Annotated in this window: 99 protein-coding genes and 3 tRNA genes (1 of these 102 running past the window's edge); 49 read left to right on the forward strand and 53 right to left on the reverse strand. The window is 63.4% G+C overall.

Going from position 1 to position 115,343, the window contains the following annotated elements:
• Positions 1-115: 115 nt before the first annotated feature.
• Positions 116-379, forward strand: coding sequence for a WXG100 family type VII secretion target (locus tag AC1DIM_RS14070; RefSeq protein ID WP_477711119.1), 264 nt, complete (start codon positions 116-118; stop codon positions 377-379).
• Between the two features lie 102 nt (positions 380-481).
• Here AC1DIM_RS14070 and AC1DIM_RS14075 read toward each other — a convergent pair whose 3' ends face one another.
• Positions 482-1,483, reverse strand: a complete 1,002-nt coding sequence (locus AC1DIM_RS14075; RefSeq protein WP_477711120.1) for an EamA family transporter — start codon at positions 1,481-1,483, stop codon at positions 482-484.
• A 71-nt stretch (positions 1,484-1,554) separates the two neighbouring features.
• Between AC1DIM_RS14075 and AC1DIM_RS14080 the strand changes: the two genes are divergently transcribed.
• Positions 1,555-2,130 (forward strand): CGNR zinc finger domain-containing protein, encoded by a 576-nt coding sequence (locus tag AC1DIM_RS14080; protein WP_477711121.1) that lies wholly within the window; start codon positions 1,555-1,557, stop codon positions 2,128-2,130.
• Here AC1DIM_RS14080 and AC1DIM_RS14085 read toward each other — a convergent pair.
• The 3 genes from AC1DIM_RS14085 to AC1DIM_RS14095 form a co-directional block, all read right to left on the reverse strand.
• Entirely contained in the window at positions 2,127-2,498 is a 372-nt protein-coding gene (locus AC1DIM_RS14085) for a hypothetical protein (RefSeq protein WP_477711122.1), read from the reverse strand. The genes AC1DIM_RS14080 and AC1DIM_RS14085 overlap by 4 nt on opposite strands.
• A 107-nt stretch (positions 2,499-2,605) precedes the next feature.
• The gene (locus AC1DIM_RS14090; protein WP_477711123.1) at positions 2,606-3,196 is read right to left on the reverse strand and encodes a hypothetical protein; all 591 of its coding nucleotides are present in this window, start codon (positions 3,194-3,196) and stop codon (positions 2,606-2,608) included.
• A 25-nt stretch (positions 3,197-3,221) separates the two neighbouring features.
• On the reverse strand, positions 3,222-4,574 hold the full coding sequence (locus tag AC1DIM_RS14095) for an MATE family efflux transporter (RefSeq protein ID WP_477711124.1): 1,353 nt from the start codon (positions 4,572-4,574) through the stop codon (positions 3,222-3,224).
• Positions 4,575-4,698: 124 nt separating this feature from the next.
• On the opposite strand from AC1DIM_RS14095, the gene AC1DIM_RS14100 reads away from it, so the two are divergent.
• Together AC1DIM_RS14100 and AC1DIM_RS14105 are read left to right on the forward strand one after the other, a co-directional pair.
• Positions 4,699-5,133 carry a DoxX family protein gene (locus AC1DIM_RS14100; RefSeq protein WP_477711125.1) on the forward strand — a complete coding sequence of 145 codons (435 nt, stop codon included), beginning with the start codon at positions 4,699-4,701 and terminating at the stop codon, positions 5,131-5,133.
• Positions 5,134-5,312: 179 nt separating this feature from the next.
• On the forward strand, positions 5,313-6,281 hold the full coding sequence (locus AC1DIM_RS14105) for an acyl-CoA thioesterase (RefSeq protein ID WP_477711126.1): 969 nt from the start codon (positions 5,313-5,315) through the stop codon (positions 6,279-6,281).
• A gap of 27 nt (positions 6,282-6,308) precedes the next feature.
• Here AC1DIM_RS14105 and dnaB read toward each other — a convergent pair whose 3' ends face one another.
• A complete protein-coding gene (gene dnaB / locus AC1DIM_RS14110; RefSeq protein WP_477711127.1) occupies positions 6,309-7,691 on the reverse strand; it encodes a replicative DNA helicase in 1,383 nt (460 codons plus the stop codon).
• Between the two features lie 671 nt (positions 7,692-8,362).
• Between dnaB and AC1DIM_RS14115 the strand changes: the two genes are divergently transcribed.
• On the forward strand, positions 8,363-8,815 hold the full coding sequence (locus tag AC1DIM_RS14115) for a hypothetical protein (RefSeq protein WP_477711128.1): 453 nt from the start codon (positions 8,363-8,365) through the stop codon (positions 8,813-8,815).
• Positions 8,816-8,817: 2 nt separating this feature from the next.
• A complete protein-coding gene (locus tag AC1DIM_RS14120; RefSeq protein ID WP_477711129.1) occupies positions 8,818-9,387 on the forward strand; it encodes a hypothetical protein in 570 nt (189 codons plus the stop codon).
• 87 nt (positions 9,388-9,474) lie between these two features.
• On the opposite strand, the gene AC1DIM_RS14125 is transcribed toward AC1DIM_RS14120, so the two are convergent.
• Positions 9,475-10,101, reverse strand: coding sequence for an FMN reductase (locus tag AC1DIM_RS14125; protein ID WP_477711217.1), 627 nt, complete (start codon positions 10,099-10,101; stop codon positions 9,475-9,477).
• A gap of 90 nt (positions 10,102-10,191) precedes the next feature.
• A complete protein-coding gene (locus AC1DIM_RS14130; RefSeq protein ID WP_477711130.1) occupies positions 10,192-11,052 on the reverse strand; it encodes a PhzF family phenazine biosynthesis protein in 861 nt (286 codons plus the stop codon).
• A gap of 83 nt (positions 11,053-11,135) precedes the next feature.
• Here AC1DIM_RS14130 and AC1DIM_RS14135 point away from each other — a divergent pair, with 83 nt between their 5' ends.
• Positions 11,136-11,558, forward strand: a complete 423-nt coding sequence (locus AC1DIM_RS14135) for a DUF1801 domain-containing protein (protein ID WP_477711131.1) — start codon at positions 11,136-11,138, stop codon at positions 11,556-11,558.
• 162 nt (positions 11,559-11,720) lie between these two features.
• Here AC1DIM_RS14135 and rplI read toward each other — a convergent pair whose 3' ends face one another.
• From rplI to rpsF, 4 genes are all read right to left on the reverse strand, one after another.
• On the reverse strand, positions 11,721-12,173 hold the full coding sequence (rplI, locus tag AC1DIM_RS14140; RefSeq protein WP_477711132.1) for a 50S ribosomal protein L9: 453 nt from the start codon (positions 12,171-12,173) through the stop codon (positions 11,721-11,723).
• A 17-nt stretch (positions 12,174-12,190) separates the two neighbouring features.
• Entirely contained in the window at positions 12,191-12,430 is a 240-nt protein-coding gene (gene rpsR, locus AC1DIM_RS14145; protein WP_003800144.1) for a 30S ribosomal protein S18, read from the reverse strand.
• Positions 12,431-12,554: 124 nt separating this feature from the next.
• Positions 12,555-13,133 (reverse strand): single-stranded DNA-binding protein, encoded by a 579-nt coding sequence (locus tag AC1DIM_RS14150; protein WP_131132000.1) that lies wholly within the window; start codon positions 13,131-13,133, stop codon positions 12,555-12,557.
• A 73-nt stretch (positions 13,134-13,206) separates the two neighbouring features.
• Positions 13,207-13,512, reverse strand: coding sequence for a 30S ribosomal protein S6 (rpsF, locus tag AC1DIM_RS14155; RefSeq protein ID WP_477711133.1), 306 nt, complete (start codon positions 13,510-13,512; stop codon positions 13,207-13,209).
• Positions 13,513-13,959: 447 nt separating this feature from the next.
• Between rpsF and AC1DIM_RS14160 the strand changes: the two genes are divergently transcribed.
• The 14 genes from AC1DIM_RS14160 (at position 13,960) to AC1DIM_RS14225 (ending at position 32,332) form a co-directional block, all read left to right on the forward strand.
• A complete protein-coding gene (locus tag AC1DIM_RS14160) occupies positions 13,960-16,647 on the forward strand; it encodes a helix-turn-helix transcriptional regulator (protein ID WP_477711134.1) in 2,688 nt (895 codons plus the stop codon).
• Positions 16,648-16,799: 152 nt separating this feature from the next.
• Positions 16,800-18,383: a sugar transferase gene (locus AC1DIM_RS14165; RefSeq protein WP_477711135.1), complete on the forward strand. Its 1,584-nt coding sequence runs from the start codon at positions 16,800-16,802 to the stop codon at positions 18,381-18,383.
• 26 nt (positions 18,384-18,409) lie between these two features.
• Positions 18,410-19,534: a Gfo/Idh/MocA family protein gene (locus AC1DIM_RS14170; RefSeq protein ID WP_477711136.1), complete on the forward strand. Its 1,125-nt coding sequence runs from the start codon at positions 18,410-18,412 to the stop codon at positions 19,532-19,534.
• On the forward strand, positions 19,531-20,526 hold the full coding sequence (locus AC1DIM_RS14175) for an NAD-dependent epimerase/dehydratase family protein (protein ID WP_477711137.1): 996 nt from the start codon (positions 19,531-19,533) through the stop codon (positions 20,524-20,526). The genes AC1DIM_RS14170 and AC1DIM_RS14175 overlap by 4 nt, the downstream gene beginning before the upstream one ends.
• The gene (locus tag AC1DIM_RS14180) at positions 20,523-21,689 is read left to right on the forward strand and encodes a DegT/DnrJ/EryC1/StrS family aminotransferase (protein WP_477711138.1); all 1,167 of its coding nucleotides are present in this window, start codon (positions 20,523-20,525) and stop codon (positions 21,687-21,689) included. Before AC1DIM_RS14175 ends, AC1DIM_RS14180 begins: the two co-directional genes overlap by 4 nt.
• On the forward strand, positions 21,686-22,345 hold the full coding sequence (locus AC1DIM_RS14185) for an acetyltransferase (protein WP_477711139.1): 660 nt from the start codon (positions 21,686-21,688) through the stop codon (positions 22,343-22,345). The genes AC1DIM_RS14180 and AC1DIM_RS14185 overlap by 4 nt, the downstream gene beginning before the upstream one ends.
• Positions 22,342-23,475, forward strand: coding sequence for a DegT/DnrJ/EryC1/StrS family aminotransferase (locus AC1DIM_RS14190; RefSeq protein ID WP_477711140.1), 1,134 nt, complete (start codon positions 22,342-22,344; stop codon positions 23,473-23,475). The genes AC1DIM_RS14185 and AC1DIM_RS14190 overlap by 4 nt, the downstream gene beginning before the upstream one ends.
• The gene (locus AC1DIM_RS14195) at positions 23,472-24,929 is read left to right on the forward strand and encodes an oligosaccharide flippase family protein (RefSeq protein ID WP_477711141.1); all 1,458 of its coding nucleotides are present in this window, start codon (positions 23,472-23,474) and stop codon (positions 24,927-24,929) included. The genes AC1DIM_RS14190 and AC1DIM_RS14195 overlap by 4 nt, the downstream gene beginning before the upstream one ends.
• Complete coding sequence (locus AC1DIM_RS14200) at positions 24,926-26,191, forward strand: glycosyltransferase family 4 protein (RefSeq protein ID WP_477711142.1); 1,266 nt, start codon at positions 24,926-24,928, stop codon at positions 26,189-26,191. Before AC1DIM_RS14195 ends, AC1DIM_RS14200 begins: the two co-directional genes overlap by 4 nt.
• A gap of 419 nt (positions 26,192-26,610) precedes the next feature.
• A complete protein-coding gene (locus tag AC1DIM_RS14205) occupies positions 26,611-27,333 on the forward strand; it encodes a glycosyltransferase (protein WP_477711143.1) in 723 nt (240 codons plus the stop codon).
• 2 nt (positions 27,334-27,335) lie between these two features.
• Positions 27,336-28,610: a hypothetical protein gene (locus tag AC1DIM_RS14210; RefSeq protein ID WP_477711144.1), complete on the forward strand. Its 1,275-nt coding sequence runs from the start codon at positions 27,336-27,338 to the stop codon at positions 28,608-28,610.
• A complete protein-coding gene (locus AC1DIM_RS14215) occupies positions 28,607-29,488 on the forward strand; it encodes a glycosyltransferase (RefSeq protein WP_477711145.1) in 882 nt (293 codons plus the stop codon). The genes AC1DIM_RS14210 and AC1DIM_RS14215 overlap by 4 nt, the downstream gene beginning before the upstream one ends.
• Positions 29,489-29,502: 14 nt before the next feature.
• Positions 29,503-30,336 carry a hypothetical protein gene (locus AC1DIM_RS14220; RefSeq protein WP_477711146.1) on the forward strand — a complete coding sequence of 278 codons (834 nt, stop codon included), beginning with the start codon at positions 29,503-29,505 and terminating at the stop codon, positions 30,334-30,336.
• A 211-nt stretch (positions 30,337-30,547) separates the two neighbouring features.
• Positions 30,548-32,332 (forward strand): O-antigen ligase family protein, encoded by a 1,785-nt coding sequence (locus AC1DIM_RS14225; protein ID WP_477711147.1) that lies wholly within the window; start codon positions 30,548-30,550, stop codon positions 32,330-32,332.
• A gap of 192 nt (positions 32,333-32,524) precedes the next feature.
• Here the strand turns inward: AC1DIM_RS14225 and AC1DIM_RS14230 are convergent, their stop codons facing one another.
• The 10 genes from AC1DIM_RS14230 to AC1DIM_RS14275 form a co-directional block, all read right to left on the reverse strand.
• Positions 32,525-35,107, reverse strand: a complete 2,583-nt coding sequence (locus AC1DIM_RS14230; protein ID WP_477711148.1) for a WecB/TagA/CpsF family glycosyltransferase — start codon at positions 35,105-35,107, stop codon at positions 32,525-32,527.
• Positions 35,108-35,567: 460 nt separating this feature from the next.
• Complete coding sequence (locus AC1DIM_RS14235; protein ID WP_477711149.1) at positions 35,568-36,878, reverse strand: M18 family aminopeptidase; 1,311 nt, start codon at positions 36,876-36,878, stop codon at positions 35,568-35,570.
• A gap of 48 nt (positions 36,879-36,926) precedes the next feature.
• Positions 36,927-37,832, reverse strand: coding sequence for an intradiol ring-cleavage dioxygenase (locus AC1DIM_RS14240; RefSeq protein ID WP_477711150.1), 906 nt, complete (start codon positions 37,830-37,832; stop codon positions 36,927-36,929).
• A gap of 97 nt (positions 37,833-37,929) precedes the next feature.
• Positions 37,930-38,619: a response regulator gene (locus tag AC1DIM_RS14245; RefSeq protein WP_477711151.1), complete on the reverse strand. Its 690-nt coding sequence runs from the start codon at positions 38,617-38,619 to the stop codon at positions 37,930-37,932.
• Positions 38,616-39,959 (reverse strand): sensor histidine kinase, encoded by a 1,344-nt coding sequence (locus tag AC1DIM_RS14250; protein ID WP_477711152.1) that lies wholly within the window; start codon positions 39,957-39,959, stop codon positions 38,616-38,618. Before AC1DIM_RS14250 ends, AC1DIM_RS14245 begins: the two co-directional genes overlap by 4 nt.
• Positions 39,960-39,979: 20 nt before the next feature.
• The gene (locus AC1DIM_RS14255; protein ID WP_477711153.1) at positions 39,980-40,882 is read right to left on the reverse strand and encodes an ABC transporter permease; all 903 of its coding nucleotides are present in this window, start codon (positions 40,880-40,882) and stop codon (positions 39,980-39,982) included.
• A gap of 4 nt (positions 40,883-40,886) precedes the next feature.
• Positions 40,887-41,834, reverse strand: coding sequence for an ABC transporter ATP-binding protein (locus tag AC1DIM_RS14260; protein ID WP_477711154.1), 948 nt, complete (start codon positions 41,832-41,834; stop codon positions 40,887-40,889).
• Between the two features lie 167 nt (positions 41,835-42,001).
• Positions 42,002-43,498 carry a phosphatase PAP2 family protein gene (locus AC1DIM_RS14265; protein WP_477711155.1) on the reverse strand — a complete coding sequence of 499 codons (1,497 nt, stop codon included), beginning with the start codon at positions 43,496-43,498 and terminating at the stop codon, positions 42,002-42,004.
• A 61-nt stretch (positions 43,499-43,559) separates the two neighbouring features.
• Complete coding sequence (locus AC1DIM_RS14270) at positions 43,560-44,813, reverse strand: MFS transporter (RefSeq protein ID WP_477711156.1); 1,254 nt, start codon at positions 44,811-44,813, stop codon at positions 43,560-43,562.
• A gap of 111 nt (positions 44,814-44,924) precedes the next feature.
• Complete coding sequence (locus AC1DIM_RS14275; RefSeq protein WP_477711157.1) at positions 44,925-46,607, reverse strand: ABC-F family ATP-binding cassette domain-containing protein; 1,683 nt, start codon at positions 46,605-46,607, stop codon at positions 44,925-44,927.
• Between the two features lie 213 nt (positions 46,608-46,820).
• On the opposite strand from AC1DIM_RS14275, the gene AC1DIM_RS14280 reads away from it, so the two are divergent.
• Positions 46,821-48,134 (forward strand): hypothetical protein, encoded by a 1,314-nt coding sequence (locus AC1DIM_RS14280; RefSeq protein ID WP_477711158.1) that lies wholly within the window; start codon positions 46,821-46,823, stop codon positions 48,132-48,134.
• Between the two features lie 40 nt (positions 48,135-48,174).
• On the opposite strand, the gene AC1DIM_RS14285 is transcribed toward AC1DIM_RS14280, so the two are convergent.
• From AC1DIM_RS14285 to AC1DIM_RS14310, 6 genes are all read right to left on the reverse strand, one after another.
• Complete coding sequence (locus tag AC1DIM_RS14285) at positions 48,175-50,160, reverse strand: penicillin-binding transpeptidase domain-containing protein (RefSeq protein WP_477711159.1); 1,986 nt, start codon at positions 50,158-50,160, stop codon at positions 48,175-48,177.
• Between the two features lie 66 nt (positions 50,161-50,226).
• Positions 50,227-51,666, reverse strand: coding sequence for a phytoene desaturase family protein (locus AC1DIM_RS14290; RefSeq protein ID WP_477711160.1), 1,440 nt, complete (start codon positions 51,664-51,666; stop codon positions 50,227-50,229).
• The gene (locus AC1DIM_RS14295) at positions 51,659-53,125 is read right to left on the reverse strand and encodes a glycosyltransferase family 87 protein (RefSeq protein WP_477711161.1); all 1,467 of its coding nucleotides are present in this window, start codon (positions 53,123-53,125) and stop codon (positions 51,659-51,661) included. Before AC1DIM_RS14295 ends, AC1DIM_RS14290 begins: the two co-directional genes overlap by 8 nt.
• A 56-nt stretch (positions 53,126-53,181) precedes the next feature.
• Positions 53,182-53,334 carry a hypothetical protein gene (locus AC1DIM_RS14300; RefSeq protein ID WP_477711162.1) on the reverse strand — a complete coding sequence of 51 codons (153 nt, stop codon included), beginning with the start codon at positions 53,332-53,334 and terminating at the stop codon, positions 53,182-53,184.
• 568 nt (positions 53,335-53,902) lie between these two features.
• The gene (locus AC1DIM_RS14305; protein ID WP_477711163.1) at positions 53,903-54,487 is read right to left on the reverse strand and encodes a histidine phosphatase family protein; all 585 of its coding nucleotides are present in this window, start codon (positions 54,485-54,487) and stop codon (positions 53,903-53,905) included.
• On the reverse strand, positions 54,484-55,992 hold the full coding sequence (locus AC1DIM_RS14310) for a CCA tRNA nucleotidyltransferase (RefSeq protein ID WP_477711164.1): 1,509 nt from the start codon (positions 55,990-55,992) through the stop codon (positions 54,484-54,486). The genes AC1DIM_RS14305 and AC1DIM_RS14310 overlap by 4 nt, the downstream gene beginning before the upstream one ends.
• 207 nt (positions 55,993-56,199) lie before the next feature.
• Here AC1DIM_RS14310 and AC1DIM_RS14315 point away from each other — a divergent pair, with 207 nt between their 5' ends.
• The 5 genes from AC1DIM_RS14315 to trxA all read left to right on the forward strand — a co-directional run bounded on the left by AC1DIM_RS14315 (position 56,200) and on the right by trxA (position 62,163).
• Positions 56,200-56,700, forward strand: coding sequence for an NUDIX hydrolase (locus AC1DIM_RS14315; protein ID WP_477711218.1), 501 nt, complete (start codon positions 56,200-56,202; stop codon positions 56,698-56,700).
• A gap of 90 nt (positions 56,701-56,790) precedes the next feature.
• Positions 56,791-58,932, forward strand: a complete 2,142-nt coding sequence (gene murJ / locus AC1DIM_RS14320) for a murein biosynthesis integral membrane protein MurJ (protein ID WP_477711165.1) — start codon at positions 56,791-56,793, stop codon at positions 58,930-58,932.
• Between the two features lie 181 nt (positions 58,933-59,113).
• A complete protein-coding gene (locus AC1DIM_RS14325) occupies positions 59,114-60,691 on the forward strand; it encodes an ABC transporter substrate-binding protein (protein ID WP_477711166.1) in 1,578 nt (525 codons plus the stop codon).
• Positions 60,692-60,844: 153 nt separating this feature from the next.
• Positions 60,845-61,801: a thioredoxin-disulfide reductase gene (trxB, locus tag AC1DIM_RS14330; RefSeq protein WP_477711167.1), complete on the forward strand. Its 957-nt coding sequence runs from the start codon at positions 60,845-60,847 to the stop codon at positions 61,799-61,801.
• A 35-nt stretch (positions 61,802-61,836) separates the two neighbouring features.
• Complete coding sequence (gene trxA / locus AC1DIM_RS14335) at positions 61,837-62,163, forward strand: thioredoxin (RefSeq protein WP_441870969.1); 327 nt, start codon at positions 61,837-61,839, stop codon at positions 62,161-62,163.
• A gap of 5,926 nt (positions 62,164-68,089) precedes the next feature.
• Here the strand turns inward: trxA and AC1DIM_RS14340 are convergent.
• The 8 genes from AC1DIM_RS14340 to rpmH all read right to left on the reverse strand — a co-directional run bounded on the left by AC1DIM_RS14340 (position 68,090) and on the right by rpmH (position 73,801).
• Entirely contained in the window at positions 68,090-69,382 is a 1,293-nt protein-coding gene (locus AC1DIM_RS14340) for a ParB/RepB/Spo0J family partition protein (RefSeq protein WP_477711168.1), read from the reverse strand.
• Between the two features lie 66 nt (positions 69,383-69,448).
• Positions 69,449-70,513 carry a ParA family protein gene (locus tag AC1DIM_RS14345; protein WP_477711169.1) on the reverse strand — a complete coding sequence of 355 codons (1,065 nt, stop codon included), beginning with the start codon at positions 70,511-70,513 and terminating at the stop codon, positions 69,449-69,451.
• Positions 70,514-70,599: 86 nt separating this feature from the next.
• Positions 70,600-71,250: a 16S rRNA (guanine(527)-N(7))-methyltransferase RsmG gene (gene rsmG / locus AC1DIM_RS14350; protein ID WP_477711170.1), complete on the reverse strand. Its 651-nt coding sequence runs from the start codon at positions 71,248-71,250 to the stop codon at positions 70,600-70,602.
• A 21-nt stretch (positions 71,251-71,271) separates the two neighbouring features.
• Entirely contained in the window at positions 71,272-71,838 is a 567-nt protein-coding gene (locus AC1DIM_RS14355) for a Jag family protein (RefSeq protein ID WP_477711171.1), read from the reverse strand.
• Positions 71,838-72,809, reverse strand: a complete 972-nt coding sequence (gene yidC / locus AC1DIM_RS14360) for a membrane protein insertase YidC (RefSeq protein WP_477711172.1) — start codon at positions 72,807-72,809, stop codon at positions 71,838-71,840. The genes AC1DIM_RS14355 and yidC overlap by 1 nt, the downstream gene beginning before the upstream one ends.
• Before the next feature lie 15 nt (positions 72,810-72,824).
• Positions 72,825-73,220 (reverse strand): membrane protein insertion efficiency factor YidD, encoded by a 396-nt coding sequence (yidD, locus tag AC1DIM_RS14365; RefSeq protein ID WP_477711173.1) that lies wholly within the window; start codon positions 73,218-73,220, stop codon positions 72,825-72,827.
• Positions 73,213-73,623: a ribonuclease P protein component gene (gene rnpA / locus AC1DIM_RS14370; RefSeq protein WP_477711174.1), complete on the reverse strand. Its 411-nt coding sequence runs from the start codon at positions 73,621-73,623 to the stop codon at positions 73,213-73,215. Before rnpA ends, yidD begins: the two co-directional genes overlap by 8 nt.
• 40 nt (positions 73,624-73,663) lie before the next feature.
• The gene (gene rpmH / locus AC1DIM_RS14375) at positions 73,664-73,801 is read right to left on the reverse strand and encodes a 50S ribosomal protein L34 (RefSeq protein WP_003800212.1); all 138 of its coding nucleotides are present in this window, start codon (positions 73,799-73,801) and stop codon (positions 73,664-73,666) included.
• Positions 73,802-74,270: 469 nt separating this feature from the next.
• Between rpmH and dnaA the strand changes: the two genes are divergently transcribed.
• The 12 genes from dnaA to AC1DIM_RS14435 all read left to right on the forward strand — a co-directional run bounded on the left by dnaA (position 74,271) and on the right by AC1DIM_RS14435 (position 87,451).
• Positions 74,271-75,692 (forward strand): chromosomal replication initiator protein DnaA, encoded by a 1,422-nt coding sequence (dnaA, locus tag AC1DIM_RS14380; RefSeq protein ID WP_477711175.1) that lies wholly within the window; start codon positions 74,271-74,273, stop codon positions 75,690-75,692.
• Positions 75,693-76,217: 525 nt separating this feature from the next.
• Positions 76,218-77,342, forward strand: a complete 1,125-nt coding sequence (gene dnaN / locus AC1DIM_RS14385) for a DNA polymerase III subunit beta (RefSeq protein ID WP_477711176.1) — start codon at positions 76,218-76,220, stop codon at positions 77,340-77,342.
• A 40-nt stretch (positions 77,343-77,382) separates the two neighbouring features.
• Positions 77,383-78,267: a phosphogluconate dehydrogenase (NAD(+)-dependent, decarboxylating) gene (gene gnd / locus AC1DIM_RS14390; protein ID WP_477711177.1), complete on the forward strand. Its 885-nt coding sequence runs from the start codon at positions 77,383-77,385 to the stop codon at positions 78,265-78,267.
• Between the two features lie 45 nt (positions 78,268-78,312).
• Entirely contained in the window at positions 78,313-79,530 is a 1,218-nt protein-coding gene (gene recF, locus AC1DIM_RS14395; protein ID WP_477711178.1) for a DNA replication/repair protein RecF, read from the forward strand.
• Positions 79,523-80,080: a DciA family protein gene (locus tag AC1DIM_RS14400; protein WP_477711179.1), complete on the forward strand. Its 558-nt coding sequence runs from the start codon at positions 79,523-79,525 to the stop codon at positions 80,078-80,080. Before recF ends, AC1DIM_RS14400 begins: the two co-directional genes overlap by 8 nt.
• Before the next feature lie 373 nt (positions 80,081-80,453).
• The gene (gyrB, locus tag AC1DIM_RS14405) at positions 80,454-82,544 is read left to right on the forward strand and encodes a DNA topoisomerase (ATP-hydrolyzing) subunit B (protein ID WP_477711180.1); all 2,091 of its coding nucleotides are present in this window, start codon (positions 80,454-80,456) and stop codon (positions 82,542-82,544) included.
• A 60-nt stretch (positions 82,545-82,604) separates the two neighbouring features.
• Positions 82,605-85,271: a DNA gyrase subunit A gene (gyrA, locus tag AC1DIM_RS14410; RefSeq protein ID WP_477711181.1), complete on the forward strand. Its 2,667-nt coding sequence runs from the start codon at positions 82,605-82,607 to the stop codon at positions 85,269-85,271.
• Positions 85,268-85,921 (forward strand): DUF3566 domain-containing protein, encoded by a 654-nt coding sequence (locus AC1DIM_RS14415; RefSeq protein ID WP_477711182.1) that lies wholly within the window; start codon positions 85,268-85,270, stop codon positions 85,919-85,921. The genes gyrA and AC1DIM_RS14415 overlap by 4 nt, the downstream gene beginning before the upstream one ends.
• Before the next feature lie 99 nt (positions 85,922-86,020).
• Positions 86,021-86,094 (forward strand) — tRNA-Ile (locus AC1DIM_RS14420).
• Positions 86,095-86,163: 69 nt separating this feature from the next.
• Positions 86,164-86,280, forward strand: a complete 117-nt coding sequence (locus AC1DIM_RS14425; protein ID WP_477711183.1) for a DLW-39 family protein — start codon at positions 86,164-86,166, stop codon at positions 86,278-86,280.
• A gap of 71 nt (positions 86,281-86,351) precedes the next feature.
• A tRNA-Ala gene (locus AC1DIM_RS14430) sits at positions 86,352-86,427 on the forward strand.
• A 70-nt stretch (positions 86,428-86,497) separates the two neighbouring features.
• Positions 86,498-87,451: a DMT family transporter gene (locus AC1DIM_RS14435; protein ID WP_477711184.1), complete on the forward strand. Its 954-nt coding sequence runs from the start codon at positions 86,498-86,500 to the stop codon at positions 87,449-87,451.
• A gap of 30 nt (positions 87,452-87,481) precedes the next feature.
• Here the strand turns inward: AC1DIM_RS14435 and AC1DIM_RS14440 are convergent, their stop codons facing one another.
• Positions 87,482-88,357 (reverse strand): glycosyltransferase family 2 protein, encoded by an 876-nt coding sequence (locus tag AC1DIM_RS14440; protein WP_477711185.1) that lies wholly within the window; start codon positions 88,355-88,357, stop codon positions 87,482-87,484.
• Between the two features lie 135 nt (positions 88,358-88,492).
• Positions 88,493-89,476 (reverse strand): hypothetical protein, encoded by a 984-nt coding sequence (locus AC1DIM_RS14445; RefSeq protein ID WP_477711186.1) that lies wholly within the window; start codon positions 89,474-89,476, stop codon positions 88,493-88,495.
• A gap of 155 nt (positions 89,477-89,631) precedes the next feature.
• On the opposite strand from AC1DIM_RS14445, the gene AC1DIM_RS14450 reads away from it, so the two are divergent.
• The 3 genes from AC1DIM_RS14450 to AC1DIM_RS14460 all read left to right on the forward strand — a co-directional run bounded on the left by AC1DIM_RS14450 (position 89,632) and on the right by AC1DIM_RS14460 (position 92,265).
• The gene (locus tag AC1DIM_RS14450) at positions 89,632-90,177 is read left to right on the forward strand and encodes a peptidylprolyl isomerase (protein WP_477711187.1); all 546 of its coding nucleotides are present in this window, start codon (positions 89,632-89,634) and stop codon (positions 90,175-90,177) included.
• An 8-nt stretch (positions 90,178-90,185) separates the two neighbouring features.
• Positions 90,186-91,067 (forward strand): rhomboid family intramembrane serine protease, encoded by an 882-nt coding sequence (locus AC1DIM_RS14455; protein ID WP_477711188.1) that lies wholly within the window; start codon positions 90,186-90,188, stop codon positions 91,065-91,067.
• Positions 91,068-91,794: 727 nt separating this feature from the next.
• A complete protein-coding gene (locus AC1DIM_RS14460) occupies positions 91,795-92,265 on the forward strand; it encodes a carboxymuconolactone decarboxylase family protein (RefSeq protein WP_477711189.1) in 471 nt (156 codons plus the stop codon).
• A 205-nt stretch (positions 92,266-92,470) separates the two neighbouring features.
• Here AC1DIM_RS14460 and AC1DIM_RS14465 read toward each other — a convergent pair whose 3' ends face one another.
• Both AC1DIM_RS14465 and AC1DIM_RS14470 read right to left on the reverse strand, forming a co-directional pair.
• Positions 92,471-93,091 (reverse strand): DNA-3-methyladenine glycosylase I, encoded by a 621-nt coding sequence (locus tag AC1DIM_RS14465; RefSeq protein WP_477711190.1) that lies wholly within the window; start codon positions 93,089-93,091, stop codon positions 92,471-92,473.
• A 19-nt stretch (positions 93,092-93,110) separates the two neighbouring features.
• On the reverse strand, positions 93,111-93,365 hold the full coding sequence (locus AC1DIM_RS14470) for a cell division protein CrgA (protein WP_477711191.1): 255 nt from the start codon (positions 93,363-93,365) through the stop codon (positions 93,111-93,113).
• A 175-nt stretch (positions 93,366-93,540) separates the two neighbouring features.
• Between AC1DIM_RS14470 and AC1DIM_RS14475 the strand changes: the two genes are divergently transcribed.
• The 3 genes from AC1DIM_RS14475 to AC1DIM_RS14485 are packed head-to-tail and all read left to right on the forward strand — an operon-like array spanning position 93,541 to position 95,158.
• On the forward strand, positions 93,541-94,347 hold the full coding sequence (locus AC1DIM_RS14475) for a class E sortase (protein ID WP_477711192.1): 807 nt from the start codon (positions 93,541-93,543) through the stop codon (positions 94,345-94,347).
• A gap of 26 nt (positions 94,348-94,373) precedes the next feature.
• The gene (locus tag AC1DIM_RS14480; protein ID WP_477711221.1) at positions 94,374-94,520 is read left to right on the forward strand and encodes a hypothetical protein; all 147 of its coding nucleotides are present in this window, start codon (positions 94,374-94,376) and stop codon (positions 94,518-94,520) included.
• Entirely contained in the window at positions 94,517-95,158 is a 642-nt protein-coding gene (locus AC1DIM_RS14485) for an aminodeoxychorismate/anthranilate synthase component II (RefSeq protein ID WP_477711193.1), read from the forward strand. Before AC1DIM_RS14480 ends, AC1DIM_RS14485 begins: the two co-directional genes overlap by 4 nt.
• An 83-nt stretch (positions 95,159-95,241) precedes the next feature.
• Here the strand turns inward: AC1DIM_RS14485 and pknB are convergent, their stop codons facing one another.
• Genes pknB through AC1DIM_RS14520 form a run of 7 tightly spaced genes read right to left on the reverse strand, consistent with a single transcriptional unit; the run spans position 95,242 to position 104,690 of the window.
• The gene (gene pknB, locus AC1DIM_RS14490; protein ID WP_477711194.1) at positions 95,242-97,200 is read right to left on the reverse strand and encodes a Stk1 family PASTA domain-containing Ser/Thr kinase; all 1,959 of its coding nucleotides are present in this window, start codon (positions 97,198-97,200) and stop codon (positions 95,242-95,244) included.
• A 15-nt stretch (positions 97,201-97,215) separates the two neighbouring features.
• The gene (locus tag AC1DIM_RS14495; RefSeq protein ID WP_477711195.1) at positions 97,216-98,958 is read right to left on the reverse strand and encodes a protein kinase domain-containing protein; all 1,743 of its coding nucleotides are present in this window, start codon (positions 98,956-98,958) and stop codon (positions 97,216-97,218) included.
• Positions 98,955-100,412: a peptidoglycan D,D-transpeptidase FtsI family protein gene (locus AC1DIM_RS14500; protein WP_477711196.1), complete on the reverse strand. Its 1,458-nt coding sequence runs from the start codon at positions 100,410-100,412 to the stop codon at positions 98,955-98,957. Before AC1DIM_RS14500 ends, AC1DIM_RS14495 begins: the two co-directional genes overlap by 4 nt.
• Complete coding sequence (locus AC1DIM_RS14505) at positions 100,409-101,806, reverse strand: FtsW/RodA/SpoVE family cell cycle protein (RefSeq protein ID WP_477711197.1); 1,398 nt, start codon at positions 101,804-101,806, stop codon at positions 100,409-100,411. Before AC1DIM_RS14505 ends, AC1DIM_RS14500 begins: the two co-directional genes overlap by 4 nt.
• Complete coding sequence (locus AC1DIM_RS14510) at positions 101,803-103,455, reverse strand: PP2C family protein-serine/threonine phosphatase (protein WP_477711198.1); 1,653 nt, start codon at positions 103,453-103,455, stop codon at positions 101,803-101,805. Before AC1DIM_RS14510 ends, AC1DIM_RS14505 begins: the two co-directional genes overlap by 4 nt.
• Positions 103,456-103,458: 3 nt before the next feature.
• Complete coding sequence (locus AC1DIM_RS14515; RefSeq protein ID WP_477711219.1) at positions 103,459-103,941, reverse strand: FHA domain-containing protein FhaB/FipA; 483 nt, start codon at positions 103,939-103,941, stop codon at positions 103,459-103,461.
• 5 nt (positions 103,942-103,946) lie between these two features.
• Complete coding sequence (locus AC1DIM_RS14520) at positions 103,947-104,690, reverse strand: FhaA domain-containing protein (RefSeq protein ID WP_477711199.1); 744 nt, start codon at positions 104,688-104,690, stop codon at positions 103,947-103,949.
• Between the two features lie 331 nt (positions 104,691-105,021).
• Between AC1DIM_RS14520 and AC1DIM_RS14525 the strand changes: the two genes are divergently transcribed.
• Positions 105,022-105,104, forward strand: a tRNA-Leu gene (locus AC1DIM_RS14525).
• 113 nt (positions 105,105-105,217) lie between these two features.
• Here the strand turns inward: AC1DIM_RS14525 and AC1DIM_RS14530 are convergent.
• The 7 genes from AC1DIM_RS14530 to AC1DIM_RS14560 form a co-directional block, all read right to left on the reverse strand.
• Positions 105,218-105,922 (reverse strand): FadR/GntR family transcriptional regulator, encoded by a 705-nt coding sequence (locus AC1DIM_RS14530; RefSeq protein WP_477711200.1) that lies wholly within the window; start codon positions 105,920-105,922, stop codon positions 105,218-105,220.
• Positions 105,923-105,932: 10 nt separating this feature from the next.
• Complete coding sequence (locus tag AC1DIM_RS14535) at positions 105,933-107,060, reverse strand: L-talarate/galactarate dehydratase (protein WP_477711201.1); 1,128 nt, start codon at positions 107,058-107,060, stop codon at positions 105,933-105,935.
• 87 nt (positions 107,061-107,147) lie between these two features.
• Positions 107,148-108,068: an AEC family transporter gene (locus tag AC1DIM_RS14540; RefSeq protein WP_477711202.1), complete on the reverse strand. Its 921-nt coding sequence runs from the start codon at positions 108,066-108,068 to the stop codon at positions 107,148-107,150.
• 104 nt (positions 108,069-108,172) lie between these two features.
• Positions 108,173-109,501 carry an enolase C-terminal domain-like protein gene (locus tag AC1DIM_RS14545; protein ID WP_477711203.1) on the reverse strand — a complete coding sequence of 443 codons (1,329 nt, stop codon included), beginning with the start codon at positions 109,499-109,501 and terminating at the stop codon, positions 108,173-108,175.
• Complete coding sequence (locus AC1DIM_RS14550; protein ID WP_477711204.1) at positions 109,498-111,105, reverse strand: aldehyde dehydrogenase (NADP(+)); 1,608 nt, start codon at positions 111,103-111,105, stop codon at positions 109,498-109,500. The genes AC1DIM_RS14545 and AC1DIM_RS14550 overlap by 4 nt, the downstream gene beginning before the upstream one ends.
• A gap of 26 nt (positions 111,106-111,131) precedes the next feature.
• Complete coding sequence (gene kdgD, locus AC1DIM_RS14555) at positions 111,132-112,046, reverse strand: 5-dehydro-4-deoxyglucarate dehydratase (RefSeq protein ID WP_477711205.1); 915 nt, start codon at positions 112,044-112,046, stop codon at positions 111,132-111,134.
• 151 nt (positions 112,047-112,197) lie between these two features.
• Complete coding sequence (locus AC1DIM_RS14560; protein WP_477711206.1) at positions 112,198-113,085, reverse strand: LysR family transcriptional regulator; 888 nt, start codon at positions 113,083-113,085, stop codon at positions 112,198-112,200.
• A 138-nt stretch (positions 113,086-113,223) separates the two neighbouring features.
• Here AC1DIM_RS14560 and AC1DIM_RS14565 point away from each other — a divergent pair, with 138 nt between their 5' ends.
• The 3 genes in view from AC1DIM_RS14565 to AC1DIM_RS14575 are tightly spaced (at most 53 nt apart) and all read left to right on the forward strand, a layout consistent with a single transcriptional unit that may run on beyond the window.
• Complete coding sequence (locus AC1DIM_RS14565) at positions 113,224-114,225, forward strand: Bug family tripartite tricarboxylate transporter substrate binding protein (protein ID WP_477711207.1); 1,002 nt, start codon at positions 113,224-113,226, stop codon at positions 114,223-114,225.
• Positions 114,226-114,278: 53 nt separating this feature from the next.
• Complete coding sequence (locus AC1DIM_RS14570; protein WP_477711220.1) at positions 114,279-114,773, forward strand: tripartite tricarboxylate transporter TctB family protein; 495 nt, start codon at positions 114,279-114,281, stop codon at positions 114,771-114,773.
• A gap of 8 nt (positions 114,774-114,781) precedes the next feature.
• Positions 114,782-115,343, forward strand: partial view of a tripartite tricarboxylate transporter permease gene (locus tag AC1DIM_RS14575; RefSeq protein WP_477711208.1) — the start only. It continues 989 nt past the right edge of the window; the window shows 562 of its 1,551 coding nt (coding positions 1-562); the start codon lies at positions 114,782-114,784; the stop codon falls past the right edge of the window.

Below are 115,343 nucleotides of genomic sequence, written 5' to 3' on the forward strand. Positions count from 1 at the left end.
CATCGACGGGTTTCCGGGGCCGGGTTAGGTTGGGGGCAATKGATCTTCCGGATGAGCCGGGGGCCGCGGGGGATGCCGATCTGGATCGGATCCGATGACTTATGAGGAGAAACTGATGGCTATTTGGGGCGCAGATGTTGAGCAGCTCAGGACTCTTGGCACGAAGCTGCAGGCCGGGGCTTCGGAGATCGAGCAGCAGCGGAGCAACCTCACCCGTCTGCTCGATGGCACCAGGTGGGAGGGCCCGGACGCGACGGTCTTCCGCAGGGAGTGGTCCGGCACGCATAGCAGTGCTCTGAACCAGGTTATCCAGGCGCTGAAGGATGCCGGTCAGAAGGCCACCAGGAACGCCAACGAGCAGGACCAGGCTTCACGCTAGGCCGGCTTTGTTTGACCGGGGCCCGGACACTGTCCGGGCCCCCGGGCGTTAAATGGCGTGGCCACTGGCGGTGCGGCAATCAGGTAGCGCGCCGCGGCGGGCTCAGGGGACAGGCTCGACGTCGTTCGCGTGATCCAGCGGCGCGGCCGTTCCCACGGGAACCGCAGCGCTGGAGCGCAGCTCATCGAGCCGCACCAGGACGACGCCGGCAACAATCAACACACCGCCCAGAAGCTGAATGGCACCCGGCAGTTCGCCCAGCAGCAGCCAGGCCCAGATCACGGCGAACAGCACTTCAGTCAGCGAGACGAAGGACGCCACCTTGGAGCCGAGCGCGCGGGCAGCCATGATGCCGGAAACGTAGGCCAGGACAGTCGCCAATATGACCAGTCCGGCCAAGGCAGCCCACCAGGGCGCAATCCAGGGGCCGAGCCGGGTGTCCGCAGTACTGAAATCCATGGGAAGCAGCCCCGTTGATGCGGCCAGCCACATTACCGCCGCACCCACCAACAGCCCGGCCGATGCCAGGACGATCGGCGGCAGCGAATCGTTCTCCTTCGCCGTGATGAAAAAGTAGATGGCCAGGCAAACCGCAGCTGCCAACCCCCAAAGGACCCCGACGACGTCAATTTTCACTGCCCCCGTGAGGTCCAGCACCAGCACCAGGCCTCCGAGTGACAGCACGGTTCCGCCAATGGTCCAGGCCCGCGGCCGTTTGCGGCTGGCTACCCAGAGCCACAGCACAATGAGGACCGGGGCCAGGTACTCAAGCAGCAGCGCCACCCCCACGGAGAGGCGTGCCACGGCGTTGAAGTAGAAGAGTTGGCAGGCGGCCACCCCGATCAGGCCAAAAAGGCTGATGGTGACCCAGTTGTCCCGTAGCTGGTGCCACCGCCCCCGCAGGGCCAGGGCCGCCGGAATGGCGAGTATCAGCGCGGCACCGGTCAGGCGCGCGGTCACCGCCGCGCCGGGTGACCAGCCCGACTCCAAGAGCGCCTTGGCAAAGGAGCCGGAGAGTCCAAAGACGGCGGAAGAGAACAGTGCGATCCCCAGGCCGGAGCCAAGGAATCCCCGCGCGGCTGCGGGGTTGCGGGCGGCGGACACCGGCGCCTCCTGTCAGGAGTAAAGTGTGGTTATGGTCCTGACACTACGCCCGGCCTCAGTAAGGAGTCAAGATGGTCTTTGCCCCTGACACCGAAATTGCCCTCCGCACGGTGGTCAACCTGATCAACACGGCGGCGAACGGACGCGAAGGCCTGGCTACAGTGGCCAGCCTGGATGAGTTCCTTGACGCTGAGCGGTTCAGCGGCTCCCGCACCCGCGACAGCGCGGAACTGGCGAGCGTACACGAGCTGCGCGGCCGGCTGACTGCATTGTGGACCGCGGATGAGGACACTGCGGTGGCTGGCGTCAACCGGCTGCTGCGCGAGGCCAGCGCGCTCCCCCAGCTGAGAAAGCACGACGGATGGGACTGGCATCTGCACGCCACCACCGGAGAGGCCCCGCTAGCCGACCGGATGGGGACGGAGGCCGCCATGGCGCTGGTGGACGTCATTCGCAGTAAGGAGATGGACCGCATGCTGGTCTGCGCGGCGGAGGACTGCGACGCCGTTGTACTGGACCTGAGTCGAAACCGGTCCAAGAGGTACTGCGACACCGGGAACTGCGCCAACCGGGCACACGTTGCGGCCTACCGGGCACGGCAGGCGACAGCGGGCCGGACGGTGGCGGGCGGGGTTTTAGGAAACTAGGAGCGGCTGGTATCCGGGCCGCCGGCATCGGGCGTTTCCGAAGAGCCGCCCGTCTGGCCCGGGGTGTTCCCGCCGAATCCATGTGAGGGCTTCTTGGCCGAGCTGAGGTTGACTCCGGAGCCCTTGCCCAGGTGTTCGGCGTTTTCCTTGTAGCTCATGGAAAGCATGGCCGCTATCACCAGCGTGACAATGAAAGCGATGCCGGCCCCGGTAAAGGCAAGATCGAAGCGTGGGGTCTTGGCGCTGCCGCCGGACGCAAAAATCAACACTGAAACAAAGGCGAGGATGGCCCAGAACGCGGAGAACATCAGCGGCCCCTTCACCGAGGTCCGCAGCCTGCGCGGTTTGCCTGGTTGCTGGTCTGCCACGATATTTCCTCCTACAGCCAGGCCGGGTGGGCCTGCTGGTTTCGAATGTATTGGGATGTCCCCGCCCGGCACATTTTCTACGCCGGGTAGAACGGTCTGCTTCTAGTTTACGGCTTCCGGGCGGCGCCCCGGGCATCGTGCCTGAGGGTCAGCCCGGACAGGACCCACAACACACCGGAGATGATGGCCCCGCCGCCGGCGACGCCGAGCAGGGCGTGGGCTCCCAGGCTGATGAAAAAGGGAAGAATCGCCGCAGTGCCGAGTCCGATGATGCCCGAGGCGATCCAGTCGCGGGCAAGCACATGCCGGCCGCGGTGCCGGATACCGCAATAAAGCTCCACCGCTCCGGCCACGCCGAGGCCCAGGGCCGCGACGGCGCCGAAGACCCTGTCTCCGTGCAGCAGTACCAGCGCAGCGCCCGCCCCGGTCAGGGCAGCCCCTGCAGCGGAGAGGATCTTGCCGGGCATCCGGTCCCGCGTGTAGCCCGTCTTCGGGATCCCCCAGAGCAGGAGCAGACCGGTGGCCAGCAGGTATAGCCCGCCCGCCCAGCCCATGACCTGCACTGACGGTGAAGGCCAGAAAACGGTCAGGGCACCGAAGGCCAGTGCCACGAGGGCGCGGAGCAATACCGGTTTCCACAGGTCAGCCAGCTGGGCGGTGTTTGCGGCTGAGTCTGCACGGGTCAGTGGTTGGTTCACCGGTCCAGTTTAGTGGGAGCGGGTCCTAAGGCGAACCCAGCACCATCCAGCGGTCCGACCGGGCGCGGAGGCCCAGCGTGACGGCGCGGGCGGCCATGTAGCCCACGGCAAAAGCCGCCCACAACCAGGCGAGCCCGGCCGGCCCGGATCCGCCGGCGACAGCGACGGTTACCAGCAGCGGGGCGTAGACGGCCAGGTTCGCCACCCCCGCCAGTGCAAGGTACCTGGCATCGCCGGCTCCGATCAGCACGCCGTCCAGGACAAAAACGTAGCCGGCGATGGGCTGGCCGGCCGCAAGGATCCACAAGGCGTACATCAGGGCGGACTGGACGCCGGCGTCCGTGGTGAACAGGGCTCCCGCCCACGGTGCCGCGACGGCCAGCAGCGCCCCGGTAATGACGCCGAATCCGGTACCCCAGCGAATCATCGTGCGTGTCAGCAGGCGCGCGTTTGCCGGGTTTGACGCGCCCAGCTCCTTGCCGATCAGGGCCTGTGCTGCGATCGCGAGGGCATCGAGGGCAAAAGCGAGGAACGAGAAAATAGTCATGGCCAACTGGTGTGCCGCGAGGTTGACAGCACCCTGGCCCGTGACCACAAAGACAGTGGCCAGGATGGCGATGCGCAGGCTGAGCGTGCGGAGCATCAGCCAGGAACCGACGCGGGTCATGGCCCGGATGCCGCGCCAATCGGGCATCAGGCTGACGCCATGCCTTGCAGCATTCCGCTGGACCATCACCAGGTAAACGGCAGCCATGACCCACTGCGCCACGCTGGTGCCTATCGCCGAGCCGGCCACCGACCAGCCGAGGCCATAGACCAGCCACAGATTGAGCAGGATATTCAGGGCAAAGCCTGCCGTGGCCACCACCAGCGGCGTCCGGGTGTCCTGAAGCCCGCGGAGCACGCCCGTTCCGGCAAAGATCAGCAGCATCGCCACCAGGCCGGGCATGGACCAGCGCAGATAGTCCACGGCGAAAGTCCGCACGTCGCCTTCCGCCCCCATCAGCGTTACCAGTGGTTCGGCAGCCCAAAACCCTGCCACCGCCAGGGCAAAGCCCAGCAGCAAAGCCAGCCAGACGCCGTCGCGCCCTGCGGCGAGGGCCTTGCTCAACTGACCGTGGCCCATTGCCCGGGCCACCGCAGGGGTAGTGGAGTAGGCGAGGAAGATCATCAGGCCGACGGCGGTGTGCAGCACCGCGGAGGCGAGCCCCACTCCCGCCAGTTGGGCAACACCCAAATGTCCCACGATGGCCGAATCCGCGAGGAGGAAAAGGGGCTCGGCAATCAGCGCACCAAACGCGGGGACTGCCAGCCGCAGTATGTCCCGGGCGGAGCTGGCGGGGCGCGCCACGGCGGCAACGGAGGATTGGTTCGGCACACTGCCAGCTTAATGGCGGGCTTTGAGTGGGTGCCCGGCTTCCGTGACGCCCCGAGTCATGACAAAGAACACAAAAGGCCCGGCTTGGTTGACACTTCAACCAATCGTGCGGGACACTCGAAATATGAACCAGTCACGCCTCACCACCTCCGCCCTGACCATCCTGCGCGTCGCCCTTGGCTTCCTCTTTGCCGCCCACGGCTGGCAGAAGTTCAACGAGTGGACCATCGCGGGCACCCAGGCCGCCTTTGCCCAGATGGGCGTGCCCGCAGCCAACCTGACCGCACCCCTGGTCGCAGGCCTCGAACTGGCCGGCGGCATAGCGCTCATCCTGGGCGTACTGACCCGCGTTGTTGCGGCCCTGCTGGCCGTGGACATGATCGGTGCGCTCGTCCTGGTACACGCCGCCGCCGGCGTTTACGCCGACAAGGGCGGGTACGAACTCGTATTGCTCCTGGGTGCAGCCGCCCTGGCCCTGGCCCTCACCGGCGCCGGCCGCATTTCCGTGGACCGCGCAGTGTTCGGCCGCATGGACAACAAACTGGCAGTCCTCGCCTAAAAACCTCCCACCCCGACGCTCTCTCACCTAATGTGGGTTTTCCCGATGCGCTCTCTCACTTTCTTCAGGAAAGTGAGAGAGCGCATCGTATTTAAGCCAGTTGACTAAGAGAGCGTTTCCGGCGGGCATGGATGCGTCACAAGTGGGGCGGACCGGGCGCACGCTCTAATGTGGGCAGCATGACTGAGACCGCGGCAAATTCCGTCACCCTGCGCTTCCTGGCAGCACCCACCGACGTTGGCCACAGCGGCTCAGTGGACGCCGGCACCGTCCTCGAATGGGTGGACAAAGCCGCCTACGCCGCCGCGGTGGGCTGGGCAAAGTCCTACTGCGTCACCGCCTACGTCGGCAACATTCACTTCGCAGACCCGGTGAACAGCGGGGACATGGTGGAGGTGGAAGCGACCATCGTGTACACCGGCCGTTCCTCCATGCATATCCGCACGGTGGTTTCGTCCGGCGATCCCAAGGGCGGCCCTGCCACGATGCGCAGCCAGTGCATGGTGATCTTCGTGGCGGTCGGTAACGACGGCAAGCCCGTCCCCGTGAAACCGTTCGAGCCTGTCACCCCGGCAGAGATCGAAGAGCGCGATCACGCGCTGGCGCGGATCGGGATCCGTGAACAGATCGTCGAAGCCATGAACGCGCAAGAATATACCGACGCCGGAACGGCCGAGCGCGTGACCTTGCGGTTCATGGCAGCCCCCACGGATGTGAACTGGGGCGGCAAAGTCCACGGCGGCATCGTGATGAAGTGGATCGATGAAGCCGCCTACGTCTGCGCCTCGCGGTATTGCGGGAAGGACACCGTGGCGGTGTTCTCCGGCGGTGTCCGCTTCTACCGGCCGCTGCTGATCGGTCACGTGGTGGAAGTCGAAGCCCGGCTGGTCTACACCGGGACCAAGGGCATGCACATCGCCGTACATGTCCGCTCGGGAGACCCGAAGGGTGGGGAACTGAATCTCACCACCTACTGCCTCACCGTGATGGTGGCGCGCGACGCCGAAGGTAACTCGGTGTCCATCCCCGCCTGGGTGCCGGTAACGGAAGAGGACAAGCGCCTGCACGCGCACGCCCGCGAATTGCTTGAGATCCGCGGAAAAGCGCCGGGGAACCGGCTGCCCAACCACCTGCTGCAGCAGGGCTGAGTCAACCGGGTTCTCCCCGAACGCGGCCTAGAAGCCGCTGCCGCCGGCGTCGGCAGCCATGTTGGCGAAGCGCGAGTAGTGGCCCTGGAAGGCAACCACAATGTCCTTGGTGGGACCGTTACGGTGCTTGGCGATCAGGATGTCCGCCTCGCCGGCCCGCGGGGACTCCTTGTCGTAGACGTCTTCACGGTGCAGCAGGATCACCATGTCGGCGTCCTGCTCGATGGAGCCCGATTCACGGAGGTCCGAGACCATGGGCCTCTTATCCTGGCGCTGCTCGGAGCCACGGTTCAGCTGCGACAGGGCGATGACCGGGACCTGGAGTTCCTTGGCCAGCAGCTTGAGCGCGCGGGAGAACTCCGAGACTTCCTGCTGGCGTGACTCCACCTTCTTGCCCGAGCTCATGAGCTGCAGGTAGTCCAGGATCACGAGCTTGAGGTCGTGCTGCTGCTTGAGGCGGCGGCACTTTGCCCTGATCTCCATCAGCGACATGTTGGGGCTGTCGTCGATGAAGAGCGGGGCATCGTTCATCCGGCCCATGGTGGTGGCGATTTTGGACCACTGCTCGTCCTTGATGGTCCCCTTGCGCAGGTCCTGGAGCCCGATGGTCGCCTCGGCGGACAGGAGACGCATCGCGATCTCGTTCCGGCCCATTTCGAGCGAGAACATCACCGTGGCCAGGTTGTTCTTGATGGCTGCCGACCGGGCGAAGTCCAGGGCGAACGTGGACTTGCCGACGGCGGGGCGGGCGGCGATGACGATCATCTGGCCCGGGTGCAGGCCATGGGTGAGCTCGTCGAGCTCGTAAAAACCTGTGGGGACACCAGTCATTCCTTCGCCGCGGTGTCCGGAGGCCTCGATCTCATCAACCGTGGCCTCCATGACGTCCTTAAGGACAACGTAGTCCTCTGCTGTGCGCCGCTCCGCTACGGCGTAAACCTCGGCCTGCGCCTGGTTGACCAGGTCCTCCACCTCGCCGTCGGAACCATAGCCCAGTTGGACGATCTTGGTTCCGGCGTTCACCAGCCTGCGCAGGACGGCGCGCTCGGCCACAATCTCGGCGTAGTATCCGGCGTTGGCGGCAGTAGGTACGGTCTGGATGAGCTCGTGCAGGTAGGCGGGCCCACCGATCCTGTTGATCTCCGCGCGCTTGGTCAGTTCGTCCGAGACAGTCACGGCGTCGGCGGGCTCACCCCGGCCGTAAAGGTCAATGATCGCTTCATAAATGGTCTCGTGCGCGGGCCTGTAGAAGTCCTGCCCGCGGAGGATTTCCACTACGTCGGCAATGGCATCCTTGGAGAGCATCATGCCGCCAAGCACAGACTGTTCTGCCGGAATGTCCTGGGGCGGCTTTCGGCTCGTTTCCGATCCGCGGGTACCCTCGATCGAGTCCAGGTGCGTTACTGACAAAGCTGCCGTCCTCCGTTGTGTGCCGCGATGCGCGCCACGTAAGTCATTCATCCTGCCGGGAGCCGACCTGCTGAACCCCAACAGGACGGCCTACATTCAGGTCTACCAGCGGCCACTGACAACGTAGACCGCCCCGCTCCAAATGCGTCGATCGCGGCGCGCACGGGAGTTATCCCCATAATCCACAGGTTATCCACAGAAGGTGCGGCTCCGCCGGAAAGGAAGCCCGTGGCAGTGGCCCCACCTTGCTGGCGGCGCGTTCCATCACTCCCAAATACAGGTATCCCGCAACGGTAGCCGCCCCCGCTCCAGCCTCCAAGCCAGTCACCGCTCCGGCCTGTGGATAACCTGTGTACTACGTGGCATTGCTTGTGCACAGCCTGTGCATGAACCTGTGGAAACAAAAAAACTTTGCCGCGCCTTGGACGTCTGACCTGCGAAAATGCCGGTCAGCGCATGTGGACTAAATATTTTTTTGCGAAACCTTCATCCACAGCTTGGAGCCCGGCGCCATGGGAAGGCTGACGCTTTTGCGGTCCTTCAGGCGCCGGTTCATGCTGCTTTGGTGATGAACCTGACACTTCGGCCAAATTTTGACCGCAGGCCCGATCCGCTGTATGCGACTCAACGAATGTGCTGTGGATAACGGCCATCTGGCATAAGCTCTAAGCATGGGCGACATACTGATGGTGCTACTGCCGGCCGGGATCCTGGTGGCAGTCCTATGGACGCTCACAACGGCCCTGAGGCCGCGCGACAGCGGAACCTCCGATGCCGAAAAGTACCAGCAGGACCTCGCCCGGCGCTCGGCTGCCCACTACGCTGAGCAGGTGCGGTTGGCAACGGCCGTGCGCGCCCGGCTCGAAGGGAATACCCGCCCAAGCCAGAACGAGCAGCAGCAGTCGCAGCAGGAGGATCACGCCCGCGCCGCACTGCGGGCGAACTCCGGCCAGGGTGCCGGAGCGCACGGGCATTCGCTGCCCGGCGGCCTGTTCGATCCGCAGCTTGCCATGCAGCTCCAGACGATGGCCCGTGACGGCCATAAGATCCAGGCCATCAAGCTCCTGCGCCAAACAACCCACACCGACCTGGCCACCGCCAAGAAGTACATAGATCGGCTTTAGAAATGGAATCGCTCGTGATCCCCGTTATCATCCTCGCGGTCGTGGCCGCCGGCGTTGCATTGGCAGCCCGCGCGATCGGCAAGAGGCAGGCGTCCGCCAGGGAGGCCGGAACAGTCCCGGCACCGGATGCGTCCGAGTTAGCCCGCCTGGCCGCCGCCAAGCTTAACGAGGAGCAGCACCAGAGGCTGTATGCGCTGATTGCACAGGGGCAGGCGATGGCTGCCATCAAGTTCTACTACGAGTCCACAGGTGATGGCTTGCGGGCCTCCCGGGACGCCGTAGGGGCCCTGGCCGCCCACCCCCAGCCATACCGCGGCCCGCAGGCACAGGCGGCGGACCTTGAGGCCGACGACGATACGCCCCAGCGGTTCCCGTACCGTTACCGCGCCATTGCGAGTAAGGGCGACGTCACCCGGGAGGTCAGCAGCAACATGCTCAACGATGAAATCTACGGGCGGATCCGCACCCTGGCGCGCAGCGGCGACATTGAGGGCGCGGCCACGGCGCTCACCAAGCACTCTGATATTTCCCTGAAGCAGGCCCGCGAGTTCATCGCCCTCCTCGACGATTAGAGTCGGAGGGGCCGCTCGGCCACAGTTCTTTCCCTCGGACCGGCTGTGAATTCGGCCGCCATCGCCTTGGGCGCGGAGGGGAAGATGCTACCTTCCGCCGGAGATACCAGCCAGCAGCTGCTCAAATGGCAGGGATTCCGCCACAGCCGGCTTCCGGCCCGGCTGCGCACCCTTCAGGAGCGCGGCGAACTCTGACGCCGCCCGCTGCACCCGATCGGAGAGAGGGGAGGCGCCGTCGTCGGTGTTTCCCCAGTCCTGGGGTCCGGCAAATACTGCGGTTGCGGTCATTCGGGCCCGAAGGTAGCTGAACAGCGGCCGCATGGCGTACTCCAGCACCATCTGGTGACGGTCGGTGCCGCCGGTGGCACCCAGCAGGACCGCCTTGCCTTCGAGGGACTTGGGGTCCAGGACGTCAATGAAGGATTTGAACAGGCCGCTGTAGGACGCGCTGAACACAGGGCTCACCGCGATGATGCCGTCAGAGGCTTCCACGCCGGCGATGACGTCGGCGAGGCGGGGAGCCGCGTAGCCGGTGACGAAGTTGTTGGCAATGTCCACAGCGAGGTCGCGAAGCTCAACCACGTCCACCGTCACCTGGTAGCCGGCGTCCGTCAGCTCGTGCCCTGCGGCAGCGGCGAGCTGGTCCGCGAGCAGACGGCTCGAGGACGGCACACCCAGGCCGGCGGACAGTACGGTAATGCGGCGGGTTTCCACCATGGACTCCTCAGGTTCGTTACAAACGACGCTACATGTGTTTGCATGTATCAAGGTAACTGGAGGCGTCCCGCGTTTATTCCGCCCTGGCTAGAGCAGTACCGTTCCACTGATGCGCGCGGCGGAACTGCCGCCTACCCAGATGTCGCTGCCCTCAGCCTCCACATGGATCCGACCCGTCCGGCCCAGCGCCGTACCCTGCGCGGCCACGTATGACGACGGTGCGCGGCCACTGCCGATCAGCCATTGCGCGGCGCCGGCGTTGAAGCTGCCCGTGACGGGGTCCTCGACTGCTGCGTCACCAGGGATGAAGGTGCGAACTTCGAAGTCTGCTTCCGCGTCGGCGGCATGAGGGCCAATCACGCCAACTTTCAGGTCACCCAGGGCCGTGAAGTCCGGCCTGATGCCCAGTACCTGCCGGGCGGACGCCAAAAGCACGCCGATCCACTCGGGGCCGTTGACCAGCCAGGAGCCGTCCAGCAGCGCGTGGCAGGGCAGCCGGAGGCCGTCCGCGATCCGGGCCATGTCCGCTTCCGCAACCGTTCCGGAGCGCGTCAGTGGCGGCGCAGCGAACGCCAACCGTCCGCCGTCGCGCTTCACGCGGACCAGACCGGCTGCACATTCCTGGACCACCACGCCGTCCTGCTTCGGGATGCCGCCGGCGTCCAGCCACGCCTGCGCCGATCCAAGCGTGGGATGGCCGGCAAAAGGAAACTCCTCGTGGCCAGTGAAGATGCGGACCCGGTAGTCGGCATCCGCGTGCGTGGGCGGCAGCAGGAATGTGGTCTCTGAAAGGTTGGTCCAGTTGGCGAATTGCTGCATCTGTTCCGTGGTGAGGTCCGCGGCTTCAAGCACTACCGCCAGCGGATTGCCCCGGTACGGTTCGTCCGTGAAGACGTCCATCTGGGTGAACGGACGACGGCGGGGCGCGGGGGAAGGGTTCGGGCTCACCGCCGCAGGCTATCACCCGCGTCGAAACCGGCAACCGGAGCGGCGCGCCTGACAAGTGCGCCGGGCTCTGCCAAACTTCGGTCATGGCTGAGAACAAAACACAGGTAACCGGCGCGTCAGTGGACGAATTCCTGGCCGCAGTGGAGCATCCGGTCAGGCACCGGGACGGCCTGCGGCTGCTGGAAATGATGAAGGACATTACCGGCGAAGAGCCCGAAATGTGGGGACCGACCATCGTCGGCTTCGGAAGGTACCACTACAAGTACGGGAGCGGCAGGGAAGGCGACGCGGCAGCCGTGGGCTTTTCCCCGCGGAAGGCCAGCCTCTCACTGTACGGGCTGACCTACGGGCCGGAGGCCGCTGAACTGCTGGCCCGGCTCGGAAAACACAAGACCGGCGCGGGCTGCCTGTACGTGAACAAGCTCGAGGACGTGGACGAGGCAGTGCTGGCAGAAATGATCAGAACAGGCTACCGGCACGTGACCACGGTCCTCCACAGCCCCTGACTGCCCAAGCCCCCGGCAATGCAACGCGAAGTCACTTAATGCTCTTGCGGAGCCAAAATTTGGCACTAACCGACCCCCCGCGTTGGGGTTAAAAGGAAAACCCCCGCCGCCGGTTAGGGCAACGGGGGTTTCCCGCAGTTCAGGAACGCGTAGCCAAAAAGACTACTTGCCGCTGACTACGTCGAGTTCGATCACAGCGGCAACGTCAGCGTGGAGGCGGACGTTGGCCTGGTAGGAACCAACCGACTTGATGTGTGCCGGCAGTTCAACCTTGCGCTTGTCGATTTTGCCAAGGCCAGCGGCCTCAACAGCGTCGGCGACGTCGGCCTGCTTGACAGTGCCGAACAGTCGTCCGGTCTCGCCAGCCTTGACGACGAGCTTGACCGGCTTGGCGGAGAGAGCAGCGGCCTGCTTCTGAGCATCTTCCAGGGAAGCGTGCTCGCGGGCGGCACGGGCAGTCTTGATGGACTCAACCTGCTTCTCGCCACCCTTCGACCAGGTCAGGGCGAAGTTGCGGGGCAGCAGGTAGTTACGTGCGTAACCGTCCTTGACCTCGACAACGTCGCCAGCGGCACCGAGACCGGTTACTTCGTGGGTCAGAATGAGCTTTGCCATGTTAGTCAGTCCCTTCCTTAGCCGCGGCCAGCGCCGGAGTAGGGCAGCAGAGCAACTTCGCGGGCGTTCTTGATTGCCTGGGCGATCTTGCGCTGTTCCTGCACCGTGACGCCAGTGACGCGACGGGCGCGGATCTTTCCGCGGTCGGAGATGAACTTGCGCAGCAATGCTACGTCCTTGTAGTCGATGACAGTGATGTCAGCGGCCTTCAAGGGGTTGGACTTTGGTTTGGGCTTACGGAGTTCAGCCTTAGCCATCGTGGAGCTCCTATTCTTTGGAGCCCGTGGATGTTGATCCACGGGATGGTGGTGGTCCGACGGCGGCAGTCACCTGGTGCGTTGCGGCACCCGGGCGGTCCCGGCGTCGGGCCTGGAGTTTGGTTTAGAAGGGAGGTTCGGAATCSGGGCCGTTGCCCCAGCCGCCCGCGTTGGAGACACCGGGCGTTGCCCAAGGATCTTCCTGTGCGGCCTGCTGGTTGCCGCCGCCGAAGCCGCCGCCGGAGTTGCCGCCCTGGTTTCCACCAGAGTTGCCTCCGCCGAAGCCGCCGCCGCTGTTGCCGCCGCCGAAGCCACCTTGCCCACCCTGACCGCCGGAGCGCTGGGTGCGGTTGACCTTGGCATTGGCGTAGCGCAGGCTCGGGCCGATTTCATCGACTTCGAGCTCAATGACGGTGCGCTTTTCGCCTTCTTTTGTTTCGTAGGAACGGCTCTTCAAACGGCCAGAAACGATGACGCGCATGCCCTTGGTCAGGGACTCGGCTACGTTCTCGGCTGCTTCGCGCCATACCGCAGCGCGGAGGAACAGGGTTTCCCCGTCCTTCCACTCATTGGACTGGCGGTCAAAGGTGCGTGGGGTGGAAGCGATGGTGAAGTTCGCTACTGCCGAACCTGACGGTGTGAACCGCAATTCCGGGTCATTGGTGAGATTACCGATGACCGTAATGGTGGTTTCGCCTGCCATCTACTGCCTCCTTGTTCGATCCTGGATGAAGAATTCGATCCTGCGGGGTAAAGAATGAAGATCGGAGCTGAAATTACTCAGCAACRACCTTCTGCTCTTCGGGGCGGGTGATCTTGGTGCGCATGATGGTCTCGTTAAGAGACAACTGGCGGTCAAGTTCCTTGGCGGTTTCCGGCTTGGCGGTGAAGTTCACCACRGCGTAGATACCTTCGGACTTCTTCTTGATSTCGTAAGCSAGSCGRCGRCGGCCCCAGATGTCAACCTTTTCGATGGTTCCACCATCGGTSGTGATGACRTTSAGGAACTTCTGAAGCGACGGCTCWACGGTACGCTCTTCGACCTCGGGGTCGATGATTACCATCAATTCGTAAGGACGCATATGTGAACCCACCTCCTTTGGGCTAAGCGGTTACGGCATTTCCGTAACAGGAGGTTCATTTGCGATGCCATGCGAGCCCGGCCAACGGAACGAAGGCAGGGCGCAGCACAGACTTCAATATCTTAGTSCATTTGGAACGGATAGGCGATTCGCGCTTGACTCAAGGGTAGGCGCCCTTGGACCCGGAGCGTAAGCCGGAGTACCGCTATGTGGAAAACCTGCCTCCGCACCGGGCCGCTGGCCAGATGAGTACTCCTAGGTGGTCTACCTAGTCCGGCCATCCCGACGAGTACTGTGGTGTGCCCAATCCTTCGCGGGCTAAATTTCATTCATCGGCTGGGTACCGTGAAGTTTCGCCCGCACAGTCAAACAGCTGGCTGGACGGGCTTTGTCGTAACTGAAGTGCAGAGCAGCTGCAGGTCTCCTTCTTCAATGAATGGGGACTTCATGTCGTTAATTGGCCGAACCAAGGAGTTGGACCGGATCCTCGCGGTGATCCGGGGTCCGAAGGAATCAGCACTCACGGTTGTCGGACGGCGGGGAACGGGTAAGTCGGCGCTGTTGTCCGAGATTCCGCGGCTTTCTGAACACCGGACCGTCTTCCTGCGGGCAAGCGCATCCGAGTCCGACTGGCCCCTCTCAGGCCTCACTGCACTGCTGAACGGAATCGACGATCCGGTTCTTGGCCGGTTCGCCGACGAACTGATGCGGGATTCGGCTGGCACCATGGACGTCGCTAACGTAGCCACGATCCTTCTCAATGGGCTCCATCAGCGCTCCTCCTCACGAACCATCGTGGTCATCGACGATGCCGACCAGCTGGACCCCAGCAGCCAGGCTGTCATCGGGTTCCTCGCCCGCCGCCTGGCCGGAACGGACATAGCGCTCTTCGCCAGTGTCCGGGATGAGGCGCCGGACAACCCGTTCGGCAGCCTCCCTGCCCTGCACCTCAAGGCCCTGAACTACAACGACACTGTCCGGATGCTGGAGTCGATTCCTGCGCGGCAGACTGCGACGACGGCGGTCCACGCCGTTGCCGCTGCAACCCAGGGAAACCCGCTTGCCGCCGTCGAGCTCTACACGTGCCTGCTGGAACGCCACGCCGAAGGGAAGTATGCACTTCCCATTCCCCTGCCCTGCAAAGGAAGCTTTGAATCAGAGTTCGCCGCGACGGTGGGCGCTCTCACGCCGGCGGCCCGGCAGGCCCTTGACCTGATGTCACTGTCCTGCCGGAGCGACATTTCCACCCTGGAAAAGGTGCACGGCGAGCTGTTGACAGGCATGGATGAGCTCCTGGCGAACGGCATGGTGAGCCGGTCCGGTCCGCACCTGCGCATTCAGGACCAGCTCCTGCGAGGATATGTTTTCGCTGCCATGACGCCGTCGGTCCGGACCGCAGCGCACCGCGCCCTGGCCGAATCGGCCGGGGAGCGCGACCAGTACGCCCGCAGGTGGCATCTGAGCTTCAGCGCGCTGGAGCGCCAAACTCCTTTTGGCCTCCTCCGGTTCGCAGTTGACCTGATCCGTGACGGTGAAGTGCCCTTCGCCGTGGAGTATATTGAGCGCGCGCTGACGATCAATCCCTGGGAAGCCGAGACGGCGGCGCGGCTCACGACTGTGGCCGAGCTGCTGTTCAACAGGGGGGAATTCGTCTACGCCAAGCGATACCTGGACTGGGCGCGGCGGGTGACGCGCAACCCGGCCCTGATTCTTCGGTTGACGGGGCTGGCCTTCGGAATCCAGTTCATTCAGGGTGCCGCTGTGCGATCGAGCATGGTATTGCGCCTGGTAAAGGAGTTCGGCCAGCACGACCCCGCTTACGCGGCCACGCTGTTGTCCGTCAGCTCGCTCCATTACGCCGAGCGGTGGGAGCTGGACGACGCTGTCAGCCTGCTCCACCACGCCGACGGGTTCCGGGACGCCGCCTCCACGGACTGCCTCGCGGTGGCCGACCGTGCCAAACTCCTGATCGAGGCAATCAGGGGGAACACGGAGCATCACGGCCGCAAACACGACGCCGGCGGCACAGTTGCCAGCCTTTTGGTGCAGGGCCGCGCCCTGACTTATGCGGAGCACCACGAACTTGCCCGGGAATCCTTCGCGATGGTGCGGAGTTCCGTTGGGGCCAGCAACATCAACTGGCGCGAGACGGCTGCATACCTCGCCGTGGACAACGAGATCCGGGCGGGAAACGTCCGAATGGCCATCCGGCTGATCGAGGACCTTGAACTCACCGAGCCGGAGACCAAATACCATCGCGGGATGCGGCACATCTTTCGGGTCTGGCGGGCGCATTCGCTCGGCGATGAGGCACTGGCACAGCACTATGTTGCTGATGCCTACCATTTCTCCGGTGCAGACAGCCACCCTGCCATCACGGCCCAGTTGGCCGCCTGCCAAGGTCATTTCGCACTGATGCGCGGCAACCTGGCAGAGTCCTGCGCCCAGCTGTCCCGCGCCGCGGAGATCGGCATGAGGTTCACCAATCCCACGCTGCTCCGCTGCGAAGCGGACCTCGTGGAGGTCCTGGTCCGGCTGGGGCGGCATCGCGAAGCCACACAGGCCCTCTACCGGCTTGAGAGCCGCGCCGTCGGGCTGAGGTCCCCCTGGCTTCTGATGGTTGTGGCCCGCAGCCGCGCGATGCTGGCCGACGGCGAGCAGTCGCTTCAATTGTTCAACCAGGCGCTGGAGAGCAGGAATGGCCACGATTCGCTGCTGGAACGTGCCCGGACTTTGCTGTGCTACGCGGAGCGGCTGGGCGCCTTGGGCCGTCTGCGGGATGCCAAGGACGGCCTGTTGCGTGCAAAGGTGATGTTTGACGAAGCCGGCGCCGACGCCTGGACGCAGCACGTTGATTCCCTCCTTCTTGACGAACGGCCGGAGCCGGCGCGTGCGCCACGCAACCCGGCCCTACTGATGCTGGCCGACCATGAACGCGCCCTGGCGCAGATGGTGGCCCGCGGTATGCGCAACAAGGAAATCGCTGCCACACTGTTCGTCTCCATCCGGACCGTGGAGGTGCGCCTTACGGCCATCTACCGCAAGCTCGGAGTGGAATCACGGGCGCAACTGACGGCCCTGGCCGCTGCCAAAGAAGCCGCCTCCCGGGAACCGTACGTCTTGCCTGTTGTCTAGGCCCCGCTGCCCCAATGCAGGTACCCGCAGTTCCCGCAGGGTTCCCTTCTCCCACCCACATAGCACTGGCTTTTCCCGCGAATAACCGCCAGTTCGGGGCTAGTTTTGCAACACGGCCAGAGCAAACTACGCACACCCGGGAAGGGGTCATCATGGTGGAAATTCCAGTCGCCCGGACCCGGCGAGCAGGTTTTGACTGGCCCGTTGCCTCCGTTGCTGCACAGCGGAATGCAACAGCGCGGTTGGCGGCAGCAGAAGCCGCAGGAACCCGGTTTCTGCTGCCGCCAAGCGCCGTCCCGGTAACGCCCGGCCGCAAAGCGGGGGCCGCATGGATCTCCACGCACATCAACCTTCTCCGGGCCGCGGATGCGCTCATGGTGGCCGGTGCCGTCTGGGTCGGTGACCTCCTGTCCGATGCGGGATTTATTCCGGGGATTGAAACCACCAGGGGCGGTCTCCTCACCGCCGCCACCGTGATGCTGCTCTGGCTCGTGGCGCTGGAAATCTACCGGACGCGGGATTCAAAAGTCCTCGGCGTCGGGGCTGACGAGTACAAGCGGGTTGCCTCGGCGACGCTGCGGATCTTCGGACTGATGGCTATCGCCGCGGTTGTCTTTTCCGTCGACGGCGGGACCGCCTTCATGACGGTCTCGCTGCCGCTAGGGCTGATGGCCCTGACCGGGAACCGTTGGGCGTTCCGACGCCGGTTGACCAAGGAAAAGGTCCGCGGCCGGCACCTCTCAAGGGCCGTCGTCGTCGGCGAACCGGAGGATGTTCGGTACGTGGTGCAGCAGGTGGCCAAGAAATCAGGTCCGGTGTACGAGATTTTGGGAGTCTGCCTTCCCGGGGCACGGCGCGGGGGGAAGCTGGACGTGGACGGTCATCAAATCCCCATCCTTTCGTCCACGGATGACATCGCCCGGACAGCGCGCCTGGCTGATGCGGACGCCGTCATCGTGGCGGGACCCCTGCCAGGGGGTAACAGGTTTATCCGGGAGCTCGGCTGGAAGCTGGAGGAATGCGCGGCGGAAATGGTCCTGGCGGCCACGCTGACAAACGTTGCGGGCCCCCGCATCCATTGGCGGCCGGTGGAAGGACTGCCCCTGATGCACGTGGACATTCCGCAGTACTCGGGGGCAAAGCATGAACTTAAGCGGGTAGCGGATGTGGCGATGGCGCTCGGTGCCCTCCTGGCGCTGTCGCCCCTGCTTCTGGTGCTGGCCATCATCGTCCGGCTGGACAGCCCCGGGCCGGTACTTTTTCGCCAGGACCGGGTGGGCAAAGACGGCCACCCGTTCGGGATGTTCAAGTTCCGGTCAATGGTGGTGGACGCCGAGGCCCGCCTGGCGGCATTGGACCAACACAATGAAGGCGCCGGCCTGCTGTTCAAGCTGCGTGATGACCCCCGGGTAACGCGCTGCGGCCGCTGGATGCGCAAGTACTCGCTCGATGAGCTCCCCCAGCTCTGGAATGTTGTTCTCGGCAACATGAGCATGGTGGGACCGCGCCCGCCGCTGGGCCGCGAAGTCAGCGGCTATGAACGCCACACGCGCCGGCGGCTGCTCATTAAGCCGGGCATCACCGGCCTCTGGCAGATCAACGGCCGCTCAGACCTTGCCTGGGAAGAAGCCGTGCGGCTGGACCTCTATTACGTCGAGAACTGGTCCATCGCCGGGGACCTGCTCATCCTGTGGCGGACTTTCCGCGCAGTCATCAAGCCCTCCGGCGCTTACTAACAACCTCCAACTGGAAAGGAAGTGACATGAGAACATTCTCCAATCCGTTCCACGTCCCCACCCATCGGCAGCCGACGCCGAAACTGAAGATCGCCGTTGTAGGAGCCGGATACTGGGGGCCGAATCTCGCCCGCAACCTGCAAGCCAGCCCCGACTGGGATCTGGTGGCGATCTGTGATCTGGACATCGAGCGGGCAGCAAAGCTGGCCGCGTCCCTGGGTGACATTCCCGTCGTCGAATCCCTCGACGAGCTCCTGGATACCCTCGACGTGGACGCCGTGGCGATCGCGACGCCCGCCCGCACCCATTACGGGACGGTCATGACGGCGCTGCGCGCCGGCAAGCACGTGCTGGTGGAAAAGCCGCTGGCGGACAGCCGGGCCCATGGTCTGGAGATGGTGGCTGAGGCCGAGGCGAACGGCCTGGTGCTGATGGCGGACCACACCTACTGCTACACGCCGGCAGTTCTCAAGATGCAGGAACTGGTGCAGGAAGGCTCCTTGGGCGAAATCCTGTTCGTTGACTCCATCAGGATCAACCTCGGGCTCGTCCAACCCGATGTGGATGTGTTCTGGGACCTGGCGCCGCACGACCTGGCAATCCTGGACTTTGTTCTTCCCGGCGGCCTGAACCCTGCCGAAGTTTCCGCGTTCGGAGCGGACCCGCTGGGTACGGGACGCGATTGCGTGGGGCACTTGAATTTCAAACTCCCCAACGACGCCACTGCCCACGTCAACGTGAACTGGCTGAGTCCAACCAAGATCCGGCAAATGGTGATCGGCGGATCACTGCGGACGCTCGTGTGGGACGACCTGAACCCGCAGCAGCGGCTCAGCGTTTACGACCGGGGCGTCAGCCTGGACCGGCAGGCCAGATCGGCGGGGGAAAGAAAGGCATCGGCCATCTCCTACCGGCTGGGCGACACCTGGTCGCCGGCACTTCCCGAACGGGAGGCACTGGGCCAGGTAGTGGAGGAGTTGGCCTCTTGCATCCGGAACAAGCGGGAGGCCCGTACGGGTGGCGCGTCCGGCCTGCGGGTCCTGTCCGTATTGGAAGCCGTAACGCACAGCCTGAGCATGGACGGACAGTCCGCGCCCGTGGCAGGGTACGAGCTGGCCGGCGCCGGCGCGCAGCTGGGGAGTGCCCTGTGAGCGACCTCCGGGGGGCCAATGTCCTGGTAACCGGCGGAGCCGGAACCATCGGTTCAACGCTGGTGGATTCCCTCCTGGACGCCGGGGTAAACCGGATTGACGTGCTGGACAATCTTGTCCGCGGCCGGATTGGCAACCTCGACCAGGCGCTGGAAAGTGGCCAGATTGAGCTCATCCACGGAAACATCGGCAACCGCGACCTGGTTCACGACCTCACCAAAGGCAAGGACCTGGTCTTCCATCAGGCCGCCATCCGGATCACGCAGTGCGCAGAGGAACCCCGGCTCGCCCTCGAAGTGATGGTGGACGGGACATTCAACATCTTCGAAGCCGCCGCAGAGCACCAGGTCGGCAAGCTCATCGCAGCCTCCAGCGCCTCCGTCTATGGCATGGCGGAGGAATTTCCCACCACTGAACGCCACCACCATGCCAATAACGACACCTTTTATGGCGCCGCCAAGTCGTTCAACGAAGGCATGGCCCGGAGCTTCCACGCCATGACGGGGCTGGACTACGTGATGTTGCGTTATTTCAACGTGTACGGACCCCGGATGGATGTCCATGGGCTCTACACCGAGGTCCTGGTCCGGTGGATGGAAAGGATCATGGACGGCAAACCGCCGCTGATATTCGGCAATGGCCTGCAGACCATGGACTTCGTGTTCACCGCGGACGTGGCCCGGGCCAACGTCTTGGCCGCCGCGAGCGGTGTCAGCCAAGGCGTCTACAACGTCGCAAGCGGAATCGAGACCAGCCTGCTGGAAATGGCGGAGGCGCTGGTGCGGGTCATGGGGTCGGACCTGAAAGTGGAACACGGCCCGGACCGCCTGGTCAACAGCGTGGTCCGCCGGTTGGCCGACACAACGGCCGCGCGGCAGGACCTGGGCTTCAAAGCAGAGGTGGAACTCGAAGAAGGACTCCGCGAACTCGTCGCCTGGTGGAAGCCACTGCGGGAAGAAATTGCCGCGAGCAGGAACGTTGGTGTCCGATGACTGCAGAAACAGACGTTGCCCGGATCAACGTCATGAAGCCGTGGCTCGGTGACGAAGAAGCACAGGCGCTGGCGGAGGTGGTGGCTTCCGGCTGGGTGGCGCAGGGGCCCAAGGTCAAAGAATTTGAGGCAGCCTTCAGTGCCTCGCAGGGAGTCCATCACGCCGTCGCGACCTCCAGCTGCACCACGGCCCTGCACCTCGCGCTGGTGGTTGCAGGCATCGGTCCGGGGGATGACGTGGTGGTGCCGTCGCTGTCCTTCATTGCCACTGCCAACGCGGTGACGTACGTGGGGGCCCGTCCCGTTTTCTGCGACGTCGACCCCGCCACGGGCAACGTGACTGCAGAGACTATCCACGCGGCCCTGACGCTGGACACACGCGCCGTCATCGTGGTTGACCAGGGCGGCGTGCCGGTTGACCTGGATCCCATCCGCGAACTCTGCGGCCGGCACGAAATTACGGTTATCGAGGATGCCGCCTGCGCCGTGGGGTCCCAATATAAGGGCCGGCCTGTGGGCACCGGGGCAGACGTGACCGTCTGGTCGTTCCATCCGCGCAAAGTTCTCACCACCGGGGAAGGCGGCATGCTCACCACGCAGCGGGCTGACTGGGCCGCGCGTGCGCGGACACTCCGGGAACATTCAATGAGTGTCTCCGCGACTGACCGGCACGGTTCATTGCTGGCGCCGCCGGAGGTCTATCTCGAGATCGGCTTCAACTACCGGATGACCGACCTGCAGGCCGCCGTCGGGATAGTGCAGCTGCGGCGGCTGGCCCGGATAGTGGAGCGGCGCCGGGAAATAGCGGCGGCGTATGTGGCCGGGCTGGCGGGAGTCAAGGGCCTGCGGTTCGTGTCTGATCCCCCCTACGGCACCAATAACTTCCAGTCCTGCTGGGTTGAGGTCCTGCCCACCTTTGCCACCAGCCGCGATGGCCTGTTGTCCCGCCTCGCGGACGCCGGCATTTCGGCGCGGCGCGGCATCATGGCCGCGCACCGCCAGCCCGCCTACCGCGGGCGCGACAACGGCAACGCGGGGTTGCGGCACACCGAGCGAATGACGGACCGGACCCTCATCCTGCCCGTATTCCACGAGTTGGACACCGTCAGCATGAACCGGATCATCAACACGATCCAAGCTGCCGCAAAAGGAGTAGGCCCGTGAGTGAGCTGATTCTGATCGCCGCCAGTGGCCTGGCCCGTGAAGTGTTGGCCATGGTGCGCAGCAGCGGTCAATACGACGTCGTCGGCCTGCTTGATGACGACAAGGAGATGGCAGGCGTCACCGTCGACGGGGCGCCCGTCCTGGGAACCATCGACGACGCGTCCAAGTACACGCACGCGTTTATCCTGGTCTGCCTGGGCTCTGGAAAGGCGCGGGAAATGGTGGTGGACAGGCTCAGCGTCATGGGGCTGCACGAGGCCCGGTACGCCACCGCGATCGACCCGTCCGTGCAGTATCCGGAGGGGTGCCGGATCGGCCGGGGCAGCATCCTGCTGCGCAACGTCACGCTGACAGCCTCCGTCACCCTGGGCTCGCACGTGGTGGCCATGCCGTCGGTAACGTTCACGCACGACGACGACGTGGCGGACTTCGCGACCTTCGCCGCCGGAGCGTCCCTGGGCGGCGGCGTCCGGATTGGCCGCGCGGCTTACCTGGGGATGAATTCCAGCGTCCGGGAACGGACGTCGGTGGGCGCCTACGCCACAGTGGGGATGGGCGCCGCGGTGCTCAGCAACGTCCCCGACGGCGAGACCTGGGTGGGCGTCCCGGCCCACGCCATCGACCGGGAAGCTTTCTGCATCGGGAGTGGACAATGAACCCGGGAATGCCGGTCCGGGCGGAAACTGCCATCCCGTTGGTGGACTTGGTGGCGCAGCAGGCCGACGTGAACGCGGAGGTCATGGAAGAGCTCACGGAAGTCTTCCGCCAAGCGGCCTTCATCGGTGGGCCGGCCGTGGCGGAGTTCGAGGCGGCATACGCCGCATTCGTGGGCGCCCGCCACTGTGTGGGCGTGGCCAATGGAACCGACGCGCTGGAACTGGCGCTGCGGGCATCTGGTGTCGGGGCGGGCGATGAAGTCATCCTGCCCGCCAATACCTTCATCGCGACAGCGGAGGCGGCGAGCCGAATCGGCGCAGTCCCGGTACCCGTTGACGTCGATCCTGAATATTTGCTGATTGACCCTGAAGCCGTAGCCGCCGCYGCCACGGCGCGTACGCGGGCCATTGTGCCAGTGCATCTGTTCGGCCAGACGGCCTTCGTGGAGCGGCTTATCCCTATTGCGKCGGCCTGCGGAGCCGTGATCGTCGAAGACGCCGCACAGTCGCAGGGTGCCACCCGGTTCGGCCGTTCGGCGGGGACGTTGGGGCTGGCGGCCGGAACCAGTTTCTACCCCGGGAAGAACCTGGGGGCCGCCGGCGATGCCGGTGCGGTGGTGACGGACGATGACGGCGTGGCTGCCCGGGTGCGCACGCTCAGCTCCCACGGGAGCTTGCGCAAGTACGAGCACGACGTCGTCGGGTTTAACTCCCGCCTGGATGCCGTCCAGGCGGTGGTGCTTCGCGCGAAACTCGCGAAACTCCGGACGTGGAACCTTCAGCGGCGGACCGCAGCCGAACGGTACAGCCGTCTGCTCGCCGACGTGCCGGGCGTTCAGGTTCCCCACGAGGCCCCAGGCAACGCGGATGTCTGGCACCTTTATGTTGTTCGGGTTCCTGACCGGGATGCCGTGCTCGCCGCCCTTCAGGCCGCAGGAATCCAGGCCGGCGTCCACTATCCGGTGCCGGTGCACCTCAGTGGTGCGTATGCGGGCCGGAATTTCGGTTCGTTCCCCGTAACTGAGTGCGCCGCCGGCCGAATCCTGTCCCTTCCCCTGTTTCCGCACATCACGGCGGCGCAGCAGGAACGGGTTGTTGGTGCGCTGCGGGACACCCTGGAGCAATCATGACGAAGGCCTCAACTACTGCTGGAGCCTCATCTGCGTTCGGTTGGAGTGTGCTCAATACCGTTTTGTCCCGCTTGGGCACCCTCGGTATCGGCATCGTGCTCGCCCGCGTGCTGGGGCCAGAGTCGTTCGGGACTTTCGCCGTGGCCCTAGTGGCCCTTATGGCGGTTCTCAGTTTCAACGAGCTGGGCGTCTCACTTGCCATCGTCCGATGGCCGGCAGATCCGGCCAAGATCGTGCCAACTGTTAACACGATTTCTGTTGCGGGGAGCGCCCTGTTTTGTGTCGGCGCATTTTTTGCAGCTCCTGCCTTCACAGCAGCTGTAGGCGACAAGGAAGCAACCGACGTCATCCGTGTGCTGATCATCAGCGTCTTCATCAACGGTATCGTGGCCTCCCCCGCAGCACTGCTTCAGCGCCATTTCCGGGAAAAGACCCGGATGGGCATTGATCAGGCGAACGTGTGGGTTGGGGCGGTCCTGGCTCTTGTTCTTGCCATGGCAGGATTCGGTGCCATGGCTCTAGCCATCGGCCGGGTGGCCGGGAGCCTACTCGCCGCCATCATGTTCCTCAAGGTCTCACCCCTGCCGTACAGGTTCGGGTTGGACCGCGTCCACCTACTGCCCTTGCTTCGGTTCGGGCTGCCCTTGGCGGGTACGAGCATCATTTTCTTCGCAGTAGGTTACGCCGACCAGCTCACCGCGGGCGTTCTGCTGGGAACAACCGGCCTCGGCCTCTATGTCCTGGCTTTCAACCTATCAAGCTGGCCCATGAGCATCCTCGCACAGCCCTTACGCCGGGTAGCTCCCGCAGCATTTTCATCCCTCCAGTCGGACCGCCGTGGAATGGATGCAACCTTGGCCGTCATCGTCTCGGTTCTACTGTGCGCAACGCTGCCAGCCATGCTCTTCCTCGCAGGTATTTCCATGCCCTTAATTCAACTCGTCTACGGACCCGCTTGGCTGCCGTCAGCTGCCGTACTCTCTTGGCTGGTTATCGCTGCGTTCGCCAAGATACTGTGCGACCTGGCCTATGACTTCCTTGTTGTTCTCGGTAAGTCCGGCACCGTGTTCATCATCCAAGCGGGCAGCCTCGCTGTCCAAGTACCTGCGCTTATTCTTGGGGCAATGATGTTCGGTCTCCCGGGACTTGCAGCTGCCCAAGCACTGGTGACTGGTCTGGTGGTCCTGCCGTGCTTCCTTTGGCGGTTGCACAAGACCGGAGTGGACCTCCGCAGTTTGACTGCTGGGATGTGGCTGCCGGCGTCAGTGGGCCTCGCGACCGGAGGACTGGCGTGGTTGGTCGCCGCAACCCAACTCCATCCCCTCTTGGCTGTGTCCACGGCGGGACTGGCGGCAGGGGCCGCCACACTCGGCCTCCTATATCTCCGCCGCAGTTCACTTCGCCTCTTGCAAGCCGTTGGGAGAAATCCCGTCGCGGTGATGGTGGCACCATGAGAATTTTGGTTTTCCCGCACGATCTGGGAATTGGCGGCAGCCAGATTAACGCCATCGAGATTTCCGCCGCCCTGCAACGCCGTGGCCATGACATCGTCATTTTCGGCACACCAGGTGCGCTCAACGAGCGGATTGGCGAGTTGGGACTTGAGTTCATCGAGGGCCCCCGGGTTTCTCACCGTCCCACTCCCGCGATCGTCCGCGCCCTCACGCACCTTGTTGCGGACCGGAACGTGAATGTGCTGCACGGTTATGAGTGGCCTCCAACCCTTGAATGTCTGCTTGCTGCCCGCCGGTCCTCAGCTGTTGCAGTTTCAACGGTTATGTCGATGGCCGTTGCACCGTTCATTCCAAAGCACGTGCCGCTATTAGTTGGCACCACAGACATTTTGTACCGTGAAAAACAGTTCGGTAGATTGCGGGTCGAGCTAATGGAACCCCCGGTCGACCTTGATGAAAACAACCCGCACATCGATGTCGGCGCCACAACCTTCCGTCACCGCTGGGGCCTTGCGGATTCTTCCTTCGTCGTTGTCGTTGTCACTCGACTAGCCATGGAGCTTAAGCTCGAAGGGATCCTCGCAGCCATTGAAGCGGTGGGGAAAATTGCCAATGACATACCCGTACAGCTGCTCATCGCAGGAGATGGCGCCGCCCGCAGCAAGGTGGAGTCTGCCGCTGACGCGGTGAATGCTGCCTGCGGCCGAAAGGCCGTCATTCTCCTCGGAGAGATGTCTGACCCCCGACCCGCGTATGCCACAGCCGACGTGGTGCTCGGCATGGGTGGCTCGGCGCTGCGTGCTATGTCATTCGCGAAACCGCTGATTGTCCAGGGTGAGCAGGGCTTTTGGGAGCTGCTGACGCCGGACTCCCTGCCGCTGTTTTTAGAACAAGGGTGGTTTGGTGTAGGCGGCGACGCTCGCAACGGCCCGGCAAGACTCGCCGGGCTCCTCTGCGCTACTTACAGAGACCCCGACAGGACCCGGGCCCTTGCAGCCTTCGGCTTGGAAGTTGTCTCCGAGCGTTTTTCCTTGTCGCGGGCGGCGGAAATCCAAGAAGACTTCTACCTCAGGGCGCTCGATGCACGCTTGAACTCCCGTCTCCAGGACAATTTCGCCGCAGGTGGACGATTTATTGCCCATCAAGTGTCCCAACGTGCCCAGCACTTCTTCGGCTCAGCAGCCGTGGATGACTTCAACGCACGTCCAAATGGTCTGGCACCTAAGGTCATCCGAGATGACCAGTCAGGGGTATACAGATGAAAGCCACACCGAAGAACGCCTTGGTGTTTATGCCCGGCAGTAGATGGGATGACATCAAGGGAACAGACCACCAGTTGGCACTTGCCTTGGCCGAATCCGTGCCCGTCCTCTGGGTGGACCCCCCTTTGCCCTTCCACCATTGCCTGCGCGGTAGGGAGCGTCTGGGGTGTCCGCTGGAGCTGTCAGTGGCCGCGCCAGGAGTCATCAGGCTGCGGTCCATGTCACTGCCCGGATTTACGAGAAGGCTGCTGGCACCGGTGACCACCAGGTTGTTGTCAGCAGCTGTCCACGCCACAGTGCAGAATCTTCGACTCCAACCCTTTGCTACTTTGGTGTCATCCCCAATCGCTCGCTTCCCAAGCGGATTTCCGGGGACAAAAGTCTTGTACGTAACCGATGACTGGCCAGCGGGTGCTCCCATGATGGGCCTGGACCCAGCCCTCGTTGAGGAGACTCTATCGGCCAACCTTGCGGCGGCCAACCTTGTTGCTGCCGTCTCTCCCTCCCTGGCCGAGGAACTCGACATGAGGCAACAGCAAGGCCGGCCCGCTACAGTCGTCGTACCCAACGGCTGTGCCATGCCCGCATTGCCGCGCGCGGGAACAAAACGGGCCCGCACCGCGGCACTGGTGGGCCAGCTGAATGAGCGCCTGGACATGGACTTGTTGGACGCTCTGAAAGACGCGGGTGTCGCCATGCTCCTGATCGGCCCCCGCACTGAACGTGATCCAGAGACCCGACGGCGGCTGGACCATTTCTTAGCCGATGGTACGGTCTCGTGGCTCGGCAGGCTTTCGCTATTCGATACGCAAGCGCATCTTGCCACGGCCGGGGTTGGTCTTACTCCGTACCGCGACAATGCCTTCAACAGAGCTTCCTTTCCCCTCAAAACGCTCGACTACCTTGCCGCTGGTCTGCCCGTAGTGGCCACGGATCTGCCGGCCGTCCGCTGGTTGCGGACGGATCTCGTGGAAGTGGCAAAGGGGACAGACCATTTCGTTCGGCAAGTGCAGCTCACCTTGGCGCGTGAACCCGACCTAAACGTTGAGGAACGAAGAAGGGCCTACGCTGCCAATCATTCCTGGCAGTCACGCGCGGCACAGCTTCTGGCCGTCATCAGAGAGACCGGTGCGCAATGCTAAGAGTGAGTAGCAAGGCAACAATCGCGATGCTGGCGATCATGACTCTTTGCTGCGCCGCATGTACAGCCAGTGTGGCTGCTGATCCGACCGGTCCAGCTGCTGAAATGAATCTAAATTTGAAAAGAATCCCATGGGAGGGGGGATCTGAGTACTGGAAATCCTTTACGAAAGCGAACGCGGCCGGCTGGGGGGACCCCGGGTTCTTCCCTATAGCCATTTGGTACAACGGCATCAGCAGTGACGATGAAGTGCGCTACGACAAAGAACATGGCATCAACACCTACATGGGAATGGACAGCAGCACACCGTATTCAATTTTTGAGCGCAACGGCGTCTACTGGATCGGTGGAGCACTTAATGAAACATTCAACAACAGCAGCAAGAATTGGGTCGGGGCTTTCCTCGATGATGAAGTAGACGGCAGATTTACACCGGAAGCAGGAAGGCAACACCTTCAGGACCTGGCAAAAGCTGCGCCTAAAGGATATTTCAAATACGCCAACTTCACTCAGATGGTCATCAGCCACTATATGAACTCAGCCGACGCTCAGCGCTTCGTCAATGAATTTACCGACACGATATCAGTGGACATGTACTGGTACACCATTCCCTACTGCAGTCTAGAACCCTATGTCAACGCGCATCTGGTTCCCGTGAATAAGGAGAGTTGCCGAACAGCCTCCAGTTACGGGAAAACAATGGACGCATTAAGACTGCAAGACGCAGCGGACGGAAAGTTGCAGCCTTTATGGCAATTTGTTGAAGATCTCAATGGGGGCCCCGGCGAGGGACCATTCGTTGCCAACATAGCGCCGAAGCAACTACAGGGTGCCGTAATGAACTCTCTCATCCACGAGGCCCGTGGAATTGTATATTTCAATCAAAGCCTTTCAGGCCCGTGCGGCGGCGGCAGCGTTCTGAGGTTGAGTCAGGTTACCCTTGGTTACTGCGGCGCCGGGCAGGTAGGGGCCATGCAGGAAGTCAACTCGCAGATACACACTCTGGCCTCGGTACTTAATACACAGTCTTACGAATATTCCTTCGGTCAAGGGTTGGACACGATGCTGAAGTCCCATTCCGGCTATGCCTTCATTTTCTCAATGATGGCAGCGGACTCGAAACCTGGCGGACGAACTTTCCGCCTACCCTCTGAAATCAAAGCTGATTCGGTGGAGGTCCTGTTTGAGAATCGCAGCCTTCCTGTCAATACCAGCGGAACGTTCACAGATTTGTTCACCGATGAATTCAGTTACCACATCTACAAGGTGAAGCTATGAGTTCACTAATTGACCATATAATCCTGACCCGTTTTAATTTGCCCTCACTCGGTTCGGAGAGTCTGATTCGGGCGAAAGACGGTTGGCTCCGCGACAGAATAGAGCTCTTCGAGAAGTTCTGCCTGCCTTCAGTTAGGGCCCAAACAAACCGGAATTTTCACTGGATCATCTATCTTGACCCCGAAAGCCCAATTTGGCTCAAGAATCGAATGAACGACTTGAATGTTCCCGAAATATTTACGCTGATTTATCGGTCCTCAGTAAGCGAAGGTGAAAGGATCAGCGACATCAAAGCTGTTTGTGGACCTTTCCGAAGAATGCTGATTACCACCAATCTGGACAATGATGACGCCCTGGCAACCGACTTTGTGGAACGCCTTCAGGAGTTGCCTCCCGACTCATCACGGAACGCGGTTTACTTCATAGATGGCGTGATCCGTCAGGGCCGCAGGCTCTATAAAAACCGGGACCGCTCAAACGCATTTTGCTCTGTAAGGGAAAGCTGGGAGTCACCGGTAACTTGCTGGGCAGACTGGCATGACAGGTTGGGCCTGGTCATGCCCGTAACGGAAATCGAAGGGCCTCCAGCCTGGCTTCAAGTAGTCCACAGCACAAATGTCAGCAACCGCGTCCGCGGGATACGAGTGAGGTCCAGTGCTTATATCTGCCTATTCGATGAGCTCCTGAAAGACATTGAAGATCCAAGCCAACTGCATCTTCTGCAAGAAGCAGTGTGGGAGAGTCCCTATCGAAATATTCGGGAATTTTTCAGGGCCATTGTGAAAGCCGCCATCCTGCAGACAATGGGCAAAGAGGGACTGGAAAAGATAAAGACGTTTTTGAAGTCTCGAACCGGACCCATCGCGAATCGTCCTTAGCAAGGAGCAAACTAATGTTCTTACGTGATTTGTATGCAAGCCTCAGGCGTCGTTGGTACTTCGTTGTGGCTGGCGTCCTGCTGACTGCCGCATTGGCTGCCTTTGCCTACCGGGAAGTGCCGGTGGAGTACAAGGCTACCGGTAGCGTCGCCCTCGTTCCGCCGGCAACTGCTGTCATTTCAGGCGACAATCCTTTCCTTTATATGGGCGGCCTGGAGCAGGCCTTGGGTGTCCTTACGGTCAAATTAAACTCACCCTCGGCACAACGGCCGATCTTGGATAGATACCCGGGCGTCGAGTACGCGACAACAAGGGACCCGTCAACTAACGGCCCCATCGTTTTCGTGTCCGTCACCGGAACAACGGCCGAAAACAGCCTTGGCGCCCTAAGGCAGGTCCTGAGTGCCGTTCCGGAGAATCTCACAGCCCTTCAAGATGCATTGAGCTTGAGCCAGGAAGCACGCATGACCTCCATGTCGCTCGCCCAGGACGACAAAGCGCGGATCAACGATGGCCCTAGAACCAGGATTATTCTGATGTTGATTGCCGCAGGAGCAGCAGGATCCCTCTTGGTCACGGGCCAGCTCGACAAGATCCTCCTCCGCCGTCGCGCAGGTAGAGGTGTTCGTCGGTCCGACTTTAAAGCCCGCAGCGCTGGCCAATCCCACGCCGGCGCCCTGGTGCATTCCAACAGCACCAAAACCGTCAAGACAACCAGCGCAAGGATGCCGGTACCCCCACCTACGGCGTCTGCTCCTGCCAGTGAATTGCCCTCAGATGCCGACAGGCGCGGCCCTGGGCAGCTCCACGAGATAGAGCAAGAGCCTGCCAATGCACAGCTACGCTGACAGTCCGCCTGCCACTGGAAAACTGCCAAAACGCGCTGCCGTTCTTGAAGGCCACGACCGTACGGGCTGGGATGCCGTCGATGTCTTGATCATCTACTTCCTGGTCCTCCWTATGCTCCCGTCGAATAGAACCATCGAAGCCTTAGGAGGGGCCGGGGCCCCCGCAGCCCTTTTTGCATTAATATTTCTGCCCTGGTGGGGGTGGTATCACATGCAACGCGCCAAGAGTTCTCCCCTTACCCCCATCCAGCCAGTGCGCGCAGCGATGTTTTTTCTACTTGCGTGCATCATGGCCAGCTATGCTGCTGGGTCTTTACGCGTACTGACGGAAACTGAAACCAACGCCCTTGATCTGGGCCTGCTTCGTTCAGCCGCGTTCGCCAGCGTCATGGTGCTTGCCAATGACGGAATACCCAGCAGAGAGCGCTTGATGCACTTCCTCCGTTGGTGCTGCCTGCTGGCCGGGCTTTACGCCGGACTCGGCATCCTGCAATTCGTCACCGGGCAGTCCTTCGTCGCAACCCTGAGCATCCCTGGTTTGACGGTCAGTGATTTTGGGGCGCTTCAAGAGCGCGGTGGATTTAGCCGGCCTTCCTCAACGGCTCGAAACCCTCTGGAGTACGCATACGTGCTGTCGATGCTGTTCCCCATTGCTCTTAGCCTCGGCCTGCACGACCAGGGGCGAAACTGGTTTGTGCGGTGGTTCCCGGTCGCGGCAATAGCCGTGGCAACACTACTTTCTGTTTCGCGATCGGCCATTGTGGGCATCATCGTCTCCGTCGTCGTACTCTTCCCGTTCTGGAACGCAAGCGTACGGCGAAAGGCTGGTCTCGCCGCCGTTGGGTTATTGCTCATGCTGTGGGCTCTGGTTCCCGGGATGATGGGCACCCTCATCGGCTTGTTTGACAGCAACGATCCAAGCCTGAAGTCCAGAACGGACAGTTACGACATCGTGGCGACGTTTTGGCAAATGAACCCCGTCTTCGGCCGAGGCGTGGGAACGTTCCTGCCTGAATTTCGTATCCTCGACAACCAATACCTGGTGAGCCTCTTGGACATCGGAACCGTTGGTCTAGCCGCCTCTCTTGCGGTCCTGGGCACGGCCATCGTCGTGGCACTGGCTGGCAGGAAACGCTACACCGATCCAGTTTTCGTACATCTAGGCCCGGCCCTCGCGGCAAGCATCGCCGCCGGAACGTCCCTGACGGGCTTCTTCGACGTCTTTTCATTTCCTCAAGCGGCAGGTTCGCTCTTCCTCGTGGCAGGCCTATGCGGTGCCTACTGGCGCTTGCAGGACTTTCCGCCGAGAGCTCGTGGGCTGAAGGCGTCAAGTCAGGTTGGCAGTCGGTGGGTGGCGAGGCTCCGCTGGCTACCAGCTCTGGCAGTGCTGGCCATGATGCTGCCACTGATTCTAAGTACCGATCAAAGCAAAGGGGTCTACTGGACGCGTGAAGACGTGGTCTTCTTGCCTCCTCCCGGGGCGGCGGGCGGAAACCCCCTGCGGTCCGATTCCGGGGACATCGTTCAGTTTGCCGCTGTCGTCCAGCGGCGCGCCCTGGCCAAGGACGGCGAACCGCCCATGGAGACCAATGGTGCGCTGTTGTATTCCACTGGAATCCGGAAAGGATATTCCGTCTATCTTCCCAATTCCGGTACACAATGGCAGCCGTCCTTTGGCCGTGCCGTGATCTCCATAGAAGTGGTCGCTGAGGATTCAGCAAGCGTTAGCCGCATTGCCGATGAACTTGCCCAGAAAGTAGCAGCTGTGGCGTCTCGGGAGCAGGACGCTCTGGGAGTCACCCGTGCAGCGCATATCACCACCGAGGTTTCACCCTCCAATGTCAGTTTCCACGCGAACAGGCCAACCGCTGCAGCAGTGGCACTGACTGTTCTTGCCTTGGGCTTGGGTGCCGCGGGTGCCGCCATCGCCGACAGATTGCTGTTGCGCTACAGGAGCCGCAGGAACGGGACGCATAGGCTGGGCCAGGAGATCTGACTCCGCCGGCTGCTCTCATCGCGCTCCCAAGCTGCCTGAGCCGGCCGCTGTCCGCTGTTCCGCCGCCCCATCAGGGCGAATGCCATGTACACAGCAGTGTCCAGCAGAGGCCACGCCAACTTCTCTAAAAGTCAAGGCTTTCGATCCGGCACTGCCCTGGTGCTCGGTGTGGCTTTCGTCCTCGTGGATTAATTAGGGGATCTGACTCCGCCGGCTGCTCTCATCGCGCTCCCAAGCTGCCTGAGCCGGCCGCTGTCCGCTGTCCCGCCGCCCCATCAGGGCGAATGCTATGTACACAGCCGCGTCCAGCGCGGATTGAGGACCCCGAAGGGAACGCAGTAATTCAGGGAGACGGGTGCCGACATTGGCAGAGGTTCCCTGCTCAGCGTTACCACGGTAGGTGCGGCACAGGACAGCGCGAAGGCCCTTAACAGTTCTGGGCGTTCGGACCAGCACTGGCTTGGTATCCAGAATGGCTTTTTCGCCCTCATCAAAGAGTGAATCGACAAAAAGGTCATCCGCTACGAACTCAGGAAACTCGCCAAACCGTGCATGGCCGTCCGCCGTGACGGCGTAAGCACCGGCCCCCCAAAGATGTGCCCGTTGGGATGGCATACGAAAACGAGCCCGGTAGTAAGCGCGTACCAGCCAGTTTGCACCGCGGCTGTCGTAGACGAATTCCGGACGGGACGCCAAGGGGCCGCTGCCATCGAGGGCAGAGAAGAGGGCGGCAACTGCGGCTGGTTGAATCTCTATGTCCGCATCCAGATAGAGACGCGGCCAGTAATGCGCAGCAATGTCAGCCGCGTTCATTGCCCCGATTTTTGATGCTTCGCTTACTTCAACCACTCGAACACCCGGGAACCTCCGGGCAGTATTTGCCGTGCCGTCCGTGCATGCATTGCAGGCCACGATGAGCTCAAGCCTGCCGGCGGCAGCGTAGGGTGACAGCGGGGTCAGGGTCCGTGCCAGCACGGCGGCTTCATTGTGGGCAGGGATAATCACACATCCTTCCGGCATCAAGGACGGATCGATGTCCGCATCCGGACCCGGCAGTTCATCCCAGCGTGATTCGTGTGCGACGACTGACAGTATTCCCCGGTTGGCGGGCAAGGGTGAACGGAGCAAAACCCCGAGCATCACCGCTCCGTGGAATACCCGGGCATATGTGACCGGACGAAACTTTCTGATGTACCGTACACGGTTGGCAGCCATGAGGGCGTCGAGCGACCGCGATGCTCCTGACGCCCCGCGGGTGTGTCTCATTTCAGCCGCCGGCTCGAACCACACCGTTGCACCGACACGCCTTACGCGGCGAAGAAAATCGGTTTCCTCGGAGTACAGGAAGTATCGTTCATCCCAGTCACCCACGTTCTTGGCAACGGTCTGGTCTATGAGTAAGGCCGCCCCTGTGGCCCACTCAACTTCGTGCGGATGGCTGTAACTTGCTGCTGAGAAAACCATCTCGGACAACCACCCCGGCCGCCCTGCGAGTTTGCTGCCCATTAGACCGTCGCCGATCGCGCGGGACACTGTGGGTTCGCGTCGGAGTGATGGGTATACACTGCCGTCCTCGTCCCGGAGGAGCGGAACGACGACTCCAGCTGAGGACAACAGCATTCTGTTCCGGAGCTTGGACAGGCAGCCCCTGTCCAACCGAACGTCGGGGTTGAGGACGAGGAAAGCATCCGCTGTTCCGGCACGCTGCATGGCCAAGTTGATGCCCGCGGCATAGCCGAGATTGCCGCCTGTTCTGAACACGTGCAAATCACTTTGGGTGCCCAGCAGCTGAACCATGCGGGGGGAAGGGGAGTTGTCAGCAACGATTACTTTGATGCTCTGATCGACAGTTTCGCGACGAAGATCTTCCAGGAGCAGCGGTACAGTTTCTTCGCTGTTATATGTAACGATCAGCACGGCGACATCAGCGTGCTGATCAAGCGGTATAAACGGGACTGAGGCAAAAGGAACAGGAGCCTCCCGTATGGAAGCTCCGGGATTGGGCGTATTGCCGGGGTCTACGGGGGGCGGCGAGGCAGTCCTGGAGGGGGCGACCATGCCACTATTCGCCCGCAGATTAACGTAGGACCGCGGGCCGTGCAGGAGATACCGGGACGCCAGCCGACGCGGTTCGAGCGCAAGGCGCCAAGCCCACTCCAAGCCAGCATCCCGCACGGGTTCAGGAGCCCTCAGCACGGTCCCGGAGAGGAAGTCTACGGCTGCCCCGAAAGCCAGCATTACTTTGGCCCCAGTAAGGTGCCCGTAGGCGTTGATCCACAGCTCCTGTCGGGGCTTACCAAGACAGACGAAGAGGATATCGATACGCGCACTGGCAACTTCTGCCGCAAGAGACCGTGCTGCGGATGGATCCGCTAGCTCTGACCGTTCCGGTGCCCAGTAGCCGCCCACCACAAGGCCTTGTAGATCACGGGACAGCCTTTCGTGCACCAACCGGTGAGTTTCGGCGCGCCCACCGAGGAAACCTATTCGCAGGACACTCTTCCTGGCCGCATCCAGCAGCGGCCAGGTGAGGTCACTCCCAGCCAGCCTGGGCCAGTCACGATGAGTGATTCTTCGGGCCTGTGCCACCAAGGGAGCGCCGTCTAGAAGCGTGATCCACTCCGTTTTCTGGTTGGCTTCCAAGACTCCATTCCATCTGCCGCCGTGCCCGAAATACTTGATGTGATCAAGATTCGCCGACGCAACAGCCAGCGGCGCGCAGTCCGAAGCCGCTGCTCTCTCAAGAATTGTGTTCACGGCACTTTCAAAAGTCATGAGCCGCACTACGGTTCCACCCAACCGGGCCCAGTCTGACGGCACCTGTGTGGTCGCAAACACCGGCTCCATCTCGACCGGGTGCAATGGAATCGGCAAAGTGGAATGAAGGCCGTTGGGCTTGCGAGTTCGGCGGGGAAGCAATCCAGGTGCAGACTTCATTTTTGGCTCCATGGTCACGGCGCAACCGTGCAGCGGCCGGCTGTGGGGTCTGCACTCCCCGCTCCGGTCCGGATACCAAAGCTGGCATCCTGCCTGTCGCGTCAATCTGTTGTTGCGGCCGTCCTCTGGTTGGCGGGACTATCTAGTCACAGCCATCTGCGGCCCGGAACCATGGACCGCAAACCCCAAGGGCTTCCGTATTTTTCAACCGTAGGCGCGGGCCAACCACGCTGCTAGGCGACAGGGGCATCTATGTGGCTATCCGCACCAGCTATGTGGTGCCCACCGCGACGCCAGGCTACGCGGCAGTCCGGAAAAACAGCTCCGTGACAACAGCCAGCCGGTGCGGGTCGTCAACACCGCACAGTTCGCGGGCCGAATGCATGGAGAGCAGGGGCACCCCGACGTCGACCGTTCGGATCCCGAGACGGGTTGCGGTCAGCGGCCCGATGGTGGAGCCGCAGGGCATCACGTTGTTGGATACAAATTCCTGGTACGGCACGTGGGCTTCGGCGCAAAGCCGTGCCCACAGCGCCGCGCCGGCCGCATCCGTGGCGTAGCGCTGGTTGGCATTGATCTTCAGCAGCGGGCCGCCGTTCAGCACCGGATGGTTGGCCGGATCGTGCCGTTCGGGGTAGTTGGGGTGCACGGCGTGGCCAGCGTCCGCGGATACGCAGAACGACGCCGACAGCGCCTGCCGCCGCTGGCTCACCGAGGCGCCGAGGCCGTCGGAGATCCGCACCAGCACGTCCTCCAGGATGGGCCCGCAGGCTCCGGAGCGGGAGTTGGAGCCGATTTCCTCGTGATCGAAAGCCGCGAGGACGGCGATCGGCGCACCCGGGGAGGACCCTGCGGCAGCAGCGTGCGCAATCAGCGCCGCCAGCCCGGCATGCGTCGCCGAAAGGTTGTCCAGCCGCCCGGACGCGAAAAACTCACTGTTGACCCCGAAAACTGCGGGTGCCTGCGTGTCCGCTATAACGACGTCGTACCCGCCGATCTGAGCGGTATCAACGGAATCACCGCCGGGAACATGAGACGCCAGGACGGCCAGGAGATCGAAGTCGGCAGGGTTCCCCAGCCCCCAGACAGGGTTCATGTGCCGCTGCTTGTCCAGCGTCAGCCCATCGTTCACCGCACGGTCCAGGTGGATGGCGAGTTGGGGAAACCGCAAAAGGGGACCGGTGGCCGTGAGGTGCTGGGTCCCGTCCAGCATGACCAGCCGGCCTGCCAGTTGCAGCTCACGGTCCAGCCAGGAGTTCAGGAGCGGACCGCCGTAAACCTCGACGCCGGCCTGCAGCCACCCGAACGCACCTGTGGTGGGTTTTGGCTTGAGTTTGAAGGACGGCGAATCCGTGTGCGCACCCAGGATGTTGAACCCGGTGGTGGGTCCCGCGCCGTCGGGCACTACCCAGGCGATCAGGGCACCGTCGCGTATCAGGTAGAACGAGCCCGTCCCGCCGGACCAGGCTTCCCGCTCGTCCAGGCCAGTGAACCCTGCCTCGTCCAGGCGGCGTGCGGCCTCGTGGACTGCGTGAAAGCTCGACGGCGATGCGCTGACATACGCGCCAAGGTCCTGGATGTGGTCTGCGACGGCGGAAGGTGAAGGCATGGTTTCGAGTCTAACGCCGCGCCCGCGGGCGATCCCCGCCCGACCGCACTACAGGGTGACGTTCAGGCCGGCCGTGTAGCCCGTGGCGGCGGAGCCGGTCATGGTGGCGAGCTGGTAAATGCCGCCGTCGTCCCGGAAGACACTGTCATTCTGCAGGGTGGTCCGTTTCATGTTCGCCACGCTATTCTCGTAGCCCGGCGTGGCGTAGACGTCGTCGCAGGCCGCCTTGGTCAGCGCGATCTGGGAGACCGCCAGCACCTGTCCGGCAGCCGTGGCGTTGCTCATGGATTCGAACACCTCGAAGTGGATGTGCGGCCAGCGTCCGGAGTAGGCGCCGGGGAAAATCGACTTGAACGTGACCTGGCCGTTCGCGTCTGCTTCCTGGACGCCGCGGAGGTAGTTCTCGTTGGCCAGGCCCGAATCGTAGAGCGAATACCTGCCCTCCCGGTCGCAGTGCCAGGCGTAAACGGCTGCGCCGGCCAGGGGAACGCAGCCGTTGGCGTTGTCCAGCAGGGTCAGGGTGAAGGTCAGCGGCACACCGCCGGCCCTCGCGCTGCCGCTCCCGAAGCTTGAGGTGATGTCCTGCCGCACCACTCCTGACGCTGCCAGGACGTTGGGGCCGTTTGAACCGTCACCCGGGAACGGACCCGCGGTCTCCGCCGGAATCTCCACGCCGCACTCGGCGATCGCCCGGGTGAGCGTCGGGGAAGTGGACGGCGACGCCGTCGTGCTGGTTGCACCCGATGAAGCGGCACTATCGGTGGAGGCCGACGTCGGCGTGCCGGCGGCGCTGCCCGACACGGTGCTGCCCGATCCGCCCGGGGTGCACGCTGCGAGGGCCGCCGCCGCCCCGCCGGCGCCGAAGAACAGGCCGAGGGAACGGCGGCTCATGAGGGTGGAGAGATCGAATTCGAGGCCGCGGTCATGGTTGGGATGGGGAACGTGTTTACTCATGGCTCCATCCAATCCGGCGCCGCTGTTCCTTGCATAGGGTCAGGCTGTGCCGAAGCTGTGCGCCGCAAGGCCGCCGCGTCAGACTTCCGCGCTAGCGTCAGTAATCAGGGTTGCTTGGAACCACAAGGCCGGTTTCATAGGCGTAGACCACTGCCTGGACGCGGTCGCGCAGGTGGAGCTTAGTGAGGATCCGCCGGACGTGGGTTTTCACGGTGGCTTCGGATAGGAAGTATCGGTGTGCGATCTCGGCGTTGGACAGGCCCTCGGCCATGGCTTCGAGCATCTCGGTTTCACGCGGCGTCAGGTCCTCAAGCAGCGGATCGCGCTGGGTTGAGGCGGCCGGACGGGCAGCGCCGCGGACGTACGTTTCAAGCAGTCGCTGGGTGACGCGCGGCGCCACCACGGCATCGCCGCTGGCCACCACGCGGACGGCCTGGATGAGTTCCGACGGCGCCACGTCCTTGAGCAGGAACGCGGACGCCCCCGCCTGGAGGCCGGCGAACGCGTATTCGTCCACGTCGAAGGTTGTCAGGATGATGACCCGCGCGGCGGCCCCGGCGGCGGTGATGGCGCGGGTTGCCTCGATGCCGTCCAGCACCGGCATCCGGACGTCCATCAGCACGACGTCGGGCTTCAGGTCCCGAACCTGCCTCACCGCTTCGGCGCCGTCGGACGCTTCGCCCACAATGCTGAGATCGTCCTCGCCTTCCAGGATCAGGCGGAAACCCATCCTCAACAGCGGCTGGTCATCCACCAGCAGGACGGTGATCGGTTGTGTCTGAGTCATGCTCTGCCTTGCAGTTGGGGAACGTGGTCAGGATCGGGTTGGTTATCGCCGGGCCAACTCAGGACTGCCCGGACCCGCCAGCCGCGGGCGGGGGGGCCCGCTTCCACGGTGCCGCCATAGATCCGGGCGCGTTCGGCCATCCCCAGGAGGCCCTGTCCCGAGCCCAGCGCCTGCGCGGGTCCTGGTGCGCCAGGGTCAGCCGATGCCTGGCCGGGCAATTCTTTGCCGTCGTCGAGAACTTCAATGGTGACGGTGGGGCCGGACCGGAGAATGCTCACATCCACCCGGCTGTGGCCGCGGCTATAGCGCAGGACGTTGGTGAGTGATTCCTGCACGATCCGGTAGACCGTCAACTGGAAGGACGGATCCTGGGGGAGCGACGGCCCGCTATGCGAATAGTGCAGCGGCAGGCCGGCGGTGCGGAAACCCTCCAGAAGTTTGGCCAGGCTGTCGCCGGAGTCGAGGGGTGCCCGCGGTGCGATGGCGCCGTTTTGGTCCCTGAGCACGCCCAGGACACGCCGCATGTCCGCCAGCGCGGTCCGGCCGGTCCGGGACAGTTCCCCCAGCACCTCGGCGGCGCGGTCGGGACTTTTCCGGATCACGACGGCGGCGCCGTCCGAAAGGCTGACCATCACAGTCAGGGAGTGGGCCACCACGTCGTGCATCTCGCGGGCGATCCGGTTCCGTTCGTTGACAGAGGCGAGACTGGCCGTGCGCGCCGCCCACGCGGCAACCTCCTGCTCGTGTTCGCGGCGTTGCCGCACTGAGATGCCGATCCCGGTAGCAATGACGTTGGACAGGGCGATGGTGGCACCAGTGGCGATGCTGGTTAGGAGGTGGAAGTCCTCAGGATTGCCCGCGGCAGTGACGAAGGATTTCTCCATGGGACCCACCGCGGCCAGGAGATACAACAGGGCCAGCGGGGCGGTGACCGCGGCCATCGCCACCAGGGCGAACCGGCGCGTGTGCAGCACCGCCACGGCGTACAGCGAGAACCACAGCCCGGCAGAGACGTTTGAGCCCCACGGGTGTAGAAGGGTAACCGCCACTTCCATCACCGCGACGAACGCTGCCAGGGCCACGGGGTAGGAGCGTCGAAGAAAGAGCGCACATGCCACTGCAGCGAGCAGCGCCGCCGCGAGCCATGCGCCCTGCAGGACGGCATCCACCATGGTGGGGGCAACCAGCACCGTGTAAGTGGCCACTACCACCGCGTCCATGACACGCGGATGCTGGTAAAGGTACCGGCGGACCCGGCCGCGGCGCTTGGCCGTGATTTCGGCGAAGGACGCGTGGGCCAGCCCGGCCGACGCGTCCTTCACCGGTGCCGCTTCATTCATCCCTTGAGCCTGGCTCCAGCTCAGACATCGCGTTTCTTGAGGATGACGGCGGCGAGCACCACCGGGATGACCACCCAGGCGCCSAGRACCAGTSCKGCCTGCCAGGCCTCMAGGGTRTCCGGCAAGTGGTTCACAGCCGTCATGGGCTCCACAGTGTTGCCTGGAAGGTACTTGCGGGTCTGTACGAAGAAATCGCCCGGGATCAGCTGGAAGGCGATGGGGGCCACGAAGAACAGGCCCACCAGGCTCATGATCCCACCGGCCGAATTCCTGAGCAGGGAGCCCAGTGCCATGCCAATGGCGGCTACGGCCGCGACATAGACGCTATTGACCAGCAGCATCTTCACCGACTGCGAGCTGGCGAGGTCCAAACTAAGGTTGTAGTTGCCCAGGATCGGCACCGACACGAGGCCGGCGATGAGCACGGAGACGGCGGTCACAACAAACGCTGTCACCATCACCACCAGCAGCTTGGCCAGGAAAGCGGGAGTCCGCCTGGGTACGGCTGCGAACGTTGAGCGGGCCATTCCAGTGGTGAACTCCGAGCTCATCAGCAGCACGCCGAGGGAGCCCAGAATGAGCTGTGCAAAGGCAATGCCGGACGTGGGCACACCAATGGCAAGGTTGCCGCCCTGGGCGGCAAACGATGCGGCTGCCTGTGGGTCCTTGAGGGCTTGCTCGGCGAAGGAACCCGTGCCCCAGGCCGAAAGCGCACCGAAGCCCACCACCACAACCACCGTGCAGGCGAGAAGGATCAGGGTGGAAAGGAGCGTGCGGAACTTGATGAACTCCGAGTTGAGCACACGGGGAAACGACGGTCCGGGGCCGGTGCTGGTCGCGTCGCCGGGCAGGGGTCCGGCGGGTGCGGCGCCGACGTGCGCGCCGCGGCGGGACGGGTTGGGGTCGAGGGTGGTTGAACTCATAGCCTTAGTTGCCTCCGGACTGGGCGGGTGCCGCGGCGGCGCCTGCGGTGATCAGCGAGTGGTATTCGACCTCATCCTTGGTCAGCTCCATGTAGGCCTCCTCGAGGCTTGCCTGCAGCGGGGTGAGTTCGTAGATCATGGTGTGGCTGTCGAGGGCGGCGCGGGCGATCTGGCGCGGATCAAGGCCGCTCACCTCAAGCAGCTCCTTGTCCTGCAGCTCCACAGAGACGCCGTCCCCGGCGAGCAGCCGCATCAGCTGCTCCGGCTGGTCGGTGCGGACCCGGGTGCGTGCGCTGCCCTTCCCGTTGATGATGTCCTTGATGGGGGCATCGGCGATGATCCTGCCTCGACCGATGACGATCAGGTGGTCCGCGGTGAGTGCCATCTCGCTCATGAGGTGGCTGGAGAGGAACACCGTGCGTCCTTCGGATGCCAGGTACTTGACCAGGTTGCGGACCCAGACAACACCCTCGGGGTCCAGGCCGTTGACGGGCTCGTCCAGGATGATGGTCTGGGGATTGCCCAGCAGCGCAGCGGCAATGCCCAGCCGCTGTCCCATGCCAAGTGAAAAGCCGCCCACCTTCTTCTTGGCTACCTCGGTCAAGCCCGTCATTTCGATGACTTCGTCGACGCGCTTCTTCGGAATGCTGTGCGTGGCGGCCATGGCCCGGAGGTGGTTATAGGCGGAGCGGCTGGTGTGCACGGCTTTGGCATCCAGCAGGGCGCCGACGTCCCGCAGCGGCGCGTGGTGCCGGTCGAACGGTGCACCGTTGACGGTGACGGTGCCCGACGTCGGCCGGTCCAGGCCCATGATCATGCGCATGGTGGTGGACTTGCCGGCGCCGTTGGGACCGAGGAATCCGGTGACCCGGCCGGCCTCCACAGTGAAGTTGACTCCGGCGACGGCGGTCTTCTCGCCGTAAACCTTTGTCAGGCCTAGTGCCTCAATCATGGGCGTGTTCCTTAGAACGGCAGCCTGCCGGCTGCGGGAAGTTTGGTGTGCACTGTCCACGGTACCCACGCCCCCGCACCGTTTCGCCTGTCTCAGGGATGATTCAGGGTCGAATCAGGGTAGTCCGCTCGGATGATCAGGGCTGTTCCCAGTGGAAGAGAGCAGAATCACGGCCGGGGCGAATAGTACGTCAGTGCCCGTGGCTCAACCCGGAACCGGGCACTGCGAACGCCTGCCAGTGCTTCACCATCCACCGCCAGTGCCATGGGCGAACCCGCCGACTCGATGAGCACGTCCGTGGCCTCCCTCAGGTGGGTGATCCGGGAGGTTGCCACGGTGCCCGTCAGCACCGACCACAAAAGCCGCAGCCGGGCAAAGGATTCATCAGCGGTGATCATGCGGACGTCCAGGACGCCATCGTCCAGCACGGGGCGGAACAGCGGAGCGTGGTCTCGGGGATAGTAGCGGCCGCGCCCTAAATACGCGATCCAGACCTTGTGCCGCACCCCGTCCACCATCAGGGTGGTGGGTGTTCCCACCGCGAAGGTCCGGAACATGGCCACCACTCCGGCGAGCGGTTTGCCAAGCGCAGGCTGCAGCTGTTCGCGGCGCCGCACCAGGTTGGGGTAAAGGCCCACGCTGGCGGTGTTGACCATGATGAGTTCGGCCGTCTCCGGATCTCCTGCCAGCCCGCGTTCGACTGTCACAATGCCCACGTCCGCCCGCGCGGCCGCACCGTTCGTCGCGGCCGCGACTGCCTCTTTCAGGCTTCCCGTCCCTGTATCGCGGGCGAAGTGGTTCAAGGTGCCCCCGGGCAGTACCAGCAAAGGAAGGGAATGTTCGACGGCGGCAGCGGCCGCTGTGCCGACCGTTCCGTCGCCACCCCACACACCGAGTGCCAGGGTGCCCGGGCGCGTGGCGGTGGCTTGGATCGCGTCCTTGAGGCTTTCTTCCGGTTCCACCGATTTTATATACGCCTCTGGGAATACTTCCTTCAAGGCCGTTGCGGTCTCCTCCTTGTAGGACCCGCCCAGTGTGTTCACCACAATGCTGAGGCCGGTGCCGTCCGGCAGGTGAGGAGCATCCGTCGCGGCGCGATCCACCTCGGGAAAAGGCGGACGGACCGGCCACCACTTGCGGGTGACCAGGGCGGCGCCCGCACCGATGGCCGAACCGAAAATCACGTCCGAGGGCCAGTGGGCCCCGGTGTGGACACGCGAATAGGCAACGCCCAGCGCCGCCGGTGCCAGTGCTGCGCCGAGGGCCGGACTGACAAGTCCGGTGCCCACCGCGAAGGCGATGGCGGAGGCGGAATGCCCCGACGGCATGGAGGAGCTGGTGGGCTGCGGATGGACAAAACGGAACACCGGCAGGTGCTCCGGCAGGGGCCGCGTGCGTGGCAGCAGGGTCTTGAAGACGGCGTTGGTCACCGCCGATGCCACGGCCTGGGCGATCAGCCCGTGTACGGCGGCGCGGCGCGTCTTTCCGGGAAACAGTGCCATGATCGCGGCGGCTCCCAACCAGAGCTTGCCGTTGTCAGCCGAGGCGGAAAGCCGGCGGAAGAACGTGTCATGGGTCCCCCCGGGGAAAGACGAGACCCTCCGGACCAGGTGCCGGTCAAGACGGCTGATCAGACCCGGACCGGGCGTCCACTTGGTGTGCATCTCCCTACCCTAATCCCGGGGTGTGCTGAGTACGGGAAGCGGGTCCGTTTCCCCGTGGGGCTTAGTTTGAATCCAGCGGTTTACTCGAAGCCTGCGCTGGCCTGACAGCCGGCCGCTGCCCGCTAGCCAGCGGCTTCGCGGCCCCGGCGAGGACCAGGGCCACCACGATCGGGGCGAGGATGGCGAGCAAGGCCAGGTGGATTCCGGTGAGGTCACCCAGGTACCCCAGCAAGGGCGGCCCTGCCAGGAAGGAGACATAACCCAAAGTGGATACAACTGACACCCGCGCGGCGGCGTGCTTCGGATCGTCCGCTGCGGCCGACATTCCCATCGGGAAAGCCAGGGCCGCACCGACACCCCACAGGGCAGCACCAATGCCGGCCAGCCACACGTCGCCCGCGAGCACAAAAAGGCCAAGGCCTGCAGCCGCGGCGCCCATGCTGGCACGGAGCACGGCGACGCGCCCGTAGGCGTCAATCACCCGGCCGCCGAAGAACCGCATGGCCGTCATCGCCAGGACAAACAGGGCAAACATCAGGGCGCCGATGGATTCTGACGTGCCCAGGCCGTCCACCGTGGCCTTGGCAATCCAGTCGTTCCCGGCGCCTTCGGTGAGGGTCGCCCCGAGGACCACCACACCTATCAGCAGGGTTCGGCTGTCACGCCAGGCGGACGGCCCCTTCACGGCCTTGGGCTCGCCATCGAGGGGAGCCGCCTGGGCCTCGTGGGGGAGGAAATAACGGGGCGTGACCAGCGCCACCACCACAACGACCGCTGCGATGACCAGCAGGTGCTCAGGCAGCCCGACGCCGATGGTCGACAATCCTGCACCGATCAGCGCGCCAACGAAGGCGCCGCCGCTGAAGGCCGCATGAAACTGCGGCATGATGGTCCGCCGCAGTTTGTGCTCAACATCAGCCCCCTCAATGTTCTGGGACACGTCCCACAGTCCGATGCCGATGCCGAAGAAGAACAGGGAAAAGGCAGTACCCACCACCGATTCAGCCGACAGGGAGCGGGCAATCCCGACGCCGGCCAGTGCAGCCAGCACCCCGGCGAAGCGGACCGCGTTGGCCGTGCCGATCCTACCCACCACAAGCCCCGCCGTCGGGAGCGCCAGCAGCGAACCGATGGCCGTGCACAGGAGGAGCGTGCCCATCTGGCCGGACGTGAGGTGCAGCGTCTCGGTGACTGCGGGAATCCGCGCTGCCCAGCTGGCAAAAACGAAGCCGTTGACGCCGAAGACCACAAAAGTTGCGGCGGCCGCTGCCCTGAGCGAGGGGCTGGCTGCGGAACCGGAGATGTCAGTCTTCATGCTCGAATGCTAGCAACCGGCACGAAACCCACAGCAAACGCTCCCTCAGTTAATGCAGGAAACCGGCCAGCCCTCTCTCACTTTCCCTGGGAAAGTCAGAGCGTCCGGGGGTTAGCGGGCGCGCTCCACGCGCTTTTCGTCCCAGACAGGCTCGGCGGATTCGTAGACTTTGCCGTCGGAGCCGAACACCAGGAAGCGGTCGAACGTGCGGGCGAACCAGCGGTCGTGGGTCACGGCAAGGACGGTGCCCTCGAAGTGGTCGATAGCCTTCTCCAATGCCTCGGCAGAGTGCAGGTCCAGGTTGTCGGTGGGTTCGTCCAACAGCAGGAGCGTGGCACCGGAGAGCTGCAACAGCAGGATCTGGAACCGCGCCTGCTGGCCACCGGACAGCGACTCGTACTTCTGCTCCGACTGCCCGGCCAGGCCGTAGCCGTCCAGCGCCCCGGCGGCAGCCTCACGGCCCAGCCCGGATCGGTGCTCGTCGCCGCGGTGCAGGATTTCCAGCAGGGTCTTGCCGAGCAGGTCCGGCCTGACGTGGGTCTGGGCAAAGAAACCAGGCCGGATGCGGGCGCCGAGTTTCACCGTGCCCTCGTGCGGGACTTCGGCGATCTCGACGTCGGATACGGGCAAGTGCTCCCGCTCCGGGTCCGTCCCGCCGGTGGCGAGCAGCCGCAGGAAGTGGCTCTTGCCGGACCCGTTGGAGCCCAGCACGCCAACTCGGTCGCCGAACCAGACCTCGGTTGAAAACGGCTTCATCAGGCCGGTGAGCTCAAGGTTCTCCGCCACGATGGCGCGCTTGGCGGTCCGGCCGCCCTTGAGCCGCATCTGCACGTTCTGCTCGATGGGCAGCGCCTCGGGCGGTCCCACCTCCAGGAATTTGGCGAGCCTGGTCTGGGCTGCGTGGTACCGGTTGGCCATGTCGGAGCGGAAGGCGGCCTTGTTCTTGTACATGTTGACGAGTTMCTTGAGCTTCACGTGCTCCTCGTCCCAACGTTTGCGCAGCTCCTCAAAGCGCGCGTTGCGGTCGGCGCGGGCGTCCACGTAGGAGCCGAAGCCGCCGCCGTGTACCCACGCGCCGGCGCCGTTGATCCCCGGTTCGAGGGTCACGATCCGTCCGGCGGCATTGTCCAGGAGCTCGCGGTCGTGGCTGATGAAGAAGACCGTCTTCTTGGACTCGTTCAGCTTGTCCTCGAGCCAGCGCTTGCCGGGCACATCGAGGTAGTTGTCCGGTTCGTCCAGGAGCAGGAGTTCGTCGGGGCCGGCGAACAGTGCCTCAAGGACCAGGCGTTTCTGCTCGCCGCCGGAAAGGCTCGACGCCGGGCGGTGCTGTGCGCGGTCAAAGGGCAGTCCCAGCGCGGCCATGCACACCTCGTCCCAGACGGTCTCAACGTCGTAGCCGCCGGCATCTCCCCAGTCCACGATCGCCTGGGCGTAGCGCATCTGGGAGGGCTCGTCGTCGTGCTCCAGCATGGCGAGCTCGGCCTCGTCCACCTCGCGGGCAGCGGCAGCCAAGGCAGGAGGGGCGGCGGAAACCAAGAGGTCGCGGACGGTGGAATCATCCCGGACCTGGCCGACGAACTGGCGCATGATGCCCATGTTTCCGGAGCGTCCAATGACCCCTTCGTCCGGAATGAGGTCGCCCGAGATGATCCGGAACAGCGTGGTCTTGCCCGTACCGTTCGGCCCGATCAGGGCGGTCTTGGTGCCATCCGGGACTTTGAAAGTCACGCCGTTGAGGAGCTGGGTGCCGTCGGAAAGGAAGTAGTCGATGCCGGAAACGTCAATATGAGCCACGCGATCAATCTTCCCACGCCCGCCGCGCGAGGTTTGTGCGGATGTGAAGCTCAAACAGCCTTGGGGAGAAGGAACAAAATCCAGGACTCGGGGGCATCTTCCGTTCGGCCACGAACTGTGACGTGGTCATGCCTGCAAGTATGTGGAAACCCCCATGGACCGGTTCCTTGCCTCCCGCCATCATTAACGGACCGCGGATCGGAAGGAATAAACATGGAATCTGATAACTTCCCCGATAGTACCGTTGGCAGGAGGAACTTCTTCATCGGCGTCGGTGCTGCCGCAGTTGCGGCAGGAACTGCTGGGGCGCTTACCACCGTCCCCGGCCCAGGCGGAGGCCCCGCTACTGGCCCTTCACCCGGGCCGCTGTCCCAAGCAGGTCTTCTGGATCTGCCCCCCATCGGATGGGAAGGCGGTCCGGAATACTGGCGCTCGTTCCCCAAGGCGGCGACCGCCGGCTGGACCGATCCGTCATTCTTTCCAATGGCAGTTTTCTTCGGCCGCCCCGCGCACGCGGAGCAACTGAAGTCCATGGGCATTAATACCTTCCAGGCCGTCGAGCACAACGATCAACTCAGCGTTGCGACCTCCAAGGGAATATTCTGCATCGTCCAGGATGAGTTTTCAGCGGCCGAGATTGGCGACGATCCCAACGTAGTGGGTCTCTTCGCCTTTGATGAATGCGACATGGGGCTGGGGTGCGGAGGAGCAGACACAAAAGAAAGCCTTGCCAACATGCAGCAACAGGTCTCAACCCTCCGCTCAAGAAACGACGGAAGGTTCATCAACGCCAACTATTCCAAAGGCGTTTTGGACACTTTTTGGGCCAAGGGCACTATGGGCGATTTTATGTCCGTTGTAGATGTGGCCAGCGTGGACAACTACGCTTACACCTCCCCCGATACCGGTGCTGCAATCAAGCAGTCTTCCCACTGGCCCGCTGGTACGCCTCCGATGCGCTCCGCCACTTACGGATGGCTGATGGACAGGATGCGCTCCTACCAAGCGCCGCCCGGCGGCAAACCGAACTGGATGTTTGTGGAGACCGCCATGCCGTACCTCTCGGACCTCGGCGCCCGCAGCATAACTCCTGAGGAGATCGAAGGAGCCTGCTGGTCGGCCATCATCCATGAGGCACGCGGCATCATGTTTTTCCAGCACAATAACGACGGTGTGAACGGCGCCTACTCGCTGGTGGACTGCAGCGAAGAAAGAAAAAAGCAGATCCGGGAGTCTAATGCTCGAATTAAGTCTTTGGCTCCTGTGATCAACACCCAGTCCTATGCCTGGAATTTCGGCCCGGGAATGGACACCATGCTCAAAGCCAAAGACGGATCAGCCTACGTCTTCGCGGAAATCGCATTGAGTACCGGGCCCGGCGCGCGCACCTTCACTCTCCCGGGATCCATAAAAGGGACGATCGTCGAGGTGATGAATGAAGGCCGGACGCTGGACGTGTCAGGAAGTTCGTTTACCGACAACTTCGCCTTCGAATTCACACATCACATCTACCGGATCGCCATCTGACAGCATGCCGCCAATGGGTCTGGGCTAAGGATTTCCGGCGTCAGCCCGCGGCGGTCAGGAACTGCTTGAGCAGCGGCCCCGACGTGGTGGCACCCAGTCCGCCGTCCTCGACGAATACGGCCACCGCGAGGTCCCCGTGGACCGCGACAATCCACGCGTGCGTCTTGGGCGGGTCTTCTTTGCCGAACTCGGCCGTTCCCGTCTTCGCGCCCACAGGTGCTCCGGGCACGCTGGCCAGGAAACCCGCATGGCCGGACGTGACCACCGCGCGCATCATGTCGGACAGCGCTGCGGCTTCCTCTGCTGTGATCGGCTTGCCCGACGCCTGGGAGGGTGCTTCGGGTGTAACGGTCGACGTCGGTGAGGCAGCCTCCGCCGTCGGCGCGCCGGGGGTGCCTCCCGAAACGCCGGCGCCGGGGTTCAGGACCAGTTGCGGTGAGACGGGGGAGCCCTTGGCCACTGAACCTGCCATTATGGCCGCCGCCAGCGGGGACATCAGCACTTTGCCCTGGCCGATCATGGACGCTGCGTGTTCGGTGCCCGCAGCCTCTCCGGGGACAGAACCGAGGAAGGCCGCCGCACCCAGTGAGGGGGCTTCGACTGCCACCCCCATCGACACCGCGGCGGCCTCAAGCTGCGCCTGGGTGACTTTGTCCCGGGCCCCAATGAACGCCGTGTTGCACGAGTGGGCGAACGCATCACGGAGCGTCACAGACCCGAGCGAACTTGCCGGGTAGCCTTCCGAGTTCTTGAAGGTCCTGCCGTCCACGTCGAGGGTGGGTGTGCATTCCACCTTAGAATCGGGAGTCATGCCGTTGCGGAACATTGCGAGGGAGTCGATCATCTTGAAAATGGATCCCGGTGCGTACTGGCCCAGCATCGCGGTGTTGTAGCCATTGCTTCCCGGCCCCGAGGCAGCTGCGAGCACTGCGCCGGTGGAGGGCCGGATCGCCACGATGGCCGAGGCAGGCCCCACGCTGGCCAGAGTGCTCTCCGCCAGGGTCTGGAGGTTCGGGTCGAGGGTGGTTTTCAGCGGTGTGCCGGGTGTGGGTGTGGTCTCGAACACCACGCGGCGGGGATCGGTCCCTGCGGCGTTGATCTGTTCACGGGTGAGGTCTGCCCGGTGCGCACGGATCACCACGGCGTCGGTTCCCCGGAGCTGGGCGTCGTACTGCTGCTGCAGCCCGCCGATGCCCGCCGCATCGCCGGCACTCAGTGCCCCGGCTGAGGCTTCAATCTGTTCTGCGCTGGCCTCGCCGACGGAACCGAGGATGGCCCGCGCGAAGGTTCGGCTGGGAGCCAGGGGCTGGCTTTCCTTGATGGCACGGCCGCCGGGGATCGCCGAGATTTGCTCGTCGGTAATGGTGCGGCCTTCTTCACGCAGGGTGATGGCAGCGACAAATGCCTGGGCACCGGACGCCGACACCTGCTGCGCGTAGGCGGCGGCATCCACGCCCACCAGTTCGGCCAGCTTGGTGGCCGACGCGGCCGCGTCAGCTGAGCCGAGAAGGGGCTTGTCGATGCCGACCTTCACCACCGGGCGGTAGGTGACCAGCTTCGCGTCGCCGGCGCCAAGGATGTCGGCGCGCTGTGGGGACTGGGTTCCTTTGGTGAGGATCTCGTTGTCCGCGAGTTCGGGAACCAGCGATGCAGGGTTCCAGACGGTCAGCCATTTGTCCCCGCTTTTCGTGAACTCGGCGTAGGTGGTGTATTTCCACTCACTGGAGCCGATCTTCCAGGTGTAGTTGAGGGGAACGGTGGCAGTTTTGCCCTCCAGCGACAGGTCTCCGGATTCCACCGTGGGCTTGTCCGGGTCGAGGGCCTTGAACACGTCCTGGACCTGCTGCTTGGCCACGGCGGAGTCCTCGCCGTCAAAAGCAACAGAGCCGACGTCGAGGGCGGACACCGCGGCGGCGAACTGTTTCGCGGCGCTCTCGGCTCCCCCTCTGCCGTCGTCGCAGGCCACCAGGGAGGCACCGAGAATGAGACCAGCTATGGCAAGTGAAAGTTTCTTTGAGTTCCCCACGGCGTTATTATCCCCCAGCGCGGCGTGTGCTGAGGTTCGGTCAGGATCCCCACTCGCGTCGCTGCTTCACAATCCGAGCGCCGGGACGTCAAGACCGAATATGTCCTTCAAAGCATGCTTCGCGGCGAAGAACCCGGGCATGCCTGTGACGCCCGGGCCTGGCGGCGTGGAGGAAGAGCACAGGTAAACCCCAGGAACGGGCGTCCGCCACGGAATAGGGGACACAACGGGCCGCTGGAGCAGCCCCCGAACGTCCATGATGCCCGCGCTGAAGTCGCCACCGATGTAGTTCCGGTTGTAGCTGGCCAGTTCCGCTGCGCTGGTCACATGGGTCTGCACCACCACATCCCGGAACCCCGGCGCGAAACGTTCGAGCTGCGCGGTCACGGCCTCGCCCATGTCCTGCGTTGATCCGGCGGGGACATGGCAGTAGGCCCACAGAATGTGGCGCCCTGCCGGGGCCCGGCTACTGTCGAACCGCGAGGGCTGCGCCACCAGGACATAGGGGCGGTCAGGATGCTTCCCTGCGGAAACGTCGTTCTCCGCCCGGGCCAGTTCCTTCCGTGTGCCGCCCACGTGCACAGTGCCGGCGTCCGCCAGTTCAGGGGCCAACCATGGAACGGGCCCGGACAGGATGTAATCGACTTTGCAGGAACCATTCCCGTAGCGGTATGCCTCAAGGGAGCGGCGGTACTTTGCGGGCATGTTCTCGCCCGCAATGTCCAGCAGTCCGCGGGGCGCGACGTCCAGAAGCGTGGCGCGCGCGCCGCCGAGTTGCTGAAGGCTGTCGATCGGCTCCCCGGTGCGGATGACACCACCATGAGCCCGAATGTCTGCTGCCAGGGCCTCTGCGATGGCCACCGAACCACCTTGCGGAATGGGCCATCCCCGGGCATGCGCCAAGGCGGTCAGCATCAGGCCGGCTCCCGCAGCCGCGAGCGAGGGCAAGTGCGCAACAGCGTGCGCTGCCACGCCGCTGAGAAGGGTCGGCGCCAGTTCCTCACGAAACCGTGCGTCCCACAGCGGAGTCCCCTGTTCGAACGTCCGCAGCCCGAAGAGTGCGGCCGCCAGGGGTGCCCGGGGGACCCGCAGTAACTGGTGCTGGGTGAGGTCCATAACCCCCTCAATGCGGCTGACAAGGGGTCCCAGGAGCTTGCGGTAGGCCGCGCCGTCCCGGCCGAGTGCCTCGACTGTGCGCTCAAGCGAGTGATAGCCGAGTGCGGCCCTTCCGCCGTCGAGCGGTGAACCAAACCCGAGCTCCGGAACCACCAGGTCAATCCTGCGCTCAAGCTCGAAGTCTCGGAAGAAGGGCGACGCCAAGGCCATGGGATGCACGGCCGAGCAGATGTCATGCAGGTGCCCCGGCTGCATCAGCTCGGCGGTGCGTGTGCCTCCGCCGATGGTTCCCGCGGCCTCATGGACTTCCACGGACAGCCCTGCCCGGGCCATCACCGCAGCCGCGGCCAATCCGTTGGGCCCTGATCCGACGACGGCAACATCAGGCATGGTGCTTCGCCTGCCAAGGAAGGACTGCCTGTGAGCGATTGAGTGGACTGAGGCGCAGCCAATCGGACAACCCGTCGAAGGGCCCCCCGTGCGGGTCATCGGCGTGGTGCCTGCGGACGGGGTCGTAGTTCGGATCGTAAATGTCCCACACCACCCTAATCATTAAATATGCCGTTACAAGCATATGTGCTGCTACCGCCAGAACGTAGTAGGGCATATCAATATTGTGCTGTGTGGGGCCCTGGCTGGTCACTTGCCCCAGGTACATCCAGACTGCAGCCCAATAAAGGCCCTCCACACCCTGCCACACCAGGAAATCGCGCCACCGTGGTCTGGCCAGCGCCACAAGCGGAATGAGCCAGAGCACAAACTGCGGGGAGTAGACCTTGTTGGTCAGGATGAGGGCGGCAACCAGCAGGAACGCCAACTGGGCCAGGCGCGGCCTTCTGGCTGCCGTCAGGGCAATGTAGGCCACCGCCGCGCATGCAAGCAGGAAGAAGGCCAGGGCCAGCACGTTGATGACCGCCGGATCAAGGACGTGCCAGCGCAGGCGCCGGGCCACCAGGTTGTAGGCGAACCATACGGAACCGTATCCGGCTTCCCGGGACTCAGCGGATCCGAAGGAGTACCCCCAGCCAGCAGGATTGGCTACCGCCACGGGAGCGTTGACGGTCACCCAGGCAGCCGCGGCCGCTCCGGCGGTGAGCAGGAATGCCCTGAGTTGCCCCGTTCGGAGGGACAGGAGGAAGACAGCGACCAGGACGAGGGCCGCATAGGGTTTGGTGGCTGCGGCGAGGCCGATCAGCACGCCGGCAAGTGCCAACCGCTCGCGCGCGAAACACAGCATTCCCAGGGCAAGCAGTCCCACTGCCCACAGGTCCCAGTTGATGGTGCCGGCCAGGACAATGCCCGGTGCCAGTGCAACCATGGCCGCGTCCCAGGGGCGCCGTTGTGACATCCGCGCCGTAGCGAGGACGGTGACAATCCAGACGGCGGCTATCAATGTGGCGTTGACGTCGAAGTACCCCAGGATGCGGCCATCCGTAACGCCGTCACCGGGGGTTAGCCAGGCGGTGGCCCCGGCAATGAAACCCATCAGGACCGGGTACTCGAAAAGGCTGCCCTGGGTGAGGAAGGCGAATGGGTCCTCTCCCAGGCCCTGGCTCCGCAAGAAGTCGGGGAAATCTGAATAGCAGGTGGAATAGAACTGGCCTGGGGTCTGCCAGCCGTTGGCACGGCAGTAGCCCTTGACCACAAGTGCAGCCACAGCGGCCAGGACCGTCAGGATAATAAGGACCCGTTCCACGGTAAACACGCCGGGGGTGACGATACCGGGCGCCGACCGGGCACCCATCGGCCCGCCAATCAGTTCCGTGAAGTTCTTCAGCAGCAGGTCACTGCGGCTCGGAACAACCAGGCGGGCACGCTGTGGGCGCACCGGCGGCTTCGTCTCCTGCATGTCCCTGAGCTTACCGGGACGGTGCCCGGGCAGACCCTGCTCCGGGCACGCCGGCTTTAGCGCAATCCGGTCATCTGTTGGTGTAGCAGGGCATATGCGTCTTCCCGGTGTTGGTCCAACAGTTCACCGTTGAATTCGCGTCGCTTGGCGTTAACAGGCAAGCGCAGCAGGAACAGCACCTTCTTGATCTTCTTTATCAAGACAGTCACCTCCCTTCCAAGGGAAAATGGGCACAACAAATAGCGCCAATTAGGGGCGGGAAAATATCGGCTGCAATTAGGCATGGAAATGCGCGCCGATTATGAGTGGTTCGCAAATGCGAATTAGGGCCCGAACGGGTGCGATGCAGACGCAGTGGCGATGAAGACCCAGACAGGAAGGATGTTCCGAGTCAGGGGGCTACTGTGCCGCCGCGTGGACCGGCCGTTAAGGTGCGCCAACGCGAGTCAAAAAGGTGAGTGAATTCTTGCCCTGCTCCGCGGATACCGCCATGAAGACGGGATCAGGCAAGGCTAGGAGGCAAACACTCCACGAAAATGGCGCGCAGAAGCAGCGAGGGCCGGGGTGGCGGTGATGGTCATCTTCCATCCGCTAGTCAAAGTAATCATTTCTCCCAACCTCCTTTTCTGTCAGCCGTTGCATCAACAGACTTGCCTGGCAACGCGCGCCGTGACCCCGGCAGAGTCGCTCTGGGGTTAGGAATAAAAATACCCTACTGACGCGACAATCCGCCACTTAATTTGAAAAGATTCTAAAGGAATTTTATGAATGCCCTATTCACAGTCCCCAGCGCACAATGGCGGGCGTCTTTTTGTCCCATCCAAGGGTGCAGACTTTTGCCGTGCCCAGAATAAAGTGGCGCCCTTCGGTGGGGGCCAATTCAAGCCAGCGTGCCGTGAGGATCCGGGAGAAGTGTCCGTGGGCCACGATCAGCACGTTGTCGAGTCCGGACTCCAGCACGCGGGCCACGATTTTGTCCGCACGGGCCGCCACCTCATCGAGGGTTTCGCCGTTGGGCACGCCGTGCGTCCAGATAAGGTAATCCGGATTGTCCTTCCGGATCAGGTCCGAGCTGATGCCCTCGTAGTCGCCGTAGTTCCATTCCACAGCCAGCGGTTCGTGCTGCGCGTCCGGGAAGCCAGCCAGTTCAGCCGTCCGCCGTGCGCGGCGCAGCGGTGAGGTCAGGACGAGGTCAAAGTCCACTTGGTCCAGGATCTTCCGGGCTTCCACGGCCTGCTGCTCGCCTTCAACGGTCAGGGGCAGGTCCGTGAGGCCGGTGTATTGCCCGCTCTTGGACCATTCGGTCTCGCCGTGTCGCAGGATCCAGAGCTGGGGGCGGGACGCAGTGTTCGGGACTGTCATTTGGACTCCTCATTCGTGGAAAGTTCGACGGCGGCGGGTGGCTCTGGTGCTTCCGGAACCGGAGGTGCCGCCTCGGGCTGCTGTGCCCACCAGGCCAGCAGCCTGGCTTCGGCGTCCTCCGCCTGCAGCGGGCCGTGTTCCATCCGTTCCTCGAGCAGGAACTTATAGGCACGGCCCACCACGGGACCAGGTTTGAGCGCAAGGATAGCCATGATCCGGGCACCGTCCAGGTCCGGGCGGACCGCGTCCAGGGACTCCTGCTCGCGCAGTGTGGCGATCCGGTCTTCCAGGTCGTCATAGGCGAAGGCGAGCCGTTCAGCCTTGCGCTGGTTGCGGGTGGTCACGTCCGACCGGGTCAGCCGGTGCAGGCGTTCCAGCAGGGGGCCTGCGTCCGTGACGTAGCGCCGGACAGCAGAGTCGCTCCAGCCGGCATCGCCGTAACCGTAGAAGCGCATGTGCAGTTCCACCAGCCGGGCAACGGCCTTGATGCTGTCATTGTCGAAGCGCAGGGTCTTCATCCGCTTTGCCGTGAGTTTGGAACCCACCATGTCGTGGTGGCGGAAGCTGACCGCGCCGCCCGGTTCGAAACGGCGCGTAGCCGGCTTGCCGACGTCGTGCATCAACGCTGCGAACCGCAGCACGAAGTCGGGACCCGGCACCGCGCCGTCGGTGCCTGTTTCCAGGGCAGCCGCCTGCTCCAGTACCTGCAGCGAGTGTTGGTAGACATCCTTGTGGCGGTGGTGCTCGTCCGATTCGAGGCGCAGGGCGGACACCTCAGGCAGCACGAACTCGGCGAGCCCGGTTTCCACGAGAAGGTCCACGCCGGTCCGCGGGCGCGCGCCGCAGATGAGTTTGACCAGTTCGTCGCGGATGCGTTCGGCGGAGATGATGGTGATGCGCTCCGCCATCCCGCTCATGGCCAGACGGACCTCAGGATGGACCGAGATGCCCAGCTGGGAAGCGAACCGGGCGGCGCGCATCATGCGGAGGGGATCGTCGGAGAAGGAGTCCTCGGGGGAGCCGGGTGTGGCCAGCACCGAGGCGTGGAGATCCCGGACACCGCCGAACGGGTCAACGAGTTCGAGTGACGGCAGGCGTAGGGCCATCGCGTTGATGGTGAAGTCCCGGCGCAGCAGATCGTCAGTGAGCGAGGTGCCAAAGGCCACTACCGGCTTGCGCGAATCGGGATCGTAAGCCTCCGCCCGGTAGGTGGTGATCTCGATCTGGAAGCCCGCCTTGCGCATGCCGATGGTCCCGAAGGCCCGGCCAATTTCCCAGAAGGTATCCGCCCACTTCTTGATGAGCGCAACAGTCTGGTCCGGGGTGGCGTCAGTGGTGAAGTCCAGGTCCAGCGAGTCGCGCCCCAGGAACAGGTCCCGCACCGGGCCGCCGACCAGGGACAGTTCGTGGCCGGCATCAACAAAGCGCTGGCCGAGCTCCAGGACCACCGGGTCCACCTGGAAATCGACGGTGTGGGAATCTATCTTGTGATGTGGGTGCGCCATAGTTACTTAAGCTTGTCAGAAACCAGCGGCTTGGCAGGCCAAAATCTGGTCAAGATCACGCCTATTCCCTCAGGGGCCCGCAAAGTGCGTCATGTGCAGTCCATCTTGATGTCATGTTCCGGTCATCAAGAACGGGCAAGAGTCGTTAGAGTGGACTGCATGGCCCATCCCGTACCGAGCGCTCCCGGCAGGAGGACAAGCGCACCGTTGCCGTCGGCAATCGGTGCCCACGTCGCGCCCGCCCTGCACTCGGCACCGGCCTCGCTTCCCACGGTGGAGGAGATCTCCGCCGGCGGCGTGGTGGTGGACACGTCCGACTCCGAACTCAGGGTTGCGATCATCGCCCGCCTGAACAGGGGCGGGCGGCTGGAGTGGTGCCTGCCGAAGGGCCATCCGGAGGGTGAGGAAAACAACGAGCAGGCGGCGGTCCGCGAAATCGCCGAGGAAACCGGCATCGAAGGTGACATCCTGGCACCGCTGGGCAGCATCGACTACTGGTTCACGGTCAGCGGGCACCGCGTCCACAAAACAGTTCACCATTACCTGCTGTGTGCCACAGGCGGGGAGCTCACCATTGAAAACGATCCCGACCATGAAGCCGTGGACGTGGCCTGGGTGCCCATCCGGGAACTCGCACGGAAACTCTCCTTTCCCAATGAACGCCGCATCGCGGACCTGGCCCGGGACGTCCTGCCGGAACATCTCTGAGCCTGTTGCCGCAGGCCAGTGCCGCCCCAGGTCAGGGAGCGAGCCGGTCCGGTGCCGAACAAACAGCGTCCAAGTGAGACGATGAACTCGATGTCAGCTTCCAATCCTCCCTCCAACAGCGCAGCACGCACCGGCACCACCGGGCCTGCCGCCAGCGAACCAAGTGTCCCCACCGGCGCTAGCGAAACACGCTCCAGCGCCATCATGGCCGCCGGCACGCTGGTGTCGCGATTCCTGGGCTTCGGTAAGACCTGGATGCTGGGTGCTGCCCTCGGCCTGGGCTCCACGGTCAACGACACGTTTATCAACGCCAACAACCTGCCCAACCTGATCTTCCTGCTGGTGGCTGGCGGTGTGTTCAATGCTGTGCTGGTGCCCCAGATCATTAAGGCGAGCAAGGCTCCGGACAGGGGAGCGGACTACATCAGCCGGCTGCTGACGCTGGCTGTACTCCTGCTGCTGGGACTCACGGCACTGGTCACGCTTGCCGCGCCCGCGGTCATCGAGCTGACCACCCAGGGCTACTCACCCCAGCAGCAGGCCCTCGCCGTATCCTTTGCCTTCTGGTGCCTGCCGCAGATCTTCTTCTACGGCCTGTACGCCCTGCTCACACAGGTCCTGAATGCTAACGGCGCGTTCGGCCCGGCCATGTGGGCGCCCATCATGAACAACCTGGTGGCCATCGCCGGCCTGGGCATGTTCATCTGGATCTTCGGCCAGAATGCGGTCAACCCGCACACCCTGGACACTTGGGGTTCTACCCAGACCCTGCTCGTCGCAGGTTTCTCCACGATAGGGGTGGTGGCCCAGACTACCATCCTGCTGGTCCCGGTCTTCCGCCTCAAACTGGGCCTCCGGCCCAAGTTCGGCTGGCGCGGAGTGGGACTTGGCCAGGCAGCGAAGCTAAGTGTTTGGACGCTCCTGACTGCCGCCGTCGGGCAGTTGGCCTTCCTGTACGTCATGCGTATCGCCACCATCCCCGGCGCCGAGCGCCTCCGGCTGAAGGAGGCGGGGGACCCGGCGGCTGAAATACTGCCCGGCAACGCCGTCCTCGAGGTGGCCAGCCAGCTGTACCTGCTGCCGCACTCGATCGTTGCCCTTTCGCTCGCCACAGTCCTCTTTAACCGGATGACCCGTGCCTCGCAGGACGGCAACCGGGCCGAACTGCGCGACGCACTTTCGCACGGTCTCCGCACCATGGCCGTGGCAACCGTCTTTGGCGCACTGGCGCTCTTTGCGCTGGCCGGACCGCTGGGAATGTTCTTCTCGGGCGGCCTACGCCAGGACGGTGTCATGCTGGCCCAGACGCTGACCATCCTGGCGCTCAGCACGCCGTTCATGAGCGCAAACTTCATGATGTCGCGCGTTTTCTACGCCAACGAGGACGCCCGCACGCCGTTCTATGTCCAGCTACTCCTGGCCGTCGTCTACGTGGCCGGGGCCTTTGCCATCCAGTTCATGCCTGTCGGCCAGATCATCTATGCCATCGCCATCCTGTACATGGTGGGCAACATCCTGTCGGTCGTCATCAGCGCCTTCTTCCTGCGCCGCCTGCTCGGCCACCTCGACGGTCCACGAATTGCCAACTCGTATATCCGGATGGGTTATGCGGCGCTCGGCTCCGCCGTGGCGGGTGCAGGCGCCCTGTGGCTGATGGGCAGCTACAGTCCGGATGGCTTCGCCTGGAGCGACCGACTTGCCGCCCTGGTGACCCTGATCGTCGTCGGACCCATCATGCTGGTGGTCTACGTCCTCCTGCTCAAGGTTTTCCACGTCTCGGAGCTCCGCGATTTGCTGCGCCCCCTGCTCGGACGCCTCGGGCGCGGCGGCGCGGCACCGTCGGATTCAACGGGGGGAACGCCGTCGTCGGCTGCTTCCGGTTCCGGCTCCGCTTCCGGTTCCGCTTCCGGCTCTGAAGCGGTACGTCCGACGCCGGAACGCGCCACGGTCTCGGTGGATACCGGTCTCATTCCGCGCATTTCGGGCGAGTTCGACGCGACGTCGTTCCGCGCCGGACCGGCGCCCGAACGCCAGGCTCCTGCGGCACCCGCAGCGGCCCCCTCAGACAACGGCACCCAACCCGCGGGTGAATACCTGCCGGCTGAAGACGTTCCCGGCACCGCGCGGGGCGGGCTGCTGCGAGAAGAAATTCCCCTGCCTGGCCGGCGCACGTTCCAGGGGCAGCCCGGCCGGAATCCGCATTTCAAGCCCCGCCGGCCCCGTAACAAGTGATCTCCACGGGGTTGACGGCTGCCTGTCGCCCGCGCCGGACATGGCCAATCCGCTAGGATCGAACCTGAACAGGGGTAGTTGCAGGCAGGCGCAAACCGGGCTTGCCGGCCGGCTTTTGACCGGTTCCGGCCGGCAGGGGATCGTCGATGCCAACAATTCCCGGACAGTCTAGGAGGAACACGTGTCCCACCCGATCGACGTTGGATCAGTACTCGGCGGCCGCTACAAGGTCACAGCCACGGTACTGACCTCACACGACCAGGATTTGGTGCTGGACGGGGTGGACCAGGTACTCAACCGTCCGGTCAGCATTCTGGTCGCAGGCCCGGACAACACCGAGCAGGTGGCTCAGAGCGCCCGCGAAGTGGCTACCGGCGAGCGTCCCGGCAGTGTCCAGGTTCTTGACCTCGGTGTCACCGAAGCAGCCACGTACCTCATCACCAACCACACGTCTGCGGCAGATCTGCTCGACCTCGTGGTTGCCTCCGATGCGCCCTATGTTGAGCCGTTCTTCACGGACACCCTGGGCAGCGAGATTTTTGGTCAGGCGCGTTCGCACGAGCCCGAACCCTACGACGACGAAGAAAATGTCGACGCCGGCTACATCAATTACGCGGACCAACACCCCAACCAGGTTGACCCTTACCGGTCGGCACCCGTCGTTCCCCCCGTGGTTCCGCCCCGGCCTCCGATCCGGCCGGCCACTCGCCCTGCCGGGGGTGCCGCTCGTGGTATGGGTGCCGCGGCTGCCGGTGCGGGCGCTGCTGCTGGAGTTGTCAGTGGAGCTGCCGCGGCACGCCAGGAGGCAACCGCCCCCCAGCAGGTGCAACCAACCGACCGCGAGGCTGTTTCCGGTCTGGGACGTGGCGCTGGCCCGTCAGACCCCCGCACGGCCGCCGATACACCTAAGGTTTCCTTGTGGTCCGAGGACGACTACTCGTATGAGGACCAAGACCCGGCACACGCCGAAGCCGCGGAGCCCCAGCCGGTGGAGCATTCCAACCGTTCGGCAGCGGCCTTCCCTTCGCTTGCCCGAAAGACGACTCCTCCCGCTGCGGCGGTGCCGCCGGCTGGCGATTCCAGCGACTACTACGAGGATGAGCCGGAGCGCGAGCCACGGTCCATGCGGTGGCTTGTGGGCGGCTTGCTTGCTGTGGTGCTGATCGCGGGGCTCGTATTCGCGCTCACCAACCTGGGCAGCCTTTTCAATGGAGGTCCCCAAGCCAACCCGTCGACCTCCACGGCTGGCACCACGGGTCCTGTCTCGGGAACTCCGACGCCGAACGCGAGTTCGGCGCCGCCTCCAGCAGTACCGCCCGTCATTGAAAACATCACCCGCCAGGGCAACTTTGATTTCGCCGCTACCTACGACGTGGACCTGGTAAAGGCATTTGACGGCAACGCAGCCAGCTATTGGTCCGACATGGAGTTCGCTACCGAGGCCTGGGGCGGGCTGGCCCCCGACGGTGTGCCACTGTTCGTGAAATTGAAGAGCCCCGCCACGGTTTCTTCCATCACGCTGACCCAGCTCGGTGCCTCGGGCGGCAACCTCAGTGTCTACACCAACGACCGTCCGTCCTTGGACGGCGCCAAGCTGGTGGGAACCAACAGCTTCACGTCAACTGACCTCACCATGCCCCTGGCAGAGCCGGTGAAGGCCCAGTACGTCATTGTCTCGATCAAGGCACTGCCCAAGCTGGCCGCTCCGAAGACGCGCTACGGCTACGGGATCCGCCTGGCGGAAATCAAAGTCCAGTAGCCATCGCCGCATTGCTGCCGGGTCCGCCGCTTCTGAGCAGCGTCGAGTCGGGCCCTGCACGCGGTGCCCGGAATATTCACCACCAAGATTCAGTTGTGCCATGTGGCCGGTCGAGAAACCGGCGCATCGACTAAGGAAGAGGTTCACCGTTCAGTGAGCAACGCAGAAAACACCGCGTCCGAAGTACGTGATGTCATCATCGTCGGCTCGGGCCCGGCTGGGTACACGGCCGCTGTCTATACGGCCCGGGCCAACCTGAAGCCCCTTCTGTTGGCAGGTTCAGTCACCGCCGGCGGCGAACTGATGAATACTACCGACGTCGAAAACTACCCTGGTTTTCCGGAAGGGATCATGGGGCCGGACCTCATGGAGAACTTCGAGAAGCAGGCGGCMCGSTTTGGKACYGAAATCCAGTTYGAGGACGTCACCGAACTGGACCTYGAMGGCGAYATCAAGWCCGTSACCATCGSSACGGGSGAGACCTTCCAGGCGCGGGCGATCATTCTGTCCACCGGATCCGCTTACCGGGAACTGGGCCTGCCCAACGAAAAGCGCCTCTCCGGTCACGGCGTCAGCTGGTGCGCAACCTGCGACGGTTTCTTTTTCAAGGACCAGGATATCGCGGTCATCGGTGGGGGAGACTCGGCGATGGAGGAAGCACTGTTCCTGACGAAGTTCGCTAAGTCCGTCACCGTGGTCCATCGCCGCGACTCGCTCAAGGCCTCTAAGATCATGGCCGACCGTGCTCTGGCTCATGAGAAGATTTCGTTCATCTGGAACAGCACTGTGGACGACGTCATCGGTCAGGAGAAGGTCACCAGCCTTAAGATCAGGAACCTCCAGGACGGAACTGTTTCGGACCTCGCCGTTACCGGCGTCTTCGTCGCCATTGGAAACGACCCCCGTACCGACCTCGTCAAGGACACCTTGAAGATCACGGCTGAGGGCACCATCGCCGTGGACGGCCGGAGCTCCAGGACAAGCCTCCCGGGCGTCTTCGCCGCCGGCGACGTTGTGGACCCCACCTACCGTCAGGCCATCACCGCGTCGGGTTCCGGCTGTGTGGCAGCCATCGACGTGGAGCATTACCTCGCAGACCTGCACGCTTAATACTCGGCACCGCATACGAAGAGAGAGACAAAGCTATGAGCAACGCTAAAGACGTAACGGACGCAAGCTTCGGCACGGATGTCCTGTCAGCTGACAAGCCCGTCATCGTGGACTTCTGGGCTGAATGGTGCGGCCCCTGCCGCAAGCTGGGACCGATCCTCGATGAGATCTCCGTTGAGTACAGCGAGAAGGTCGACGTGGTTAAGGTCAACGTCGACGACAACCCTGGCATTGCTGCCGAATACGGCATCACGTCCATACCAGCCGTCTACCTCTTCCAGGGCGGCGAGGTTAAGAGCACCGTCATCGGAGCGCGGCCCAAGCAGTACTTCGAAAAAGAGTTTGCTGACGTTCTTTCCTAAATGACATAGCGCCCCCGGGTGCTCGGGACCTGTGGCCACTGCTTCGCCTGAAGCAGTGGCCACAGTCGTCTAAGAACACTGCAGCTTTTTTCGTAGAAAACCCTATTCGGTTGTATGGCTTTCTTCCGTGGTCCAATTGGCCCTGCATCATTCCCGAACCGCACAATGACCACGGCACGGACTCTTCCAACTTGACGCGCTGCTTCTGCGCGCAAACGAACTCGAAAATTGCGCTGACGCTGAAATGTGCATCAAGCGAGAGATGGTCTGGCCTGTTTCACGTGAAACATCACTGAACGTCTAGAGTCACCGGGAATCCAGGGGACGAACTGCAATACAAGATCCCAATTAATAGAGAATCGGGAACGAACTTCTTGTCAGGCTCAATCGGTTGTTGTCGGACCAGACGAGGGCGCGTCAGATATCAACTGTCCGTCTGCAGAACCGCTCCCCAAGCACCCACCAAACGGACGCCGCGACGGGTGGCCGCTTTCGGATCCCGGTAGCCCGCGCCACTGGCACGGCCTGCTGATACCACCTGGCAGATACGGCCTCCCAGAGGCGGCGTCATGCACGCCCAGCACCTTTGCACTACAGCCACCCGTTGGTTGTGCGTCCTTCTTGATGGAGGAGTATTCGACGGAGACTATGTGGTCATCATGGTTTCGGATGCGAATGCCGCAGCTAAGACGCGGATTGTCACCGACCAGGCCCCTGTGCGGGGATATTTCATTAGCCAAGGGCACTACGGCTGCCACGGATTCGTTGCTGGATGGTCGGCATCGTCGAGCGGCGCAATGGACGCAGTCCACCACAACCACATTGCCTTGCGACGGCTGTCCAACCAAGACCCCGGTCTGCCGGCACCGCCGCTGGAACCGAGCATCCAATGCTATTGCGCCGATGCGCTACGGACTGGCAAGCATCCCAACCCAGCCGGCACCGGGTCGGTTCTGGTCCGCAGGCAACGACATCAACCCTGCCATGCCTGTCCCACCAATCCTCGCGCCTCGCGGGGAGCCGCGACAGGCAATGTCTCTTTAGAGGATCGCGAAGCGCGGGCAACCGACACGGCTCGTGGTCAAGCATCAGTGACACGGAACATCCAATCAAGATTCACCGATCCGCGGCAACAACGGCCGCGACTGGGCGTGTCGGGATATGTTTCACGTGAACGTGGGATGCCGCTTATGTTTCACGTGAAACATAAGCTCATAAGTAGTAGCGATAGGGACAAGCCCGAAGCGTCCGGCACGCTAACGTTAATGGCAGTCTGAATGCGGTTCCCGTGGTCGGTTCTCAAACGCACAACTGCTCGAGGTCAAGAAGAGCCGGATCCCTAGTTTCAATATCTGCACAAACGAAAATGGTAGAATACGGCGTCAAATCAGCCCACTCTCAATTGCCGGTGCACGGGTTCCCACACTTCTCCTGCGGCGCACCCGTTCACACCTACAGTGCCGACCACGGCGAGCCCACAAGCAGGGCACGCCCCGGTTGTTGGGGTGCATACCCTCATCCCAGCTGCGGGATGTACTGAAACCAAGGACGCGCAAGCAGAATATAGAACGCCAACTGCCAGGTCGCCTGATCTGTTGAAAAACGCTAGCACGCCGACAAGCTGGGTGGAATAGCCAGGGGGATCCACCATTCGCAGAAGACCCCAAATTGTCAGCCGGTGGACTATGAACGGCTGATTAGGGATGGACGGCTACACGCTACGGAACTGCTGACCGCTTTCAGCACTTATCAGCCTGCCAAGCGGTAACGAACTCAACGACGAAAGCTCATTGAGTGCATTGGCCATCCAAGCATGCGAGGCCTCAACAAAGAGTCCCTTCGCCTGCCCGGGCCTCACGCAGGGGTTGCACGCAGGGGTTGCACGCCCGATGGCAAGCCTGGGTGGTACTAATGATATGGACGAAGTACAGGCAGGCGAACCGCTCCTACTATTCGCGGATTTGGTGCAGCTCAGAAGGGGAACTGCCTCGCCAAGGGGGGCCACGGTCTGGGCGACCCGCAGGGAAACTTAACGGGGGAGTTCTGCGACACGAGTTGGGCTGGTCCATACGACCGGTGCGACGGGTCCACCGGCCGAAGGCCTGGCACCGGCTCCCTGAGCACCAATAGGCGCACCATTGTGGCATCCCACAACCAGGTCTGCTTGGTGAGGTCACAGCGTGATCCTGCATCCCGCTGCTTGTCAGACCGACTCGCACAAGGAACTTATGATCGGAGGCATGGGAGCGGGACTGAGTGCGGGACTGAGACCCCTTGCCGTACTGCGACGGACGAATGTTTCACGTGAAACATCACAGCAAGGACCCTCATCCGGCCAACCGGCCCACCACAATAGAGTTCCCGAACCGTCGACAGCCGACGGACCGACGGACATGGAGACCAATGAGGCGATCCGAATGCACCTCTCTCGTGCTGGTGCCAGTGCTAGGCCGTTTCACGTGAAACATCGCAGCGCTGGTCAGCAGTCGCACCGGGAGCAGCGGATGTCCAAGCGTGCGCTCTATCCTGCGCTGCTGGGCGCCCTCTGAGATACAGTGCTCGACATATATAGATTTCACAGATCCCGTTGAACAGTATCCCGGAGACTCAGAATGGCGTAGGACGCCGCGACAGATCCTCCGAGGTCGGCCGGCCGTACAAGGTCCGGGAAGGAAGCGGTCGCGCCCTCGCATCGTCGCGACGGATGCACTTGAGCCAGTACAGAGAAACCGTACTTCGTAGTGGAGGTTCCAAAAGGCGGCATCAGCTAAGTCGGGTGACAACTCTTAGCCGACCTTCAGTTTCTTCGTCGTCAACTCGACACGACCTGGGAGCGTACCAAACCATATATTCGGTGCAATCAAGAATCAGGCACGGCGGCAGATGTCTCGCATGTTTTGTCCCTCACTCACGTGGCACAGGTTAGCGGATTGGATGCCACACAAGACCCACGACCTTCACTTCCGCTGAACACAAGTACGATCCCAGGGTCATCCCATCGCACTCGCCGGCCACGCTTGACCTGAGGAGGCCGGCGGCAACCCGTCACACTACCCTTCTTACGGCTGCCAAGAAATGAAGCGCACCCCACTGGTAGATCACTCCGAGAGGAGCGGCGAGGATTGCGGGCCGCTGGCGACAACGGATTAATTATGCACTGCGCTCATATGGGGACACGCTGTTGTGGCTTTATCCACAGAACTTATCAACAGCGATATCCACAGCGGTTTCCACAGAGTTATCCACTGGGCGCCGAGCAGGCACACCGGATAAATCGGGATTCCAGGAATGCGCCGGACATAGTAGATCAGCCAAACCTGCCCCCGTCCCGCTCAAAGACGGGCGGCACAAAGGCGGATCCGAGAGATTCATGCCTAGATATGGCCGTCAATCACCCGGTTCATGGCGATTCGTAGACCAAACGGACGCAATGACGCTGCCACCGGCCATGTTTCACGTGAAACAGCCATGCGACTGAGCGATCTACGACATACCGCCGCCCCGTCAGCTCCCGCCGCTGGGCGAGATATGTCACACCTTATCCACGTGCGAACTCGCCTGTTTCCACAAAGTTATCCACAAGTATATCCACCGACTTGCGGACCACATTCATCAACAGTTCGGGCGGTCCCTTTCAGGAGTGGGATTAGCTCATGCCTGGTAATCGTGTTCCGGATTGGGTCGCCAACACCTCCAAGAAGGATCACTATGCCGTAGGACTACACTCGCGTTCTCTGTGCATAGCGAACGCTAAAGTAGCTCGGCTTTCGGTTGCCGCGCAAAGGAGAATGCGTCGGCGTGCTAAGGGCTACCTGTACCGATGAAGGACCGCAGCAGTCACACCATCACGAACACGAACACGAGCAAGAGCGAGAGCCACCGAGGGGCGCACTGATCACCTCGCCGACCAGGCTGCGACAGGTCCAGACCTCCCAATATGGACGTGGCACAACCCGCTTCAAGACCCTCGCAAGCCCGGGTCAACCGGTCCGCGGCCTAAAGCCAGACTCGCTGTACCAGACCAACAGGCCTCATACAGATGCCCATTCTGTTCCGCCACTTCATCCGGCTCCCATGGTCCGAACCGTACTACCCAATGACAGAGCCCGAGCATCGGCGCGGAAAGGCCCGGCACCTTCGTTCGTGGCGCCCTCGAGGCTGGTAGTGCCTGGCGCAGTGCAGTCCCACGCGGAGCGCCCCATCGCGTACTGCGTGAAGACGCTGGCACACCGAACCTTCAAGGGGCCGCGCTTAGCCTATTGGATTTTTCTCCGAGTCGAGGGGATCACCGGTAGAGCAACACGCAGACCGACCAATGGCCTGGTGTGACGCCCACGGGGCCTAACCTACGTAGCGTTGCGATGCCCAGTCAGCTACGGCGCGACCATCCACTGCAACAGTCCGCAAGACCGTTCTCAATGCCTTCGTCCTACAGTCCTCATGCCGCTTGGGTCGTTACTCTGCTTATGTTCCTGACCGGATTTTGTCGCATGCCAGGGTCCGGACACTTCGACGGGCACCAGCGACGAGGTGAGCCGCCTTGGTAGCCACCGGGCGACGCCACAGGCCTCTGACACCTGCCAGCCCGACGTCAGCCACTTTAGCCTCGTCAGACGTTCAGGAGCGTTGCGCTGGACCGTCTATCGGCCGGGGGAGCCGTCCCATGATTCAAAGGGGACGCGCGTCGCTGCTCTGTGTGACGGAATCAGCACTACCCGGTGCCCGGTGTACTCAATCGGAGACAATTTCGACTCCGTGGGCATGGCGCCCGACAGGAGTGCCTTCTCTTCTTCGGCCAGACTGCCCTTCCTGTTTCACGTGAAACGTCGCGGACTGCGCCATGGAACAAAGGCTTCGTAGACACAACGGCTTGAGCGTCCGAGAACAGTATGGCCGTCAGAAGGCGGCATGTCTTAGGCCTGGGGGATTGCAAGGTATGCAGCCCCGGACACGTTCTTAGCACCGCAATTCCCAAAACGCCCGAGACAGTCCTCGGACAAGCAACGCAGCATGACTGCCATCCTGAGAGTTACGGCCCAGCAAGCCTCCAGGCGTCGGCCATGCGCGCTGCGACCCTGGCCATCGGCGTTGTCCTACCAGGGCGTGCACGTCCTTGCCCGGCCAGCTCCGCGGGGGGAGGGTAGGTCCATTCCCCCGGCGCTCAACGAGGATGCCACACCACCTTGGGCATTCCCAAACAGACGGCGGTTGAGAGTAGTGCCAGCATGGGCCGCGCGTGAGCCAGATGGTGTCGGCCTCACGTCAAATGTTTCACGTGAAACTTCGGGCAACAGCACCGCCGCAGTTGCTAACTGTTGAGCCTAGACCTCCGTGGCCACGCCTCAGGCGCCGGCATCTACCCCAAGTCCTAAGCCATATAGACCCGTAAGTCTTGCCACGCCGAAAATTGATCCGCCCCAGCCCTAAAACATCCAGCCATCCACATAGATGGCCGCCGAAGTCTTACCCAACTTGGTCAGCGCAGAGGGCCCACTCACCCGCCAACCGTACCAACTGGCACGGGTCGTCTATCCACAGGACCGCGTACGACAAAGAAGGATTGCGGAGGTCTACAGTCCGAAAGCGGACTTGCGCATTCTCGCAGTTTGGTCGCTCAGTGCCCCATGGGGGGATCCCATTCACCTTCTTGAACCTTGGGAGAGGCATGTGTTCACTCCCACTGCTGCGATACCTGCTACGCCACGCAAGACCTCAGGCGCCGCCCGTGCACAAATGACCCGTCGGAGGCATAGACGGTTTCGTCCGCTAGCCCAACTTCCTGCCCATTTCCACGTTCCCTTGCCAGCGCGGCCAAAGAGCGAATCACAGCCCCTCGCAGCTCCGTAAGATTTCACTCAATAGACAAAAGAGGAGGGCCTGTTTCACGTGAAACAGGCCCTCCTCTAAGTTCCGTACAGGCGTCGTATTAGTTCTCAGATCCAGGGGCAAGAACATCCATGATCCGGTTCAGATCTTCAACACTCGCGAACTCGATGCTCACGCGGCCTTTTCGGACGCCAAGGGAAATCTTTACGTTGGTATCCAACCGATCTGACAGAGACGAGGCTAAGTAGTCCAGCCGTTCGTGTCGGGCACCGGGGCGCGGGATGTTGTTCTTGGCAGGCTTGGAGGGATCCTGGTACAGCGTCACGGCTTCTTCGGTTGCCCGCACGGACATACCTTCGGCCACAATCTTCTGAGCGAGTCGTTCCATGGCCGCGGCGTCAGGCAGGGCGAGCAAGGCACGGGCGTGGCCGGCGGACAGGACACTTGCCGCGACCCGGCGCTGAACCAAGGGAGGAAGCTTCAGTAGACGAAGAGTGTTGGATACCTGCGGACGGGAACGGCCAATACGATCAGCGAGCTGTTCGTGCGTTGTCCCGAAATCTTCGAGGAGTTGCTGGTATGCAGCCGCTTCTTCCAGGGGATTCAGCTGGCTGCGGTGCAGGTTCTCCAGGAGTGCATCCCGGAGAAGGTCATCGTCTGTCGTGTCGCGAACAATTGCAGGGATAGTTTCCAACCCTGCGGCCTGCACTGCACGCCAGCGTCGCTCACCCATGACCAGCTCATAGGGTTCGCCACCTTTTTCGGTTGAGGTACGTACCACAATTGGCTGAAGTACGCCGATTTCCCGGACTGAATGAATCAGCTCCGCCATGTCGTCCTCATCGAAGACCGAGCGGGGCTGTTTGCGGTTCGGGTGGATATCGGTGACCGGGATCTCGGCAAACCGAACGCCTGGGACCTCAACCAGATCAACGCCGTTGTCTTCAGCGCCACTTTGCACTTGAGCAGCAGGAATCGCCTCATCCTCGCCGGGCTCAGCCTTCAGTTCGGCTGGCGCAGATCCCGTATCGCCAGATTTTGCGGTTGTCCGCGACCTGGCCGGGGCTTTGGCCGGAGCAGTCGCAGAAACAGACCTCACGGCTGACTTGGTGCTTGGCTTGGCGGGGGAGGCACTGTTCGGGGCAGCCTCCTCGTTCGTCACCGGCGCATCCTCGGAGGTTGACTGCTTCACCAAAGCCACAGGGGAACGTGTGGACGAAGCCGATGTCACCTCGCCGGCGTCGGCGGAGGAATCAACCTTCTTCCGGCCTTCCGGAAAGAAGAGGTCCACGGGCCGCGACGCAGGCGCCCCACTACCCGACCCGTTACCAGCGGCGGAACTTGGAATGAGTGCGCCAAGACCGCGGCCCAGGCCGCGTCGCTTCTCGCTCATGGATAAATCCCTCCGATGGAAGAGCCAGGCATTGCCGGACTCCGGTTGTTGCAGTTTTTGAAGATTCTAGCGCTCAGCGATTTCCGCTGCCGCTTCCAAGTAGGACAGGGCTCCACTGGAGGAAGGATCGTACGTCATCACAGTCTGCTGGTAGCTCGGGGCTTCCGAGATACGCACCGAACGGGGAACCACGGCACCCAGGACCTGGTCCGGGAAGTGCTGGCGAACCTCGGCCGCAACCTGGGCCGCCAGGTTGGTACGGCCGTCGTACATCGTCAGGAGGATAGTGGAAACAACAAGATCAGCGTTGAGGTGCTTCTGGATCATCTCGATGTTCTTCAGCAGCTGACTCAGGCCCTCAAGGGCGTAGTACTCGCACTGGATGGGAATCAGAACCTCACCAGCGGCACAGAAGGCGTTGACCGTCAGCAGGCCCAGGCTCGGCGGGCAGTCAATGAAGATGTAGTCAAGACGCTCTTCACCGTTCTTGGCGCGGGTCTTGGCATAGACGTCGATGGCTCTGCGCAGCCGCTGTTCACGGGCCACCAGGGAAACCAGTTCAATCTCCGCACCGGCCAAGTGAATGGTCGCAGGAGCACAAATCAGGTTGCTGATGTCCGGGCAAGGCGCAACAACATCAGCCAGTGGGAAGTCATTGATCAGGACGTCATAGATGCTGTCCACATCGGCGTGGTGTTCCACTCCCAGAGCGGTGGAGGCGTTGCCCTGGGGGTCAATGTCGATGACGAGCACATTCAAGCCCGCAGCAGCAAGGGCTGCAGCAATGTTCACGGTAGTGGTTGTTTTGCCCACTCCGCCCTTTTGGTTGGACACCGTGAACACACGGGTCTTGGCCGGCTTAGGCAGTTCCCTGCCAACCAGGCGCTCCCGGCGCTTCGTCTCATGTGCAAGCTCACGGGCAATCGGGCTGGAATCGTCCATCGTGTCGATGACATTCGTCTTGCCGCTCGACGTTTCACGTGAAACAGAACCAAAAGCTGCAACGCCTGCAACCGGGTTAGGGTGATTCTCGCCACGCACCGGTGCGGAACCCATGCCAGCAAATGAACGTGCTGACCCCAAAGACACAAACGGGGGAATCCGCTGTGTGTGGGCTTCGCTACTGGTCACTGGGACACACTCACTCTCGTTCAGCTGTTGCTGCCGTTGTCTAGCCTAACCGCTTCGCCCTGCAGACCTAGGTTACCGGGCCAGGACTAGGCAATCTTTCGGGACTTGTTTACTACGATTCGCACCACAGTTGTGGGCTCTTCCAGCAGGCTTTCGCCTACGGTGACCACGGACGTCTGCACACCGCCAAGTTTACGGATAACCTTCGCGGCCTTTTCAATCTCTTCACCGGCGCTACGGCCCTTGATGGCCACAACCTCACCCTTGCCCGCGAGCAGGGGAATCGTGAGGCCAGCCAGGTTGCTCAGCGCAGAAACCGCCCGCGCGGTGACCACGTCCGCGTCCACCATGCCGACCGCAAGCTCCGCACGCGTCCTCATCACTGTGACGTTGGTCAGGCCCAGATCGTCCACCACTTCCTGGAGCCAGATCACCCGGCGTTCCAGGGGCTCGATCAAAGTGAGCTCCAGATCAGGCCGTGCAATAGCGAGACACAGCCCGGGCAGCCCCGCACCGCTTCCGACGTCGGCGACGTGGCTGCCATGCGCAATCACGCTTTCGATGACGGCGCAGTTAAGTACGTGCCGGCTCCACAACCGCGGAATCTCACGCGGGCCGATGAGCCCGCGTTCCGTCCCCGACGTTGCGAGGTGTTCAACGTAGCGCTTAGCCAGGTCCAGGCGGTCGCCGAAGATCTTCTCAGCCGCCAGCAGTTCAGCTGCCGTGATATCAACCATGGTTACCCGTTCAGCAATTCTCTAGTCAGCGGATACAACGATGTGACGGCCGGCGCCTTCGCCTTCGGACTCACTGACCAGTCCAAGGTCAGCAACGGCATCATGAACGATCTTGCGTTCGTAGGCGCTCATCGGTTCCAGAGCCACGGCATTGCCGGTCTCCTTCACCGTGGCTGCTGCATCCTCAGCAATCTTCTGCAGGTGGCCTGCACGCTGCTGACGGTACCCGTTAATGTCCAGGACCAGCCGCGAACGGTTTTCGGTCGCTGAGAGCACCGAAAGGCGGGTCAGCTCCTGCAGGGCTTCAAGGACTTCCCCGTCCTCGCCCACCAGGCTGTCGAGACTATCCGTCTCTTCCTCGGCGACGATGGAGATGTAGGTTCGTCCGTTGCGGACCTCGATGTCAATGTCACCGTCGATGTCTGCGATGTCGAGGAGCTCCTCGAGGTAATCTGCAGCGACGTCGCCTTCTTCTTCGAGGCGGCTGGCAGCAGTACCCTTGGGGTTGCCTTCGGAGTCCGTCGAGGCTTCGTCCTGATCGTCAATGACCTCGTCGGACAGGGCGTTTTCGGTGCTTTCGGCTGACATTACTTCTTCTTCCTGTTCTTACGCTGGGGCTGGACGCGCTGGGCCTTTTGCTCGATAACCGCCGCGGCGGCAGCTGCTTCCGCTGCGGCGTCCGCTTTTTTCGCACCCAGAATGGGCAGTGCCGGAAGGCCCTTGGCAGCCCGGCGTTCGGCGAGGGCCTTGGCAGCGGGGGACCCCGGCGTCGGCATGCGGCGGATCACGAAGAACTGCTGCGCCATGGTCCAGAGGTTAGTGGTGGTCCAGTAGATGAGCACGCCGATGGGGAAGTTGATGCCGCCAACGCCGAACACGACGGGCAGGATGTAGAGCATCATCTTCTGCTGGCGCATGAACGGGCTGGCCATGGCCTCTTCGGACATGTTCTTCGCCATGATCTGCTTCTGCGTGATGAACTGCGAGGCCGTCATGGCCAGGATCATCACGATGCTGAGGACAACGACGGAGACGTTGGTGGCACCGCCGTGCAACAGGGCAGAGGACAAGGGCGCGCCGAAGATGCTGGAAGCGTCGAACTCCACAACCTGCTCATGGCTCATTGCACCAATTCCGGCCCCCTGGTCCTTGGCCTGGGAGATTCCGGAGAGGACCTGGAACAGAGCGAAGAAGAACGGCATCTGGATCAGCATGGGGAGGCAGGCCGAGAACGGGTTGGTTCCGTGCTTCTTGTACATGGCCATCTGTTCCTGCGCCATGGCCTGGCGCGAAAGCTGATCAGTCTTGCCCTTGTACTTGTCCTGGAGCTTCTTCAAGTCAGGTTGAAGAAGCTGCATGCCCCGCTGGGCCTTGATTTGCTTGACGAACACCGGGATCAGGGCGGCACGGATCACCAGCACCAGTCCGATGATGGACAGGGTCCAGGTCCATCCGTTCGCAGCGGGCATGCCGATGGCACTCAGGCCATCGTGGAATCCAATCATGATGATGGAAACCAGCCACTTGAACGGGGCCATGATTGTTCCAAAGAAGTCCATACTTATCCCTATTCGTCAGGCCGCCGTGCGGCCTTCTTCATCAGTCCGAGCAGCCAGATACTTGTCCGGGTTGTTCAGCACAACAATTGTGGGGGTCTGGCTGAAGGGCCATTCCCGTGGGCCTGCGGGGACGTGGTCCACACCGCCGGCGTTCCATGGATGGCAGCGCGCCAGGCGTCGGGCGGCGAGCCAACTGCCCTTCACTGCCCCGTGGACCGTGATCGCCTCGAGCGCATAGGCCGAGCAGGAAGGAAAGAAGCGGCATACCTGGCCGTACAAGGGTGAAATCACCTTGCGGTAGGCCATCAGCAGCACGATAAGTATGTTCTTGGGCAGATTCCAGATGAACCTGCCCGCAGCGGCAACTCCAGGAAGGAAGTAGCGGACGACGGCGGCAGTCACGTTATGCACGCTGTGTCCCTTCCTGTGTTGTACCGGTTGAGCCGTCTACAGCAGCCCGCGGAAGGCGGCTGCCCAACCGGCTCGTGGTCGATTCCAGTGCAGAGCAGTAGTCCGCCAGCAGGTGGTTCCAGCTGGCTTCCGCTGACGCAGGCAGGGCCCGGACCACTATGGCGAACCCGGTACCGTACTCGCGCAGCGAGCCGGCAGCGGCTTCTCTCAGTCTCCTCTTAACGCGGTTCCTGACCACAGCGTTCCCGACACCCTTGGAAACGATGAACCCGATCCGGCTGGGTTCGTCGGCAGCAATAGCTGCCGCATATAACACTACGTTCCGGCGTCCATTGCGGACACCGGAACGTACGGTTGTTGAAAAATCAGTTGCAGTCCTCAAACGGTTACGGGTGGCCAGCACCTTAAACTCGCAAAGAAATGTAAACCGACGAGTCAGTTATTTAGGCCGACAGTTCGGTGCGGCCCTTGCCACGACGGGCTGCCAGGATGGCACGGCCGGCACGGGTACGCATACGAAGGCGGAAGCCGTGCTTCTTGGCTCGACGGCGGTTATTCGGCTGAAAAGTCCGCTTGCTCACGTTAGTTACTCCAGTGGATCAAAGGTGCGCCCACCCGATCAGTATTTGAGAAGAACTGGCCGACGCTAAGTTTTGTATATGCACGCTTCCCCCGGCTGCTCAAACGCAGTGCGTTGGAGAGATTCAGATGGGGACAGAAAGCGTACACAAAGGACTTCACAACACTAGGGCAAACGGCCTGCCAGAGTCAAACCGAGCAACGTGTCGGTGCCTGTCGGGGGCTGTGGCAAACCTGACCCCACAGCCTGTGGATGAAGTGGCTCACAGGGGCTGTTTTGGAACCACAACAGTGTAATTATCCACAAGCTACTTCCCAGCTATCTTCTAGCCTTTTGATCCCCTAGAGTGGCTCAGTAGCCGATTATCCACGGACTGTGCATAACCCTGTGGATGAAGCTGAACCAGACTCCTGGTTCGGGACTTGGGGCTGCAACGTAATGCAGGCACGCAAGTTTTGAGGATCCGATTGATGACAGTAGACGAAGCCAACCACGCCAATACTGTCGGAAGTTCCTGGCGACGCGTGGTGAGCCTCCTCGAAYAGGACGACCGCGTTTCGCCGCGGCAGCGGGGATTCGTCATCCTGGCCCAGGCACAGGGCCTGATCGGATCCACCCTTCTGGTGGCCGTCCCCAATGAGCTGACCCGCGAAGTCCTGCAGACGCAGGTGAAGGAAGCCCTGGACGACGCCCTCCACAACGTTTTTTCCGAGGACATCCGCTGCGCTATCGATGTGGACACGGATCTTGTGCCGATCCACAAAGAGCCCGAGCCCGTCGTCGAACCTTCCTATTCGGCAGATCAGCTGATCGAGCAGAAGCCGCAGCCCATGCTGCCGAGCACCTCCCACGAATTCGGCAGGCTGAATCCCAAATACGTCTTTGATACCTTCGTGATCGGCTCCTCCAACCGCTTTGCCCATGCGGCCGCCGTTGCTGTCGCCGAAGCTCCCGCCAAGGCATATAACCCGCTGTTTATCTACGGCGACTCGGGCCTGGGAAAAACCCACCTCCTGCATGCGATCGGCCACTATGCCAGGCGGCTGTACAGCGGAATCCGTGTCCGGTACGTGAATTCCGAGGAATTTACTAACGACTTCATCAACTCCATCCGCGACGACGAGGGCGCTAGCTTCAAGACCACGTACCGGAACGTGGATGTGCTGCTGATCGATGACATCCAGTTCCTCGCCGGCAAGGACCGGACCCTGGAGGAGTTCTTCCACACCTTCAATTCACTGCACAACAACAACAAGCAGGTGGTCATCACCTCGGACCTGCCGCCCAAGCAGCTCGCAGGTTTCGAGGACCGGATGAAGTCCCGCTTCGAGTGGGGCCTGCTGACCGACATCCAGCCGCCGGAACTGGAAACCCGCATCGCCATCCTGCGGAAGAAGGCCCTCAGCGAAGGCCTCTCCGCTCCGGACGATGCCCTGGAGTACATCGCGTCCAAGATCTCCAGCAATATCCGGGAACTCGAAGGCGCCCTGATCCGTGTCACGGCGTTCGCCAGCCTGAACCGCCAGCCCGTGGACGTTGCCCTCGCAGAGATGGTCCTGAAAGACCTCATCACCGACGACGGCGCGCAGGAAATCACGTCGAGCCAAATCCTCATTCAGACGGCTGACTACTTCAAGCTCACCATGGAGGAGCTCTGCAGCAAGTCCCGGACCCGGACGTTGGTCACCGCCCGCCAGATCGCCATGTACCTCTGCCGTGAACTGACCGACATGTCGCTGCCGAAGATCGGCCAGGAACTTGGCGGCCGCGACCACACCACGGTGATCCACGCTGACCGCAAGATCCGTGAGCTGATGGCCGAGCGCCGTGTGATCTACAACCAGGTCACCGAACTCACCAACAGGATCAAACAGCAGCAGCGCGACTCCTGACCCACCGCCTCTATACCTTATTAACAGGTGCATGTGGATAACCCTGTGGATACTTAAGGGGACAACCCCGCTTAATGGGCTTAAAACCCTTAGGGTGCCTGTGGATCAGCAAAAACCACAAAATAGTTATCCCCATCCACAGCCTGTTTAAAACTGGCTCACCCACAATCGATGAACAGGCGTTAACCGCTGGATCCCGTGGCCGGATCGAGTTATCCACAGTTTCCACAGGGGTTATTAACACTACTAATCCCAAGAAATTGATTTCCCTCAAATAACAATCTCGATCCGCGCTCCGAACCGACCGGGCCCTGCGGCCCCAGATGCCCAAGCGTCAGGGCCGGGGATGGGTTAATCCACGCTCTTCCGGCTAAGCTGGCAGCAGCGCTCCCATCCTTGGGTTTCTTTGTGGTTCAGCAGTCCGGGAACCATGCAGGTTCCGTGGTTGGAGCGCGACTACTTTTGGGCTCCCTGGGGAGTTTTCGGTTCAGACATGGCAGCAGCAATGAAAGGCGGCACCCTTCCGTGAAGTTCAGAGTCGAACGGGACGTCCTGGCAGAAGCCGTCACCTGGACAGCCCGGTCGTTGTCTCCGCGGCCGCCGGTCCCGGTGCTTTCAGGTTTGCTCCTGAAGGCTGAAGCGGGCACCGTGAGCCTGTCGAGTTTTGACTACGAGACCTCCGCACGGCTGGAAATTCCGGCTGACATCAGCACCGAAGGCACCATCCTGGTGTCCGGCCGCCTGCTTGCGGACATCTGCCGCAGCCTCCCCTCCGCTCCGGTGGATGTGGAAACCGATGGCAGCAAAGTCACCCTCACCTGCCGCCGCAGCAGTTTTCACCTGGCCACCATGCCCGAGGCTGAATACCCGCCCCTTCCGGCCCTGCCCGCGATCAGTGGTACCGTCCCGGGTGACTCGTTCTCCCAGGCCGTGTCCCAGGTCATCATTGCGGCCAGCAAGGACGACACACTGCCCATCCTCACCGGTGTCCGGATGGAGATCGAAGACGATCTCATCACCCTCCTTGCGACGGACCGTTACCGCCTGGCCATGCGTGAAGTCCCCTGGAAGCCAGCTACTCCCGGAATTTCGACCAGCGCCCTGGTCAAGGCAAAGACCCTCAACGAGGTGGCCAAGACCCTCGGCAACAGCGGCGACATCAACCTCGCCCTGGCTGATGACGACAGCCGCCTGATCGGTTTCGAAAGCGGCGGACGCACTACCACCTCACTGCTGGTGGACGGTGATTACCCCAAGATCCGCTCCCTGTTCCCGGACTCCACTCCCATCCACGCGACGGTGCAGACCCAGGAACTCGTCGAAGCCGTCAGGCGCGTCTCCCTCGTGGCTGAACGAAACACCCCGGTACGGCTTGCTTTTACCGAGGGGCTCCTCCACCTCGACGCCGGTACCGGCGAGGATGCACAGGCTTCCGAAGAACTTGAAGCCCAACTTTCCGGTGATGACATCACTGTCGCCTTCAACCCGCACTACCTGGTGGAGGGCCTAGCCGTCATCGAGACCAAGTACGTCAGGTTCTCCTTCACCACGGCACCGAAGCCCGCCATGATCACAGCCCAGGTGGACGCCGATGGTGAGGACCAGGATGACTACCGTTACCTGGTCATGCCCGTCCGACTTCCCAACTAAGTAGCAGCAAGTGTCGTTTTGAGCGCTCAAAACGACACACGTGCACATCGGACTGATCGGCCTTGGCAAGATGGGTTTCAACATGCGCGAACGGATGCGCAATGGCGGCCTTGAGGTCACAGGCTTTGACCGCAACCCCGACGTTAGTGACGTCGCCTCCGTGGACGAGCTCATCGCGGCTGTTCCGGCGCCGCGGCTTATCTGGGTGATGGTCCCGTCCGGGGAGATTACGGACGCCGTCATTGCGGAGCTTGGAAACAAGCTCGAGGCCGGCGACCTGGTGATTGATGGCGGCAACTCCCGTTTCACCGAGGACCAGAAACATGGTGCAGCACTCGGCGAAAAGGGTATCCGGTTCGCAGATTGCGGTGTTTCAGGCGGCGTCTGGGGCCTGAAGAACGGCTACGGACTGATGGCTGGCGGCGATGCGGCCGATATCGAGCACGCGCTGCCGGTTTTTGATGCGCTCCGTCCCGAAGGGGAACGGGCCGACAGCTTTGTCCACGTGGGCGGCATCGGAGCCGGCCACTACGCGAAGATGGTCCACAACGGCATTGAGTACGGCCTCATGCAGGCGTACGCCGAAGGATACGAACTGCTGGCCGCCAAGGACATCGTGGATGACCTGCCCGGAACGTTCAGGGCCTGGCAAAAGGGCACCGTGGTCCGGTCCTGGCTGCTGGACCTCATGGTCAAGGCCCTGGAAGAGGATCCGGGACTGGCCTCCATCGATGATTACGTCGAAGATTCGGGCGAAGGCCGCTGGACGGTTGAAGAGGCCATCGCCAACGCCGTTCCGGCACCTGCCATCACAGCCGCACTATTCGCCCGCTTTTCCTCCCGCGAGGATAACTCGCCTGCCATGAAGATGGTTTCCGCCCTGCGCCATCAGTTCGGCGGGCATGCCACCCGTCCCGCCAAGTAGCCTCCACCCGGGACCCTGTGGGGTTCCAAGAATTCTGAAGACCGCGTGTACCTAGAACACCTTTCCCTGACCGACTTCCGCAGCTACGCCCAGGTTGACCTTGCCCTCGGCCCCGGCGTCACCGTGCTGGTGGGATCCAACGGAATCGGTAAAACCAACCTCATGGAGGCCATCGGCTACCTGGCCACGCTGAGTTCGCACCGCGTCAGTTCCGACGGTCCGCTGCTGAGGTTCGGCACGGACCGCTCATTGGTCCGCGCCCGCGTGGTCCGCGGCACCCAGACCACGGTGCTGGAACTTGAAATCAATGCCAGCCGGGCCAACCGGGGCCGGATCAACAGGAGCAACCCTGTCCGGGCCAGGGATCTGCTGGGAATCTGCCAGACAGTGCTTTTCGCCCCGGAAGACCTGGCATTGGTCAAGGGAGATCCATCAAACCGCCGCCGGTTCCTGGATGAACTGCTGGTCAGCCTCATTCCGCGGCACTCAGCCACCCGCACGGACTATGACAGGGTGCTGAAACAGCGCAACGCGCTCCTCAAATCCGCCCGGGCCGGAAAATTTACCGCCGCCCATGAAGCCACTCTCGATGTGTGGGACCAGCACATGGCCCGGGCCGGCGCCGAGCTGCTGCACGCCCGGCTGGAACTGGTTGAACGGCTCCGCCCGCACCTGGCCAAGGCATATGCCCAGCTCACAGACGGTTCCAAGGAAGCCGGTGCGGTATATCGGTCCACCCTCCAGAACCTGATGGACGACGACGGCGGCGCAGGGTTTGGTGCCAACGGTGGTTCTGCGGCAGCCGGCGCAGCGGTTTCCGGCCCTGCCGGCACGGAGGATCTCAGCTATCTCACCGTCGCGGAACTCACAGAACGCTACGTCCAGGCTTTCGCAGGCTCACGCCGCAAGGAATTGGAGCGTGGAATCTCCCTTGTTGGACCGCACCGGGATGAACTTGAACTGATCCTCGGCGAAGCTCCCGCCAAGGGGTACGCGTCACACGGTGAAACCTGGTCGATGTGCCTGTCCCTGCGGCTTGCCTCCTACTACGTCATGCTGGATGACACCCGGACGGGCGGGTCGGCGCCAATCCTCATCCTCGACGACGTTTTTGCCGAGCTCGATGTGCAGCGGCGGCGTAAACTGGCCGCAATAGTCTCGGGCGCGGAGCAGGTCCTGGTGACCGCCGCCGTCGACGCTGATATCCCGGCCGAGCTGTCCGGCCGGCGGGTGAAGGTTATCCCGGGAGGTATCGATGAATAAGGATGACAAAGGCGGGCTGCAGCCCGGCCGGGATCCTGACAACATCGATGCCCCGCAGGCGGCACTGAACAGAATGCGTGAGGCCGCCGCAGCGCGTGGCGAGATCCGCCGCAAGGCACCTCTTCCCGGCGGGACCGCCAAAACCAAACGCGGCATCAGGGACACCCGCGGTTTCAGCCAGTTCCATGTGACCGGGCGGGATCCCCTGGGACTTGGCAAAGTGGTGGGACGGTTGGTGGCCGAACGCGGGTGGACCTCACCGGTAGCCGTGGGTTCCGTCATGGCGGAATGGGCAACCCTGGTGGGCCCGGAAATCTCCGCACACTGCACGCCGGAGAGTTTCACTGACACCACCCTGCACGTACGCTGCGATTCGACCGCCTGGGCCACGCAGCTGAGGCTGCTGAGCATCAGCCTGCTGGAGAAATTCCGCACCGAACTCGGAGACGGCGTGGTCACCAGCATCCAGGTGCTCGGACCGTCGGCACCCAGCTGGCGCAAGGGCGGCCGCACCGTAAACGGCCGCGGACCCCGCGATACCTACGGCTAGCCGCCGTCGTCCGCTCTTGAATATTGGTTCGACGGCGTGTAGGGCGCTCTAACGGCCAAGGGGCGTATAGGCACCCGGAGACGGGACCGCGAGAGCGCCCTAGGCGCGGTCAACGGCCTCACACGGGCACATCGGGGGTCGGCATGGCCTCCGGAATGCGGGGTTACAGCCCATTTCACGGTAGAATCACAACAGATAACTGGGCGCCGGCGAAACGTTGACTGTGTCCGTTTTCCGCGCGCGCACAGCAGGCGGACTTCGGTTCTGCAGGTCGACCCACTCGCCAGTGCCATCGCTTGTGCCTGTTGGCGGCCGTTTTTCCTCGGGAAAGTGGCCTCCGGCCATCATCGAAAAAGAGGAGTCGACAGCACCTGTGGCTAACGACAATACAGATACCCAGGCAGTGGACCGCGCAGCGGAGGACATCCCTACGCCCGATACACCGGCGGAAGCCGCAAAACCCCGGGAATACGGCGCAAGCGACATTACCGTACTCGAAGGCCTGGAGGCCGTCCGGAAACGCCCGGGCATGTACATCGGATCCACCGGACCGCGCGGCCTGCACCACCTGGTCTATGAAGTAGTGGACAACTCCGTCGACGAGGCACTGGCCGGGTACTGCACGCACATCGAGATTGTCCTGCAGACCGACGGCGGGGTGAAGGTTGTCGACGATGGCCGCGGAATCCCCGTGGATATGCACCCCACCGAACACAAGCCCACCGTTGAAGTGGTCATGACCATCCTGCACGCCGGGGGCAAGTTCGGCGGCGGTGGATACGCTGTCTCCGGTGGCCTCCATGGCGTAGGTATTTCTGTGGTCAACGCGCTCTCCAGCCGGGTGGACACCGAGGTCCGGCGCCAGGGCAACGTCTGGCGGATGTCTTTCGCCGACGGCGGCAAACCGCAGGGCGGCCTGGTCAAGGGTGAAGAAACCTCCGAGACCGGCACGTCGCAGACGTTCTACCCTGACGCGACCATTTTCGATTCCACCGAGTTCGATTTCGAGACGCTCAGGGCGCGCTTCCAGCAGATGGCGTTCCTGAACAAGGGCCTGCGCATTACCCTCACGGATGAACGGCCCGCCGCCGTGAAATCCGACTCTGACGACGACCTCGACCTGGACGGCGTGGTCACCGAAGGCGAAGTCACAGCCGATTTCCGCACCGTGGTGTACCAGTACAACGACGGTCTTCTCGACTACGTAAAGCACCTGAACTCAGGCAAGAAGGTTGATGTTGTCCATGAGGACGTCATTGCCTTTGAAACTGAGGACAAGGAACGCAAGATTGCCCTGGAAATGGCCATGCAGTGGACCAACGCCTACTCCGAGAGCGTCCACACCTACGCCAACACCATTAACACGCATGAGGGCGGCACCCACGAAGAGGGTTTCCGCGCCGCGATGACTTCGCTGATCAACCGCTATGCGCGGGAGAAGGGCATCATCAAGGAGAAGGATGACAACCTCACCGGTGATGATATCCGTGAAGGCCTGACGGCAGTCATCTCGGTCAAGCTCGCCGAGCCCCAGTTCGAGGGCCAGACCAAAACCAAGCTGGGTAACTCCGAGGTCAAGGGCTTTGTCCAGCGCGTTGTCACAGACGGTCTGGGTGACTGGCTGGAACGCAACCCCGGCCCGGCGCGCGATGTGATCCGCAAAGCCATTTCCGCAGCCCAGGCCCGGATGGCCGCCCGAAAGGCCCGCGACAACGCCCGCCGAAAGAGTCCGCTCGAGTCCTTCGGCATGCCGGGCAAACTGTCCGACTGCTCGTCGAAGGACCCCGCCCGCTGCGAGGTGTACATCGTGGAGGGCGACTCCGCCGGTGGTTCCGCCAAGCGTGGCCGCAACCCGGAAACCCAGGCCATCCTGCCGCTGCGCGGCAAGATCCTGAACGTGGAACGCGCCAGGCTGGACAAGGCCCTGGGCAACGCCGAAGTGCAGTCCATGATCACGGCGTTCGGTACCGGCATCGGCGAGGATTTTGACCTCAGCAAGCTGCGTTACCACAAGATTGTGCTGATGGCTGATGCCGACGTCGACGGCCAGCACATCACCACGCTGCTAATGACGCTCCTGTTCCGCTACATGCGCCCGCTCATCGAGAACGGCTACGTGTACCTGGCGCAGCCGCCGCTGTACCGGATCAAGTGGTCCAATGCTCCGCACGATTACGTCTTCAGCGACAAACAGCGGGACGCCAAGCTGGTTTCCGGCCAGGCCGCCGGCCGGCGTATCCCCAAGGACAACGGCATCCAGCGCTACAAAGGCCTGGGCGAGATGGACTACACCGAGCTGTGGGATACCACCATGGACCCGGACCACCGGACCCTCCTGCAGGTGACCATGGACGATGCCCTGGCCGCGGATCAGGTGTTCTCCACCCTGATGGGCGAGGATGTGGAGTCCCGCCGAAACTTCATCCAGCAGAACGCCAAGGACGTCAGGTTCCTGGATATCTAGCCGGTTTTCACCGACAGATATTCCATTACCGACATATACCTGAAACGGAAAATATAAACGATGAGTGACGAGACACCCGAGAACCCGGCGGATTCCGCCGATCTTCCGGACACCGTGCTTGAAGGCGATGTGCTGGTCGACCGCGTGGAGCAGGTGGACCTGCAGACCGAAATGCAGCGGTCCTACCTCGACTACGCGATGGCCGTTATTGTGGGCCGTGCCCTGCCCGACGTGCGTGACGGCCTGAAGCCCGTGCACCGCCGCGTGCTGTACGCGATGTTCGACGGCGGCTACCGCCCCGACCGTTCCTTCAACAAGTGCGCGCGCGTGGTGGGCGAAGTCATGGGCCAGTACCACCCCCATGGCGACACCGCGATCTACGATGCTTTGGTCCGCCTGATCCAGGACTGGACCATGCGCTACCCGCTGGCCCTGGGCCAGGGGAACTTCGGTTCTCCGGGCAACGACGGTGCCGCAGCGCCCCGTTACACCGAAACCAAGATGGCCCAGCTCGCCATGGAGATGGTCCGGGACATCGACGAGGAGACCGTCGATTTCCAGGACAACTACGACGGCAAGAACCAGGAACCGACCATCCTGCCGGCACGTTTCCCCAACCTGCTGGTCAATGGCTCCTCGGGTATCGCCGTCGGCATGGCCACCAACATCCCGCCGCACAACCTCCGCGAGGTAGCCGACGGCGTCCAGTGGTACCTCAGGAACCCGACGGCCACCCGCGAGGAGCTGCTCGAAGAGCTGCTCCTGCGCGTCAAGGGGCCCGATTTCCCCACGGGAGCAACCATCCTTGGCCACAAGGGCATTGAGGACGCTTACCGGACCGGCCGCGGGTCGGTCACGATGCGCGCTGTGGTCAACGTGGAGGAACTCCAGGGCCGCACCTGCCTGGTGGTCACCGAACTGCCTTACCAGGCCAACCCGGACAACCTGGCCATCAAGATCGCCGAGCTGGTCAAGGATGGCAAGGTTGCCGGCATCGCTGACCTCCGCGACGAAACGTCGGGCCGCACCGGCCAGCGCCTGGTCATTGTGCTCAAGCGCGATGCCGTGGCCAAGGTGGTGTTGAACAACCTTTACAAGCACACCGAACTGCAGAGCAACTTCTCAGCAAACATGCTGGCGATCGTCGACGGGGTTCCGCGCACGCTGAGCCTGGATGCGTTCATCCGCCACTGGGTCACGCACCAGATGGACGTCATTGCGCGCCGGACCCGGTACCGCCTGCGCAAGGCCGAAGAAGAGGCGCACATCCTCCGCGCGCTCCTGAAGGCCCTGGACATGCTCGATGAAGTGATTGCGCTGATCCGTGCGTCCAACACCACGGAAGCCGCACGCGACGGTCTCATGCAGCTGCTCGATATCGATGAGCTGCAGGCCCGCGCCATCCTGGACATGCAGCTGCGCCGCCTCGCCGCCCTGGAACGCCAGAAGATCCAGGACCGGCACGCCGAACTTGAGGCCCTGATCGCCGAGTACAACTCGATCCTCGCCTCCGAAGAGCGCCAGCGCGAGATCATCAGCACGGAGCTGGGCGAGATTGTGGCCAAGCATGGCGATGACCGCCGCACGAAGATCCTGATGGGCTTCGACGGCGACATGTCCATCGAGGACCTCATCCCCGAAGAGGAAATGGTTGTCACCATCACCCGCGGCGGCTACGTCAAGCGCACCCGCAGCGACAACTACCGTTCACAGCAGCGTGGCGGCAAGGGCATCAAGGGCGCCCAATTGCGCGGCGACGACGTGGTGGAGCACTTCTTTGTCACCACCACCCACCACTGGCTCCTCTTCTTCACCAACCTGGGCCGTGTCTACCGCGCCAAAGCCTACGAACTGGTGGAAGCCGGCCGTGACGCCAAGGGGCAGCACGTTGCCAACCTGCTGGCCTTCCAGCCGGACGAACACATCGCCCAGGTCCTGGACCTCAAGGACTACCAGCAGTCCCCGTACCTGGTGCTCGCCACCAAGCGCGGCCTGGTCAAAAAAACGCGGCTGGAGGATTACGACACCAACCGTTCGGCAGGCGTCATTGCGATCAACCTGCGCGACGAGGACGAACTGGTTTCGGCACAGCTGGTTTCGGAAACGGATGACCTCATGCTCGTCTCACGCATGGGCCAGTCCATCCGCTTCACCGCCACCGATGATGCGCTGCGCCCCATGGGCCGTGCGACGTCCGGCGTGACCGGTATGAAGTTCCGTGAGGACGATGAACTGCTCGCCGCCGACGTGGTCACGGACGGTTCGTTTGTGTTCATCGTCACCGAGGGCGGCTACGCCAAACGGACAGCGGTGGAGGAGTACCGCCTGCAGGGCCGTGGCGGCCTGGGCATCAAGGTGGGCAAATACCAGGAGGAACGCGGGCACCTTGTCGGTGCCTTGATTGTCCAGGAAGAGGACGAGGTCCTGGTGGTCATGGAAGGCGGCAAGGTGGTCCGTTCATCCGTGGCCGGCGTGCCTGCCAAGGGCCGTGACACGATGGGTGTCATCTTCGCAAAGCCGGACAAAAACGATCGCATCATCGAGGTGGCGCGGAACAGCGAACGGGGTCTCGAGGGCGAAGAATCCCTGGAGGATGACGTAACGTTGGCTGAAGACGGCGGGTCCCCCGAGGGAGCCGCAGAGTCAGAATCATCACCGGCTGTTGAGTCAGAGGACGCCTCCGGCGACGCTGAGCCGAACGAAGACTACACCGGAGGTAACGAGTGAGTAATCCCGACTCATATCCCAACCCGAGCAGCGCCGTCCCGGGCGGAACGCCCCCGCCCGCGGCCGCGCCCCGGGTGAACGCACCCGTTCGTCCGCAACAGCGGCCGGCAGCCCCTGCAGGTGCCCCGGGGCAACGCCCCGCCGTTCCCGGCCAGCGCCCCGCCATGGGCCAGCCCGGCCAGCGGCCTGCCCAGGCCCAGCCGGGTCAGCGCCCTCCCGCCGCGGGTCAGCGGCCCGGGTCCGCACAGGGCCAGCCCGGTCTGGTCAAGCCGGCGCCCAAGGCCAAGGTCAGGCGTGCCCGCCTGCTTGTCAGCAAGGTGGATCCCTGGTCCGTCCTGAAGATGGCCTTCCTGCTGTCTGTGGCGCTGGGAATCGTCACTGTGGTGGCTGCGATCGTCCTTTGGACCGTCCTGGACCTCACCGGAATCTTCGACCAAGTGGACAGCCTGCTGGGCACCCTGGCCGGCTCCGAGGGTGGTGGCTTCGAACTCAAGAAGGTGGCGTCGCTGGGACAGGTGGCCTCATTCGCCACCATCATCGCCGTCGTGAATGTTGTCCTGCTGACGGCGTTGTCCATGCTGTCTGCTGTGCTGTACAACATCTCTGCCACCCTGGTGGGCGGCATCGGCGTGACCCTCACGGACGACTGAAATCCCATAATTTCGCCGGGATTTCTCCGGCGAAATGCCTCGATTTGAGATCGGGCCGGGATGTGCTGTAAAGTCATGTCTCGGCCCGATGAGGCATCGGGGCGTATAGCTCAGGCGGTTAGAGCGCTTCGCTGATAACGAAGAGGTCCCAGGTTCAAGTCCTGGTACGCCCACGGAACCTGTGCAGGTTTCATGGAAGGTTTGGTTTGCTTAGCGGCAGGCAGGGCCGGAACGGGGTGCATGTGAAGAAGTTGCTGGTACTCGCAGCTGCGATCGCAGGCGTCCTGCTCTACAGGAAAGCACAGGAATCCGAAGCCCGGAAGGCAATCTGGAACCAGTCGACGGATCAGGTCGAATAGGCCGGATCCCGGAACCGAAGCTGGCTGAAGGCTTCACGGTTCTAGGGTATGATTGACGGGTTGCTTCTTATGGGGGCATGGCGCAATTGGTAGCGCACCTGCTTTGCAAGCAGGGGGTTCGGGGTTCGAGTCCCCGTGCCTCCACCATAAGAAAGTCCCGGACAGCGGAAACGCTGTCCGGGACTTTTTCGTTGAAGCCGACCAGTAGGGTGAAACAGTGAACCTCCTTCTAGCAGCCCTTGGCGTGCTGGGCGTGGCCTCATCGGGGCCCCTGATCGCCGCCACCCTCGGCGCAACTACTGTCAGTGCCCTCGCCATCGCGTTCTGGCGCAACGCCATCGGGGCCGCCGTGATGGCCACACCCACCCTGGTCCGGGAGCCCCGGCAGTTTGGCCGGATCACCGGTCCCGAATTCCGCTGGTCCCTGCTGGCCGCCGTCGCGCTTGCACTCCACTTTGCCTGCTTTATCACTTCCCTGCAGCTCACCTCCGTGGCCGCCGCCACTGCCCTGGTCTGCCTGCAGTCGGCGTGGATTGCCGTCTTCCAGCTTTTTCGCGGGACCAGGCATCGCTGGCAGGTGCTGTCCGGGTTGGGCATTGCCTTGGGCGGGGTTGTCACCATCACAGGGTTCGACATGGGTTCGTCGCCGGACGCGTTCCTGGGCGACGTCCTGGCCGTGGTTGGCGGGGCCCTGGCCGGGCTCTACACCCTTGCCGGCGGTAAGGCCCGCCAGACGATGACTACGGGCACCTACACCACGCTCTGCTACGGCATGTGCGCGGCTGTGGTGGCTGTGCTGGCCTTGTTCAGCGGCCAGCCTTTGGCAGGGTTCGACGCCGTTGGCTGGCTGGGGATCCTCGCCATCACCGTCTGTGCCCAATTGGTGGGGCACACGGCCTTCAACCACTTGCTTGCCACCATGAGCCCGCTGCTGGTGTCGATGATCATCCTGCTGGAAATCCCCGGCGCCGCGCTCCTGGCAGCGGTCTTCCTCCACGAAACACTTCCCGCAGGCACTTACGCGGGCCTGGGGCTCATCCTCGCGGGTCTCGCTGTGGTGGTGCTGGGGCAGCGGTCCGGCCTCGGGCGTCGCCGGGGTTCGGACTCGGGGGAAGGCACCCAGGCGGGCGAACCGCCGTCGGACCGGCTCGCCGAACTAGGCACTGACTGAAGCTCCCGCACCGCAGGGGCAATAAGGGTGCTACTGTCCGCCGCGGCGGACAGGCTGGGCGGTGTTGACCGTGTGGATCGCCCGCAGGAGCTTGGCCGGGAAGTAGACCGAGAAGAACACCACCATGGGCGCCTTGAGAGCCATCTTCTTGACGTTGTGCGCCTTGTACGTCCGGTCGAAGCGTGTCACGTAGTACCGGTAGTCCCGGGGTGAGTCTTCCAGCCGGCGGGCGGACATGCCGGAGACCATCTGGGGCCAATACTGGACTTTGAGGTCGTGATCGGCGAGGTGCAGGGAGAGGTCGATGTCCTCATGCATCTCGTCCTTCTCATCACGGCAGGTTTCGTCCCGGATGGTGGACCACGCCGTGGCACGCAGGGCCATGTTGGAACCGAACAGGAAGTGGTACTGGTGCTTGGCCAGCTTCAGCATCATCTGGCGCATCTTGTCATCAGCCTTGAGGCCGAAGCGGCGCATCGGCATGTCGTAATAAACCACCGGGCCCGTTGCTGCCTGCACTGACTGGTCCTGGAACGCTTTCCGCACCTGTTCCACCCAGTCGGGCTCCACCACGGAGTCGGCGTCGATGCGGCCCAGGATGTCGCCGGTGGCGTGGTTCAAGCCAAAATTTCGGGTGGGAATAAGGCCCTGCTCCTGGTGCTGGCTGAGGAGGATGATGGGGCTTTCCGGATATTCCTGCTGCATTTGCGCCACGATGGCGGCGGTGTGGTCCGTGGAGAGGTTATCCACCACAATGATTTCGTGGGCCGGCACCGATTGGTAGACGGCAGCGATGAGGCACTGCCGGATGACACTTTCCTCGTTGTAAGCCGGGATGACAATGGACACGCGGGGCAGCTCTGCTGCGTCGTTCAAGGTATCCCCAGAAGATTGATCGGCTGACATCAGTCCAAATTTAGCACCGATCGGCGTCCGTCCCTCCGGTATCGGGGCGGAGACCGGACAAACTCTGGGAAAACACTGAAGGGGCCCCGCTAAGGCGGAACCCCTTCAATGGACGGCGCTGCGGCGCCGGACGAATCAGATGGTGTTCTTGTCCGAGGAACCGTTCATGTTGGACGCGATGTTCTTCATTGCCGTCTTGGCGTCCGTGGATGCGCTGGCGGCGGCCTCATTCGACTCGTCAGCGAGGTGCTTAGCCTTGTCGCCGGCCTCGTCAGCGGCAACCTGGGCATCCCCTGCAACGTCTTCCACCTTGTCAGCAGCAACTCCGGTTGCTGAGGTCGTGGCGGCTGCGGCCTTACTGGCGGCATCCTCAGCAGTGTCCTTTGCGTCGTTTACGGTGGTGGCAGGAACCGGAGCCGGAGTGGGTGTCACAGGGGACGGCGTCTTCCAGGGATCTTCCACAGGCTTGGATGCCTTCCACGCCGCAACACCGGCGGCCACGGCAGCGGCGATAATGCCGAACACCAGCCAGCCGCGCTTCTTGGGTTTCTGGGGCTCGGCGATCTGAACACCCACGGCCTTGCCGGCCTGATGCGCGGCGGCGCGAAGCTGGGTGCCAGCCGTCTGGGCCTGTTCCTGGAGGGAGTGCACCACTCCGGAGTCAGTGAGCCTCTGGGCCACGGCGTCCACATGGCCGGGAGCACTTTCGAGCGTGCGGTGTACCAGCCCTGAAGCGTGGCCGATCTGATCGGATAGCCGCGGCAGGTACTCCACCACCACCCGGTCCCGTGCATTCAGGATGACCGGGGTGGCCCGGTCCAAGGCTTCGTGCAGGCGCGGGGTGGTGACCTCAACAGCGTCCGAGATTTTCGGGGCAAGCTGGGCGAGACCCTCCTGGATGCGCGGGGTCACTGTGGCGACGCCATCGGCCAGGTTGTGGGCGGCGGTCTTGAGCCCTTCCTGGATCTTGGGAGAAGCGGTATCCAGGCCGTGCTGCAGGCGCGGAACTGCCCAGTCCACTGCTGCTTCCACGCGGGGAGATGCCCAGTCCTTTGCGTTCTCAACTGCGCTGTTGACTGACTGCTCAAGGTCACGGGCAATACGATCCGATTTCTTCACAACTACCTCCCGATTAATGTGACGGTTCTGCTGTTAGCCTACGTGGATTGATCTGCACGGGCTATTCTTCCTGCCGATTTACAGCCGATTTCACCCAGCGCGGAACTGCTGGTCCACCCGCTTTCCGCGTTGACCCGCCGTGAAAGAATGGCGTTATGACTGCCATCGCAACTGCAAAAGCAACCATCCACACCAGCCTCGGCGACATCGTCGTCAACCTCTTCGGGAACCACGCCCCGAAGACGGTCAAGAACTTCGTTGGCCTGGCCACCGGCGAGCAGGCCTGGACCCACCCCGAAACGGGCGAGGACAAGACCGGCACGCCCCTGTATGACGGCACCATCTTCCACCGCATCATCAAGGACTTCATGATCCAGGCCGGCGATCCCCTTGGCCGCGGCGTGGGCGGACCCGGCTACCAGTTCGACGACGAAATCCACCCTGAGCTCAGCTTCCAGCAGCCCTACAAGCTGGCCATGGCCAACGCCGGCATCCGCATGGGCAAGGGCACCAACGGTTCACAGTTCTTCATCACCACCATCCCCACCGACTGGCTGCAGGGCAAGCACAGCATCTTCGGTGAAGTTGCCGACGATGAATCCAAGAAGGTTGTAGACGCCATCGAAGGCGTCCGGACCGGAACTGGCGACCGTCCGGTTGAGGACGTCACCATCAACAGCATCGACGTCGAGCAGCTCTAACCCATCACATGAGTTACGGAATTCCGGCGGCTGAGCCGTCCGCGCAGATTCCGGTGTGCCCCAGGCACCCGGACAGGCCCTCCTATGTGCGCTGCCAGCGCTGCGGGCGCCCTGCGTGCCCGGACTGCCAGCGGGCGGCCGCCGTCGGATTCCAGTGTGTTGACTGTGTCAACGAAGCAGCCCGGTCGACGCCGGCCGTCAAGTCGGTATATGGCGGTGCCGTCGCTGCCGGCAAACCGGTCGTAACGATCGGCATCATCGCGCTGTGCGCGGTGATCTACGTCCTGCAGTGGCTGATCCCCGATGAGTGGATCTACCAGAATCTTGCCTACGCGAACGTTTTTGCTGATCCGCAGTTTGGGCAGTTCGAACCTTGGCGGATGCTCACGGCGGCCTTCCTGCACTCCCAGGGATTCATCCTCCACATCCTGCTGAACATGTACATGCTGTGGATCTTCGGCCAGGCACTGGAACCCCTCCTGGGCCGGGTCCGCTTCCTTGCGGTTTACCTGATCTCTGCCATCGGTGGATCGGTCGGCTACCTGGCGCTCACGCCCGGCTACGTACCAGGCGTTCCGCTCGCCGGCGTGGTGGGTGCCTCCGGTGCCATCTTCGGTCTCTTCGGGGCGATGCTCCTGGTGCAGCGGCACCGGGGCGGTGATACGCGGCAACTGTGGATCCTGATCGCCATCAACGGCGTGATCGGCTTTGTGGTCCCCCAGATCGCGTGGCAGGCCCACCTCGGCGGCCTGATCGCCGGTGGCCTGTGTGCTGCCGTGATCGCCTACACGCCCCGCGGTCCTCGCCAGGGCCTGATCCAGGCGGCTGGACTTGCCGCCGTGCTGGTCCTTCTCGTCGCGGTGAGCTGGGTCAAGGTCACCACGGGCTAGGCTGCCCGCCCTGCCGGGCAATACTGCAGACCCCAGACCCCGGCGTCCCCTGTGGACGCCGGGGTCTTCTGCGCGCCGTCCACCTGCCATCCGGGACACGTGGCTCTTGCGACTCTGCGCGGGCTTGGCTCACGTTAGTGCGGCGCGTGGTCTTCGGCAGGGGTTTTGCGGTCCGGCCCGGCGCGGGGAAGGCGCTGTGCGGGCACCTTCGCCGGGGTTGGCGCTGACGGGCGGTTTAATGATCCTCCACGGTTATCCACAGGGGTTATCCACACTGTTGGTAACTTACACACGTGTAGTTCATGTGCCGCTCGGCTCTCAGTTCCCGGAACCCAGCTATTTTCCAAAAATGTCGAGCTTCAGCTGTCCACAATTGTGGAAAACCTTTGGGGATGAGCCTGTGGTTAAGTGGAAAAGATCCCTGTTTAGGCCGCGATTGTGGATAACTTGCCCATTCCGGGCCTTTCAGGCCCATAGGAGCCAATCTGACAGCGTTGTATCAACAGGCTTATTCACAGTGTTAATAACTTACAGACGAGTAGTTATGCGTCCGGATTTTCCGGACTACGGCCCTTGAGAGCCTCCCTCCGATCGTGCCTGTGGATTGTTGTCCACAACTGTGGATAAGTTGTGGGTAGTCGAGTGTTAGTAAGTGGACAACTCCGGGCTATGAAAAGGTGATCGTACATACTTGACCCGCAGATGCTCCCCAGCCAGGAGGACCGCCATGAGCGCCACCACCACCCAGCACATCTTTCTCGACAAACAGCATCCTGTGGTTTGGCGGGCCCTGAACGGTCTGGGGCTGAAAGTGCGGGAGGCCGCCGAAGCAGCGGGAATCGACCGGAGGACCATCGAACTGCTCTACGTGCGCACGTCCCAGATCAACGGCTGTGCCTACTGCCTGGACATGCACGTGGGCGATGCGGTGAAGGCCGGGGAAACACCGCAACGGCTGGCCGTCCTGCCGGCATGGCGCGATACGGCGCTGTTCACGGCCAAGGAGCGGGCGGCACTTGCCCTGACCGAAGCCATCACTGAACTACCGGACCAACGGACGCGCGAGGATGAGGAAGCATATGCGCGCGAACACCTCAGCGCCGACGAGTTCTCGGCGGTGAGTTGGCTGGCGATCACCATCAATGCCTTCAACCGGGTCTCCATCATCAGTCACCATCCCGTCCGCCGGGAGCGCTGAGTGGGATCATGAACCGCGCTGGGGCGTCGGGGTTATCCACAGCTAATCCACACTGTTAATAACCGTGTGCGGGAACACCCCTGCCACGGTTCCCTGCGTCAGGGCCTGCGCCAAAAAGTGAGATTGCCGCTGTGGCCAGAGTTATGCACATTGTGGATAACTTTCCCAACAGTTGGGGAGAACTTCTTGTGGCGCGAGCCCGGAATCAGGCGGGCCAGACGCCGGAGGAACCGCGCCGGTGGCTGGCCATCAGGTGGGTGTCCACCATGCCGATGGCCTCCATGAGAGCGAACATAGTGGTGGGCCCAACAAACGAGAACCCCTGTTTGCGCAGGGCCTTGGACAGCGCCACCGACTCCGGCGACTGTGTGGGGATGTCCGCATGGCTGGCTGGCCGGGGCGTTGTGGCCGGCTGGAACTGCCAGACGAAGTCAACCAGGCCTTCCCGCTCCCTGAGTGAGACAGTGGCCCGGGCATTGGTGATGGCCGCCCTGATCTTGAGCCGATTGCGGACAATGCCGGCATCCTGCAGGAGACGTTCGACGTCCGCCTCGGTGAAGGCGGCAACCGTGTCCGGATGAAAGCCGTGGAAAGCGCTTCGGAAGGCCGGACGCTTGCGGAGGATGGTGGCCCAGGACAGGCCGGCCTGGAAGCCCTCCAGGCTGATGCGCTCGTAAAGTCCCTGTTCGTCCCGGACCGGAAGGCCCCACTCAGCGTCGTAGTATTCACGCAAGAGTGGATCGACGGCAGCCCACGGCGGACGGGCAAGGCCGTCGTCGCCAAGGATGGTGCCGTCGCCACGGGCACCGGCGGCAGCGGGGGTCATGCTGTAACTGCGGCCGGCGTCAGGAGCGCCAGCGCGTGGTCATCAGGAAGCCGATGATGGCGATGCCGAAACCGGCCACGATGTTCCATGACTCCCAGGCCTGAACCGGGAAGCGGCCTTCACTGATGTAGAAGGTGATGATCCACAGCAGCCCGATGATCATCAGGCCGAACATGACGGGCTTGAACCAGACTGCATTGGGCTGGGACGCCTTCGTCGCGGAAGCGGACTGGCCTCCGCTGGACGTCTTCCGGCGTGGCTTTGACTCGGGCACGTGCTCTCCTTGGCGGGCTGGAGCAAGCTCGGCGCCGCGGGCTTGATATCCTGCAAGAAGGAAGTTGCCAGCGGTCTGCGCGATCTTGGTCAAATCTGGATTCTTACTAGCAGTCAATTCTAGCCGCAGTTCAGGGCGCACTAATGCCCGGCGCGGCCGCCCCGGAGGAGAACGCGTGGTAGTGCAGGAGAGGGCGAGGCGCGCCGCCGTGCGGCCAGCCCGGGTGCGGCCCGGCCGCGGCATCCTGCGTGGATCCGTGCTGGTACTGGGCGAACTGCTCATCACCGCCGGGATCGTGCTGTTGCTCTTTGTGGGCTGGCAACTGTGGTGGACCAACGTGGAGTCAGATGCCAGGCAAAGCGTCGTCATCAAGGAATTCGCCCAGGAACTGGGCAACACGGCACCAGCAGATCCGTCCGGCGCGGATCCGGCAGTGCCAGCGGGGCCGGTGGACTACGGTGACCCGGTGGTCGGCACAGCCCCCGGCCATGCGGGCACCATCGGCATCATGTACATTCCCCGGTTCGGCAACAACTACACCCGGCCTATCGTGCAGGGAACCTCCGGCGATGTCCTGGATACGCTTGGACTGGGCCACTACGCCAATACGGCCATGCCCGGCGCGGTGGGCAACTTCGCGGTAGCCGGCCACCGGCAGACCCACGGGGCCGTCCTGGACAACATCCACACGTTGGTTCCCGGCGACAAGATCTATGTCCAGACCAAGGACGGCTACTACGTCTACGTCTTCCGGAACAATCAGATCGTGCTGCCGTCCCGCACTGACGTCCTGGAACCCGTGCCCACGCGCCCGGGCGTCACTCCCACCGAAAGCTACCTCACCATGACCAGCTGCAACCCGCGCTTCGGCGCCGAGGAACGCATCATCGCCTACGCCCTGCTGGACAGCTGGCGCCCCGCTTCGGCCGGTCCACCGGCCGAAATCGCGGCCCAGGTGGCGGCAGCGGTGGGAGGTCGCTGAGCATGTACGGCTGGATTTTCCGACATATGCCGGGACCCCTCTGGCTGCGCATCTTCACGTCGCTGGTGCTCATCGCCGGCGCCCTGGTCCTGATGGTCCAGTTCCTTTTCCCCTGGATGTCCGGTCTTACCCAGTTCACCGACTCAACGATTGGTACAGCAAGCCAGCCATGACCACAACCAAAATCCTGGTCGTAGATAACTACGACAGCTTCGTTTACACCCTGGTGGGCTACCTCCAGGAACTTGGCGCCCAAACCACTGTTGTCCGCAACGACGACGTGACCCTCGCCGAGGCTATCGAGATGGCAGAAACCCGCGACGGCGTCCTCATCTCGCCGGGCCCGGGCAACCCCGCCGAAGCAGGCGTATGCGTCGAACTGATCAAATGGTGCGGCGCGAACAATAAACCTATGTTCGGCGTCTGCCTGGGCCATCAGGCACTGGCAGAGGCCTACGGCGGCACGGTGACGCACGCACCGGAACTGATGCACGGCAAGACGTCCCTCGTGGAGCACAACGGCACAAGTGTGTTCGCAGGACTCCCCTCCCCCGTGACGGCGACGCGTTACCACTCGCTCGCAGCAGTGCGTGAAACCATCCCGGACGTCCTGGAGATCACCGCCGAAACTGCCTCCGGCGTGATCATGGGCCTGCAGCACCGCACGGCTCCGCTCTGCGGGGTTCAGTTCCATCCGGAGTCCGTCCTGACCGAAGGCGGCTATCAGATGTTGGGCAATTGGCTTGAATCGCTGGGCATGATTGGCGCGGCCGCCCGTGCTTCCACGCTGAGCCCGCTTATCCAGCACTGACAGGTCCAGCCACGAGCCATGTGGGCCCACGCCCGCCGGGCCCCCTGGCCGAGCTTGCGAGGTTAGGGTGCGGGTGGGGAGGGTCAGCCCCGACCCGTGCGGGTGGGGCTGGGGGTTGGTGTCGGCGTGGGCGAGGGCGACGGTGTGGGCGGCGGTGCAGGAGCCTTGGCCACCACCACGTTGATGGTCTTGCCCTGATCAACGGTGGCGTTCACGGGTTCGCTCTGGTCCGTCACCCGGCCGGCCTCCACCTGCGAGTTCTCCGCTTCCTGGACGTTGGGTATTAGGCCCAGCTCCTGCAGCGCCGTTTCCGCCTCAGCACGGGTACGGCCACGCAGTTCCGGCATCGCTACCTTGCCGGTGGAAATGACAATTTCCACCGTGCTGCCCACTCCCACCGTCTGGCCCGGTGCGGGGCTTGTGGTGATTACCCGTCCGCCCGGAACCGTGGAACTGTTGGCCGTGGTGGTGGACGGGGCCCCGACCAACCCGGTCTGCCGCAGGATATCGCGGGCCGCGGCCTCTGTCTGGCCCGGCAGGTTGTCCGGGACCTTCACAGACGCGGGACCGTCAGAGATATTCAGAATCACTTCACTATTGGGAGCCAGCGACGTTCCGGCCGCCGGATCCGTGCCAATCGCTGTGCCTGCAGGGATGGTGTCGTTTTTGATGCGTTGGCTCTTCGGGCGGAGTTTGGCGCCGAAGAGTTCCTGCAGTGCCGTCGACTCCGTCATTGACGCGACGGCAGGTACTTCCACCTTGGGTGGCACCGGAGGAGGCTGGTTCATCATTTGGAACAGCCACAGGCCGCCGCCAGCCAGGATCAGCAGAGTGAATATTATCAGCGTGGCGATCCAGGTACGACGGCGGGACTTTTGCCGCGCGGTTCGCTCGCGTTCCGGCGGGAGGCCCAAAGGAAGTTCGTCCGCGTCCCGCCGCTCATCCAACGCGGACGTTTGTACGGGAACTGTTGTCCCGGCGTCGTCCATGTCCGAGAATTCAAACCGCCCGGTGGGGGCGTCGTCCGGGAGACCGGCGCCGGTGACGGCAAATGCCTCGGTGGCAGGTGTGCGCGCCGGCGTGGGGACGTGGTCGTTGGGATCGGTGGGGGCCTCGGAAGCCGGGAGCGCGGCGACGGGAACCCCTGCCCGGGCCGCGCGCAGTGCGCGACGGAACGCCGCGGCATCCTGGAAGCGATCATCACGGTTCTTCTGCAGGGCTTTGGCCAGGACGCTGTCCAGGGCCGGCGACACGTCGGGGTTCAGGCTGCTGGCTGGCTCGGGGATCTCGCGGACGTGCTGGTAAGCCACCGACACCGGGCTGTCACCAATGAAGGGGGGACGGCCGGTGAGCATTTCGTACAGCAGGCAGGCCGCGGAATAGAGGTCGCTGCGCGCGTCAACGGTTTCGCCGCGGGCCTGTTCAGGCGAGAGGTACTGGGCGGTACCCACCACGGCCTGGGTCTGGGTCATGGTGGCCGCGGAATCAGCCATGGCGCGGGCAATCCCGAAGTCCATGACCTTGACGGAATTGGATCCTTCGCAGTACATCACGTTGGCTGGCTTGATGTCGCGGTGGACGATACCTGCCTTATGGCTGTACTCGAGCGCCGCGAGGACACCGAGGCAGAACTCGATGGCCTCGTCGATGCTGACTTCCTTGGCCCGGATGAGGTCGCGGAGCGTCTTGCCCTCCACAAACTCCATCACGATGTAGGGCACCCGGACGCTGTCCTCGGAACCGTCCTCAACGGTGTGTTCACCCGTGTCGTAGATGGCGACGATGGACGGGTGGTTCAGGGCCGCCACGGACTGTGCCTCGCGCTTGAACCGGGCCCGGAATTGCGGATCCCGGGCCATATCCGGGCGGAGCAGCTTCACGGCAACCGTGCGGCCAAGCCGGGTATCCAGCCCGCGGTGGACGTCCGCCATTCCCCCACGGCCGATGAGTCCGCCGAGTTCGTAGCGTCCACTCAGGACACGCTGGTTATCCACCGGGAGGTTATCCTCACGGTGCAGCGGGGTGCGGGGCGAGTCGTTCACGTGTGTTCCTGGCGGCTACGGGGCGCAGGTAGGAGGCACTCCCGGCACCTGGCCGGGATTGCAGGTGGACAGGGCGGAGGCTGCCGGCGTCGACTGGGCAACTGTAGGACGTGGTGCCGCAGTGGTCTGCGTCGGGGTGGGTGCCGGCGGTGCCACGGCATACGTAACGGTCACCAATGTTCCCTTGGGGACCGTCCCCGTGGGGTCGAGGTCGAGGACCTTGCCCGGCGTTTCGGTGCTCTGCTGCTGGAGGCCTGTCACGGATAGCCCCATCCTTTCCAGTTCCGACCTGACGGTTTGGTAATCCTTGCCAAGGAAGCCAACGGCTACGATGTCCACCGTCTCGATGGTGGGAGTTGGCGTGGCACTGGGCTGCGTGGGCGTGGGCGTCGCGGACTGCGATGTCCTCGTGGGGCTCGCGCTCGTGGACGGCGGGCTGCTGGACGAAGAGGTGGTGGTGGTGGTGTCCTTGGCCGGGGAAAAAATTCCCTGCTGGGTGAGGAAAAACCCAACCAGCGCGAACAGCACCAGCACGATCAGGGCGATCAGCGGCCAGGTCCAGGGGCTGCGGCCCCGGCGGTCGGGCTCATCGGCGGGCTCGTCGTCGTACGTATCTTCTTCGTGGACCCAGCTCCGCTCCGCAGCCAGGGCGTCCGCGCGCGCCAGCGTACTCCCGGCTCCGGTCATGGCGCTGGTGGCCGGAGCCTCGGCTGCGGCGTCGGCAGCCCCCCCGCCGGATGCGTCCGCGGCGGCGGCACCGGCGGCAGCTCCTGCAGCAGCGGCGCCGAGCACCGGAAGGGCGGAAGTCGACGTCGTACTGCTGTCCTTCTGGCTGATGACACCCGTGGGTGCCGTGGCAATGTCCACCGGCGCCGTAATGGGGCCTGTGGCCGCTTCGAACAGCAGCATGCCGGGAACCGCGGCGTGTGCGGCGCTGATATCACCGTTCCGGATGGCTTCGGCGGCGTCGGACAGCTTGATGGCGTTGGCCGGACGGTTCTTGGGGTCCTTGGCCAGCATGGACATCAGGAGGGCACGGACCGGCTTGGGCAGGGATTCAGGCAGCGGCGGCKGGGCGTCGTTGACCTGGGCCAAGGCGATCGCGATCTGCGACTCGCCGGAGAACGGCCGGTGCCCGGTAAGGCACTCGTAGCCGATCACGCCGAGGGCGTAGATGTCCGAAGCGCCGGTGGCCACCTGGCCGGTGGCCTGCTCAGGCGCGAGGTACTGGGCGGTGCCCATCACCTGGCCCGTCTGCGTCAGCGGAACCTGGTCAGCCAGGCGGGCGATGCCGAAGTCCGTGACCTTGACGCGGCCGTCCGGGGTGATCAGCAGGTTGCCGGGCTTGACGTCGCGGTGCACCAGGCCCTGGGCGTGGGCCACGGACAGGGCCCGGGCGGTCTGGGCGATCATGGACAGCGTGCGGTCCGGGGACAGCACCTGTTCGTGTTCGATGATGCTGCTCAGCGGCTGGCCCGGCACGAGTTCCATAACAAGGTAGGCCGAGCCTTCCTCTTCGCCGTAGTCAAAGACGTTGGCGATGCCCACGTGGTTCAGCAGCGCAGTGTGCCGTGCCTCGGCGCGGAAGCGCTGGAGGAAGCCGGGATCGCCGGTGTACTCCTCTTTCAGCACCTTGATGGCGACGATGCGGCCCAGGACGAGGTCTTTGGCCTTCCAGACCTCTCCCATCCCGCCGATCGCGATCCGCGTGGTCAGCTGGAATCTGCCGCCGAGGGTGATTCCCGTTGATGGCCTCACTTATTCAACACCGCCTCAAAAATCTTCTTCGCGTTCGGACTGGTTAGCTTTGCGCCGGTGTAGATGTCCACGCCTTCCATGGCGATGGTGACACTCACCTGCGGGTTGTTCGCCGGGGCAAACCCGGTGAACCAGGAGTTGTTCAGCCCGTTGCCCAGCTCGGCGGTACCGGTCTTGCCTGCAACCTGGACCCCGGGGACGGCCGCGCCGCCGGCTATGCCCTGGCTCACCGCGCTGGCCATCCATTCCGTGATCTGCTTGGCGATTTCCGGACTGGTGGACGTGCGGAGCGCTTCCGGCTTGGGCTCGTCAATGACCCTCAGATCCGGGGACCGCAACGTCTTGACCAGGCTGGGTTTCATCTGGACGCCGTTGTTGGCGATGGCCGCGGTCATCATGGCTATCTGCAGCGGTGTGACCCGGACGTCCTTCTGGCCGATTACCGATTGGGCCAGTCCGGGTGCGTCCAGGTTATCCGGGAAGCCGTTGCCCTTGGCATACGCGAGCTTCAGCTGATCTCCCAGGTCCTGGCCGAAGCCGAACTTCGTTGCCTGTTCTGCGATGGCATCCCGGCCCAGATCGATGGCAATGCTGGCGAACGGCGTATTGCAGGACTGCTGCAGGGCGAAGGCAAAGCTGGCGGTGTCCCGGGTGTAGCAGTTGCCGCCGGCGTAGTTGGGCAGCGTGTAGGCGATTCCGGGGAAGGGCAGCTGCGCCGGGTTGGGCAGTTCGCTGTCCTTGTTGTATTTTCCGGAGTTCAGGGCCGCGGCGGTGGTGACCAGCTTAAATACGGAGCCGGGCGCGAGCAGCTCGCCCGTGGGACCGCTGACGTTCTGGTTCAGGTTGATTCCGGGAACCTTGAGCAGCTCATTGATGTTGGCTGCTTCCGCCGTGGGGTCCTGCGTGGCGATGAGGTTGGGATCGTAAGACGGCTTGGAGGCCATGGCGAGGATGGCGCCCGTCTTGGGGTTGGTGACCACGATGGACCCGCGCTGGCCGTCCGGGATCAGGTCGTACGCGAGTTTCTGGATGGCTGGATCCACAGTGAGCTCAACGGAGGCGCCCTTCGGTTGGTTGCCGAGGAAGAGCTGGCCGATGCGGTCCAGGAATTGCTGGTCAGAGCTGCCGGCAAGTTGCTCGCGCATGGCCTGCTCCAGCCCGGTGGCGCCGTAGTTCTGCGAGAAGTAACCCGTGAGGCCGGCGTAGAGCTGCGCCTGGGGGTAGGTCCGCTGGAATCCGCACTGTTCGGACCCTGGAACGGATTCGGCCACGGGGTTGCCGCCGACAATGATGGCGCCGCGGTCGTTGCAGTAGTCCTGCAGGATGGCGCGGTTGTTCCAGGCGTTGGCTTTCAGATCGTCAGCACCCACCACCTGGACGTAGCTAATGGCGCCGAACAGCAGCGCGAACAAGGCGATTGCCGCGACCCATGAGTTCCTGATGGCCTGGTTCACAGGGGTTTCACCGCCTCGTTTGGTTTTTTGCTTGCTTCGGCTTTTGTTTCGTCACCCGGCGGCAGGGGCGTCGTATCGACCGGGCCGCGGGCAGCATCCGAAATCATCAGCAACAGGCCCACGATGATCCAGTTGGCAAGGAGCGAGGAACCGCCGGCAGCCAGGAAGGGTGTGGTGAGTCCGGTCAACGGAATCAGCCGCGTGACACCGCCGATGACCACGAAACACTGCAGCGCCACCGCGAAGGACAACCCGCAGGCCAACAGCTTTCCGAACGCGTCCCGGGTGCCCAGGGCGGCCCGGAATCCGCGGGTGAAAAGCAGCAGGTACATCATGACGACGGCGAAGAGCCCGATCAGCCCGAGTTCCTCGCCGAGCGATGCAATAATCATGTCGCTGTTCGCGAAGGGGACGAGGTTGGGCCTGCCCTGGCCCAGTCCCGTTCCAACCAGGCCGCCGCTGGCCATACCGAACAGGCCTTCCACGATCTGGTAGCTGCTGCCGAACTGGCGTCCGTACACCTCATCCGTGAAGGCGTTCACCCAACCGTCGATCCGGAGTGCGACGTGTGAGAAGACCTGGGCCGCGACAAAGCCGCCGCCAAGCAGCAGGGCAACGCCAATCACCACCCAGCTGATGCGGCTGGTGGCCACGTAGATCATGACAATGAACAAGCCAAAGAAGAGGACTGAGGAGCCCAGGTCACGCTGGAAGATCAGCACGCCGATGCTCACCAGCCAGGCAGTGATCATGGGTCCCATGTCCTTGAAGCGGGGGAACTGCAGGGGGCCGATCTTGCGGCCGGCCAGCAGAATCAGGTCCCGGTTGGAGGAAAGATACCCGGCGAAGAATATGGCCAGGGTGACCTTTGCAAGCTCACCGGGCTGGAACGTCATCGGGCCCACCCGGATCCAGACGCGTGCGCCCAGGATTTCGCCCGCGGAAATGCCCGGCACAAGGGGAAGGATCAGCAGGAGTGCGCTGACGACAAGGGAGATGTACGTGAAGCGGCGCAGGTTTCGGTGGTCTTTGAGAAACCAGATCACGGCGACGGCAACGGCCATGGCGATGAGCGTCCAACGCAGCTGGTTGTTGCCGGTGTCTTCGCCAGGGGCATCGAGGCGGTGAATCATGGCCAGTCCGAGGCCGTTCAGGGCGACCACGAGCGGAAGTATGACCGGATCGGCATATTTCGCCCGGATGCGCAGGACTACGTGGAATACCAGTGCGGCCCCCGCCAGGAGACTGGACTGGAACCAGAAATCTGCGTCGAACGCTTTTTGCTTATCCACGCCCACCAGCATGTTGGCGCCGATGCCGACAGCAAGGGCAAGGAGGAGGAGTAGCAGTTCCACGTTGCGCCGGGGCTTGGGTATGGTGCTGAGCTGGCTCATCGGACCCCCTCGCAGTTGACGGCCTGGCTGGGCGACACGGTGGGGACTGGAGCCGCTGCCGGGTTGGAAGCACCCGGCGACGGGGCCGGGGGGGTAGGCGTCGAGCCATCAGCGGGCGGCGTCGGTGTGGCGGTTGCCGTGGGCGATGCCGTGGGCGATGCGGTCAGGCACTCGGCGGGCGCAATGGTTCCGGTGCCCTCGAGATTCTTGACGATCCGCTGTGCGTCGTAAAGGTCACGCGCCGGAACTGTCTGGCGCACGCGCTGCTGGGAGAACTGGGGCAAGGAGTCCATCCGGATCTCTGTCACGGCCTCGAGGGTTGAAAGTTGAATGGGCCCGAGCCGCTGCGAAACCCCGTTGTAGATGGCAACACGCGAATCGAACTCTCCGATGTAGTATCGGGTCTGGGTCCAGGCATAGCCGAGCCAGAGCCCCACGGTCAGCACCAGCAGCACAAAGGCGGCGATGGACCAAGTGACCCAGCGCCGCGGCTTGGTTGGCTCCAGGATCTCGTCTTCTTCGTTCGCCGGGGCGTCGGCCTTATGCGTGAGAACGGTGGCCGCGCGCCTGGCAACAGTACGGCCCGCGATGGAGGGAATGGAGCCGGACTCTGCGGCGGTGGCCGCAGCGCCGACCAGTTCGTGTGGCCGCGAGGATAGCTCCTGGCGAAGCACCTCAGCTGACAGGTGCTCACCCAGGTGCGGATCGGTGGAAGTGGCCTGGTCACCTGCGTCCGGTGTCCCGGCTGCAGGCTTCGGGGCCGGCGGGGCTTCACCCTCAGGATCCGCCGCTGCGGCGGTTTCAACCTTGGTATCCGCGGCGTCCGCGTCGGTGACCCGTGCCAGAGGAACGACGTCGACGGCGGCGGTATTGACGTCGTCGGGCGTTTCCTCAACGATTTCCACCATAACGACGGTGACGTTGTCCGGTGAGCCGGCTTCGAGCGTCAGGTTGACCAAGGTTTCAACGCACTCGCGGAGGTCTTTTGTCTCCCGGACCGTCCGCTCGACGACGTGGCCGGCTACGTAGTTGAGGCCGTCCGAGCAGAGCAGCCAGCGCTCCCCGGGCTTGACGTCCATGGTGTCCACATCCAGTTCGGGGCTGGCGTCCACATCGCCAAGGACGCGCATTAGGACGTTCTTGTGGGGGTGCGTTTCGGCTTCCTCGGGCCGCAGCCGGCCCTCGTCGATGAGCCGCTGGACGAAGGTGTGGTCCACGCTGACCTGCTCAAACACGCCGTCACGCAGGCGGTAGGCACGGGAATCGCCAATATGGGCGATGTGGAGCTTGCCCTCGGCGAGCAGCAGCGAGGTAACGGTGGTGCCCATTCCGGCCAGTTTGGGGTTGATATGCACCAGCTCGGACAGCAGCGAATTGGCTGTCTGGATTTCGTCGGCAAGGACGGTGACAGCATCGCCGTCGTAATCCCCGTGGTCCAGGTGCAGCATGTCCAGGACGGTGGCGGCCGAGGCGACATCGCCGCCCGCGTGGCCGCCCATGCCATCCGCAACAACAGCCAGATGCCGGCCTACGTAGGCGGAGTCGTCATTCTTGGCACGGATGCGGCCCACATCCGAGAGTGCTGCGTAGCGCATGATCAGGGGCCGCTGTACGGGCTTGGCCTCGTCTGCGGGGGTGTCATCGGCCATTGGCTATGGCCTCAATTCGATGACCGTCTTGCCGATTCTCACGGGTACGCCAAGCTCAACGGGCAGGGCCCGGGTAAGTTGCTGGTCTGCCAGATAAGTGCCGTTAGTGGAGCCAAGGTCCTCGATGAACCAGCGGCTGCCCTGCGGAAATAACCGTGCGTGGCGGCCCGACGCATAGTCGTCTTCGAGCACGAGCGTGGCTTCCTGCGCGCGGCCCAACAGAATGGGGCTGGCGGCCAGGGGGACGGTAGTGCCTTTGAGCGGTCCCTCGGTAACAACGAGCTGGTGGGCCTGCTGTTTTACCGGCTGCGGCGGAGCCTCGGCCAGCTCAGGATTCTTACGCACCTGCCGCGCCGTGGGCGTGCCCGCGGCGGCCTTCCGGCCCACCATAAGATCGCGACGCATGGTCGAGACGATGCTGAAGATGAGAACCCAGAGCAGGATCAGGAACCCAAACCGCAGGGCGGTAATGGTCAGTTCGCTCATGTCACTCACGGGCGGCCACCAGTGTTGGCGGGGAGCAGGCGGAAGATGATCTTTGTCCGTCCCATCGTGATCGTGGAGCCGTCCGTCAGTTCGGTGCTGCCCGCCACTTTGTGGCCGTTGACGTAGCTGCCGTTCGTGGAGCCGAGATCCACGGCGCTGGTCACGCCGCTTTCAGTGCGGATCTCCAGGTGACGCCGTGAGACGCCTGTGTCATCAACCAGGATGTCAGCCTCTGAGGAGCGCCCCAACACGATGGAGGGGGCATTCAGGGAGTACCGCTGGCCGTCAATGTCCAGGACGGGCTGGAGCCGGACCGGCTGCCGGGTGGGGGCTGCCGGGAGGTTGGGCCTGGGCGCCGGGGCACCGGGGGAGCCGGCGGACTTCTCGGTTGATGAGGCAATTTCGAAGTCGCCGGCTCGCAGTTCCTCCGCGCGGCGGAACGAGATCCGGACGGGCCCCTGCAATGTGTAGCCCTGGCTGCGGACGTGGTTGATGACAACATCGCACAGTTCCTCAGCGAGCGGAGTACCCCACTCCTGGGCCCTGGTGAAGTCGCTTTCACTGAGCTGGACGTCAAATACGTTCGGGGCTAGTGTGCGGCCGGCCGAAACAGCGAGCGACTTGTGGTCCAGTTCGCGGCGGAGGCGGCTGGCGATTTCAACGGGTTCCACCTCGGCCCGCGASCCGGTGGAGAAGACRCCKCGGACGGCCTTTTCGATGCCACGCTCRACCTTGTCCAGCAATCCCATGGTCCTTCTCCTTTCCCCCCGGCTGCGGGGCAGTATTCGTTCCGGAACTCAACCAGCAGCGCAGGTAAGTACGCGGTGCTCCGCCATGCAGCGGCAGGCACTACTACATCAGATACTACTGGGCAGGCCTGAGAATGACCTTAATCCCCAACGGCCGGGCCACCGGAAAAGTTCAGTTTCCGGCGTCAGGAGCTGTGTTTGTGCGGCAGGCGTTCAAGCCCTCCGGACGTCAATTAGTGTTTTGCCGCTGATGTCCGTTATGCTTGATCTCGCTGCTTTTACAAGGTTGCGGATCGGGGAAACCCGCCGTGATTCGAGGAAAAGAAGTTGCGCGCGAGTGGCGGAACGGCAGACGCGCTGGCTTCAGGTGCCAGTGTCCGAAAGGGCGTGGGGGTTCAAATCCCCCCTCGCGCACGCAATCAACACAAAGAACCCCGGTCTTCGGACCGGGGTTCTTTTGCTTAACGCCGTGGCTGGGCACAAGCCGTGGGCCGGTGTGGCTGGCACGGCGGAAACGAGCGGAAGCCCTACGGCGAGGGGCGCACAGAAGCCTTGAACCGGCGTCGGGAATTTGCGAGGTGGCTGCGCATGGCAGCCGCTGCGGCGCTCTCATCCCCGTCAGCGATGGCAGCAGCAATGGATTTGTGTTCGTGCACCACCTGATCGAAGTGGTCCCGCGCGTAGTGCTCCACGCCGGTCATCAGCCGGGTGCGCGGCATCGCGATCATCGTCTGGCCCAGGGCGGCCAGGCAGTCTGAGTAAAAGGGGTTGCCGGAGGCCGCCGCGATGGCGCGGTGGAACTCGAAGTCGGCCTTCATCGCGTGGCCGGGATGGTCCGCACTGGAGGTGAACTGTTCCAGGGCGGTGTTGACTGCCCTGAGCTGGCGGTCTGAGTGGTTGCGGGCGGCCAGGGCGGCTGCCTCGGCCTCGACCCCCATCCGGAATTCGAGCAGATGCAGGCGGTCCTCCACGCTGGCCACGGGCCGGCTGCCCGGGACCGGCTGGTGGCCGTCGTCGGGCGGGGTCAGCGCGAAGCTGCCCCGCCCGCGTTCGGTTTCCACCAGGCCCTCGGCCTGGAGCCGGGTCAGCGCGGAGCGCACCACGGTGCGGCTGACGCTAAATTCGCCCATCAGCGCGTTTTCGCTCGGAAGTTTACCTCCGGGCTGGATGGCACCGTCCACGATGCGGGTGCGAAGCTCTGCGGTGAGGTCCGCGGTCAGGTTCCGGGTCATGCGTTCAAGATTACGCGCCGAACTCCACGGTCTCGGTGGTCCAGGCGCGGGCCTGGTCACTGAGGGTCACGCCCAGACCCGGACGGTCCGGCACGATCATCCGGCCATTCTTGGTTTCGAGGCGTTCGTTGAAGAGCGGGTCCAGCCAGTCGAAGTGCTCCACCCAAGGCTCCCGCGGGTAGGCCGCGGCGAGGTGAAGGTGGATTTCCATGGCAAAGTGCGGAGCCAGTCCCAGGCCACGTTCATCCGCCAGGGCTGCCAGGCGCAGGAACTGGGTGATGCCACCGACGCGCGGTGCATCCGGCTGGATGATGTCGCAGCCGTTGGCGTTGATGAGGCCCTTGTGTTCGGCCACAGAAGCGAGCATTTCGCCGGTGGCGATGGGGGTGTCCAGGACGTTGGCCAGGTGGGCGTGGCCTTCAAAGTCGTAGGCGTCCAGCGGCTCTTCGATCCAGATGAGGTTGAACTGCTCCAGCTGGCGGCCCATGCGCAGGGCGGTGGCGCGGTCCCACTGCTGGTTGGCATCCACCATCAGCGGGACGTCCCAGCCGATGTGTTCGCGGATGCCAGCTACGCGGCGGAGGTCCTCAGCAGTGTCCGGCAGGCCCACCTTGATCTTGATGCCGCCGATGCCTTCTTCGAGGAGGATGGTGGCGCGGGCCTTGACCTCGTCGAGGGTGGCGTTGAGGAAGCCGCCGGAGGTGTTGTAGGTCTGGACGGAGTCGCGGTAGGCGCCGAGGAACTTGGCCAGTGACAGGCCGGCCCGCTTGGCCTTGAGGTCGTAAAGGGCAATATCGATGGCGGCGAGGGCCTGGGTGGCCACGCCCGAACGGCCAACGGAGGCGCCCGCCCACAGCAGTTTGGTATAGATCTTTCCGATGTCGTTGGGGTCCTCACCGATGAGTCCCTCGGCCACTTCTTTGGCGTGGGCATACTGGGCGGGGCCGCCGGCGCGCTTGGAGTAGCTGAAGCCGATGCCGCTGTGACCAAGCTCGGTGGTGATTTCGGCGAACAGGAACACCACTTCAGTCATGGGCTTCTGCCGGCCGGTGAACACCTTGGCATCGCTGATGGGGACGGCCAGCGGGAGCCGGGCGGTGGAAAGTTTGACGTGCCGGATGAAGTCGACGGTACTCATGGGGCTCCTAGAGAGGGAAGGGCAACATTGCCTCTACTTATAGTATAAGTAGATCACTTGTATTACAAGAAGGCCGCCGGGAGAGAACTACCCCACCAGCCAGGCAACCACCACCAGCGCCCCCACGCTGAGCACCGTGGTGCACAGGATGACGTCGCGGGCCACCGTCATGCCGCGGCCGTAGGGGGAGGCGAAAAGGAACACGTTCTGGGCGGTGGGAAGCGCGGCCATGATCACGCTGGCGAGGAGGTGCTGCCCCTCGAGCCCAAAGACAAACCGGCCCAGCGCCCACACAATAAGCGGCATGCCGGCGATCTTGAGGAAGGTGGCCACCAGGGCTTCGGTACGGCCGTCATCCTTCTGCAGCGGCGCCCGGCCGGCGAGGGACAAGCCGAAGGCCAGCAGGACCATCGGCACGGCCCCGCCTGCCAGCATGTCGATGGGCTTCTGCAGCAGGTCCGGCGCAGTCCAGCGGGTCAGTGCCACCACCACGCCCAGGGCTGAGGCGATGATCATAGGATTCGCGAAGGGCTGGAGCAGCATCTTCTTCCATGAAACTTTGGCACCGGAAGCCATCCCCATCACGGTGAGGTAGAACGGCGCCATCACCAGGAGCTGCACGAGCAACACGGGCGCCACGTGCTGGGCCGTTCCCACCGCATAGAGGGAAACGGGGATGCCGATGTTGTTGGCGTTGGCGTAGCTGCTGGCCATGGCCCCGACGGCGGTCTCCGCCACCGGGCGCCGGAAGAAGAGGAAGCTGGCCAGGCAATAGAGAAGCCCCACTATCGCCGCAGAGAGCAGCGCGAGCGGGGCGTCTGTGCCGAGTGCGGCCCGGATATCGCTGCCGGCTACCACGGTGAAAAGCAGTGCCGGGTTGGTGACGTAGTAGGCGGTGCGGGTCAGGGCACCCTGGACCTCAGGCCCCAAAATCCGCAGCCGGGCGGCAAGGAAGCCCACAAAAATGACGGCGCAGACGATCAGGATTCCGGAGACAACGCCGCCCACAGCCGCACCCTTCTTTTTAACTGCTGGAGTTCCGCACGGCCGTCTCGTCCGTAAGGAAGGAGGTCCAGCCGTGCGGAACTAGTTCGTCTTGCTGCGCGCCGGGACTAGCGCACCAGGCATGGCCGCTTGGGGTCGAAGGACCAGCCGTCCACGTAGTACTGCATGCCAACGCTGTCGTCCCGGGCGTCCAGGCCGTGCTGCAGGTACAGTTCGTGGGCCCTGTCCAAGGCGGCCCGGTCCAGTTCCACACCCAGCCCGGGAGCGGAGGGCACCGCGATGGCCCCGTCGCGAATCTCCAGCGGGTTCTTCGTCAGCCCCTGTCCGTCCTGCCAGATCCAGTGGGTGTCCAGCGCGGTGATCTCGCCCGGCGCGGCCGCGCCGGTGTGGGTGAACATGGCGAGGGAGATGTCGAAGTGGTTGTTCGAGTGCGATCCCCAGGTCAGGCCGAACTCGTTGCACAGCTGCGCCACCCGGACTGAGCCGGACATGGTCCAGAAGTGCGGATCGGCCAGCGGAATATCGACGGCGTTGCTGCGGATGGCGTGCGACATCTCGCGCCAGTCCGTGGCGATCATGTTGGTCGCGGTCTTCAGCCCCGTGGCACGACGGAACTCAGCCATCACCTCGCGGCCGGAGAACCGTCCCTCGGCACCGCATGGATCCTCGGCATACGCCACCACACCCTGCATCCGCTTGCCGAGGCGGATGGCCTCCTCCAGGAGCCAGCCGCCGTTCGGGTCAAGGGTCACCCGCGCGTCCGGGAAACGCTCGTGCAGGGCCGTGACCACATCCACTTCGTCGTCTCCGGACAGCACGCCGCCCTTGAGCTTGAAGTCGCTGAAGCCGTACCGCTCCTGCGCTGCTTCAGCCAGCGCCACCACTGCCTCCGGTGTCATGGCCTCCTGCCGGCGCAGCCTCTCCCAGCGGTCCGACGGCGCGTCCTCCACCAGGTAGGGAAGGTCGGTCCGGGCGTGGTCACCAATAAAGAAGAGGTATCCGAGCATGGGGACCGAGGTGCGCTGCTGCCCGTCACCGAGCAGTTCCGCGACGGGGACGCCGAGGAACTGGCCGTGCAGGTCAAGCAGGGCGGACTCGACGGCGGTGACGGCGTGGACCGTGGTGCGCAGGTCGAACGTCTGCAGGCCGCGGCCGCCGGCGTCGCGGTCGGCGAACTCTGCTGCAACCTCGCGCAGCAGCGACCGGTAGCGCGCCACCGGCTTGCCGTTGATCAGGACGCCTGCTTCCTCGATGGTGGCCATGATCTTCTCGCCGCCTGGTACCTCGCCGAGGCCGGTGCGGCCCTCGGAGTCGGTAATGATGACCACGTTGCGGGTGAAGAACGGGCCGTGCGCGCCGCTCAGGTTCATCAGCATGCTGTCGTGGCCGGCTACCGGGACCACCTCAACGTGCGAAATAACAGGCTGCGTGCTCACGCGCTGACCCCTGCATCTGCGGCAACAACGGTGCCGTCAACGCGCCGGTTAAGCTGCCAGGGGTTGCTGTCCTGCAGCGGAGTGGGCAGCAGCTCCTGGGGCAGGTTCTGGTACGCCACGGGCCGCAGGAACCTGTTGATGGCGAGGGTGCCCACCGAGGTGGTCCGTGAATCCGAGGTGGCCGGGAACGGGCCGCCGTGGACCATCGCGTGGCCCACTTCAACGCCGGTGGGCCAGCCGTTCACAATGATGCGTCCCACCTTCTGCTCCAGTGCGGGGATCAGGGGCGCCGCCGTCGCGTAGTCCGCCTCGGTAAGCTGCAGCGAGGCGGTGAGCTGGCCCTCGAGCCGGCCGACGGCCTCGATCAGTTCTTCCACCGAGGAGTAGCGGATCACCAGCGACGCGGCGCCGAAGATCTCCTGGTGCAGGACGTGGTTGGTGACGAAGTCCCTGACCTGGGTGCCGAAAATGGCGGGGGCGGGGGCGTTTTTGGTGGGGCCTGCGGTGCCCTGCCCAACGACGGTGACGCCATCCGCGGAGCCCAACGCCTCGGCGCCGGCGTTCCAGGATCCGGCGATGCCTTCGGTGAGCATCGTCTGTCCCGCGCAGGCGGAAACGGCGCGTCCGACGGCGGCAGCAAATTTGTCGCCCAGCTCGCCTGCGGGAGCGAACAGGAGTCCGGGAGACGTGCAGAGCTGCCCTGAACTGCCGGTCACGGCGGTGACGTAGGCGGCGGCAAGGCCGTCAATCTGTTCGGCCGAGCCGCTGAGGGCGCCCTCGAACACAAACACCGGGTTCAGCGACGACATTTCCGCGTACACGGGGATCGGCTCCGGCCGGGCCGCGGCGGTGCGCATCAGCGCGATACCTGCGGACTGCGAGCCGGTGAAGCCCACGGCCTTGATGGCGGGGTCGGCCACGAGGGCCTGGCCGATGCTGCTGCCGGGGCCGTAGATCAGGGAGAAAACGCCCGGGTGCAGGCCGGCATCGGCAACCGCCTTGGCGATGGCCTGGCCAACCAGTTCGCCGGTGCCGGGGTGGGCGTTGTGTGCCTTGAACACCACCGGGCAGCCCGCGGCGAGGGCGGACGCAGTGTCTCCTCCCGCCGTCGAGAAGGCCAGCGGAAAGTTGCTCGCGCCGAACACGGCCACGGGGCCGAGCGGGATCTGGCGCTGGCGGATGTCGGCGCGCGGCAGGGGTGTGCGTTCCGGCAGGGCCGGGTCCACGCGCACGCCGCGGAAGTCGCCCTGGCGGACCACGTTCGCGAAGAGCCGCAGCTGGCCGGTGGTGCGGGCCCGTTCACCCTGCAGCCTGGCGGCGGGCAGCCCGGTCTCCTGGCCGGCGCGGATGATGAGCTCATCGCCGATCGCCTCGATGTTGTCCGCGATGGCGTCCAGGAACGCTGCGTGGGCTGCGGGGTCCAGCGTGCTGAAGGAGGGGTAGGCAGCCGCGGCGGCGGAGGTCGCCGTCGTGAGCTGCTCTTCGGTGATCAGCGAATACGCGGGCTGGAGCTGCTCGTTCGTGGCGGGGTTGAAGCCGAAGGCTGTTTTGCCGCCGCCGACGACGGTCTGGCCGGCGATCAGGGAATGTCCGGTGAGTGTCACTGTGGTTGCTCCTTGGAGAGGGTGGATCAGGAGATGTTGTCGATGAGGGCTTTGAGGTCCGCCTGGTCCTGGGGCGCCAGGTTCTGCAGCGGCGGGCGGACTCCGCCGACCGAGCGGCCGATGGCGTCCAGTCCGCCCTTGACGATGGACACAGAGTAGCCTTTCACGCGGTCGCGGATGTCCAGGTACGGGATGACGAACTCGTTGAGCTTCTTGTTCACGGCCACTCGGTCGTTGTTGCGGACGTCCTGGTAGAAGTCCAGCGCGAACTGCGGAACGAAGTTGTACATGGCGCTGGAGTAGGTGCTCATGCCCAGCTGCAGCAGCGGGAGGGCGAACGTCTCAGCAGTGGGCAGGCCGCCCAGGTAGAACAGGCGGTCGCCGAGCTTGGCGTAGACGCGGGCATCGTGTTCGAGGTCGCCCACGCCGTCCTTGAAGCCAATGAGGTTCTCGTGGCGGTCAGCGAGTGTGGCCACCGTGGTGTCCTTGTAGATGGCGTTCGCGCGGTTGTAGATGATGACGCCCAGCGAAGTGGCGCTGCAGATGGCGCTGACGTGGTCAACCAGGCCGGCCTGGTCGGCTTCGGTCAGGTACGGCGGGAGGAGCAGGAGGCCGTCGGCGCCAGCGGCCCCGGCGGCCTGGGCATTCTCGATGGCCTGTGCGGTGGAACCGCCGGCGGAGGCCAGGACGGGGACAATGCTGCCGACTTCGTCGACGGCGGCACGGACCACGCGCTCGGATTCCGCGGGGGTGAGGGAAAAGCCCTCGCCGGTGCCGCCTGCTGCGAAAAGGCCCGCCACCGGGAAGCTGGCCTGCCAGGCGAGGTGCTTGCGGTAGCTCTCCTCGTCGAACTGCAGGTTGGCGTCAAAAGCGGTCACCGGGAAAGACAGCAGGCCTTCCTTGAGGGTGTCTGCCAGTTCCTGCGGGGTGTACTTTGCCACGATGTTGTCCTCTGTCTGAGCGCCGCGTGATGGGTGCCGCGCGGTTGATGTGGATTCCTGTTCAGGTTAGGCAGAGGACATTATGCCTGTCCAAGTGCTTTTCTGTATCCGGTGATACCAAGAGGGTATTGAATGACGACGGCGACGCTTGCTATTCGATGCGGAACTCCAGGTCCTGAAGCAGGCGGCGCAAGGCGGGGTTGACCACCTTTCGGTTCCAGATGGCGTGGAGCTCCACCGGCTGTTCGCTTTCCATTCCCGCCAGGGGCAGGAACTCGACGCCCTTGATGGCCAGCAGCGTGGCCGAGTGGGGAACGAATGCGACTCCCCGCCGGGCGGCCACCAGGGAAACCATGGTGAGGATCTGGCTCACCGTGTGGATCACGTTGGCGTGCTGGATGGGGAACGTCCTGACCACAAGATCGTAGAAATACGTCGCCATGGTGGGTGAGTGCATGATGAGTGGCTCGCCGCTGAAGTCCGAATCCTCGATAGGGCGGGTGAGATCCGCGAGGCGATGGTCGCTGGGCACCGCCAGCATCATGGATTCCTTATATAGCAGGTGTGAATCGAAGATCTCCCGGTCGAAGGGTGGCCTGGCGAGGCCCAGATCGAGCCCGCCGGTGAGGAGGCCCTGGATCTGCTCGCCGGTGACGAGTTCCTGCAGGTCGATGTCCACGTCCGGGATGATTTCAGTGATCTCCTCCAGCAGGGGGCCCAGGATGCTGAAGCCGCTGGCCGCGGTGAAGCCCACGCGCAGGTGGCCAGAGCGGCCGGTGGCGATGCGTCGGGCGGTGACGGGCGCGCGGTTCGCCAGGGCCATCAGCCGCCTGGCCTCCTCAAGGAACGCTTCGCCGGCCGGGGTGAGCTGCACCTTCCGGTTGTCGCGCTCCAGCAGTTCGGTACCGATGATCTTTTCCAGCTTCTGGATCTGCCGGCTGAGTGGAGGCTGGGTCATGTTCAGGCGTTCCGCAGCCCTGCCGAAGTGGAGTTCCTCAGCGACGGCAATAAATCCGGCCAGTTGGTCGAAGGTAAACATGATGCCTTCCGGGTATCACCTGATGCTTATTAGGGTTTAGACATGCATCATAACGGCTCCCTACACTCGACTAGCGAGCCCAAGTGATTCGGTTCACACGCCCCGGGATCCGCCCCGGAAATTCTACGAGGAGTCCCAATGACGCACTTCCCCGCCCGCCGCACCGTCCTCGGAGCGGCGTCCGCCCTGACGCTCCTGGCCCTGACCGCCTGCGGAAACGTGGCCGGCGGCCCCGCCGATTCGTCCAAGTTCCCCACCGGCCCCGTCAACCTCACAGTGGGCCAGGCAGCCGGCGGCAGCACCGACCTGATCGCGCGTGCCCTGGCCGAAGGCGCCTCCAAGAACCTCGGCAAGCCCGTCCCAGTGGTCAACAAGCCCGGTGCAAACGGCGCACTGGCCACCAAGGAAGTCGCCGGAAAGGCGGCAGACGGCCAGGAACTGGTCCTGCTGACCGCATCCCTTATTACCATCACGCCTTTGGCGGTCAGCGCCAGCGAAGCCGTCAACGTCGACGACCTGGACATCATTGCCGGCCTGTCCCAGGACGACTACGTCCTGGTGGCCAGCCCCGGCTCGGGGTTCAAGAGCTTCAAGGACGTGACCGGCGCGGGCCGCAACATCACCTTCGGCACCACTGGTGTTGGCACCGGAAGCCAGCTGGCCCAGAAGGTGCTGTTCAAGCAGGCCAACGTGCAGGGCACCGACGTTCCGTTCGACAGCGGCAAGCCGGCCCTGACGGCGGCCCTGGGCAACCAGGTTGAGCTGACCACCATCCAGCTTGGTGAAGCGATGCCGCAGATCGCGGCGGGGAAGGTTGCCCCGCTGCTGGTGTTCTCCGAAGACCGCACCACCTTCCTGCCGGACACCCCCACTGCCAAGGAAGCCGGCTACGACGTTCCGGTGGCCCAGTACCGTGCGGTCGCTGCCCCCAAGGGCACCCCGCAGGACGTGAAGGACAAGCTTCTCGCCTCATTCCAGGAGACGTTCAAGACGGACTCCTACAAGGAATTCAACAAGAAGAACATGCTGACCCCCAAGGAAATCTCCGGTGAGGAAGTCGTCAAGGAGTGGAAGGGCTACGCAGCCAAGTACAAGGAGCTCGTGGAGAAGTACCAGATCAGCCTGAGCGGAAATAAGTGATTCCTGTGAAGGAAACACCCACAAAGTCGGCCGTTCTGGAGGACGCCGCCGAGATGGACGACCTGACGCCGGAGCAGCTTGCCGCCCAGTGGGAGGAAGAAAAGCCCCCGGCGGCAGGGGCCCTGGCCAACGCAGCCTCCTCGCTGGTGGTCCTCGGAGTGGGGATCGCCGCCGTCGTCCTGTCCCTGGCGATGGGCCTGGGCACCCCGGCCAGCCCGCAGCCCGGCCTCTGGCCGTTCATCATCAGCTGCGTCATGGTGGCCCTGGGACTGTTCCAGCTGATCGCCGGCCGGCACAACCGGGACGCGGAGAAATTCACCCGTATGTCCACGGCTCCGCTGACCGGCCTGGTGACCCTCGCCGCCATGGTGGCCCTGATGCCGCTCATCGGCTTTGAAATTCCGGCCCTGGTGCTGTGCGTCATCTGGATGCGCTTCCTGGGCGGCGAAACCTGGCGCTCCACCGTCGTTGTCAGCGCAAGCGTGGTCATTGCCTTTTATGGCATCTTCGTCCTTGCCCTCGGCACCTCCATTCCCCACCTCTTCTAGGAGAACCCGTGGATTTTCTGAATCCCGTCATTAACGGATTTGCGGTGGTCCTGGAGCCGACAAACCTCCTGTACTGCCTGATCGGCGTTGTCATCGGCATGCTGATCGGTGTGCTGCCCGGACTGGGGCCCGCGGCAACTATCGCCATTCTGCTTCCGCTCACCTACAACGTTGAGCCCGTCACGGCCATCATCATGCTCGCGGGCATCTTCTACGGTGCCCAGTACGGCGGCACCATTACCTCGGTGCTGCTGCGGCTCCCCGGCGAAGCGTCCTCCGTGGTCACCGTCTTCGACGGCTACCAGATGGCCAAACAAGGCAAGGCCGGCACGGCGCTGGGCCTGGCGGCCATCGGTTCCTTTATTGGTGGCACTGCCTCCATCATCGGCCTGACCTTCCTGGCCCCCGTTGTGGCGAGCTTCGCCCTGGACTTCGGGCCGCCGGAATATACCGCGCTGGCCCTGTTGGGCATCCTGCTGGTGGCCACCATCAGCAACGGGTCAAAAGCCAAAGCGCTCATCGCCGCGGCCCTGGGACTTCTGCTCGCCACTGTTGGCCGGGACATCTTCA

It is taken from the genome of Pseudarthrobacter sp. 01T43 (assembly GCF_056398665.1).

What these genes read in the sequence shown, in the direction of transcription:
- AC1DIM_RS14310 (WP_477711164.1), bottom strand. Translation starts at nt 55,992, where the DNA reads ATGGCGCACCCACATCACAAGATAGATTCCCACACCGTCGATTTCCAG.
- AC1DIM_RS14205 (WP_477711143.1), top strand. Translation starts at nt 26,611, where the DNA reads ATGATGGGCCTGGACCCAGCCCTCGTTGAGGAGACTCTATCGGCCAAC.
- rsmG (WP_477711170.1), bottom strand. Translation starts at nt 71,250, where the DNA reads ATGGTTGATATCACGGCAGCTGAACTGCTGGCGGCTGAGAAGATCTTC.
- AC1DIM_RS14195 (WP_477711141.1), top strand. Translation starts at nt 23,472, where the DNA reads ATGACGAAGGCCTCAACTACTGCTGGAGCCTCATCTGCGTTCGGTTGG.
- AC1DIM_RS14290 (WP_477711160.1), bottom strand. Translation starts at nt 51,666, where the DNA reads ATGCCTGATGTTGCCGTCGTCGGATCAGGGCCCAACGGATTGGCCGCG.
- AC1DIM_RS14220 (WP_477711146.1), top strand. Translation starts at nt 29,503, where the DNA reads ATGTTCTTACGTGATTTGTATGCAAGCCTCAGGCGTCGTTGGTACTTC.
- AC1DIM_RS14170 (WP_477711136.1), top strand. Translation starts at nt 18,410, where the DNA reads ATGAGAACATTCTCCAATCCGTTCCACGTCCCCACCCATCGGCAGCCG.
- AC1DIM_RS14235 (WP_477711149.1), bottom strand. Translation starts at nt 36,878, where the DNA reads ATGCCTTCACCTTCCGCCGTCGCAGACCACATCCAGGACCTTGGCGCG.
- AC1DIM_RS14400 (WP_477711179.1), top strand. Translation starts at nt 79,523, where the DNA reads ATGAATAAGGATGACAAAGGCGGGCTGCAGCCCGGCCGGGATCCTGAC.
- yidC (WP_477711172.1), bottom strand. Translation starts at nt 72,809, where the DNA reads ATGGACTTCTTTGGAACAATCATGGCCCCGTTCAAGTGGCTGGTTTCC.
- AC1DIM_RS14510 (WP_477711198.1), bottom strand. Translation starts at nt 103,455, where the DNA reads ATGGCCGATGACACCCCCGCAGACGAGGCCAAGCCCGTACAGCGGCCC.
- AC1DIM_RS14250 (WP_477711152.1), bottom strand. Translation starts at nt 39,959, where the DNA reads ATGAATGAAGCGGCACCGGTGAAGGACGCGTCGGCCGGGCTGGCCCAC.
- AC1DIM_RS14245 (WP_477711151.1), bottom strand. Translation starts at nt 38,619, where the DNA reads ATGACTCAGACACAACCGATCACCGTCCTGCTGGTGGATGACCAGCCG.
- AC1DIM_RS14485 (WP_477711193.1), top strand. Translation starts at nt 94,517, where the DNA reads ATGACCACAACCAAAATCCTGGTCGTAGATAACTACGACAGCTTCGTT.
- AC1DIM_RS14340 (WP_477711168.1), bottom strand. Translation starts at nt 69,382, where the DNA reads ATGAGCGAGAAGCGACGCGGCCTGGGCCGCGGTCTTGGCGCACTCATT.
- AC1DIM_RS14135 (WP_477711131.1), top strand. Translation starts at nt 11,136, where the DNA reads ATGGCTGAGAACAAAACACAGGTAACCGGCGCGTCAGTGGACGAATTC.
- gyrA (WP_477711181.1), top strand. Translation starts at nt 82,605, where the DNA reads ATGAGTGACGAGACACCCGAGAACCCGGCGGATTCCGCCGATCTTCCG.
- AC1DIM_RS14570 (WP_477711220.1), top strand. Translation starts at nt 114,279, where the DNA reads ATGGACGACCTGACGCCGGAGCAGCTTGCCGCCCAGTGGGAGGAAGAA.
- AC1DIM_RS14280 (WP_477711158.1), top strand. Translation starts at nt 46,821, where the DNA reads ATGGAATCTGATAACTTCCCCGATAGTACCGTTGGCAGGAGGAACTTC.
- AC1DIM_RS14120 (WP_477711129.1), top strand. Translation starts at nt 8,818, where the DNA reads ATGGAATCGCTCGTGATCCCCGTTATCATCCTCGCGGTCGTGGCCGCC.
- AC1DIM_RS14450 (WP_477711187.1), top strand. Translation starts at nt 89,632, where the DNA reads ATGACTGCCATCGCAACTGCAAAAGCAACCATCCACACCAGCCTCGGC.
- trxA (WP_441870969.1), top strand. Translation starts at nt 61,837, where the DNA reads ATGAGCAACGCTAAAGACGTAACGGACGCAAGCTTCGGCACGGATGTC.
- AC1DIM_RS14225 (WP_477711147.1), top strand. Translation starts at nt 30,548, where the DNA reads ATGCAACGCGCCAAGAGTTCTCCCCTTACCCCCATCCAGCCAGTGCGC.
- AC1DIM_RS14265 (WP_477711155.1), bottom strand. Translation starts at nt 43,498, where the DNA reads ATGCACACCAAGTGGACGCCCGGTCCGGGTCTGATCAGCCGTCTTGAC.
- AC1DIM_RS14105 (WP_477711126.1), top strand. Translation starts at nt 5,313, where the DNA reads ATGACTGAGACCGCGGCAAATTCCGTCACCCTGCGCTTCCTGGCAGCA.
- AC1DIM_RS14180 (WP_477711138.1), top strand. Translation starts at nt 20,523, where the DNA reads ATGACTGCAGAAACAGACGTTGCCCGGATCAACGTCATGAAGCCGTGG.
- AC1DIM_RS14070 (WP_477711119.1), top strand. Translation starts at nt 116, where the DNA reads ATGGCTATTTGGGGCGCAGATGTTGAGCAGCTCAGGACTCTTGGCACG.
- AC1DIM_RS14200 (WP_477711142.1), top strand. Translation starts at nt 24,926, where the DNA reads ATGAGAATTTTGGTTTTCCCGCACGATCTGGGAATTGGCGGCAGCCAG.
- AC1DIM_RS14215 (WP_477711145.1), top strand. Translation starts at nt 28,607, where the DNA reads ATGAGTTCACTAATTGACCATATAATCCTGACCCGTTTTAATTTGCCC.
- AC1DIM_RS14355 (WP_477711171.1), bottom strand. Translation starts at nt 71,838, where the DNA reads ATGTCAGCCGAAAGCACCGAAAACGCCCTGTCCGACGAGGTCATTGAC.
- AC1DIM_RS14295 (WP_477711161.1), bottom strand. Translation starts at nt 53,125, where the DNA reads ATGCAGGAGACGAAGCCGCCGGTGCGCCCACAGCGTGCCCGCCTGGTT.
- AC1DIM_RS14305 (WP_477711163.1), bottom strand. Translation starts at nt 54,487, where the DNA reads ATGACAGTCCCGAACACTGCGTCCCGCCCCCAGCTCTGGATCCTGCGA.
- AC1DIM_RS14465 (WP_477711190.1), bottom strand. Translation starts at nt 93,091, where the DNA reads ATGACCCCCGCTGCCGCCGGTGCCCGTGGCGACGGCACCATCCTTGGC.
- AC1DIM_RS14565 (WP_477711207.1), top strand. Translation starts at nt 113,224, where the DNA reads ATGACGCACTTCCCCGCCCGCCGCACCGTCCTCGGAGCGGCGTCCGCC.
- rpsR (WP_003800144.1), bottom strand. Translation starts at nt 12,430, where the DNA reads ATGGCTAAGGCTGAACTCCGTAAGCCCAAACCAAAGTCCAACCCCTTG.
- AC1DIM_RS14160 (WP_477711134.1), top strand. Translation starts at nt 13,960, where the DNA reads ATGTCGTTAATTGGCCGAACCAAGGAGTTGGACCGGATCCTCGCGGTG.
- AC1DIM_RS14460 (WP_477711189.1), top strand. Translation starts at nt 91,795, where the DNA reads ATGAGCGCCACCACCACCCAGCACATCTTTCTCGACAAACAGCATCCT.
- AC1DIM_RS14240 (WP_477711150.1), bottom strand. Translation starts at nt 37,832, where the DNA reads ATGAGTAAACACGTTCCCCATCCCAACCATGACCGCGGCCTCGAATTC.
- AC1DIM_RS14100 (WP_477711125.1), top strand. Translation starts at nt 4,699, where the DNA reads ATGAACCAGTCACGCCTCACCACCTCCGCCCTGACCATCCTGCGCGTC.
- AC1DIM_RS14165 (WP_477711135.1), top strand. Translation starts at nt 16,800, where the DNA reads ATGGTGGAAATTCCAGTCGCCCGGACCCGGCGAGCAGGTTTTGACTGG.
- AC1DIM_RS14530 (WP_477711200.1), bottom strand. Translation starts at nt 105,922, where the DNA reads ATGACCCGGAACCTGACCGCGGACCTCACCGCAGAGCTTCGCACCCGC.
- AC1DIM_RS14505 (WP_477711197.1), bottom strand. Translation starts at nt 101,806, where the DNA reads ATGAGCCAGCTCAGCACCATACCCAAGCCCCGGCGCAACGTGGAACTG.
- AC1DIM_RS14270 (WP_477711156.1), bottom strand. Translation starts at nt 44,813, where the DNA reads ATGAAGACTGACATCTCCGGTTCCGCAGCCAGCCCCTCGCTCAGGGCA.
- murJ (WP_477711165.1), top strand. Translation starts at nt 56,791, where the DNA reads ATGTCAGCTTCCAATCCTCCCTCCAACAGCGCAGCACGCACCGGCACC.
- AC1DIM_RS14440 (WP_477711185.1), bottom strand. Translation starts at nt 88,357, where the DNA reads ATGTCAGCCGATCAATCTTCTGGGGATACCTTGAACGACGCAGCAGAG.
- AC1DIM_RS14560 (WP_477711206.1), bottom strand. Translation starts at nt 113,085, where the DNA reads ATGTTTACCTTCGACCAACTGGCCGGATTTATTGCCGTCGCTGAGGAA.
- AC1DIM_RS14535 (WP_477711201.1), bottom strand. Translation starts at nt 107,060, where the DNA reads ATGAGTACCGTCGACTTCATCCGGCACGTCAAACTTTCCACCGCCCGG.
- AC1DIM_RS14480 (WP_477711221.1), top strand. Translation starts at nt 94,374, where the DNA reads ATGCCGGGACCCCTCTGGCTGCGCATCTTCACGTCGCTGGTGCTCATC.
- AC1DIM_RS14260 (WP_477711154.1), bottom strand. Translation starts at nt 41,834, where the DNA reads ATGATTGAGGCACTAGGCCTGACAAAGGTTTACGGCGAGAAGACCGCC.
- AC1DIM_RS14515 (WP_477711219.1), bottom strand. Translation starts at nt 103,941, where the DNA reads ATGAGCGAACTGACCATTACCGCCCTGCGGTTTGGGTTCCTGATCCTG.
- AC1DIM_RS14455 (WP_477711188.1), top strand. Translation starts at nt 90,186, where the DNA reads ATGAGTTACGGAATTCCGGCGGCTGAGCCGTCCGCGCAGATTCCGGTG.
- rplI (WP_477711132.1), bottom strand. Translation starts at nt 12,173, where the DNA reads ATGGCAAAGCTCATTCTGACCCACGAAGTAACCGGTCTCGGTGCCGCT.
- AC1DIM_RS14115 (WP_477711128.1), top strand. Translation starts at nt 8,363, where the DNA reads ATGGGCGACATACTGATGGTGCTACTGCCGGCCGGGATCCTGGTGGCA.
- AC1DIM_RS14230 (WP_477711148.1), bottom strand. Translation starts at nt 35,107, where the DNA reads ATGACTTTTGAAAGTGCCGTGAACACAATTCTTGAGAGAGCAGCGGCT.
- AC1DIM_RS14080 (WP_477711121.1), top strand. Translation starts at nt 1,555, where the DNA reads ATGGTCTTTGCCCCTGACACCGAAATTGCCCTCCGCACGGTGGTCAAC.